This is a genomic window from Chryseomicrobium aureum (assembly GCF_016909155.1).
GTDB lineage: Bacteria > Bacillota > Bacilli > Bacillales_A > Planococcaceae > Chryseomicrobium > Chryseomicrobium aureum.
This window is the reverse complement of the sequence record NZ_JAFBFG010000010.1, coordinates 1-82,655: the sequence shown is the minus strand read 5'-3', so window position 1 is coordinate 82,655 and position 82,655 is coordinate 1. Positions and strand designations below refer to the sequence as shown.

Annotated in this window: 88 protein-coding genes, 6 tRNA genes, 2 rRNA genes, 2 pseudogenes and 1 riboswitch; of the genes and pseudogenes, 27 read left to right on the top strand and 71 right to left on the bottom strand. The window is 40.6% G+C overall.

What is annotated here, in order from left to right; translation table 11 throughout:
• Together JOD03_RS13915 and JOD03_RS08700 are read right to left on the bottom strand one after the other, a co-directional pair.
• Positions 1-130, bottom strand: a pseudogene (locus JOD03_RS13915) (IS91 family transposase); the annotation flags it as partial.
• Positions 131-252: 122 nt separating this feature from the next.
• Positions 253-1,998 carry a mechanosensitive ion channel gene (locus JOD03_RS08700; RefSeq protein WP_239584912.1) on the bottom strand — a complete coding sequence of 582 codons (1,746 nt, stop codon included), beginning with the start codon at positions 1,996-1,998 and terminating at the stop codon, positions 253-255.
• A gap of 561 nt (positions 1,999-2,559) precedes the next feature.
• On the opposite strand from JOD03_RS08700, the gene JOD03_RS08695 reads away from it, so the two are divergent.
• Positions 2,560-3,405: a DUF2382 domain-containing protein gene (locus JOD03_RS08695; RefSeq protein ID WP_204590457.1), complete on the top strand. Its 846-nt coding sequence runs from the start codon at positions 2,560-2,562 to the stop codon at positions 3,403-3,405.
• Between the two features lie 553 nt (positions 3,406-3,958).
• On the opposite strand, the gene JOD03_RS08690 is transcribed toward JOD03_RS08695, so the two are convergent.
• The 9 genes from JOD03_RS08690 to JOD03_RS08650 form a co-directional block, all read right to left on the bottom strand.
• A complete protein-coding gene (locus JOD03_RS08690; protein ID WP_204590456.1) occupies positions 3,959-4,831 on the bottom strand; it encodes a hypothetical protein in 873 nt (290 codons plus the stop codon).
• 154 nt (positions 4,832-4,985) lie between these two features.
• Positions 4,986-5,627: a hypothetical protein gene (locus JOD03_RS08685; RefSeq protein ID WP_204590455.1), complete on the bottom strand. Its 642-nt coding sequence runs from the start codon at positions 5,625-5,627 to the stop codon at positions 4,986-4,988.
• Between the two features lie 41 nt (positions 5,628-5,668).
• Positions 5,669-6,553: a DnaJ domain-containing protein gene (locus JOD03_RS08680; protein ID WP_204590454.1), complete on the bottom strand. Its 885-nt coding sequence runs from the start codon at positions 6,551-6,553 to the stop codon at positions 5,669-5,671.
• Positions 6,553-7,245, bottom strand: a complete 693-nt coding sequence (locus JOD03_RS08675; RefSeq protein ID WP_204590453.1) for a DarT1-associated NADAR antitoxin family protein — start codon at positions 7,243-7,245, stop codon at positions 6,553-6,555. The genes JOD03_RS08680 and JOD03_RS08675 overlap by 1 nt, the downstream gene beginning before the upstream one ends.
• Before the next feature lie 10 nt (positions 7,246-7,255).
• Positions 7,256-8,638 carry a DarT ssDNA thymidine ADP-ribosyltransferase family protein gene (locus JOD03_RS08670; RefSeq protein WP_204590452.1) on the bottom strand — a complete coding sequence of 461 codons (1,383 nt, stop codon included), beginning with the start codon at positions 8,636-8,638 and terminating at the stop codon, positions 7,256-7,258.
• A 180-nt stretch (positions 8,639-8,818) separates the two neighbouring features.
• Positions 8,819-11,995 carry a type I restriction endonuclease subunit R gene (locus JOD03_RS08665; RefSeq protein ID WP_204590451.1) on the bottom strand — a complete coding sequence of 1,059 codons (3,177 nt, stop codon included), beginning with the start codon at positions 11,993-11,995 and terminating at the stop codon, positions 8,819-8,821.
• Between the two features lie 23 nt (positions 11,996-12,018).
• Complete coding sequence (locus tag JOD03_RS08660; RefSeq protein WP_204590450.1) at positions 12,019-13,230, bottom strand: restriction endonuclease subunit S; 1,212 nt, start codon at positions 13,228-13,230, stop codon at positions 12,019-12,021.
• Entirely contained in the window at positions 13,220-14,812 is a 1,593-nt protein-coding gene (locus JOD03_RS08655; protein ID WP_204590449.1) for a type I restriction-modification system subunit M, read from the bottom strand. Before JOD03_RS08655 ends, JOD03_RS08660 begins: the two co-directional genes overlap by 11 nt.
• 271 nt (positions 14,813-15,083) lie before the next feature.
• The gene (locus tag JOD03_RS08650) at positions 15,084-16,661 is read right to left on the bottom strand and encodes a DUF6119 family protein (protein ID WP_204590448.1); all 1,578 of its coding nucleotides are present in this window, start codon (positions 16,659-16,661) and stop codon (positions 15,084-15,086) included.
• A gap of 213 nt (positions 16,662-16,874) precedes the next feature.
• On the opposite strand from JOD03_RS08650, the gene JOD03_RS08645 reads away from it, so the two are divergent.
• The 4 genes from JOD03_RS08645 (at position 16,875) to JOD03_RS08630 (ending at position 19,626) form a co-directional block, all read left to right on the top strand.
• On the top strand, positions 16,875-17,771 hold the full coding sequence (locus JOD03_RS08645) for a GIY-YIG nuclease family protein (protein ID WP_204590447.1): 897 nt from the start codon (positions 16,875-16,877) through the stop codon (positions 17,769-17,771).
• A gap of 99 nt (positions 17,772-17,870) precedes the next feature.
• Positions 17,871-18,059 carry a hypothetical protein gene (locus tag JOD03_RS08640; protein WP_204590446.1) on the top strand — a complete coding sequence of 63 codons (189 nt, stop codon included), beginning with the start codon at positions 17,871-17,873 and terminating at the stop codon, positions 18,057-18,059.
• A 113-nt stretch (positions 18,060-18,172) separates the two neighbouring features.
• On the top strand, positions 18,173-18,724 hold the full coding sequence (locus tag JOD03_RS08635; RefSeq protein WP_204590445.1) for a sigma-70 family RNA polymerase sigma factor: 552 nt from the start codon (positions 18,173-18,175) through the stop codon (positions 18,722-18,724).
• The gene (locus tag JOD03_RS08630; protein WP_204590444.1) at positions 18,709-19,626 is read left to right on the top strand and encodes a helix-turn-helix domain-containing protein; all 918 of its coding nucleotides are present in this window, start codon (positions 18,709-18,711) and stop codon (positions 19,624-19,626) included. The genes JOD03_RS08635 and JOD03_RS08630 overlap by 16 nt, the downstream gene beginning before the upstream one ends.
• A gap of 70 nt (positions 19,627-19,696) precedes the next feature.
• On the opposite strand, the gene JOD03_RS08625 is transcribed toward JOD03_RS08630, so the two are convergent.
• Together JOD03_RS08625 and JOD03_RS08620 are read right to left on the bottom strand one after the other, a co-directional pair.
• Complete coding sequence (locus JOD03_RS08625; RefSeq protein ID WP_204590443.1) at positions 19,697-20,074, bottom strand: hypothetical protein; 378 nt, start codon at positions 20,072-20,074, stop codon at positions 19,697-19,699.
• Positions 20,075-20,094: 20 nt separating this feature from the next.
• Complete coding sequence (locus JOD03_RS08620) at positions 20,095-20,556, bottom strand: hypothetical protein (protein ID WP_204590442.1); 462 nt, start codon at positions 20,554-20,556, stop codon at positions 20,095-20,097.
• A 172-nt stretch (positions 20,557-20,728) separates the two neighbouring features.
• Here JOD03_RS08620 and JOD03_RS08615 point away from each other — a divergent pair, with 172 nt between their 5' ends.
• Positions 20,729-22,402 (top strand): DUF2207 domain-containing protein, encoded by a 1,674-nt coding sequence (locus JOD03_RS08615; RefSeq protein ID WP_204590441.1) that lies wholly within the window; start codon positions 20,729-20,731, stop codon positions 22,400-22,402.
• Positions 22,403-22,817: 415 nt separating this feature from the next.
• Here JOD03_RS08615 and JOD03_RS08610 read toward each other — a convergent pair whose 3' ends face one another.
• The gene (locus tag JOD03_RS08610) at positions 22,818-23,810 is read right to left on the bottom strand and encodes a YcjF family protein (protein WP_204590440.1); all 993 of its coding nucleotides are present in this window, start codon (positions 23,808-23,810) and stop codon (positions 22,818-22,820) included.
• Between the two features lie 161 nt (positions 23,811-23,971).
• Here JOD03_RS08610 and JOD03_RS08605 point away from each other — a divergent pair, with 161 nt between their 5' ends.
• From JOD03_RS08605 to JOD03_RS08595, 3 genes are all read left to right on the top strand, one after another.
• Positions 23,972-24,409 (top strand): MarR family winged helix-turn-helix transcriptional regulator, encoded by a 438-nt coding sequence (locus JOD03_RS08605; protein WP_204590439.1) that lies wholly within the window; start codon positions 23,972-23,974, stop codon positions 24,407-24,409.
• Positions 24,410-24,413: 4 nt separating this feature from the next.
• Positions 24,414-25,628, top strand: coding sequence for an MFS transporter (locus JOD03_RS08600; RefSeq protein WP_239584911.1), 1,215 nt, complete (start codon positions 24,414-24,416; stop codon positions 25,626-25,628).
• Between the two features lie 176 nt (positions 25,629-25,804).
• The gene (locus JOD03_RS08595) at positions 25,805-26,392 is read left to right on the top strand and encodes a peroxiredoxin family protein (protein WP_204590437.1); all 588 of its coding nucleotides are present in this window, start codon (positions 25,805-25,807) and stop codon (positions 26,390-26,392) included.
• A gap of 41 nt (positions 26,393-26,433) precedes the next feature.
• Here the strand turns inward: JOD03_RS08595 and JOD03_RS08590 are convergent, their stop codons facing one another.
• The 13 genes from JOD03_RS08590 to JOD03_RS08530 form a co-directional block, all read right to left on the bottom strand.
• Positions 26,434-26,592, bottom strand: coding sequence for a hypothetical protein (locus JOD03_RS08590; RefSeq protein ID WP_204590436.1), 159 nt, complete (start codon positions 26,590-26,592; stop codon positions 26,434-26,436).
• A gap of 181 nt (positions 26,593-26,773) precedes the next feature.
• The gene (locus JOD03_RS08585; protein ID WP_204590435.1) at positions 26,774-27,532 is read right to left on the bottom strand and encodes a DUF7683 domain-containing protein; all 759 of its coding nucleotides are present in this window, start codon (positions 27,530-27,532) and stop codon (positions 26,774-26,776) included.
• Complete coding sequence (locus JOD03_RS08580) at positions 27,529-27,939, bottom strand: hypothetical protein (RefSeq protein WP_204590434.1); 411 nt, start codon at positions 27,937-27,939, stop codon at positions 27,529-27,531. Before JOD03_RS08580 ends, JOD03_RS08585 begins: the two co-directional genes overlap by 4 nt.
• A gap of 177 nt (positions 27,940-28,116) precedes the next feature.
• Positions 28,117-29,145, bottom strand: coding sequence for a hypothetical protein (locus tag JOD03_RS08575; RefSeq protein WP_204590433.1), 1,029 nt, complete (start codon positions 29,143-29,145; stop codon positions 28,117-28,119).
• Between the two features lie 191 nt (positions 29,146-29,336).
• Entirely contained in the window at positions 29,337-29,531 is a 195-nt protein-coding gene (locus JOD03_RS08570; protein WP_204590432.1) for a hypothetical protein, read from the bottom strand.
• The gene (locus JOD03_RS08565; protein ID WP_204590431.1) at positions 29,528-30,025 is read right to left on the bottom strand and encodes a DinB family protein; all 498 of its coding nucleotides are present in this window, start codon (positions 30,023-30,025) and stop codon (positions 29,528-29,530) included. The genes JOD03_RS08570 and JOD03_RS08565 overlap by 4 nt, the downstream gene beginning before the upstream one ends.
• A 72-nt stretch (positions 30,026-30,097) precedes the next feature.
• Positions 30,098-30,553, bottom strand: coding sequence for a hypothetical protein (locus JOD03_RS08560; RefSeq protein ID WP_204590430.1), 456 nt, complete (start codon positions 30,551-30,553; stop codon positions 30,098-30,100).
• Between the two features lie 24 nt (positions 30,554-30,577).
• Entirely contained in the window at positions 30,578-31,030 is a 453-nt protein-coding gene (locus JOD03_RS08555) for an NUDIX domain-containing protein (RefSeq protein ID WP_204590429.1), read from the bottom strand.
• 50 nt (positions 31,031-31,080) lie between these two features.
• Positions 31,081-31,545: a hypothetical protein gene (locus JOD03_RS08550; protein WP_204590428.1), complete on the bottom strand. Its 465-nt coding sequence runs from the start codon at positions 31,543-31,545 to the stop codon at positions 31,081-31,083.
• Positions 31,546-31,564: 19 nt separating this feature from the next.
• Positions 31,565-31,879, bottom strand: coding sequence for an alpha/beta fold hydrolase (locus JOD03_RS08545; RefSeq protein WP_204590427.1), 315 nt, complete (start codon positions 31,877-31,879; stop codon positions 31,565-31,567).
• A gap of 36 nt (positions 31,880-31,915) precedes the next feature.
• On the bottom strand, positions 31,916-32,272 hold the full coding sequence (locus JOD03_RS08540) for an alpha/beta fold hydrolase (protein ID WP_204590426.1): 357 nt from the start codon (positions 32,270-32,272) through the stop codon (positions 31,916-31,918).
• Positions 32,273-33,547: a S41 family peptidase gene (locus tag JOD03_RS08535; RefSeq protein WP_204590425.1), complete on the bottom strand. Its 1,275-nt coding sequence runs from the start codon at positions 33,545-33,547 to the stop codon at positions 32,273-32,275. It lies immediately after the preceding gene.
• Positions 33,548-33,560: 13 nt separating this feature from the next.
• Positions 33,561-34,304 (bottom strand): alpha/beta hydrolase, encoded by a 744-nt coding sequence (locus tag JOD03_RS08530; protein WP_338032456.1) that lies wholly within the window; start codon positions 34,302-34,304, stop codon positions 33,561-33,563.
• A 183-nt stretch (positions 34,305-34,487) separates the two neighbouring features.
• Here JOD03_RS08530 and JOD03_RS08525 point away from each other — a divergent pair, with 183 nt between their 5' ends.
• The 3 genes from JOD03_RS08525 to JOD03_RS08515 all read left to right on the top strand — a co-directional run bounded on the left by JOD03_RS08525 (position 34,488) and on the right by JOD03_RS08515 (position 36,346).
• Complete coding sequence (locus JOD03_RS08525) at positions 34,488-35,204, top strand: alpha/beta fold hydrolase (protein ID WP_204590423.1); 717 nt, start codon at positions 34,488-34,490, stop codon at positions 35,202-35,204.
• A 69-nt stretch (positions 35,205-35,273) separates the two neighbouring features.
• The gene (locus JOD03_RS08520; protein ID WP_204590422.1) at positions 35,274-35,783 is read left to right on the top strand and encodes an RNA polymerase sigma factor; all 510 of its coding nucleotides are present in this window, start codon (positions 35,274-35,276) and stop codon (positions 35,781-35,783) included.
• Entirely contained in the window at positions 35,780-36,346 is a 567-nt protein-coding gene (locus JOD03_RS08515; RefSeq protein ID WP_204590421.1) for a hypothetical protein, read from the top strand. Before JOD03_RS08520 ends, JOD03_RS08515 begins: the two co-directional genes overlap by 4 nt.
• Before the next feature lie 165 nt (positions 36,347-36,511).
• Here the strand turns inward: JOD03_RS08515 and JOD03_RS08510 are convergent, their stop codons facing one another.
• Together JOD03_RS08510 and JOD03_RS08505 are read right to left on the bottom strand one after the other, a co-directional pair.
• Positions 36,512-36,724, bottom strand: a complete 213-nt coding sequence (locus tag JOD03_RS08510) for a hypothetical protein (protein ID WP_204590420.1) — start codon at positions 36,722-36,724, stop codon at positions 36,512-36,514.
• A 65-nt stretch (positions 36,725-36,789) separates the two neighbouring features.
• Positions 36,790-37,263: a DMP19 family protein gene (locus JOD03_RS08505; protein ID WP_204590419.1), complete on the bottom strand. Its 474-nt coding sequence runs from the start codon at positions 37,261-37,263 to the stop codon at positions 36,790-36,792.
• Positions 37,264-37,466: 203 nt separating this feature from the next.
• On the opposite strand from JOD03_RS08505, the gene JOD03_RS08500 reads away from it, so the two are divergent.
• Positions 37,467-37,640, top strand: coding sequence for a hypothetical protein (locus JOD03_RS08500; RefSeq protein ID WP_204590418.1), 174 nt, complete (start codon positions 37,467-37,469; stop codon positions 37,638-37,640).
• A 118-nt stretch (positions 37,641-37,758) separates the two neighbouring features.
• Here JOD03_RS08500 and JOD03_RS08495 read toward each other — a convergent pair whose 3' ends face one another.
• The 6 genes from JOD03_RS08495 to ribE form a co-directional block, all read right to left on the bottom strand.
• On the bottom strand, positions 37,759-38,466 hold the full coding sequence (locus JOD03_RS08495; protein WP_204590417.1) for an ABC transporter permease: 708 nt from the start codon (positions 38,464-38,466) through the stop codon (positions 37,759-37,761).
• A complete protein-coding gene (locus JOD03_RS08490; protein ID WP_204590416.1) occupies positions 38,463-39,314 on the bottom strand; it encodes an ABC transporter ATP-binding protein in 852 nt (283 codons plus the stop codon). The genes JOD03_RS08495 and JOD03_RS08490 overlap by 4 nt, the downstream gene beginning before the upstream one ends.
• 145 nt (positions 39,315-39,459) lie before the next feature.
• Positions 39,460-40,380, bottom strand: a complete 921-nt coding sequence (locus JOD03_RS08485; protein WP_204590415.1) for a LytTR family transcriptional regulator DNA-binding domain-containing protein — start codon at positions 40,378-40,380, stop codon at positions 39,460-39,462.
• A gap of 103 nt (positions 40,381-40,483) precedes the next feature.
• Positions 40,484-40,951 (bottom strand): 6,7-dimethyl-8-ribityllumazine synthase, encoded by a 468-nt coding sequence (ribH, locus tag JOD03_RS08480; protein ID WP_204590414.1) that lies wholly within the window; start codon positions 40,949-40,951, stop codon positions 40,484-40,486.
• A complete protein-coding gene (gene ribB, locus JOD03_RS08475; protein ID WP_275580378.1) occupies positions 40,948-41,592 on the bottom strand; it encodes a 3,4-dihydroxy-2-butanone-4-phosphate synthase in 645 nt (214 codons plus the stop codon). The genes ribH and ribB overlap by 4 nt, the downstream gene beginning before the upstream one ends.
• A gap of 12 nt (positions 41,593-41,604) precedes the next feature.
• A complete protein-coding gene (ribE, locus tag JOD03_RS08470) occupies positions 41,605-42,249 on the bottom strand; it encodes a riboflavin synthase (RefSeq protein ID WP_204590412.1) in 645 nt (214 codons plus the stop codon).
• Between the two features lie 354 nt (positions 42,250-42,603).
• Positions 42,604-42,750: riboswitch (FMN riboswitch) on the bottom strand.
• A 306-nt stretch (positions 42,751-43,056) separates the two neighbouring features.
• Here ribE and JOD03_RS08465 point away from each other — a divergent pair.
• Complete coding sequence (locus tag JOD03_RS08465) at positions 43,057-43,260, top strand: hypothetical protein (RefSeq protein ID WP_204590411.1); 204 nt, start codon at positions 43,057-43,059, stop codon at positions 43,258-43,260.
• A gap of 216 nt (positions 43,261-43,476) precedes the next feature.
• Here JOD03_RS08465 and JOD03_RS08460 read toward each other — a convergent pair whose 3' ends face one another.
• Both JOD03_RS08460 and JOD03_RS08455 read right to left on the bottom strand, forming a co-directional pair.
• The gene (locus JOD03_RS08460) at positions 43,477-43,749 is read right to left on the bottom strand and encodes a hypothetical protein (protein ID WP_204590410.1); all 273 of its coding nucleotides are present in this window, start codon (positions 43,747-43,749) and stop codon (positions 43,477-43,479) included.
• 10 nt (positions 43,750-43,759) lie between these two features.
• Positions 43,760-44,188, bottom strand: coding sequence for a YhfM domain-containing protein (locus JOD03_RS08455; RefSeq protein WP_204590409.1), 429 nt, complete (start codon positions 44,186-44,188; stop codon positions 43,760-43,762).
• 151 nt (positions 44,189-44,339) lie between these two features.
• On the opposite strand from JOD03_RS08455, the gene JOD03_RS08450 reads away from it, so the two are divergent.
• Together JOD03_RS08450 and JOD03_RS08445 are read left to right on the top strand one after the other, a co-directional pair.
• Complete coding sequence (locus tag JOD03_RS08450) at positions 44,340-45,203, top strand: GNAT family N-acetyltransferase (protein ID WP_204590408.1); 864 nt, start codon at positions 44,340-44,342, stop codon at positions 45,201-45,203.
• Between the two features lie 67 nt (positions 45,204-45,270).
• Positions 45,271-45,588, top strand: a complete 318-nt coding sequence (locus JOD03_RS08445) for a hypothetical protein (protein WP_204590407.1) — start codon at positions 45,271-45,273, stop codon at positions 45,586-45,588.
• Positions 45,589-45,612: 24 nt separating this feature from the next.
• Here JOD03_RS08445 and JOD03_RS08440 read toward each other — a convergent pair whose 3' ends face one another.
• Positions 45,613-46,056: a hypothetical protein gene (locus JOD03_RS08440; protein ID WP_204590406.1), complete on the bottom strand. Its 444-nt coding sequence runs from the start codon at positions 46,054-46,056 to the stop codon at positions 45,613-45,615.
• A 322-nt stretch (positions 46,057-46,378) separates the two neighbouring features.
• On the opposite strand from JOD03_RS08440, the gene JOD03_RS08435 reads away from it, so the two are divergent.
• Positions 46,379-46,735 (top strand): hypothetical protein, encoded by a 357-nt coding sequence (locus JOD03_RS08435; RefSeq protein ID WP_204590405.1) that lies wholly within the window; start codon positions 46,379-46,381, stop codon positions 46,733-46,735.
• Positions 46,736-47,433: 698 nt separating this feature from the next.
• Here the strand turns inward: JOD03_RS08435 and JOD03_RS08430 are convergent.
• Positions 47,434-47,835 carry a hypothetical protein gene (locus JOD03_RS08430; protein WP_204590404.1) on the bottom strand — a complete coding sequence of 134 codons (402 nt, stop codon included), beginning with the start codon at positions 47,833-47,835 and terminating at the stop codon, positions 47,434-47,436.
• A 141-nt stretch (positions 47,836-47,976) separates the two neighbouring features.
• Here JOD03_RS08430 and JOD03_RS08425 point away from each other — a divergent pair, with 141 nt between their 5' ends.
• Together JOD03_RS08425 and JOD03_RS08420 are read left to right on the top strand one after the other, a co-directional pair.
• Positions 47,977-49,257: an RNA-binding domain-containing protein gene (locus JOD03_RS08425; protein WP_239584909.1), complete on the top strand. Its 1,281-nt coding sequence runs from the start codon at positions 47,977-47,979 to the stop codon at positions 49,255-49,257.
• Positions 49,258-49,325: 68 nt separating this feature from the next.
• Entirely contained in the window at positions 49,326-49,625 is a 300-nt protein-coding gene (locus JOD03_RS08420; protein WP_204590403.1) for a TIGR04104 family putative zinc finger protein, read from the top strand.
• Positions 49,626-49,637: 12 nt separating this feature from the next.
• On the opposite strand, the gene JOD03_RS08415 is transcribed toward JOD03_RS08420, so the two are convergent.
• The gene (locus JOD03_RS08415; protein WP_204590402.1) at positions 49,638-50,165 is read right to left on the bottom strand and encodes a DNA topology modulation protein; all 528 of its coding nucleotides are present in this window, start codon (positions 50,163-50,165) and stop codon (positions 49,638-49,640) included.
• Between the two features lie 287 nt (positions 50,166-50,452).
• On the opposite strand from JOD03_RS08415, the gene abc-f reads away from it, so the two are divergent.
• Both abc-f and JOD03_RS08405 read left to right on the top strand, forming a co-directional pair.
• Entirely contained in the window at positions 50,453-51,901 is a 1,449-nt protein-coding gene (gene abc-f / locus JOD03_RS08410; RefSeq protein ID WP_204590401.1) for a ribosomal protection-like ABC-F family protein, read from the top strand.
• 48 nt (positions 51,902-51,949) lie between these two features.
• Positions 51,950-52,234: a hypothetical protein gene (locus tag JOD03_RS08405; RefSeq protein ID WP_204590400.1), complete on the top strand. Its 285-nt coding sequence runs from the start codon at positions 51,950-51,952 to the stop codon at positions 52,232-52,234.
• A 15-nt stretch (positions 52,235-52,249) separates the two neighbouring features.
• On the opposite strand, the gene JOD03_RS08400 is transcribed toward JOD03_RS08405, so the two are convergent.
• The 4 genes from JOD03_RS08400 to JOD03_RS08385 form a co-directional block, all read right to left on the bottom strand.
• Positions 52,250-52,759, bottom strand: coding sequence for a hypothetical protein (locus tag JOD03_RS08400; protein WP_204590399.1), 510 nt, complete (start codon positions 52,757-52,759; stop codon positions 52,250-52,252).
• Positions 52,760-52,827: 68 nt separating this feature from the next.
• Complete coding sequence (locus tag JOD03_RS08395) at positions 52,828-52,974, bottom strand: GNAT family N-acetyltransferase (protein ID WP_204590398.1); 147 nt, start codon at positions 52,972-52,974, stop codon at positions 52,828-52,830.
• Between the two features lie 12 nt (positions 52,975-52,986).
• Entirely contained in the window at positions 52,987-53,154 is a 168-nt protein-coding gene (locus JOD03_RS08390; protein ID WP_204590397.1) for a hypothetical protein, read from the bottom strand.
• A complete protein-coding gene (locus JOD03_RS08385; RefSeq protein WP_204590396.1) occupies positions 53,151-53,810 on the bottom strand; it encodes a hypothetical protein in 660 nt (219 codons plus the stop codon). The genes JOD03_RS08390 and JOD03_RS08385 overlap by 4 nt, the downstream gene beginning before the upstream one ends.
• 178 nt (positions 53,811-53,988) lie before the next feature.
• On the opposite strand from JOD03_RS08385, the gene JOD03_RS08380 reads away from it, so the two are divergent.
• The gene (locus tag JOD03_RS08380) at positions 53,989-54,639 is read left to right on the top strand and encodes a phospholipid phosphatase (protein WP_204590395.1); all 651 of its coding nucleotides are present in this window, start codon (positions 53,989-53,991) and stop codon (positions 54,637-54,639) included.
• A 213-nt stretch (positions 54,640-54,852) separates the two neighbouring features.
• Positions 54,853-55,020, top strand: coding sequence for a hypothetical protein (locus JOD03_RS08375; RefSeq protein WP_204590394.1), 168 nt, complete (start codon positions 54,853-54,855; stop codon positions 55,018-55,020).
• A 206-nt stretch (positions 55,021-55,226) separates the two neighbouring features.
• Here the strand turns inward: JOD03_RS08375 and JOD03_RS08370 are convergent, their stop codons facing one another.
• Positions 55,227-55,613: a winged helix-turn-helix transcriptional regulator gene (locus JOD03_RS08370; RefSeq protein ID WP_204590393.1), complete on the bottom strand. Its 387-nt coding sequence runs from the start codon at positions 55,611-55,613 to the stop codon at positions 55,227-55,229.
• Between the two features lie 393 nt (positions 55,614-56,006).
• Between JOD03_RS08370 and JOD03_RS08365 the strand changes: the two genes are divergently transcribed.
• Positions 56,007-56,870, top strand: a complete 864-nt coding sequence (locus JOD03_RS08365; protein ID WP_204590392.1) for an SDR family oxidoreductase — start codon at positions 56,007-56,009, stop codon at positions 56,868-56,870.
• A 104-nt stretch (positions 56,871-56,974) separates the two neighbouring features.
• Here JOD03_RS08365 and JOD03_RS08360 read toward each other — a convergent pair whose 3' ends face one another.
• From JOD03_RS08360 to JOD03_RS08330, 7 genes are all read right to left on the bottom strand, one after another.
• Positions 56,975-59,437 (bottom strand): S8 family serine peptidase, encoded by a 2,463-nt coding sequence (locus JOD03_RS08360; RefSeq protein ID WP_204590391.1) that lies wholly within the window; start codon positions 59,435-59,437, stop codon positions 56,975-56,977.
• An 18-nt stretch (positions 59,438-59,455) separates the two neighbouring features.
• Positions 59,456-60,883 carry a S8 family serine peptidase gene (locus JOD03_RS08355; RefSeq protein ID WP_204590390.1) on the bottom strand — a complete coding sequence of 476 codons (1,428 nt, stop codon included), beginning with the start codon at positions 60,881-60,883 and terminating at the stop codon, positions 59,456-59,458.
• Positions 60,884-61,043: 160 nt separating this feature from the next.
• A complete protein-coding gene (locus JOD03_RS08350; protein WP_204590389.1) occupies positions 61,044-61,694 on the bottom strand; it encodes a response regulator in 651 nt (216 codons plus the stop codon).
• Positions 61,691-63,517, bottom strand: coding sequence for a GAF domain-containing sensor histidine kinase (locus JOD03_RS08345; protein ID WP_204590388.1), 1,827 nt, complete (start codon positions 63,515-63,517; stop codon positions 61,691-61,693). The genes JOD03_RS08350 and JOD03_RS08345 overlap by 4 nt, the downstream gene beginning before the upstream one ends.
• A gap of 97 nt (positions 63,518-63,614) precedes the next feature.
• Complete coding sequence (locus tag JOD03_RS08340) at positions 63,615-64,376, bottom strand: hypothetical protein (RefSeq protein ID WP_204590387.1); 762 nt, start codon at positions 64,374-64,376, stop codon at positions 63,615-63,617.
• Positions 64,377-64,962: 586 nt separating this feature from the next.
• On the bottom strand, positions 64,963-65,373 hold the full coding sequence (locus JOD03_RS08335) for a DUF5412 family protein (protein WP_204590386.1): 411 nt from the start codon (positions 65,371-65,373) through the stop codon (positions 64,963-64,965).
• Between the two features lie 92 nt (positions 65,374-65,465).
• Positions 65,466-66,056, bottom strand: coding sequence for a hypothetical protein (locus tag JOD03_RS08330; RefSeq protein WP_204590385.1), 591 nt, complete (start codon positions 66,054-66,056; stop codon positions 65,466-65,468).
• 218 nt (positions 66,057-66,274) lie between these two features.
• Here JOD03_RS08330 and JOD03_RS08325 point away from each other — a divergent pair, with 218 nt between their 5' ends.
• Together JOD03_RS08325 and JOD03_RS08320 are read left to right on the top strand one after the other, a co-directional pair.
• Positions 66,275-67,327, top strand: coding sequence for an LLM class flavin-dependent oxidoreductase (locus JOD03_RS08325; protein ID WP_204590384.1), 1,053 nt, complete (start codon positions 66,275-66,277; stop codon positions 67,325-67,327).
• Positions 67,328-67,343: 16 nt separating this feature from the next.
• On the top strand, positions 67,344-68,294 hold the full coding sequence (locus JOD03_RS08320; RefSeq protein WP_204590383.1) for an ATP-grasp domain-containing protein: 951 nt from the start codon (positions 67,344-67,346) through the stop codon (positions 68,292-68,294).
• Between the two features lie 137 nt (positions 68,295-68,431).
• On the opposite strand, the gene JOD03_RS08315 is transcribed toward JOD03_RS08320, so the two are convergent.
• From JOD03_RS08315 to JOD03_RS08245, 15 genes and pseudogenes are all read right to left on the bottom strand, one after another.
• Positions 68,432-69,340 carry an aminoglycoside phosphotransferase family protein gene (locus tag JOD03_RS08315; protein WP_239584907.1) on the bottom strand — a complete coding sequence of 303 codons (909 nt, stop codon included), beginning with the start codon at positions 69,338-69,340 and terminating at the stop codon, positions 68,432-68,434.
• Positions 69,341-69,507: 167 nt separating this feature from the next.
• Positions 69,508-69,645 (bottom strand): annotated as a pseudogene (locus JOD03_RS08310) (Type 1 glutamine amidotransferase-like domain-containing protein); the annotation flags it as partial.
• Positions 69,646-70,103: 458 nt separating this feature from the next.
• Positions 70,104-71,906 (bottom strand): glutamine--fructose-6-phosphate transaminase (isomerizing), encoded by a 1,803-nt coding sequence (gene glmS / locus JOD03_RS08305; protein ID WP_204590381.1) that lies wholly within the window; start codon positions 71,904-71,906, stop codon positions 70,104-70,106.
• 403 nt (positions 71,907-72,309) lie between these two features.
• On the bottom strand, positions 72,310-72,825 hold the full coding sequence (locus JOD03_RS08300) for a type 1 glutamine amidotransferase domain-containing protein (RefSeq protein WP_204590380.1): 516 nt from the start codon (positions 72,823-72,825) through the stop codon (positions 72,310-72,312).
• Between the two features lie 385 nt (positions 72,826-73,210).
• Positions 73,211-74,563, bottom strand: coding sequence for a phosphoglucosamine mutase (gene glmM, locus JOD03_RS08295; RefSeq protein ID WP_204590379.1), 1,353 nt, complete (start codon positions 74,561-74,563; stop codon positions 73,211-73,213).
• Between the two features lie 29 nt (positions 74,564-74,592).
• Positions 74,593-75,894 (bottom strand): CdaR family protein, encoded by a 1,302-nt coding sequence (locus JOD03_RS08290; RefSeq protein ID WP_204590378.1) that lies wholly within the window; start codon positions 75,892-75,894, stop codon positions 74,593-74,595.
• Positions 75,887-76,723 carry a diadenylate cyclase CdaA gene (cdaA, locus tag JOD03_RS08285; RefSeq protein WP_204590377.1) on the bottom strand — a complete coding sequence of 279 codons (837 nt, stop codon included), beginning with the start codon at positions 76,721-76,723 and terminating at the stop codon, positions 75,887-75,889. Before cdaA ends, JOD03_RS08290 begins: the two co-directional genes overlap by 8 nt.
• Positions 76,724-76,823: 100 nt before the next feature.
• Positions 76,824-77,489: a zf-HC2 domain-containing protein gene (locus JOD03_RS08280; RefSeq protein WP_204590458.1), complete on the bottom strand. Its 666-nt coding sequence runs from the start codon at positions 77,487-77,489 to the stop codon at positions 76,824-76,826.
• Positions 77,489-78,079, bottom strand: coding sequence for an RNA polymerase sigma factor SigW (sigW, locus tag JOD03_RS08275; protein ID WP_204590376.1), 591 nt, complete (start codon positions 78,077-78,079; stop codon positions 77,489-77,491). Before sigW ends, JOD03_RS08280 begins: the two co-directional genes overlap by 1 nt.
• Positions 78,080-78,257: 178 nt before the next feature.
• A complete protein-coding gene (gene rocF, locus JOD03_RS08270) occupies positions 78,258-79,163 on the bottom strand; it encodes an arginase (RefSeq protein ID WP_204590375.1) in 906 nt (301 codons plus the stop codon).
• 70 nt (positions 79,164-79,233) lie between these two features.
• Positions 79,234-79,809 carry a GNAT family N-acetyltransferase gene (locus JOD03_RS08265; protein ID WP_204590374.1) on the bottom strand — a complete coding sequence of 192 codons (576 nt, stop codon included), beginning with the start codon at positions 79,807-79,809 and terminating at the stop codon, positions 79,234-79,236.
• 68 nt (positions 79,810-79,877) lie between these two features.
• Positions 79,878-79,950: transfer RNA gene (locus tag JOD03_RS08260), tRNA-Ala, on the bottom strand.
• A 4-nt stretch (positions 79,951-79,954) separates the two neighbouring features.
• A tRNA-Gln gene (locus JOD03_RS08255) sits at positions 79,955-80,029 on the bottom strand.
• 18 nt (positions 80,030-80,047) lie between these two features.
• A tRNA-Tyr gene (locus JOD03_RS08250) sits at positions 80,048-80,131 on the bottom strand.
• Positions 80,132-80,142: 11 nt separating this feature from the next.
• Positions 80,143-80,218 (bottom strand) — tRNA-Val (locus tag JOD03_RS08245).
• Between the two features lie 190 nt (positions 80,219-80,408).
• Here JOD03_RS08245 and JOD03_RS08240 point away from each other — a divergent pair.
• Complete coding sequence (locus tag JOD03_RS08240) at positions 80,409-81,482, top strand: type I restriction endonuclease (RefSeq protein ID WP_204590373.1); 1,074 nt, start codon at positions 80,409-80,411, stop codon at positions 81,480-81,482.
• Positions 81,483-81,525: 43 nt separating this feature from the next.
• Here JOD03_RS08240 and JOD03_RS08235 read toward each other — a convergent pair.
• From JOD03_RS08235 to JOD03_RS08220, 4 genes are all read right to left on the bottom strand, one after another.
• Positions 81,526-81,598 (bottom strand) — tRNA-Thr (locus JOD03_RS08235).
• Positions 81,599-81,603: 5 nt separating this feature from the next.
• Positions 81,604-81,679, bottom strand: a tRNA-Asn gene (locus JOD03_RS08230).
• Positions 81,680-82,347: 668 nt separating this feature from the next.
• Positions 82,348-82,463, bottom strand: a 5S ribosomal RNA gene (rrf, locus tag JOD03_RS08225).
• A 47-nt stretch (positions 82,464-82,510) separates the two neighbouring features.
• Positions 82,511-82,655, bottom strand: a 23S ribosomal RNA gene (locus JOD03_RS08220); the annotation flags it as partial.

The window sequence follows — 82,655 nt, the reverse complement described above, 5'->3', positions numbered from 1 at the left end:
TTCCGCACCCTTGAAATTTTTTGATCTCTTTCAAGACCACCGGTCTTATAAGTCTGCGATGCTTTTGAACAAACTTCTCCCAATGACGATTCTGACCAAAGAAAATCTGCTTAAGAATATTTGTCTCCATAAAATCAAAATACCATGAACACTGGGCTCATGGCATCAAAAATTATATACTTTCTTATCTTTTAAAAAATCAACCTGGCCAGTAGAAGCCAGGTTGATAAAGTGTGCGTCATATGATTTCAATCAGAAGTTCTTTTTATCATCCTCTGTACGGTAATCGTAAGTGGATCCATTATCTGTATTAAAATCATTGGATTGAAGATGATTAAAGCCAGTGTCTTGAGGAACGTCTTGTGCAAGCGTATCATCTGCATGTGCAGAAGTTCCATGCATATAGCGTTCTTCCTCTTGAGTAGATTTCATATCATCCTTCGCATCTTGTTTCATTTGTTCCTTTTGCTGTTCGTAGTTTTCTTTGTCTACTTCAGCCTCATCAATTGATTTTTCCATACGATCTAGATAGCGAGAAGCGTGTTCACGTCCACCTAAACCAAATGCTAAACCAAATGCAAGGGCAACTCCACCAAGGATTAAGATAAACGCCGACTGGATGATTCCAGGTGCAATTCCTAATTGGCTAAGTGCCATAAAGAAAGCAAATCCGAGGATTGCATATTTAGCTACTAAGCGTAAGAAGTGTGGAGAACCTGATGCATCTTTCATCAAGCTACCTACGAGTTTCTCAGCTAAGTTAGCTAGCCAGAAACCTACCGCCAGAATAACTAATGCAGCGACTACCATAGGAAGGTAAGCAAATACTGCACTACCTAGTGATACCATGAAGTCTAGGTTGACAAGTTGTAGTGCTTCCATTACAAACAGAAGAACAATTAATACTTGAACAACTGTTCCGATGATTGAAGCTAAATCAAAGTTAGAAGAATTCGTTTTGTTTAGACCAATTTTTGAAGCTAAATTGTTGATACCAAATCCATTTAATAAGTTGACCACAAAATCTTTCACAAATTTCGCTACGTAGATACCTACAAGTACCAATACAATAGCAACGATGATTTGTGGAATCATGGCCATGATGTCATTTAACATTGCAACGGCTGGTTGTGAAATACCATCAAGGTCAAGAATTTCTAAAGCTGTGATCGTAATTGGGATTAAAATCAAGATAAACGCAATCAATCCAGCAATTTTAGAAAGGCTTGTATTTGAAGTCGTATTTGTTGGTGTAGTTGTTGAATTATTTTTCAAATTCATTTTGTCCGTAAATTTGTCAATTCCAACAGCATGTAAGAATTTCTCTACTAGATTGCGAACTAATTTCGCGATGAAATACCCTATAGCAAATACGATAGCTGCAGAGACCAGTTTAGGAATGAAATTAATGAAGCTAGATAACATGTCTTCAAATGGACCGCTTAAGCCATCAATTCCTAATGCATTTAATACAGCGGGTAAGAAAAGAAGGAAAATTAAGTAGTAAGAAACGTTGGCAACCGTGTCTGTCCACTTCGTTTTCTGTTCACCAGTAGCTGACATGCCAGTCTTTTGACCAAGTTTGTTGAAATCGACTTTGTTGCCCAGCATTTGGATGCCTTTTTTAACTAAGGTAGCCAGTCCCCAAGCAACTAGTAATATCAAACCAGCTTTTAAAATGTTTAAGAAAGCGCCTGTCAATGTGTCATACATGTTCGCAAACGGAGCTGCGAATGTGTCGAGGTTAAGTATGTTAAAGAATAGAACGAATGCAAGGATGAGCAAGATGAAAAATACTACCTTACTAATAATCTTTTCGACTGACCATTTAGAGCGTGTGTTACCTAGACGTTCATTGAGGTTTAGTTTACGAAGACCTTTGAAGACTACTTTCTCAACAACTTTCGCGATAATAAATCCGATTAATAATACAAGCAATGCGAGAAGTAGGTCAGGTAGAGATGATAACATGTCTCTTACATAATATTCATTGAACAATAGAGTTCCCTCCTCTGTTTTGTTATAGGAAAAACTGTTTGATTTTCCTATATAGGTTATACCCACTGAACTGTGTAATAAAACTAAATTGAAGCTAACCGAAGAAGAAGTAATTATCTATAATGAAGATTCCTATACCACAGATAAACACGATGTAAAGTCTCACAATCGGAGTTAGGGGAATTAGGAAATTTACTGTCTCTGATCTTTCTTCTAATTATAAGTGGGATTATCGTGAATAACATAAATTGATTAAAAATTATGAGGTCGCAAAAATAGATTACTTATCAAGAGAGAAATAGAGAATTCATAGCAAATCCTCTCTATTATTAGCGTTTGTGATGAGACCTTTAAAATAAGAAGCTACGCTATACATTGAATATAGATAGATATTTTTTCAACTCATTTCTAACTAATACCTACATATAAAATTATGATTGACTATTCAATCATTACAAATATTACAAATTTTATAAATCAATTTAAGTTTATTCTTGTTTTAAATAAGGTATTTCCTAAATAGAATCAACTTAATTACGAAAAGAACGAGGAGGATGTAAAATGGAAAATCGAGACAACAAGCTATATGGAATCTATGATACGGAAACTGAAATCCAAGCGGAAATGGATCGCTTACGAGCAGAAGGGTATACGGAGGAAGATATGTATATCGTTTCAAACAGAGACAATCAATATTCTATGTACCGTGGCTCTTCTGATTACAACACAAACGAAGAGAGCTCTTGGTGGGATCGTTTCAAAGCCTCTCTAACAGGTGAAGATCTTATTCGAGATCAACATTTTACGAACATGGGATTGTCAGATGAAGAACGCACACGCTATTCGAGCGAACTTGAAGCCGGAAAATATCTATTATATGTAGATAAAGATTACGGAAATCACTTCACTGGAAGTGTGGGTTCATATGATACAGGTAATACATTCGAATCTACTCATGAAGGTACGGAAGAAGAACGCTTAGAACTTCATGAAGAACAACTTCATGTCGATAAACAACGCGTTCAAACTGGTGAAATCGATGTAGAGAAGCATGTCGTAGAAGACACTCAGACTGTAGAAGTCCCTGTCGAGCGCGAAGAAGTCTATATCGAAAGACGTCCAGTCAACCAGGAGTCTTCTGTCCATTCAGAAGGTAACTTCGGTAAAGGGTCGACTCATGCTTACGAAGAAGAAGGACGCATTCACATTCCAGTGACGGAAGAACACGTCGAAGTGACAAAGAAAGATGTTGTCGCTGAAGAGATCGTCATCGGTAAAAAGAAAGTGATGGATACGGAAACCGTTTCTGAAACGGTTCGCCGTGAAGAAGTAGATATTCACGATTCTACAAACCAATTACGTGATACGGATCTAACAGACCGTGACCGTACAGATCGCGATCTATAATAAAGTTATCAAAAGAAGCCAGTTTCCCTGCTGGCTTCTTTTTTGATTTGATAATTAGTTGTTCTCTTCTTTTTGTGACTTTTAAAAAAATCGTAGTTTAATCATAGTATATAAATATTTCAATTGAAGAGTCTATTACGAAAGCTCATGAATTCTTAAAAAGTTATCCAGATACTAAACACCATTTAAATCAAGTGAGCTCATTGATACGTGGGTTTGAAACACCTTATGGTATGGAAATGTTATCTACTGTCCACTGGATTATGAAAGAGAACCCTGAGCAGGCAGAAAATTTCAGTTCGGTTTATCAAGAAGTTTTAGCTTGGAATGATAGAAAAAAGAAATTGTTCTCTGAGGAACATGTTTTCAAAACTTGGCAGTATTTAGTGAATTATAGACAAAGTAATGCGAGCTAAACAAAAAAGCTAAATTTGTGTATACTAGTTAGTAACAGAACCCACCACGCCTCTTTACAATGCGGACCAAGGTGGGTCATTTTTTGCATTCAAAAAGGAGCCTGAATTTGGCTCCTAAACTGAATGTTATTTTAAATTCACTTCATAGAAGGCCAGTTAAACTCCCCTTTATAATATGTTCGTTTTAATCGTCCTAAGTCATGATTCCACTCGGCAATAGCATACGAATATTTACTTCTCCCATTAGTTTGTCGAACCCTTAAGGCAATATTGCCATCTATGATTCGAACAACCTTCTTTAAACCATGCTTAGCAACAGCTCTTTGTAACACTCTCCACCTTTGTTCTCTACTAGTACCTGTAATCTGATAACCCATATCCCTTAGAAAACTACTGTCATTTAATTTCGCATCTTCAAGCTCTCTTTCGTTATCTAATTTCCATTGTTCTACTCTCTGATCATGACGTTCTATAATACCATTTTGTAAATCCTCAAACCTTTTTACTAACTCATTATGCTTAAGTAGCAGCTTTCTATATTCATCCTCTTGTTTATGGGGATGTTGTGAAGTGGTCTCTTTAGAATTTAATTGTTTCTGAAGGTATAAATTCTGATCTTGTAAATTAAAGTTTTTCCTCTCAAGCTCTTTGATTTTTTCATGAATAATAAACAATGGTTTATTTGGACGAATATTTTCGACCAACTCTTTTGGCTTTATTTCTTTAGGTACATCAATAATAACTACTAGTATTTGAACAATAGAATAAATATAGACACCAATCATTGCAATCATCCATAAAACTAGCATGAATTCAGAAGAAATTAAAAAAGTAAGTATAAGACCCAAGAATAAAGATGAATAAATGTTCCCAAATCGAACAGCCAATTTTTGAAGTTTGGGTGAATAATATTTATCCATCAAATAGACGTATGCCAAAATGCTCCCTAAACCTAATGTAAGAATAACTAAAATCACACAACTAATGTCATAAAATCTTGTATTCTTCATCGAATCCCCACCATGTTTTTAATCTTAGTTTATCAGAGTTTCATCACTATAAATATCTCTCTTGTTTCCAAAAGGCTCTTTTTGAAATTAAAAAACTGTATCAATTAGAAGAGAATTGACTCCTCTAAATCAACACAGTTTTTGCTACCACTACTTATTCTTCTCCCATATCCTCTAAAGCTTCCGGATACACAACAGAGCTGATAACCTCGTCAGTATCCACATCCTTCACTTCAATAAGCACTTCTAAATCATCTGACTGAACGCCACTGAAAAGTTGGTATAGTGTACCGACCATTCCAACACTCATGGTCGCAAACCCATCAAAGCTGTTCTCGAAAGCTTCACGGTCTACACTCAGTGTGAAGTGACTATAATCTTTATTCGTTTCTACTCCCTTAATTGATGGGAAGTCACCCGATTCAACTAAGTCTGTTTTAGTCTCTTCCACACTTGCTGCCATTTCTTCCATCATTTCTTTATGTTTGCTCTTAGACATTTTGTACGTAACAGAACCATCGTCATTGGCAGTTGCTTCACCGATTCCATCTGCTTCTGCATTGGCAACTACTTCTGCGAGATCTTCACCTTCAAAGAAGCTCGCTGGCAAGGTTACTTCTACATTAAATAGTCCTTTATCGACGTTGACGCCACCTTCTTCAGACTCAGTCTCTTCTGTATCTACTGTTTCGGTAGAGGCTTGATTCTCTATTTCCTCGGCTGGTGCTGTTTCTTCATTCCCACATGCACCTAAAACTAAAAGGCTCGCTGCGAGTAATGCTACTAGTTTTTTCATTGTATTCTCCTCTATTCAAAATAAATTCCACATAATCAGTTTTACTCAACTTTTAACTCTCCATTATTTTGCCAGCCATCTACGAGTCCTGTATGATAATCAAATGTAATATAAGAAATTCCATAGTTCCACCAATTCCCACCGATAGTTATACCATCTGGCGTCCCCATAATAGCTTTCACTTCATCTTTAGTAGATCCAAGTCCAAAAGTCGTGCTACTGCTTGATACTGTAGGGTTGTCATTAGCAATTAAAGAAGTTGAATCATTCTCTAATCTATTAATTAATTCTTGATTGAAACTCGCCAACTCTTCATTCTCATCTTCAAGTGCAGCGACATTTTCTAATAAAGTATCGTATTCTATTTGTAATGATAAGTATTCAGATGAATTAGTAGTTCCCTTTTCGCTTTCTAACACCTCAATTTTTGCTTTTAAATCATTGTTTTGAGTGAGTAGCTCTTCTAAGTTTTCTCGTTGCTGAGTAATCTGCTCTTGCAGGACATCACTATTTTCATAAGTATCAACCAAACTATTATAATCATTCACTATTGTATTATTTTCATTTAGCAACATGACTATCGCAATGACAAACAAGATTACTATGCTTAATAAAGGAAAAAATAGTTTATGCCTCCAGGTAGTTTTTCTGATGCCACTATCAAAAGGTGCAGACGAAGTTGTAGTTTTTCTTACAACTACATTTTTGTTCTCATTTAATTGTTGTTGTGTTTCTGATTGGAATAATTGATCATACTCTTCTTTTCTCTTCGAGTTTGAAAGTACCTCATAAGCCTTTTCAATCAACTTTTTTTCTAAAGGTGAATGTGTTGTACTCATTCTATCTTGATATGCTTTGTATATTTCGTCCTTTGTTGATGAGGGCGATATATTTAGAAGATGATAATAGTTGATTTGGCCAGCCATTAAGATTCCTCCTCAAAAAGATTCTGTTGTTGAGTTTCAATCATCTCGTTTTTTCCATATATGCCATCTAGCCTTATTTTTAAATAATTTGAATCTTCAAGAACTTTGTGAAGCAGATTATGGTTATGTAAATACACAAATAAAGCTGCTGATCTTGCCTGACAATTGAAAGATTTAGATGGGTTATATTCGATGTCAGTAAAAGCGTCATATTTGATGAGTTCCATAGATAAGTGATGATTCTCTGAAAGAGCTTTTAAATATATCCAATCATAAAATAAAGTTTTAGGTTTTAATGGCCACTCTTCTAGAAAATCAAATTTTATTAACTCTCCAGATCCTTTTAAGCGAGCATCTGTTTTAGCTTCTCGTGGAGGTGCTAATAGCAAATCCATATAAGGCCCACCTTTTTCGAACACCTTAGAGCTTTGAAATATATTTTCTACAGGTATTTTTTGTTGATTATGTTGGATTTTAAGATTAAATGCACTCAATTGCATACCAAGTGGGTCAATACTTTTTGAAGATATCTCTAAAATCTTCGAGTCGGGATTTTCAACTAAGTAATTTTGATGTAATGACTCTATCGATTTTTGTTTCTGACTTATAGAAAATCCAGGAAACCAGTTGAATTCGACGCCTTCCTCTCTAACTCCATCTGTATAGACTACAAAGATTGGTCTACTCGCCATCAAATTCCTCCTAAATTCTATGTTGAAAAAGCTTTTTGGTTATTTGAACACTTACATTCTCAGTAACGATTTCATTGCAAACTAATTTTACATCTTCAAAATCATACACATGTATTTTCTTTATCATCTCTGGCTCAACTTTATCTCTAATAATCACTTCAGCTTGAATATCGGTTGGATTACATCTTAATTCATTATCTTTTCTAATACGGATTGCATTATCTTTACCTAATATAGTGGAATTAAATAAACTTTCGAATGCTTCAGCTGTAGCTCTTTCTGAAATCGTTTTTGATGATTGATTTTTATTAGCCGCGTTTGTTTGATTAAATATACAGTTTTTAGACCAAAGTATTTCTGCTGGCACTTCAAGTAAGCACCACTTTTCGTCGGGAAATTTCTCTTGTACCCTTTTAAAGTAATAGCTGTTCGGATGACTAATAGACCAACATGTCCCATCTAAAATACCATCATTACGATTAACATCTGTGACAAGATGATAAATACCACTTTGCTTTATTTCTAAGTTAGATAGAACTCCTTTTTTCATAATACCTTTTAGATTGCGTATAGCTGTAAAATGATAAACAGAAATAATACCACGACGATGACAAACGTCTCTTATACTTTGATGAAGGCTAGTAGTAGGAACTACTTTCATAACATTCATGGTGTTAGAAGAATCTATACTCACTACGGTTTTCGGAGAAGATTCTGTAACTGCTCTAGAGTTTAGATCGGGTCTGGGTTTTGCCCCTAGTGAATCTTCTTGCTTTTGATTATTTTTTGTTTCAGTATTTCTTAGTTGTGTTTTATTCGGCCATAATATATTTCTTAAAACAACTATCTCAGATTGGATATTTTTTTCAGGCACCCATTTAAATGCTTCATATAGTTCTTGAAACTCCTCAAATGTATTTGCTGAGCTAGAAAAGATTTCAAAAGCTTTCATACGATTCTTCTCATTAAGTGTTACTAAAGATTTTCGATTTAGAATCCTTCTAGACCAATTTGTTCTATCAAGCTTATCTTCTTTTATATCCTCTAATATTCTGTCGACAACTTTATTAACTATGTTTGGGTCTGTATTATAAAACTCTTGTAAAAGCTGGTCATCTACATTTGTTTTTTTAATAGTGTTTGTTTCTGTAAATTTACCAGCTGATTCTAAACTCTTAAAATCTATTGATTGAATGTCTTTTGTATCTCTTAACTTCCAATAGATATAGCGAATTAAAAACCATATTGGAAAACCTGTTGCTATATAATAAAACTTATTTTGATCGACAAAAGCATCTCCAGCTTTAGCTGCATAAATAAATATTCCTATAAATCCACTTAAGAAAAGAGTTATATAGTAATTGGGCGTAAAGAAACTATCTAAATACTTCATAACTGACCTCCGGAATTCCCTATTACTCTTATATTATATTAATGGCATATTTTAGTATATAAAATTTCTATTTAGGAGCTAAAAAAAAGCCATTCCGGCTCAAGCTTCTTCTATATATTATTTTTTTCAAATAAAAAAAGGAGCCGGTTCATTGGCTCCTCAAGTTAATATATTCTCAACCTATCTCAATTCTGCATCCAACGAAACAAGAACCTCATCTAAGGTAGTGCGCCACTCGCGCTTTAATTGTGGTCCATATTTAAATGGGATAGCCCCAGGATGCACTTCTTTATACTTGCCGAAGTCTTTACTATCGATGATTCCACCGATATTTGGAATTGGGTCGGCTCCGATTTGATACTGTACTGCAGATGCATGAAGTTCGCTTTCACTTACAAACCAAGTGTTCCGGAACTCTCGGATGGCTTGGTCATAAGCTTGCGTGAAGAACCGGCGTTTCAGACTAAAGATGTCTTCTGAAGGATCTACTTCTTTCGCATCAATTGCATTCAATATCTCATTGTATACTGCTTTAACGACATCTGATTTCTTCAATTTCTGAAGTGCTTTCTCAATCTCTAAACGGACGTCCTGATTATTCGCCGAGTAGTCACCCAATAGTTTATCGATATAAGTAGAATCGATATCGTAGAGTTTGATAGCGTTTCCGGAAAAGAACTCGATTTCTGAGAAATCCGGTACAATGCCTTCGCCTGGATCCCCGTCAATCGGTGGTTTCTCCTCCACTAAAGATCCCTTAGCTGTGTTATAGACGCCAGCTGTCTCTGCAATAACCTGCACTTGCTCTTGCAAAGTTTTTGAGGTGGCGATGGCATCATTGTAATCATCATACGTGACGAGCGCTTCAAATGAATTGTTGAGTTCTTGAAACGCAACCACATAATCGATTCGATCTTCAATCGGCGAATGTTCATTGATAGCCGGTGTCTTCTCAAGAATAGCCTTGAACGCTTTGTGTGCTTTCTTGAAGCGCTTCAACGACTCATCATATGTTGGATATACGAGTCCGGTTTCGGTGTTTTCGTTTGAGTAGAGTCTCGTTGCATCCTCTACATTCTTCTCCATTGTCGCCGGTTTACGGAAGGTAACAATGAGTCCTTTCGTTTTTCCAGGAAACGTGCGATTCGTTCGCGAGAAAGCCTGAATCAAGTTCGCGTAACTTAAGTTCCGGTCTACAAACAACGTCTGTACAGTTGGTGCATCGAAACCAGTCAGCAAACGATCTACAACAATGACAAGGTCGACTTGCTTACCGAACTGCTTGAACTCTGCACGCTTTCGAGCCAATCGATTGTTGATATCCCCGTTATACCGTTCGATGTCTTCCAGTGACCACGCCGTCCCGTAATAGCTGTTATAGTCTTTGATGATTTGACGCATTTCATCTTGATTCTCTTTTGCATGTTCTTCATTTTCTTGAAGCGAATACGTGATAGCAACTCGTGGAAAATCTGGATCGTCGATTGTGCGACCTTTCCGAATCGGTTGACCTGCAAATTCTTTTTCCATCCACTCCGGATCTGAAGTCATTTCTTTGATAGCATGGTAATAGCGTTTTGCCATATCAATAGAACTCGTAGTCAAAATAGCTGACTTTTGAGGTCGACCATTTAAGAAATCAAACTTTGTATAGGCGTTGTCTGGACGTAATATCTTATGAATCACTTTTTGGATATGGTCATCACTTTCATAGACACTAGTTGCTATGTAAGATTCTTTCTCCACGTCATCCATTTCATCAATCTTTGTGTTCAACTGTTCATCTGTCAGGTCTGCAGACGATTCAGTTGAACGGAGTTGCGTAAAGATATGATTATAAAGAGATGTGGATTCGATTGTGCTCTCATGTTCCACTTGGAAGCCGAGTACCGAACCATCTTCTAAAGCATTCTTGATCGTATAGCTGTGAAGAAGATCTCCGTACTGATCACGTGTCGTCCGGGCAAGCTGCCCTTTTGCTTGTTTCTTGTTCTCATTGAAAATAGGTGTTCCCGTAAAACCGAACCACGTCGATTTTGGGAAGAACCCTTTGATGACTTCCATTCCTTCAGAACTCAAAGCTCGGTGGCATTCATCCACGATGAACACAATATGTTGGCCCATTAATTTTTTGAACCGGTTTGTACCATTCTTTTCTTCTTGTTGTTGCGCATAACGAAGAGCAGCTTCAAGCTTCTGGCGCGTTGTGATGATCACCGTATTGGAGTTGGCATCCGAGAGTAGAGTTTCACTCAATTTTCGTGAGCTTTCTGTACCAACAATAAGGCTATTGGATTTGGCTGTTCCTGACGAGATTCCTGTATTGAACTCAGACGCAAACTTTGTAAACTCACTCGTCGTCTGGCTATCCAAATCTTTGCGGTCAATCAACATAATTGTCCGGTCGATGCCACTCTTTCTTGCAAGGAGCTTGGTCGACACAAAACTCGTCAGTGTCTTTCCGGAACCTGTCGCGTGCCAGACAAAACCAGACTCATGTTTATTGGCCGCTGTGAAAAGCGCTTCAATCGCATGAATCTGATACGGATGTAATACCATGAGTACCTTATTGTCTTGGTCTTCACTGACAATCGTATAGTTCGCAATGAGACGGTGGGCATCCGGAATGTTCAACACTTGTTTTACAAACTCATACAAATTCTCCACACGTCGATTGTCTGTCGTACGCCAGCTGAAGATGAACTTCTTATGCATATCTTTCGGCATAGCATTGGCAAAATAACGTGTCGTCTGTTCATTCGAGATGACAAAAAGTTGGAGTGTCGAGAAGATGTTGTTACGGAACACTCCTTCTTCTGCGTACTTTTTAATCTGGTTGAATGCTTGGAACACACCATCTTTGGCATAGACCTGTTTCAACTCAATTTGAACGATTGGTAAACCGTTGATTAAAAGCGTCACATCAAAACGACGGTCTCGTCCATCCTCATCTACTTTACTTTTCGCAATCTGATGAACGACTTCATAGCTAGAAATCCCTCCACCTATATGTTGGTTTGAATACAAAATAAGAGACATCGAGCCGAGTGAAACTTCCTCACGCTCGATAGTAATGCGCGCAATTCCGTTTTCACCCTTCAACCACTTCGCTGCATCGAAAGGTGTTTTCGTCTTGGACAATAGTTCTGTCTTAATTGTCTCAAACTCTTTATCTGTAATGGGATGCTCCCCAATCTCAGACAGATTGTTGCGCGTAACCTTATGGCGCAAGTTATTCCAGAGGTCTTGTTCCGTCTTCAGATCTGGCCGGTAGTTCCACTGGTTATGTCCTTCACCTAAGACTTCAATCAATCGTCTTTCAACTTCCAGCTCGTCATTGTGAGCCAACTTCGTCATGGGATGTCCTCCTCCCTAACTATCTACACAAACATCTTTTGTAGGAATGCTTTTTTCGTTTCTTTTAAGGCTTCGAGTTCTTTTTCGTGGAGTTCGATGGTTTGATCTAGCTGTTTGAAGAATTCACCGATTTTTAACTGTTCTTCTGCACAGGGCAAAAGAATTGATAGTTTTTTTATTATTGATCCAGAAAGATTTCCTTGCCCACCTTGTAAAAAGGACTTAATAATATTTTCTTTATTTTTCTTTAGCCACTGATAAATAAAATTCACATTATCTCCTTTTATAGGTTTGATCGCTAATATAGCCTGATTGATAGCACCTTCAATCCTTGATATTCCAACCTCGCCACTTGTTGCCCCATACATTGCATATAAAATCGTTCCTTGAGACACTATTTTTGCTGAAGAATTCTTAAGTCCTTCTTCTGTAATAAATAGCTCGGTACTTTCAGAATTTATTTCAGCCGATCTTATAAAAGGAATTTTGCCACCATAATATAATTTATTATTTGAGCTAGGTGTACCTCCAGAAAATGACTCAGTTATATCTCCAATCTTTTCTTCTCTCCACTGGTCATTAAATCCTTGAACCCTAACTTCCGGCACAGTCTCCCCTTCTTTAGGAAACATCTTTTGCAAGAAGCCTTGCTTCGTTTGTTTAAGGGTTTTGAGTTCTTGCTGATGAAGAGATATAGTAGCATCTAGATTTTTAAAGAACACACCAATCTCATTTTGCTCCTCCATTTTTATAGGAACATAAATTGTTTTATCTAATAACTCACTTTTAGTAATTCCTTTTATAGAAGTTCCCTGCACACTTAATAATTCCTTTTGCAATTTCTGATATAAGCTATATCCGGCGAACCATTTATCGACTTTCAATTGAGTAAGAGATACAAAATCTTGACTGGTTGCATATTCACGGTCCATAACTGCAACTTTCCCTACCCCTACTCTTGTCACAACTGCAATAGAATTTTTAGGTATCAATTTAGCTGCAGATTCTTTTAAAGCTAATTTAGTTATTTTCTTTTTCGGAATGACTCCAGAAATTTTATGTTCTTTTAAATCAGAACTTTGTATCCACGCTATTTCCCCATCCCAAAATTCTTTCACAGATGTTTTAGGAGTTCCACCACCAAGAGTTTCTTCAGAAAAATCTCCAATTTTTCTTTGCATCCAAGAATCAATATATCTGTTGAACCGAATTTTTGGCTGTAACTTATTCTCCACGCTTAAACACCTCTAATGCTCCTTGAATCCACTCCGCATTCTTTTCATCATATTGAAGTGAGGAAATCATTTCATAGAGACTCGATTCAAGTTCAGCTTTTTCTTTACGGATGTCTTTAATAGTCGCACCGATTGTCGCCATATCAACTTCTTCTTCCTCTTCAAACGTGTCGACATATCTTGGGATGTTCAAGTTGAAATCATTTTCTTTGATCTCGTCAAAGCTGGCAACATACGAATATTTTTCGATATTTTCACGATTGCGATAGGCCTCCACAATCTTATCGATGTTTGCTTTTGAGAGTTTGTTCTGGTTCTTGCCTTTGATAAAGTCATTGCTTGCATCGATGAAGAGCACGTCACGTGTCTCGCGATCCTTCTTCAAAATGATGACTGTCGTTGGAATCGACGTACCGAAGAACAAGTTACTTGGTAGACCAATTACTGCGTCAATGCTTCCGTCTTCCAAGAGCTTCTTCCGAATGACACCTTCTGCTGCACCACGGAACAGCACTCCATGTGGTAAGACGATTGCCATCGTTCCAGAATCTTTCAAGTGGTAGTAGCCATGTAGTAAGAAGGCAAAGTCAGCCTTGGATTTTGGCGCAAGCTTTCCGTAACGGTTAAAACGAGAATCATCTAAGAATGTATCATCTGCCGACCATTTTGCTGAGTACGGAGGATTCATTAGGACAGAGTCGAACGTATAAGGCTCATCCGTCGGCCAGTCCTTGTTCAACGTATCCCCATTACGCAAGCGCATGTCTTCTTTGTCGACACCATGAAGGATCAAATTCATTTTCGCTAAGTTAAATGTCGTCGTATTCAGCTCTTGCCCGTGATATTTCACACTGTCCGGATAGTTGATATAGTTACGAACGTTCAGCATCAAAGAACCTGAACCCATTGTCGGATCAAAGACACTAAACAGTTTTTTGTCTTCTTGCCCCATTGCGGCAATACGTGCCATCATGTCCGATACTTCGTGAGGTGTATAGAACTCTCCGGCTTTCTTTCCCGCTTCAGATGCAAACTGACTGATTAAGAATTCGTATGCGTCTCCGATAACATCTCCACCATGCCCCATCAAATCCACATGGTTCAATTTCTTCAAGACTTCTGTAATCGTGATATTGCGTTGTTGGTCATCTGAACCTAATTTTTTCGATTTCAAATCCACATCATCAAACAGACCATTGAATTGGTCAAACTCCGACGCTAATTGCACGAATGCTTTGTTTAGGTCGTTCAATTGGAAAATGTTTTGTTGAGCTTGTGCAGCCAAGACATTGAATAGATATTCTGGTGCGATGACATAACCTAATGTATCGACCAATGTTTCTACTAAATCATCTCTGATTTCTGCATCTGCCATCAGTCCAGCAAATAACTCTGTCTGTTTCTGTTGTATGTTGTATTCTTCTAGTGATTCATCCGCGATTAACACAACTTTTTCTAGTTGTTTATCAGATAAGTATTTATAGAAGATCAATCCTAGTAAGTAGTTCTTGTATTCAGATGCGTCCATTTTGCTGCGCAGGTTGTCTGCCGCACTGAACAATTTTTGATTTAAAGTAGACATTCTATTTCCTCATTTCTTTTCTTGGTAATGATTTATGTAAGCTTATTGAATTGTTAATGGCTAGCCAAAACTCGAAAAACCATTGCTCATATCTATTAAATTTTATAAAAGGCAATCTATATATAGTATAAATCAAGTGAGGGGTAATAACATGGGTGATTTGTTAGGGAAATCCAAATGATTATCTTAACGAAATAGAAAAAGCTCCCAGGTGATATTTCAAATAAGAAGAGTACTTCTTTAATGAGATATTTCGCAGGAGCTATAGTCTTTATTTTTCTTTTTTCACCTTTAACAAAGTAACTTTATACCCAATAGTTTTAATATGTTTTACCGCCTGCATCATATTAAGCTTAGAAAAGAATGGCAATCGTTCAGTTAAAACTTTATCGCTTGAATCAATTATTGCATATACGATTTCAATATCATTTGGATTGTAGCCTTCCTCCAAGATATGATCCATGAATCTTTCATCTATTTCCGCTATTTTATCCCTAGCAAGCTTTCTGAATTCTATATCCTCCAACAAGCTCTCACTTGAAACCCTACCTTGAGAAAATAGATGGCTTAAGGTTGATGAACTTGTCCAAGGTTTAACATGTATAAGATGACCTTGATTAGTTAGCAAATCACACACTTCTATATTGCTCCCTTGGTATCTAACTAATTTTGCATCCAAGCTTACAATGTCTTCACTTCCATCAGCAACTCGTAAATTATATTCTCCTTCTTTTTCTTTTTTCTTACATATTGGAAGATCTAAGTCACAGTAATCAATTTTTGATAAATACTCTTCTACATTGCTAACGAAATCTTGATCTAATTTGAACCAACTGCCCATTGTAAGGACATAATCACTTGACCCAATCGTAGTTTCAAACAGCATACAGTCATAAACTTTCCATTTGTGAACTCTGGCATTCTCATCGTCACTGCTCCAAACATGAATATAATGACGATTTAATTGTTCAAATGTTAAATCTTCATATTTCTCTATATATTTTAAATATCCACCTATCTCAAGTTCTGAACTACGCTCCCCTCCTTCAGTATAAGAAAACTTACCAATATCATTCCATTCAATAATCTCTGGCGGAGCTAAACTAATTCTTTCCACTTCCTCTGATTTAAGAGTTTGCATTAGTAGTGAATTTAGATCTTCTTTAGTTTTACTATCATTTACTTGTTGTAAGTTATCCACCCAGCTAAAATCTTCCTTATATTCATCGCTCTTGTATTTCTCGATTAAAATATTACATACCTCTTGAAATTTATTAAAATCATTTTCAAAATCATATTCAAACTGAGCTGACTCTCTCCCTGTAATAACTTTACCAAGCTTTTCATTTACAGGCTCCCCAGTCACAGCTTTAAGAAAGTCTTTGGCAATATCTATGCCAAATACATTCACTGATGAGCTACTACTTGTTTGAGTTCTAGATTGTATAGTCATCTCTCCAACATTAGCTTTATCAATACTCTTTAACTTTTGAGAGTCTACGCTATTTAACACTACTTTTATTCCAAAATCTTTTACTATATATTCATCTTTTAATAAGTGTCTACCAAACCCAAAGACGAATGCCAAAGTATTATCTTCGCAATTTAAAAGTAATAGTGCTCTTGTAGAGCTATTTAAAATCTCTTCCATAGATTCTTGAATTCCTAACTTCACTAAATTAATCCAAGTGGGAGAATTCATTTTATTTAATCCAACAATTAATTTCCCTTCTAAGTTTGGATAATCCTTTAACTCATATTCTTTAACAACAGCATCCTCCTTAATTACGTCATTTAAGTTCTCATAATCTTGTTTTATAAGATAAGCTGTCACCTTATATTTCGTCATTGTATTCCCTCCTTCAAATTAATCTCCAATATTTCTCATTTAACTTTCTTTACGTAAGTCAAAAGGTTTAGTTTCAAAGTAATCCATATATTTTCATATTTAATCCCCACTGGAAAAAGTGTAAAGTTGTAAAAGAAAGTAAAACCCTTCCGTTTCCTTGGTCGTTGTAGGAAGGATTAAAAAATTTGTAGTAGAAATCACGGAGGTTAGGGAATGCAAAGTCGCGGGAAGAGTATCAATTTATATTTAATGGATGGCAATCCTACAGGACGAATCATCTGTACATTGGCCAACTGGACAGGGATTGCGTTTAAGATTCCACGAACAGAGCTGGAGAATTCGAAAGATCGTGCAGAACTTGCGCAGACAGGCGTGTACTTTTTATTTGGAACAAGTGAAGAGACCAATGAAGATGTGGTGTATGTTGGACAAGCTGGCGTGCGCAGAAATGGCGATGGTTTGCTGAGTCGTTTGATTGAACATAAGCGAAATGCAGATAAAGATTATTGGACAGAGGCTGTGATTTTCACGACTTCGAATAATTCGTTTGGTCCCACAGAAATCAGTTACTTGGAGAATCGCTTCTATCTTCTGGCCAAAGATGCCGGTCGTTACGTCGTGAAAAACGGCAACAATCCGACTCCTGGAAATATCACGGAGCAAAAAGAAAGTGAGCTGGAGGAATTCATTGATAATGCAAAACTGATGATGGGGACACTTGGTCATAAATTGTTTGAGCCGTTGACAGAGAGACCTGTCGTGACGACGAAAACGGTCCTTTCTCATTCCGAAGAAGATTTGACGCTTTATTTATCGCGCACCATCCGAAAAAGTGGTGTGACGGTTCATGCGACGTGCAAGCAGACCAATGAAGGATTCGTCGTATTAAAAGGCAGCTTGATTGAAAAAGAAGACACGGAGAGTTTGCAGCCGAATGTCATTGAGCGACGTATGAAAGCGAAGATCGATGAATCGGGAATTTTGCTTGAAGACGTCTTGTTCCCAAGCCCTTCCTTCGCGGCAGCATTTGTCATTGGCGGAAAAGCGAATGGTCTGACGGAATGGAAGACAAAAGATGGCGTTTCGTTGAAGCAAATGGAGATGGATTAAAGTAATTATTTACAGAATTACCCTCTATGTATAAGATGGAAATAGTAGGAATATTGGTTAAAAAAGGTTTTTATCTTATTCACTAAAGGGGACTGGCAAATGAACACGCACATTATCAACTGGGGACTCGCAACAATTTTTCTTCTATCTTGCATCAGTTTACTCATTATCTATTTTTCCGATTACACAACGGAGACTTTATCTGCACGCGCTTTACCAGTAGCCATCTTTGCTGGACTATTGGCGATAGCGACAGCAATTGCTTTCCGTAAACCACGAACAGCGTAGATTCACACGAGCGGCCTCCTTCATTTGCGAGGCCGTTTTTTTTTTATAAAACTTTGGCGAAGTTGAAAGTATTTCTGCTTCTCAATCGTTATATATGTAAAGAGGTGGAATTCATGGAAGAACTGAGGCAAACGAAAGAAGCGACCCATCAGCAACATCTATGGCATGATGACCTGATGGATACATATGGCTTAGAGATGACAAAGCTAGCTTACACCTATGTGAAGAACTGGTCGACCGCGCAAGACGTGGTGCAGGATGTGTTCGTCAAAGCGTATCATTACTATTCAAAGCGCGAAAAATTGCATTCCGTGCGAGGCTGGTTGATTCGCCTGACGATCAATCAATCGAAAGATTATTTAAAGTCATCGTGGTTTCGCCGTGTGACTGGACTCGATTCCAAACACTCGACCGAGACAACTCAATCGGCGGAAGATATGCTCACGACGAGTTCTTCCAACGCGCAGCTCAGCCAAGCTGTTTTGGCGCTAAAGCAAGGTTATCGTGAAGTAATTTTCCTCTATTATTATGAGGAATTAACAGTCCGAGAAATGAGCGAAGTGCTGAAAGTAAAAGAAGCCACCCTCCATACACGATTGCGCCGAGCAAAAATGGAACTACACCACCAGTTGAAAGGAGAGGATTTTGTATGGGGAACGAATTAAACAACCTTAAAGAAGCTATGGATGAAACAGTTTTCGAACAGGCTAAATTTGATTCCACTTCCAAGCAAGCCGTTCGGGAAGCTCTTTATACGCGTAAGGAAAAGCCCTTCTCCGCTTTCGCTGTTGTGGCTGCCGCTACACTTGTACTGGCGATTCTATTAGGCACAACTACTTGGTTGCAGGCAACTCTCACATCGGAACAAGCGACAGTTCCGACAAAGCAATCTACCGCTTCTGTCATAGAAGACGCTCATATCTTTGAAGGTATGATTTTTCGTGGACATACGAATTCAGGCGACTCGTTCCACTTCATCGATGGAAATCTGGTCATTGTGACTGATCCTACAATGAGCGCTGTTCGTCCGTGGATCAATCCAGCCGACATGCCGGCTGAAGGCACATTTGAAATGACGTATACAGATATTGATGTAGAACGAGATAAGTCCTTATTTGTGATTTACAGTGCAGGAGAATTAATTTTTGAGCTCATTCAAACGGGACCACGACTGTATGAGGATAGCGAGGGCAATGTGTTTAGTACGGATCAGTATATCGAGGAAGCAGAGTTTTTAGTAGCCCGTGTAGAGGATTTTGATTACGGATTCCAAATCGATGGCGGACAAATTTTTGGGAATAATGCAAAAGGGATTGTTATTTATATGAGGTCCCTCGGAATGAGAGATGGTACTCTTTCAGTGCTGGATGACTATCTATTTGAACAAGGGTTCAACAGTACCGACGAGATTTACTTAGAGTTTCCAAAAGCTCAAATCACTGTAGAAGACACTAAATACTTTATTCAACTAGATGACGAAGACTCATTAGAATTTGAAAAGGTCGGAAAGCGCATCATCAAAGATGCGAATGGCCGAGAGTATTATTTAAATCAAATGCCGGAGTGAAAAAAGCTCCCAGCGAAGATTTCATAAGTGAAGTTAGCTACTTCATTGAAATCTTCCTTGGGAGTTTCTATTATTCTAGAGAGCTTTCTAAAAACGCCTCTACTTCCTCATTCAATTCAATCACACGAATGACCTTGAACTTCTCATATCCTGGAGAAGTCTCAATTAGTAAAGATCGTGCTCCACCACTCATATTTATAAATGTAAACTGGTTCACTTGATGCGGGTTATTGGAACTATAAATATTTCGAATTTCCTCAGCCGTTTTGCCGGTGCTAGTTAGGAAAATTTCGTCATCCAGTGATGCTAGATTTTCTTCATTCAGTAACCAACTATGTAACTCTAAAGAATTGCTAGGGTATGTAAATACCTGCATGGATACTACTACAATCAGTGCAATTGCTAAAATAATGCTTAAAATTTTGTATTGAGCTTCTTTACTTTTCATCGTTTTACTTATGCCCCCTTCTATTCACCCAGAGTAATTTTTAGTTCTTGTTCTCCCTGTCCTTCCTCTTTCCAAAGGATAGTTGTAGTCAGCTTTGATAAAATTTGGCGCATTTCTTCTTCATCCACTCTACTTGTATTCGACAACCCTACATATTCTGAGCTACTCGCAAGTTGATTTGTAAACGTTATATGGTCCACACTTTTCATTTCTGTACGACCTATTTCGTCGGAACCAAGGTTTGATGACTCTGTATACATAATGAGTTCTCGAACTTTAACCTCGCCTCTACTAAACAGGAATTGATCAAGCTGCCAATTCTCTTTCCCCTTTTTAGTGACTTCATACTTCAGCACCCAAGGCCCACTCGTAACTGAATTTGTGAGTTTAAAAGACTGAGAGGAAGCAATAGAGTTAGTGGTGACTATAAGCACAATTAAAAGAACTGGTAGCAACACAAAAATATATTTTACTTTCTTCAAGTGGTTTTCCCCCCTTCACTAATTCTTATCGAATAAATCCCATCTCTACTCTTATTCTAGAAAAAGTCTCAAAATCCTTTTATCTCCAAAAATATCCTAAGGAACTTACACACTTCTTTACCCGAAACTTTTTTTCAGCTTATTCGTAAATAAAGGGAAGAGGTGATAACAAATGACAAAAAAGCTACTCCTTCCAATCCTATTCGCGCTACTCATGACGGGGCTATTCCCGCTCCAAGCCTTTGCGATTGATTTTGAAATTGACACGGTATTGATCGATGTTCAGTTAGAAGAAAATGGAACTGCCCAAGTCACGGAAACGTTCACCTATACATTTGAAGACGACTTTAATGGAATTACGCGCTCCTTGATTGCCAAAGAAGGAACAGCGATTGAGAATTTTACAGCTTCCGAAAATGGAACACAATTGCGCACGGAGTTCGAAGACGGAGAATTCCGGATCTACCGAGCAGGTGATGATGGCGAGACCATTAGAATTGATTTGTCGTACACAGTAGAAAATGCTGTAGAAAAGTTTGAAGACGGCGCACAATTCTATTATGCGTTCTTTGATGACAGCAACGAGTCCGCTTATGAAGACATGACGATTATCGTGACGCCACCACAAACGTCGACTGACACGGAAGCACTCGGGTATGACGAAGCCTATGGGTCTGAGCGAATTGTGAGTGATGGTAGTGTGCGGTTCGAGATGGGCACTGTGCGTGACGGCCGAAACGGAGACGTCCGCGCAATTTTCGATGCGGAACTATTCCCGGGGGTTGCAGCTCAAAATGGGACTATTCGAGACGAATTGGCAGCGGACCGGACAAAACTTGAGGAAGAAGCAGCAGCCTTTGCAGCGAATCAGCAGACAGCGATTTCAGTGGGTGTACCAATTATTGCTGGTGCCGGTACGATTTTATTGATTGGCTTGTTCTTTGCCTGGTTCTCAGCATTTAATCGAAAGCGAGCGGCTACGAGCAATGTGAATGGCTTCTTCGTTCCAAAAGAAACATTGAGCATTCCAGGAACGTTGTATTTCACGAACTCCCCTTTCCTCTCTCCGCATGTCACGGCAGCGGCAATACTTGATTTGGTACGGAAAGGGAACTTAACGCAAGTTTCTGAAGACGAGTTTGTGCTCGTGAATCGAACGACAGAACATGACCATGAAGCAACATTACTAACTCTTCTCGTCGACCGCATTGGGGATGGCGAACGGTTCACCTTATCACAAGTAAAAGAGTTTACGAGTAAAACAATCAATCATTCGGCCTATAACGAAGCCATTGCGAAATGGACAAAAGGCGTTCGTGCAGAAGTGCTCTTGCATGATTTTTATGAAAAACGCCCAATGGTTCGTTGGATCGCTGGGGCTCTTTCTGCTTTATTTGTTGGACTGGCAGTATACACAGGCATCTATGAAGTCTATCCATGGATGGCCGCTTCTATCTTCTTGGCATCCGCGGCTTTCATTTTTGAGCTTCTCTATTCGCCGATCTCAGTGGACGGTCACTTGATCCGTGGAGAATGGCGCGCGTTGAAGAAATCTCTTCCGGAAGTAACAGAAGATGAGTGGAAAGCATTGACGGAAGATGAGCGAAAACGTGCCTATGCGTATTTGCTAGGAAGTGATTCGAAGACAGCGGAAAAGAAAGCAGAAGCATTTACGATGGCAAGTGCAGTCAGTCAAGATAACAACTTTGTGATGAACCCAATGTTCTTGATGACCATCTTTGTCGCAGCGAACACATCGACTAGCGCAAGTGCGAGCGGCGGTTCCGTTAGCTCTGGCGGGGGCGGTGGAGTCGGTGGTGGCGGAGGTGGGTCGGGGGCCTTCTAGATGTGGAGAACGCCACTCTAGAAATTCCGAGGAAATCAGACGTGCCCATGAAGGCGTACTTTAGCCTTTGTGGGTGCGGCTGATTCCGCAGCGTATTTCTGGCGTTTGGAACTCGATTACTCTAGATGTGGAGAACGCCACTCTAGAATCTGAGCGACCGTTTTTTAGCCATGATTCGGGTTTTATTGGCCATGATTAGCAATTCATTAGCCATAATTGGGATTTTATTAGCCAAAATTAACTATTCATTAGCCAGAAGTCGTATTATGGAAACTAATTCAAACACCCAACCCTGATTTCTCAAGATCTTCCTAGCAAGGTCTTGGGCATCCTAAAAATCACAAAAGCCCTCTGGACGCATGTTCCGGAGGGCTTTCTTCATGGACACCATCACTCTTCGCAAGATGGTTTTGTCTTATGTGTTTGGATTCTTGTCTTTGAAGTTGCTGGCGAAGTTCTTTAAGAACTCGACATTCAACTCAATATCGTTTTCGTACGCGTACTTGATTCCGTATCCAAGCGCGAGTGTCAGAGAAGCTGCGACGCCTCCACCGATTGCAGAGCCGGCGCCTGGTACGACTTTGACTGCTTGGCGGAAGATGCTCTTTCCAATGTTTCCGGTCAAAGTAGCAATCGCCAGTTCTCTTGCGCGTTCTTTCGAAATCGGCTTGTCATAAAGTGTTGCCAGTCGCACCATCAAGCCAACCTGTACGCCTGTCAGTGGCACGATGTCTGCCCCAGGGAGTGGAACAGCGCCAATGACTCCTGCTGACGTCGATGCTGCGATGATCCATCTATTTGCGACTGCGGATTTTGCTTTTAATTCTTTCGCGAAGAGAAGGTCCTTTTTTTTCGTCTGCAAAATATCCAAGATCGCATCACGCAATTGCTGCATGTTCTCCCCCGTGCGCGACGAGATAGGCACGACTTTAAATTCGTTGTTAGTATTCGTTCGAATGTACTGGACGAGACCCGGAATATCATCGGCTGCGTCAATCTTGTTCAGCACAAGAATGATTTCCTTGTTGGTCTTCTTCACGTCTTGAAGTGCCTTCTTTTCCCCATCTGACAGAACAGTTCCTGCTGCGTTCAAGAAGAACAACACAACGTCTGCTTCTTTGTAGTATTTCAGCGTCTCCTCGGAATTGCTCTTATTGATATCATCAAGCCCTGGTGTATCTGCAAACACGATCTTGTCTTTGTATACATATTTCTTGATAGCCGTCGTCTCTCCAGGTTGCGCGCCAACTGACGCCACGTCTTCCCCCATAATTTGATTTACAGTGGACGATTTCCCCGCGTTCACGTCCCCAATAAGAACAAAAAGAATTTCGTTATCGAGTTGTGCATTGACTTCGCGTATCTCTTTATCATAAATGTCATTGAATTCTTGTTCGTTAAATTGCATGTTTCCTCGCCCTTTCTTCGATTGGTCTTAGTAGTTTTACGTATGAACTTCAAAAAAGTTTCCGAGAGCAGCTGCTTGACCTTTTTGAGAGACCTCTATAGAATAGGTCCATAGAGTTTAGTTAAGTCAACTAAACTATTAATTCGAAAGCTGGTGATAGTTTGATTGATGTATATAAGCTGGTTGCAGACCTGCATAAATCTATAGATGAAATGAACCGACTGTTAGTGCGTGATGTGGCAAATCTTGTGCCATTTGATCTTACACCTGTGCAGGAAGCGTATGTGATTTTTTGCAATTCGCACGCTCCAACTACCGTCACTTCCCTCGTCGAAGAGTTTGGTGTCTCCAAAAGCGCCGTGAGTCAAATGATTACGAAGCTTGAAAACGATGGGTTTGTAAAGCGTGAGATCAATCCAGAAAATAAGCGGGAACGCCTCATCTTTCCTGCTGCCAAAGCAAAGAAATACCAACAAGGTCTTGATCAACTCGATAAACAGATGACGGAAAAATATTACGTCCATCTCGAGACGCAAGACATTCAACAAATGTATAATGCCATATCAAAGTTGAATGGAGTTATACGAGAAAACAGGTGAAACAATGAAACAATTACTAGGAAATCGTCCTTTTACACTCCTTTGGGGCTCGGTCATCACCGTATCCCTTGGATTTTCCATATTCTTTTTATCCGTCTCGTGGTTTACAGTGCAAGAATTGAAACTACCTGGCGCGCTCGGTCTCGTGTTGACCGCCGTCTCTGTGCCTCGTGTCATTATGATGGTCCTTGGCGGCGTGCTCGCTGACCGGATGCAAAAATCAAAATTGATGTTCGTGACTAACCTCGGGCAAGCCGTGTTGATGGGCATCATGGTCACGATGTACGTCACAGGAACTCTGACGCTTGTGCCGTTACTTGTGCTTTCTTTCGTGTTTGGATTTTTAGATGCCTTCTTCTATCCAGCGATGAGTTCACTCGTGCCACACTTGGTGAAAGGTCCTCAGTTACAACGCGCCAACTCTCTTGTTCAGGGTTCGAGTGAACTAGCTTTTGTGTTCGGCCCGTTCATTGCAGGAATTTTGCTGACAATCGGGGACTTCACGTTGGCTTTTAGTGTCGCTGCTATACTTATTGTGATTGCGGCGATCCTTGTTTTCCCGCCATGGATCAAAGACTTTATCCCGGAAAAACAGGCCAGCCTAAATTTACGAAGTGTGCACGAAGATTTACTTGGAGGACTCCGTTACATCCGCAAATCTCCTATTCACCGTTCTGGAACATTATCGATTTCAATCGTGAATTTGTTGATCATCGGGCCCATTATCCTGAGCATTCCAATCATCGTCAGCAGTTTGAACGGTACAGCTTTCCATCTTAGCATTGTCGAAGGTGGGTTAGCGGTTGGTACTTTCGTGGCTAGTGTAGCTTTCGTGTTATGGAACTTTAAAAGAAATCGCGGAAAAATCGTCTTTGGCGCAATGTTCTCAGCTTTCTTGTTCCTTCTCGTTTTCAGTCAACTGCAATCCATATGGCTATTATCCGCATTCTCGGCTCTCAGCGGTCTGATGATGATGATGGTGCATCTACCGACTGTCACGATGATTCAAGAAGTAACGGAAAAAGACAAACTTGGACGAGTGATGAGCTTGATTTCTATTGCCGCTTCTGGTCTCGAACCAATTGCCTTTGCAGCCCTCTCCATCTTAGTGGCGTTCTCGGTATCGATCCATTCCCTTTTAGCTGGAGTTGCCGTAATCGGGCTCTTCGCTACAGTCCTCTTATTCTGGAAAAGTAAAGAATTTCGGGCTCTTCAATGAGCTCGATTTTTTTGTGTTTTTTTGAGGTGACAGGCACCAAATGGGAACAGATGGCATTTGGTGCCTGTCACCATTTAGGAGTTCCCTGGAAATTAGTGACTCTTTCATTGATATGATATACACTTGAATTACAGGTATTTACAGTATAAACATTCTAAGAAAGTAGTCGATTGAGTATGAAGATTTTTCGAAAAGTAGCGGCAACGCTCAGTATCGTTCTGCTCGCATATTTAGTGGTAGTCATGATTCAAACGAATTTCGGTGAAGAGGAATATCCAAGTGGGATGGTTGCAGATCAAAGTGGGATTCTACCAATGGAGTCATTTAATGATGGCATACAGACCGGCAACCAAGCGCCTGATTTTGTGCTAGAGACACTCGACGGGGATGTTATCCGTTTGTCTGATTTTAAGGGGAAAAAAGTATTCTTAAATTTTTGGGCTTCTTGGTGTGGACCTTGCGAAGACGAAATGCCGCATATGCAACTGTATTACGATGACTATGCAGAACAGTCGAATTATGAAGTTGTCGCTGTCAATATGACGCAACGAGAGCGCTCTAACCAAGATGTCGTAGATTTTGTAGACGAGTATCAGCTCACTTTCCCAATTGTTCTGGATCCAAACGGGGAGGTAGAAAAACTCTATGAAGTTCTTGCCTTCCCGACTTCGTATATTTTGGACGAGGAAGGCATTGTTTTGCATTCATTCAAAGGACCAATCGCAAATCCGGAAGAATTGGATGAACTTTTGAATGCGTATTAAAATAAAGGCTCGGCTCTCGAATGTGAGAACCAAGCCTTTTGTTATCGTTTTATAATCATTTCTTGTCCTTCAAAATCATAGATTGCTTTTTCTTCACCTTCTAAAAACCCTGAGATCACTTGAAAATGATTAGCTCGCTCGACTAGATTATATTTGAAACTTGCAGTCCATGTAGTTCCGCTTGGTGTAGTAAAGCGCACTGTTGCCCCTTCAAACACTCCATTTTCATAGCGAAGAACTTGCAGTCCATTGTCATCATTTACTTACGAAAGGTGACAGGCACCATTTGGGAACGGTTGGAAAAAACAGCTTTTTCAATCCTTAGTTTGTTTTTCAGTGCCAGGCACCTTACATCAGCACCTCCCATCCGCAACATCAAACTTAATCCCCACAAAACAGCCAATAATCAAATTGATCAAAATCGAAGTTTATAAAATCTGTGAAAATCTTGTTATTTGAAGGGGTGATTTTGAAAGCACCTAAAACTGGATGTTCACTAGACAATCCGAAGGTTTTTTGCAAATCCTCACGCGAGAGTTTAGGAAGTACCAGTTCCTCCTCTACTATAGAGTGGCCTTTTTTAGACCAGCTTATGGTCCGAGTCGTATTTTCCTCAGAAATAAAATAGGGTGACTCTATTTCTTCGACAAAAAGGCCTTGCTGCATCGCAAACTCGATTGCTTCCGGATACTTTTGATTCACACCTATAAACATGTAATAGTCGTACCCAAAATGAACAAAAAAGTTGTCACCGGAAATGAGCTCGCAATAGGCCAAATCGCGTAAATTTAGTTTGCATATAAGAGGAACATCTTCATTGTTTACTAATGCATCGTCTTCTAAAACGAAACCTTTGAAGTCGTCTTCAAACAATTCCGTTGTGTCAGTTTCAATCACAATACGTTTCTCGTTATCCGGCAAAATCGTACGCACCTTATCAATTTTTGCCTCTTTTAAAAATTTCATGACAGTCTCACTGTAAGCTGATTCAACTTTTAAATAGTCTTTTCTCGTCAGTACTTGGCCATCACATGTTTTTCCGATGTCGTGTATACCTGTCCATTCGGGCTTCGTGTAAGCACCAAATTCATCGCGAAAGATCGGATTGTATTTGGTGATACGGTAGTGATTAATCTTCATTTAGCCCCCTCCATCTCCCGCACAATATACTCAATACCATGCTCTCCCGTTATGCGGTAAAGTTTGCGACGTTTGTCCTCTGTCACTAGCGGCGAATCCTCCAAAATCAACTGATCTCCTTCTTTAGGAATAAATATGTACTGTCCATTCTCTTCGATTCCATACTCGTAAATGATTGTCTCCATATCTTTCATGTAAAGCGTAGTTTCTTCTCTCAGCTCCGTCACATGGACGAACTCTTCATGGATTTGAATGTAGCTGAGACCTGATGCATACGTCAGAAAACCTGCAGCAATCACCATTCCGCTTACTGCAAAATAGATGGGTTTTGTTCGCTTATATGCTAACAGTGCTAGACAACCAATGAATAAAATTGCAGCTGCTGATAAAAGATAGTAATTAAGCATTGGAAACGTCATTAAAATATTCTGCGCGTCATGGCGAAATGTTGCTACTTGAATCATAGGTAAGAATAAGATAATTAAAGGGGAAGTAATGGTAATCGGTGCCTGTTGGTAATCGGTGCCTGTCACCTTTTAGTGGTAATCGGTGCCTGTCACCTTTTAGGAGGTTGATGGAAATTTTTATTCTTGTACAGGCTCTTCCTTTGCCTTTTCCTCTTCTGCCTTTGCTAGATAGTACGCTTCTTTCTCTAGATTACCTGCTTTTTTTGCAAAATCCGCTGCCCACTGGTAACTATAGAAGTCGCGTTGTACGTAGTTCATCCGATATTCGGTCAACTCTGCCATCTCTAGCCATTTTTCGTCTGTTTGATACATTTGAAAAAGTATATTCGTCACCAATTGCGCATTGTAGTAATAAGGTTTCTTTCTTTCATGGAAAGCAAGAACTTCCGCTTGAAACTGCTCGTTGCCTAATTCTGCTTCCGTTCTATACATCAAGTCTTCTACCGCCTCATCTTCTGCTGCTAAATAAGCTTTCAAATCTGTATATGTATAGTTCAATTGCTCTTCCAAGACGGTTTCAAAATCAGAGGATTTTGTCAGGTTACTCAAAACTGTATGCACAGCTTCTTCACCTTTCGCGTATAGAAGATATTCTATAAGATATTGGCTCATGATGTATTCGTCACTTATCAAGCGATCCGTCGCTTCTTTTTCAAAAAACGCATCGACTTCCCATTCATTCATTACCTCCGCAAAAGGCAACGGGGCAAAACGATGACTGAATGCTTCTGCCACCCCTTCATGGAACCACATCGGAACTTTTTTATAACTGACATCTAACTCTTCCAAATAGTTGAACATACGGTAATGCGCATATTCGTGCGCATACCCGTGCAAAATTCTATCGTCATCCAGGTTCATGTTCAAAAGCATGATTTCACTTGAGGGAATATATATCCCATTAGCACCCTTTAGCATAATATTCATCACTAGATTTGGTTCAATTGCATACATAGTTACCTCAGGATAGTCTTTCGAAGCTGGTTCAAACCAAGCACTTGAGAGTTGGTCGATTTCATCTAAGTTTGGTTCAAATAGTTCCATAATGCGTTCTGGTTGATCTGTATATATGGTTACATGGTCGTATTGGAAAGTCTCCAGTTGTTCTTTTTCGTCACCTAACGAAAGCTCAAATATAGTTTTCATCCACCAGGATTGTACGGGTTGGGTATTCATTATTGTCCATGTGATAAAAAATGTGGCAAACACCACGACTAGCTTAAGAATAATCTTCTTCATAATAGCCTCGATTTCAATTATGTATTTGGGTGTAAATGGCAAATGGTGACAGGCACCTTTTGGAAACATATGGTAAATGGTGACAGGCACCATATAGACTATCCAAACATGAGCAGCGCAGAAAGCATCAATGAAAATACCCAAGCGACTGCAAGAATCGTTCCAATGGTAGAAGAAAGCTTGTCAGCGTTTCCTGACTGAATATCTCTAGCAATCCATAGAATCGTTCGGAAAAATAACAAGGTTAGGATAAGTGGTAATCCGTAGTAAAAGATGATAAGTTCTTCGATCAAGTATGGCTCCTCCAATGTGTTTCTAATGTATCAAGTTGTCGCAAGTGGTGAGTAAAATGCATATCCACTAGTGCGAGCCATTCCGCTGCCGTTAACCACCCAAATCCCCCATGCCGCACAGCAAGAGTGGGTTGAGCAAGCTCAATTTGACCCTTTAACGCCTCAATTCGTTGAGTCAAGGTCTCTAATTGAATCACCAACTCTTCTCGAGTGTAGCTATTATCTGGTGCTTGATTCATCTCGTCTGGAAGTGTAATTTTGATAGGCGGAAAACCACCACGTTCAAAGAGTTCTTCTCCAAATTTTGTTTTACCAGTCTGGAGTTCCCCTTTACCTGCTAGACAATTTTCTGCAGCTTCACAATATTCATGCGCCACAACAATACAGTGATCATAGACTTGGACAATTGACCATTCAGTAGAACTCGGCTTGAAGACTAATTGCTCGCGATTATAATTTTGAAGTTTGATTATAAAGATTTTGATACTAGTCACATCACAGCCCTACTTTCTGTTTACTCTTCAAAGATAGCTACAATTAAGTTTCAGTACTAACAAATAGTAGAGTTACTTATCAATAGCAATTTCACCAGTATAGGGGTCTACTATGTAACTCGTTTCACTACTTACACTTGAAAAATAATAGTTCACTCTTCCTGAAGTAGAATCCTCAATCAAAAAAAGACCACTAGCAGCCACCTCAACATTGTAAGTTCTTTCTACCAGGGCAAGAGAGTCGGAATGTTTATAAATCGGTCGATCAGAAATATAAAAACTTATTCCAAGTAGGTAAAGCAAACTAAAAGCGGTTCCCCACAATGTAAGTGATTTAACGGTGAGTCTATTTTTCACTTGAAGTACTATGAACAAAAACCCTGTGGTTATGAAGATGATTCCCGTCACCTGCAGTAAAGAAAAGTACTCATTTGCACCTGTTCGAGCTTCTGCATCTGTAAATATGTAAGAAATGCTAGAGATTCCAATTACTAAATATCCGCTGAGCAAGATTCCGATTTTTCTCATGACAATTCATCTCCCATGTCTACTCTAGTTCACATCCCCTAAATAAACCTCAGTCTTCTCTGCTCGTTGTAACACCTCTACTATCGCTTTTGGATATACACGAGATTTATGTAAATCAGTTAGTGGAATCCACTCAACACCAATTTGATCCGTATCAGGTTGTACAGGGGCGCCATTCACATTTTCACGAACTATACTGCATAGAAAATAAAACTCAATTTGATGAACGCCCTTATCAAAGTGAGCAAATTCATGGTTTTCCCCGATGTATTCTCGAATATGAATCAGTTCTTGTACTTGAACAGCCGCATCTAACTCTTCTAAACACTCTCGAATCACTGCACTTTTAAGGGTTTCTCCTTTCTCTTGCCCTCCACCTGGAAAGATATAAAAGAAACCCTCTTCATCGTGTTTTTTTATGAGTGCTATCTTGTCATCTTTTACTATGACAGCTTTTGCAGAATTTCTAATCCCCATCGTGTTCTCCTCTTACATTTGTTTGAATTTTTTCATTGTTCTTTCGTCCTTTAAAATGTAGTGGATTCAACCGAGTTACAAGATGTTACCTCTACTAAGTCGTCTGTTTTGAGAGCTTTGATTTCGCCTGTTTTTGGATCAATCATAAACTCTTGTATTTGTCCTTCTTCACCAGCAGCCACTCGGTAATGTTCATAATTTGTATCTAGGATTTGAATCGTCTTAAAATGACTGTCACGAATGGCTAGCGAATACTCCGCTCCCACACGCTGTTGGGCTTCTTCGTAAGTGTATGCTGGCTTATAGAGTTCATAACTGACTAGAAATACTAAAATAGTTAGAAATGAGATGATTGCAACTCCAATGGCAATGAGTCCATTGAGAAAAACCAGTGCGGAAATCAGTAGCGTCAGTCCGTTGCCAGATTTATAAGATACAAAGGTCATAATGGTTAGTAAAACACTTGCCCCGCATACCAAAAAACCCGTGGCTGCTAGTAGTCCTGATAATTTCATCCTTAACTCCCCTCATTGGTTAAACACTGTCATTTAAAAATCGAGTAACACTCTTCGTATAAAATTCGGGTTGCTGCTGGTGCACTAGATGACCCGCGTTAGGCAAGATTTCTACCTGTATGTGTTCTTCACCTTTGTATATTGCGTGACTCGCAGTTTCAGAAGGAAGTTGATTTCCTGAAATAATTAATACCGGACATTTATTATCTTTTAGCTTGCTCGTTTCCTCAAAGGGATACCAGTCTTCATCTTTAGCTAAAGTTAGAAATTCACGCCAATCAGATTTATGAAGAGTGTTAAAATAGTTTACGGTTTCTTGATTTTCTAACAACATCCTTTGATTTTCCTTCTGTCTTAAATGAAGGTCATTCTAGTTCTCCGGTTTCGTTGGTGTAACTCCCGAAATGATTAAACTCTTCGTAACCCTAGCGGGCCGGTTCGAAAAGTAAATAGCTACAAGAGCTCCGAGAGACGCACCGACTAAATGAATCTGCGTTACCCCTATTTCCGAAAGTGTTTCAAAAAGATCTTGTACACTGTCTTCAAAGAAATTTGAGAAGTTCGTTGACTGTGAATCTCCGTGGCCTCGTAAATCAAAAGCTAGTACTTTATAGAATTGACGGAAGTATTTTTGTTGGTAAATAAAATCTGTTGAGGAAGTTTCTAAACCACTGTGTAAAAATACAAGCGGTTCTCCACTACCTGATTCTCTATAAGCTAATTTCATTTACTTTCCACTCACATTTCCAATGAGTTCAAGTGCTTTTTTCATGTCAACATCAGCTTTTAGATGTAGTGGTGTCCATGGAATAGAGATATCTGGTAATACGCCAATTCCAGTCATTCCATTATTCTTGTCAATTCGGGAAAGTCGGGAAGTAGGGTACATAAATTCAAAACCCTCTTCCCACATTACGCTTGATAGGTTGGCATAATCATTTAATCCCAATGTTGCCCGTCCAATGACAGTGACCTTAGAGGACATTTTACAAAGTTCCACAAACGATTCTCCAGAGCTACCACACATATAATCTGAAAGTACAATGACATGCTTCGGATTATCCGTTCCTTTTATAAAGAGGTCTGGTAAAATATCGCTGAAATCAAATTCAACAAAGCCTTTCCCTCTATTTGTTGTCCATTCGCGTTTAAATACCTCAAGAAAATGTCGAGCCTGCTCATCCTCTGTTTCAGCGAGTTGTTGCTCGAGCAAACGTAATTCTCTTTTTGCACTTGCTTCTGTACAATTGAACAGCATTTTTTCATCTGTATTTGTAAGGTCTACACCTTCAGGGGGCATTATGTAGGGAAGCAGAGGAAAAAAGCTGCTATCACTTCCGCCATAGTTTACACGCACATCAACTATCCAAGCATCTACTGTTTCTAGTAACATGCGATTGTCCTCAACTAATTTAACAACCGCATCAGGATTTAAGAAATCTGTAAATGTAATGAAGGCTATTCCGCTTTCTACTTTTATTTCATAAATTGATTTTCGAGTTTGTTTCTCAAATTTAGTAAGTTGAAATTCCTTAGTTTCATGCTCAAGCGTGATTACGTTAACTTTAGTTGCACTTAAAAGAACTTTATTCCAGTCCTGTCTCTCATGCAGATTTTCTTTAAACGTTTTCTTAAATTTCTCTGCCAAAGTAGGTATTGTCAGCCCATCAATCGACTCAATCTTCATACCAACTGTAAGCTTTTGTTCTTGTGTAACCGAAGTTATATATAAGTGGTCTTCATAGCGACGAACTTGAAAGCCTACTTCTTTTTGGCTTTGTTCAACTTTGTCAGTCTTACTAAAGAACATGTGCTTGTCTTCAAAATCACTTAAATATTCTTTAATTAGTTCTTCAAAATCTGCATCGGACATTGATTCATTTGCTTTCAGCTCAGCTAATTTCTTTCGGTAGATATCTGGTCGGTCCCACCCTTTTTTGTCCTGAAAACCGGCATAATCATTATGCATAATTTCAATAATTTCTTCTAAAATGTACTGCATCTAATTCTCCTTTTTAAACCTGCTCCTCAAAAAACGCCAATGTCTTTTGAATAATAGTTTCTTGATCGTTATCTAACGTTGCCACATGATAACTTTCCGGCAACTCGACTAACACTTTGTCACGTGAAGCGATAGTATCAAAGATTATCTGGCTATTTGTAGGCGGGACAACATGATCTTCTGGTGCCACGAAAATAATCGTTGGGCACTGCACGCTTGAAAGTCCAGATTTCACTTCTTCCATAAAAGTGAGTAATTGTTTCACTGCAGCAACCGGCGTCTTCCCATACGCAAGTTCCACCACACCTGGCTTTTTGATATCGGAACCGATTGCATCCAAAAAGCGCACTTCTGCAGGAAGCTGTTTAACCCCTTCCATCGCTGGCACTTCAATCGCTGCATTGATCAACGAAATCGCCTTTAAGTCCGGATGATGTTGCGCCATATAGAGCGTCAAAGTCCCTCCCATGGAAAGTCCCGTCATATAGATAGTGTCGCAGCGTTCCGCTAGCCAAGCGTAAGCTTCTTCGATCGAATCAATCCACTCTTGATAAGTCGAAGTTTCCATTTCTTCATGGTGCGTCCCGTGTCCCTTCAGTCTCGGCATCGAAACTGTATAACCCGCTTTAACGAAAGCATCTGCAAGTGGCTTCATGCTTTGCGTTGTCCCTGTGAACCCGTGGGAAACTAAAACACCTTTGTTTCCACCTTCGTATGTAAATGCTTCTGCGCCTTTAAGCACTTCAAATAGTGTCACGTTCAATTCCTCCCCTAAAAATTGCGTGAATTTTCGTTCAATGACCTTAAATCCATCATACCTTTTCATCGTTATCGTTACAATATATTTCCAAAGATACTAGTGATGCGCTAATTGGTTTGGTAGGATAGGAAAAGTTACTAATAGAATTGAGTTGTGCAAAAAAGTTAAGGAGTGTACGCAATGATTTTACACACAACTGAAGAAGGACAAGGCACTGCTATCGTACTTATTCATTCTGGTGGGATGACTGGGGATTCGGAGTATGAAGAACAAAGTAGCTATTTAGCAGAAAGAGGGTACCGCGTGATTCGGCCTGACTTGAGAGGTCACGGAAAATCTGTTGGACCGTTTGATCAGTTTTTTAATCGTACTGTAGAAGATCTGAAAGAAACTGTACTACATCTAGGAATCGAAAAATGCCATGTTGCTGGGGTTTCAATTGGTGGCGTTGCAGCAGTTTTGTTTGCTAAAAGATATCCTGAACTAGTAGTATCCGCTACATTTTCAGGAATTTCACCGACTATGGGAGAAGATTATTCGGAGCGATTACAAGAAGAGCAAGCACATTATGAAACACTTTTTAAAGACGAGGAAATCTCTCGTATCTTGACTGAACTGCATACCGACAATGATTGGAAGGCTTTGCTGACTTCATTTAATACAGCAGATTTTTATCCTTACGAGCAACTAAAGTCAGTTGCCTCTATGGAAACGCCTCTTTTTTGCATAATGGGAGATGAATTACTACATGAAGTGGAGGCCGCTGCGGAATTCAAGCGTCTTCAGCCCGCAATGCAACTTGCAATCCTCCCATCCGCTGGCCACCTTGTTCATCGCGATCAGCCAGAAAATTATTCAAGGCACCTTTTAGAATTCATAAGTAGTATCGAAATTTAAATTAAATTTTGTCATCCATACCGACTCTTTTCATTTTTTCGTTCGTCTAGTCTTCTAAAGGAGGCTTTCATGAGAAACTCAATAGATTTACTTGACCTATATGAGTCTTATTCAGACGATGTCTATCGCTATTTGTTATTTTTACTGCGTAATAAAGAGGTTGCAGAAGATTTGACGCATGATACTTTCCTAAAAGTACATAGTTCACTTCATCAGTTTAACCAACAATCCTCTCTACGCACTTGGTTATTAAAAATCGCAGGAAATACGGCCATTGACTACATAAGAAGAACCAAACGCGTACACTTTCTAGCGTTCGGCAAAAGGTCTGAGCCCATTACTATTAAGACACCTGAATTAAATGCTATTCAAAAAGCAGATGTTCGTCTCCTCTATAAAGCACTTGGCGAATTAAAAAAAGACTATCAAGAAGTCCTGATTCTCAGGAAAATCCAAGAGTTGTCGATACGTGAAACCTCTGAAATTCTTGGATGGTCTGAAGACAAAGTAAAAGCAAAATCTGCTCGTGCTTTGTCCAAGCTAAGGGAAACTTTCTTAAAAGAGGAGGGGACGAAATGAAAGAATCATTCGACGCTTTATTTAAAGAATTAGCCGCTGAAGAATTGGATCAGTCTGTGAGGCATCGCCATATAAATTCTCTGAGGATGTCGAAAACAAGTTTACCAAAACGTCGTAAACTCACACCTTATTTCGTTGGAATGGCATTAATTAGCGTCCTAACAATACTAGTGTTTCAATCATTCCTACCACTGTCCGATAGGAATTCCGCCTATTCCACTCTTGAACCGTATCGAACAGTCATTGCACAGACAAATCAAGAAACACTTTTCCGGGCTACGCTTCCGACTCGACCAGAAGCAAAAGAGATTCTTCTAGAAGATCGAAAATGGAAATCGACACTTCATTCCTTACTACTACAGTTAGAAGAAGTGCAGGAAGTACCTGGCACTCTACTATTCGACTTCGCCATTTATACGGAAGACTCATCCATCACGCGATTCAAAGTCTATGAAACACTTGATGGATATCAGCTAAAAGATGTAGACACTTCCCTCTACTATTCAACAACCAATGACAGCCTATTCGATCTCGTGACTATGATGAGAAATACGTATAAATAAAAAAACCAAGTACGCTTCCTATTCTCAGGACGTACTTGGATTTTAATTTGACTTGCATCGCTTCCAAATGATTCTTCCAACAAAATAAATTCCAGCTAGAACAATCAATAAATATAAAAATGTAACTACTACATCTCCTACGTTTATAACAGTTGCTCCCACAATTTAATCTCCTTGCTTCACATTTTCTTTCATATCCATTAACAACACACCTAAAAATACTAAAACACTAAGTGAAAATATACCTGCTAGCAATTTAAAATCACCAAATGTCGCCTGCAAAAAATCGGCGTACCGTGGAATTCCAAGTGATGTGATGAACGGCATTACAATCAGTGCAGTGGCAAACCCCATCAGAAAATACCATTTCTTCTTCATCTCATTTCCCCCTCATTTGGTCCAATTCTACCCCTATACCCGAATTACTCAACTCCTTATCCTACTTACTCACGAATCTCTATCAACTGATGATAATTCTTCTCGAAAAAGTTTTCTAAATGATCATGTAGCGGTGGGTCAAACGAATGATACGCTTCATCGGCCGCTGCAATTCGCTCATAAAAAACCTCTTCAAACTGCATGTCTTGCTCAAGTTGTGTATAAACTGTCCATAACTCCAACCCATGCTGCTTCAAATTAGCCGCATGCTCCATAGCTCCGATTTTTCCTAAAGCTTCAACGGTATTTTTCAGAAAGGTATTCGCACCAAACTCTTTAAAGCGATAGTCAAAATGATAGAGGAATGCCTCATGGCCCCCAGATTCCATCTCTGAATAATAAGCATATGCATGCCAAGCGGTACTTGTAATCTCTGTATCACCAGGCGTTTCATTCTCTACAATCGCTTCAATCGATGCATTCCATTGATCCTCTGGTGTTTCAAGTTGATCTTTTCGAAAAACTAATTTTGTCCACATGTGCATAACTCCCTTCATTTTCTTCTTTGGAAGATGTCAGTGAAAACAGCAATGATTATAAAAGCGATTATCGCAATTGCTAAAAAGACCATCTGATCATACCTCTTTTCTTGTTGTACGGATTATTTCCATTTAAGTTCCCAAAATCCTTTTTATTTCTCAAAAAATGGTATACTAAAGGAAAGTAGGAAGGAGTGCATTTCATGTATATTTTAGGATTTCTACTCGCTGTATTGACTTTTGGCGTTTTGGCTGACCTACGCCGCGGAAGCTTCAGGTCGCGAAAAGCACATGACACCAACCCGAACAGTGTACACTCACCAAATGCTGCAAACTCTGCACACAATACTTCTCACAACGAGATGTATATTCCGTAACTACTACCTATCACTAACACTTCTAACCCTTTTCTTTATAATGACGATTTGGAGTACATTTGGCAATGCTAGTTTGCACTAAAAAACACGAACCCTACACAAGGATTCGTGTTTTTTTCTATTCGTCACTCATACGTTTTTTAAATAATATAGCGGATACACTTACAGCGACTACTGCCCAAACGGCTAGTACCACAAGAGACACAATGATATCAGAAGTTGCTCCCGTTACACTATACTGCTCAAGTAGAATCAACTGTGCACTTGGCAACCATTGAAATACTTCTAGAACCGGATAACGATCCGCAAATAACAAGACAAGAGGTCCAAACGAGAATACAATCATGACAGGAAGAATTCCAACTGAGGCTTCCATCACTGTCTTCGTATATAAACCTACAATCAATCCCATGGCCAAATAGAATAGTGTAGATAAGACAAGGGCAACCCCCATCGCAGCTAAATTAGCAGGTGAGAACTCTAAAATCCACATGCACATACCCAATACGATCACCGTGATGACAAATACTAAAGCACTCTTTCCAATCAGCACATCTGCTATAGATGCCGGGGACAACAGCAAGCTACGTAGGGTATTATGTTCTTTCTCCTCAGCAATCAAACAACTCTGGATAAACGCAGTTATCATCGCAAATGTTAAATTGATGGGCATGAACAAACTCTGAAGATCCATGTTCCCTGTCATACTATAGATAAATGCTAGTGCTAGTGGCATAAGCACCATCGTCGAGATTGCATAATTTCGGTAGAATTCTTTATAGTCTTTTACAAAGATTGCTTGGATTCGTTTAACAGATACATTCATGATAATTCTCCCCCCGTTACACGCATAAATAAATCACCTAATGTTGGTTCATTAGAATGGATACGACGAATTCGTTGTGCCGCCGCCCACTCTCTCATTTTGTCCATTGTCGCTACTTGATTTACTGGTAACTCATGTGATTCGCCACACGTCAATTCCACTTCAATCACATCATTGCGATACGCATCTTTTAATTCTTTTGGAGAACCACTCTCTCGAATTTCTCCTTCGTGTAAAAAAGCAACGCGGTGGCACAGCGCTTCTGCTTCATACATATCATGTGTCGTCAGTAAAATCGTTGTGCCTTTTGCATTCAACTTTCGTAATCCCTCATGAATATGATGCGTGTTCACTGGGTCAAGCGCTGATGTTGGCTCATCTAAAAACAAAAGCTCTGGCTTATGAAGGATAGCACGCGCCAATGTGACACGCTGCATCATTCCGCGAGACAACTCTGATACTTTTTTCTTCTTACTAGAAACCAAATTCACAAACTCAAGTGCCTCATCCATTGCTGACACCGGAAGATCATAGAGGTCACAGTACATTTTTAGGTTTTCTTCTATAGTAAGTCGTTTATATAAGCCGCTGTTATCCGTTAAGACACCAAAGCGTTTACGGGTCTTGCTTTGCTTCACTTGTTCACTGGATTCACCGAAAATCATCACAGTCCCTGATGATGGATCCAGTTGACCCGTCAAGATTTTAATAATAGTGGATTTCCCAGCACCACTTGGCCCAAGCAAACCTAAAATCTCACCTGACTGAATTTCTAAGTCTACATTTCGTAGTGCTTCAAACCGACTAAAACTTTTCTTCACATTTTCCATTTTAATGGTAACCGACATATAAATGGCCTCCTTTGTTGTTTTCCTACACTGAGTGTATGAAAAGATAGGGAGGCCCGCAGTAGATTAGCGGTGAATCGTTTCCGAAATTTGCTGAATGGTGGAAATTTCGACATGAATGGTGCCGATTATTTCCCAGGAAATATTATGATATGCCAAGAAGTTCTTTTAACGGACTTAATTTGGCACGAGATAAGGGAACCAATGTCGTTTTTTCGACATCCAACTTGATACTGTAGCTATTTTTTGTCCAACTGACTAGCTCTCGTACTTTTTGCAAGTTTACAATGTATGACCGGTGACATCTATAAAATCCATACGGCTGTAACCGGACTTCCAGTTCCGTTAATGTCAAAGGACTCGTATAAGCAACACCTGCAACATTGATATAAACCGTACCATCTATACTTTCTATATAGTCGACTTCTGGTGGATTGAACAACAATGTTTTGTCTTGGTGTTTCACTTGAATTTTATTGACCTTGAACTGTGCTGGCTCTTCATTTTGAGTAGCTGTCTCATCTTTAAATTCCAATTTATGGATTCCTCGTTCGTCCATTCGATAAATCTTGTCCGTCACCGGCAAAAGGTCTTCTAAATTGCTGCTAAGCAAAACTAGAGATTTTCCTTGTCTCTCAATACCTTTTAAAATTTGGTCTACTACATGACGCCCTTCTAGTTCGATTCGGTGGAACGGTTCTTCGATAACTACCCAGTCATGACGTGAACAGTACGGTTTGATTAGCGTCAATATGTTGCGTTTTGTTTCGGATAATTTCTTTACTTTAGTACGTGCTTCTGTAATAAGATCAAATGTCTTCAATAATTCTGGTACGGACCATTCAACCTCTGCTAATTTGGTATAGTATGCAATGGTTTCTTGTACGGTCAGATGGGGATAATGCCCATCCTGCACTTGATGGACATAGGCAGACTTTTCAAATTGGCGCATGACAGATGCTGCTCGTTTCATATCCACTAACAACCCTGTCACACCTTCTGTGAATGTATACTCTGGAATCCACACACGATTTTGCTCTGTCACTGCGGTAAGCGTTAAAGTCATATCCTGTCCTCACTTGTCGGTCTGTCTGATAATGCAAGCATACCATGAGAAAACATGCAAAAAAACACGAATATCCGAAGATGCTCGTGTTTGTTCAAATCATTTAGTTCAAGCTTTTGTAGACGTTGGCCATTTCAATCGCCGTGATAGCCGCTTCTGCTCCTTTGTTCCCTGCTTTCGTGCCCGCACGTTCAATTGCTTGCTCGATGGATTCTGTTGTCAACACACCAAAGACCGTTGGAATACCGGACTGCAAACTGACAGCCGATACGCCTTTTGCCACTTCTGCACAGACATAATCAAAGTGTGGTGTAGCGCCGCGAATGACTGTCCCAAGCGTGATGACTGCGTCGTAATTCCCGCTATCCGCCAACTTTTTCGCTGCAAGCGGAATCTCAAATGCTCCGGGTACCCACAGAATCGTGATGTCTTCTTCTTTTACTCCGTGACGACGTAATACATCTTCTGCCCCGCCTAATAGTTTGCTCGTAATGAACTCATTAAATCGTGCCACAACGATTGCTACTTTTAAATCCGTTCCAACTAAATGTCCTTCGATAATCTGTTTCATGAAAATTCCTCCTGTAGGTGTAAGATAGTGTCCAGCTTTTGTTGGTTCGTTTTCAGATAAGCTTGCAGATGTTCAATTGAAATTAGCACCAGTCCATGTTTGTCAGCTAATCCTTCAAGCTCCGGACGTCGTGCCATCGTGCCATCCGGATTCATAATTTCACAAATAATGCCGACTGGCGCTGCCCCACATAGTGTTGCGAGCTCTACAGCTGCTTCTGTGTGACCAGGTCGCTCTAACACGCCACCCGGTTTTGCAATCAGCGGAAAGATATGGCCTGGACGCACAAAGTCACTAGCTTTCGTTGCAGGATCTGCAAGCAGTTTGAGTGTCTCTGCGCGCTCGTGTGCACTGATTCCAGTCGTGGATTTCACAGAATCGATGCTGACAGTGAATGCCGTGCCATACGGATCTTTATTAGTAGCAATCATCGGTGGAAGCTCAAGACGCTCTGCCAACTCCTTTGATACAGGTGCACAGACCAGGCCTCTTCCTTCTGTCACCATAAAGTTGATGAGTTCCGGTGTCGCATAGTCTGCTAATGCTAAAAAGTCGCCTTCGTTTTCACGGTCCTCGTCATCGACCACGATGATCGGACGCCCTTTTTTCAGTTCTTCTAACGCCACTTCGATTACTTGCATGTCCATTCCTCCTCACGCATAGCCGTTCTCTTGCAGAAAACTATGCGTCATCGTTGATTTTTTTGGACGTTCTTGTTGCGCTGCGCCAAGGATATATTTTCCGAGGACATCAAACTCCAGGTTGACGAGATCGCCTGGTTGTTTTGTGTGTAAAATGGTTTGTTCGGCCGTATGTGGAATCAACGAGATCATGAGAGTATCCGCTGTGAGACCGAAAATGGTCAAGGATACCCCGTCCACGCTAATGGACCCTTTCATAATGACGTAGTTCCGGAAAGACTCCGGGAACTGAACCGTGATCTGCAATGCATTTTGGTTCATCTGCAGGTTTATAATTTCTCCAACAGTGTCGCAGTGACCGGTCACAAAATGTCCGCCGAACCGACCATTCGCTGCCATGGCCCGTTCTAGATTTACATTTTGGCCTCGATTCAATCGACCGATTGTTGTGGCTGCATACGTTTCTGGCATGACGTCGACTGTAAACTGATGGTTTGTGAATCGCGTAACTGTCAGACAGACTCCATTGATGGCAATGCTGTCACCTAACTGGACGTCAGTCAGGATTTTTTCAGCAGAAATCGTCAGTTCCATGGCCTCGCCTGTCTTTTTGATGGAAAGGACTGCGCCAAGTTCTTCGATGATGCCTGTGAACATTCGTGTGCCTCCTTTACATATTTGGTTGTGTCCACCTAAGAAGGTGCTTGTCCATCTTGAAAAAATTTAAAAGTGTGTGAAAGTGTGCTCTGAATTGAGCACAATGTGAATGGAGTTGTGTCCACCTCGGGGTCGTCGGGTGGTGAGAGAAGGATTGTTGTGAAGAATGGTTTGTCTGCATAGTTCTTCTGGTAAAGAGAATTCAAGTTTCATGTCATCATAATCGTTCATCATAACCTCCTTGTTGTTTGACTTGTTTTTGTCATGCACAAAAATACCCCCACCTTTTGAAAGGTGAGGGAGAAAAAAGCAGCACAAAAAAGCGTTTAAAATCGGTTGATTTTGAAACGTTGTGTTTTCCTTCTCCCATCCAGACTTTTACTGTCGGCTTTGGAGTTTCACCAAATCCACCGCTTTCTTTTCACAGAAACCGGGTCACGGACTAAGAGGCCATGCCTCATCACCGCCGGTTGGGAATTGCACCCGACCCCGAAGGAAATCCTATTCACGCCCTTACTATACCAAAATCACATTTGCCTGTATACAGAGAGGCTAGTTGACACTATCTCTTTTTTTCAAAGTAGTCTTTGATTGAATAATTTTCAAAACGATTAAAATCACTACGAAAAACAGGAAGGAAAACCCTGCGTACATTAGCGCTGATCCTAAAGGATAGTTTACTGCATAGTCTAACTGCGCCTCTTTCATTTGTTGTTCTGTTAGTAAATGAAAGTCCTGAATTGGAATGAGTAATGCACGCAGAAAGAATCCAATGATCAGTAGCATCAAAGCGATAGTTGCTGTAGTTTGACTAAAGCGACGCAAATTTGCAATCTAGCGTCGATTCGGGCAATTCTAGCGTCGAAAACGCCAGTTTCAGCGACGAAAGCGAGCATTCGCTTATCTACAGCGACGAATATCTCCAATCTAGCGTCGATTCCGACAATTCTAGCGTCGAAAACGCCAGATTCAGCGACGAAAGCGAGCATTCGCTTATCTACAGCGACGTAAATCTCCAATCTAGCGACGAATCACGGTCTTTGAGCGACGAAAACGCCAGTTTCAGCGACGAAAGCGAGCATTCGCTTATCTACAGCGACGAATATCTCCAATCTAGCGTCGATTCCGACAATTCTAGCGTCGAAAACGCCAGATTCAGCGACGAAAGAATTATTTCACTGGCGGAGAATAGCAAATACGCATAGTAATTCGTTCATCCATGGCAACTTACTTTAGACGCTCCTCATTGGCCTCCCAATACCGTTCCAACTCACGGGCCACCTGTTCCGTCTGAAACCCTTCCACCCGTCGCTTCCCAGTATTCTCAAACGCGACTTCATCTTCGATTTGAATATATGTATGATCAATCTTTCGGAAGACATACATATTGCCTTCATACTCACCACTTCGAAAATTATCTAAAGTAATGAAATCATGAAGAGTTTTGTATGTTTCCGCATCCATTAGTTCATCTTCAAATACTTGCTCCAAGTAGTTCATCGGCTTCCTCCTATCGAATCACCTTTCGAATCTCATCTGCATCTTTTGCAGAAATCTTATATACTTCCTCGTAATTCACTGTATAAGTCACTAATGCTTCTTCCCCTTCTTCCCCTAACCACAGATGCAGTGGATGACTTGGAAGCCCATTTTGATACTCGACCATCAAATCATAATCTGGTGTAGCTTCTGGAAGTACGCCACTCTGCAACCTGGCATTTCGCAGAGCTGCTTCTAGAACGGCAACCTGCTCTTCCTTTTCGATAGCTACTACACTTTCTTCATTGTTCAGGCCAAGCCCCGTAGATTTCGAAACTCTTATTGTCTCAATTTTCTCGTCGAGGAGTGCAAGACGTTCTCCTCCTGCTTGATACATTGCATACGTCGCAACAGCTACAACTCCCGCGGCCACTAATGCCCCTAGCAATTTCTTGTTCATAGTTTTCACCTTTTCTCTATATTTTTAGACGCTTTCAACGAAGTGGATGTTACTTGGAAGCCCTTCTTTTTATTTACAGGAACTCTCACTTTCTTCATACTACTAGATAGCAGGAAGAGAAGAAATACTTTTCACAGAACGGAGCGGTAACATGACAACTTATGTACGACTAGCAGCATCTCAATTAGAGATAGCAGCCGAGTGGCTGGCAAACATCAATAGCCAAACGACTTCTCATTCCGGTTATTGCGGGACTTCAAAAGAAGAAATTTTAAAGAGTTTACATGAAGATTTTGTTGAGGGCGAGTTGACTTCACTAGTTGCGGGGCTTGAAGGCGAGGCAATCGTCGGCTTGATTGGATTTGATTCTGAGGACGGGTTTGCAGAAGTGTGGGGACCCTTTAGCCTATCTTCTAATCCAAAAGAAACTCTAGCCTTATGGAATTTCGCTACGAATGAATTTCCGCAGCTTCAAACATTTTCGTTTTTCATCCATAAGGACAACAGAACGCAACAGGAATTCATGGACACACTTCAAGCAACGTTTCGCGGAAAGCATTTGTATTACAGACTTCATCAACCGACCAAAACCGCATCACACAAATTAACTTTCAAGACATATTCCAATCAGGACGTTCAGGAATTTGTGGAACTCCATGACACTGAGTTTCCTGATACGTATTATGATGCCAAAACGATTCTGGAGCGTTCCCTTCAACAAGGCCATACACTTTACTTCGCTTATTTCGAGGAGAGCTTTGTCGGGTATACCTATTTTGAGGAAGGAACAGACTCTATTCATTTGGAATATTTCGCTCTCAATTCAGGTTATCGCGGGCAAGGTCTTGGAGAAGAATTACTGCGCGTGACTCTTGATCAAGTGACCTCTGCGGGGAAATTTGCTTCGGTAACATTGACTGTAGATTTATTAAATAATGCAGCCAATCCTTTGTACGAAAAAGTTGGATATCAAGTTGAGAACGAGCTTTGGCATTACAGGTTAGAAATTAAATAATCCTTCTATAATTCCCAGTATATTCATGATACAGTTGTTAGAGAGTGAAAGACAAAGGGGAGTATGTATGAAAAATATGATACGCGGAATTGTGCTATTTGGTGTAGGAACTATTTTGATGAGCGCGACTTTGCTCGCTGCTACAATTTACGCAACGAGTACTGAATCTTGGTCTGGAAATTCTAAAGTGGGCTCTGTCTTATTCGGTGGTAATTATGTAGATTCAGAGCCACTTTTATTAGGATTTCCGTTTGTCGTAGGTGTCTTATTATTTGTTTTCGGAGCTACGATAATTGGTGCCGAGTGGTACAAAGAATGGGCGAAAGAAGCCGATGCAAAGCTTGAGCTTGAGAAATTGAAAACTGCAGCGCCTCATAAAAGTTAGGATTCACTGACTTTTATGAGGTTTTTAACTCACCGTCCGCCGATCAAACTGAAACAGTGCCAATAAACTCATACTTCCCACGTAAGTTGGAACCGCAACAATCATCGACACATCGAGCCACTCACCAACCGGTTTAGAGAAATCACCTAGCACAGCAAAATAGATAATCGTGACAAGGACAGCTCCAAATCCTAACGTCGTAGCTGACAATTGCCATTTCTCTCTTGCGAGGAACGTAAAACTGATTACAGAGAAGAGTAACGCTGCTGCTACACATATATACCAAATCATCATCTGTGTGCCATTCGTGGAATCCATATTTCCAAGCATCGCATTACTAAATAGAGCACCAACGCTACCTAGTATCACGAAATTTATAATAGCCCAGGCTTTTCTCTTCAAATACAAAAAAATAATGGGACTTGCCACAGCAAGTAGCAATGAAAAAACTATAAGTGTATCCGTCACGCTTCTCCCTCCCTCCTGGTCAATCCGGCTTCAAAAATTTATACGACAGCCATATACCTACAGCTGTCAGTACTACTCCAAGCACTACTAATCCTATCAGTAAATTTCCTACTACCATTTTTCCCCACTCCTTTCTACTACATACGAAATAAATTGGTAAATAGTTTCATATAAATCAAATTTTACATACGCGCAATCATTAATGATATGTGAAAGATGAAATTCACTGGCGGATTGTACATTATAAATGTACATTTATTGAATATAATATGTACACATGATAAAATGGAGGTGAAAGTAACTGAGACGGGAGGAGAAAAAGATGGCAGCTACAACTGGTTCTATTGATGTGAAGCAAATAGAAAAAGAATTACCAAATCGAAATCGTCTAATCGCTTCAGAACTCCGCTACAGTAAAAAATGGCAGGCACTTTTGGACCAATATGCCACTGTTGAAATTATGTTAAACGGAGAAACTGTTGCACAATTGAGTAATCCTACTGTCATTCCCGCTCTACTTAATCGAATTTACGAATTAGAAAATGAATTAGAGCAATTACTGGTTGAACAACTATATGCAGAGCGCTTAAATGAAACAGATCGCAAATCTGGTGATGAGTTAAAGCAAGGGGCTGAAGACATACTGCTCCACTACATTGACCCTGGAAAAACTGAATGAATATAAATACAACTCTAGTCAAAGATGCTATCGCTCAAATTTCAGCGATTCCTAAACTCTATATGGATCCACAACATTTAGTCCTTGATTTGTTAGCACTTACTAGTGTAGAAAGTTTTGATACAGATGAAAAATTCTCCTCTGTTATTCGAACATTAATTCACTCTTTAGAAATAATTTCAAAATTCCCAACTCTAGATTATCGGTTTCGGTCACAGGTACTTACCATCTGACATTTACGAGAAAATTAGAAGCACTAAAAGACACGCACCTTACTAGTTGCTCTTCAAAGAGAAACTTATACACTTTATAAAAGAGGCCCGGTGAAATTTTTTCACTGGGCCTCCTTCCATCATTTATTGATTCTAACTCGCATAGATTCAACCTTTTTTAAGAAATATATAAGACAACAAGAGTCCTCCGACAATTGTTACTACACAAAGGACTAATAACCACATCAACATACTTCCCATAGTCTTGCCGCCTCTCATTTTAAATTTCTTCGTGAGAAATTAATTACGAGTTATTTATCAAAGGCACTTACCTTTTGAGTGTTATTTTTACTCCCATCACTATCATAACAACACCTGTCACTATACCGATTCCGATTAGACCAAAGATTAGAATATCTGCCATACATTAATGCCTCCTTCTTACTACATAGATAGCTCTTCAAACTTTAATTAAGTATCTTGGCTTTACGTCAAATCTTTAAACTTCTTATCATACGAAACACGCGTGTGAAAATCTGCTCGCCATTCTTCAACTAAATCTTCACGTCCAGCATATCGAAACACATTTAAGATGTTTTGAAGTTCTTTATGATACTCGAACTCCTTCTGTTTGACCAACTGCAACGCCATATCATAGCCAGTAGCAGCATTTGGCGCATCCCCTTTTTCCTTGAAGCGACTTGCCATATAAATCAATAAATCCGCTTTGGCAGGATTGGAAAGCCAACTTGCATCCAGCTCAGCAGTCAGATATGGGAATAGTTCATCTAAACGGTCCTGCTTCACCAGTCGATCCGTCTGCTTTCGGACCTTTTTTAACATTTTCTCTTGGTACCGGGAATACTTGATTTTTTCAATCCATTTCATTGTGAATACCCTCGCTTCTTACTTCCTACATTGTACTACGAGTATAAATTAAAATCGTTTCATTTGTATGTATTGATTAATCGATTATAATCGATTACTATTGATTATAATATAAATAATCAATTAATGAGGTGATTGGCTTTGAAATTCGAAGAATCATTAACATTAGAATTTAAAAGAGAATTAACAGAAGGAATAAAAAAAGAAATTATTGCCTTTGCAAATACCTCTGGCGGAGATTTATATATAGGAGTAGACGATGATGGATCAGTAGTTGGATTAGATAACCCCAAAAGAATTTTAGAAGATGTTTCAAACATTGTACATGATAGTATACAACCAGACATACTGATGCATACAACATTATCAATAGAAACAATTGATGACAAAGATGTAGTCAAAATTTCAGTTAGTGTAGGTAGTAGACGACCTTATCATTTAAAAGGTAAGGGTCTCCGCCCTTCAGGAGTTTTTATTCGCTATGGGACATCAGTAACAAATGCATCTGAAGAAAACATTCGTCAAATGATTATTGAAACTGACGGCACAAACTTTGAAACCATGAGGAGCATGGAGCAAGATTTGACATTTACGGATGCAGAAGCAATATTCAAAAAAAATGGACTAAGCTTACTAGAATCCAACATGCGCACATTGGGAATCATAAATGCTGAAGGTTATTATACCAACGTTGGTTTGTTACTCTCGGACCAATGTGAACACACAATTAAATGTGCTCGTTATGTAGGGGTGGACAAATTAGAGTTTCAAGATAGAAAGGAATTTACTGGATCGCTATTGAAACAGATTGAATCTGCTTTTGAGTACCTCTCTCTACACAATGAAAAAAACTCTGCATTCAAGGGACTTCAAAGAGTTGAACAGGAGAGCTACCCTTCATATGCATTACGTGAAGCATTGATTAATGCAGCCACACACAGAGATTATAGTTTTTCTAGCAGCACACTAATCCATATATTCACAAATCGAATCGAACTAGTTTCAGTTGGTGGTTTAGTAAAAGGTTTGACTCAAGAAGATATTGAACTTGGGATTTCTCAAAGTAGAAACACAAAACTAGCGAACATTCTTTATCGCTTAAAATGGATTGAAAGTTATGGAACTGGTCTACAAAGGATTCTGGAAAGTTATAGTAAAAATAGCGTTCAACCATTTTGGTCAATTGGCCCAAACTCGTTTGTTGTTACACTCCCTAAAAAGGATCAGACTACAAGAGATGAAATTGATGAAAGCTTAAATAACTTTTTAGAAAGCAAGTCCTCATTCACTGCTAAAGATTTAGAAATAGCCCTTAACAAAAGTAAATCTTCTGTTAGAAAGTTATTAGCGGAATTAGTTAACCAAAATATTATTAATCGGATTGGCAATGGTCCAGCAACTCGTTACAAAAAAAGCCATTGATTGAACCTACTCCTCCATCATGTTAGGGTAAAGATATGCAACCTTCCAAAAATAAGGAGGTGGATTTTATGCCTGTCTGCCAAACATGCGGCCACACCTGGAGTCTTGGCGAAACACTAAAGCGCTCGTTTTCGATTTGGCCCGGTATGAAATGCCCGAATTGCGAAAGGGATCAATTCATCACAGCAAAGTCTCGGAAACGTTCAGCTATAGTTTCCGGTCTAAGTATCGCACTTGTCATGCTGTTTAATATTTTCTTTGGTCCTACAGCGTACACATTCGTACTGTTCGGTTTAGTTCTACTAGTGGTTATGATCACATATCTGCGGATGATTAAGCTTTCGAATACCGAAGAGCATATGTTTTAACAGGCACAGACATCATTTCTTCTGCGCTTGTTTTTTTATTAAATTCTCTAAAAACCGTTCCACATCACTCGGTTTTCTGAAATGCACGACGCGCTTATCCGATGGAAGTTCGCGCAACCGATTGATAATATGCGGCGTTTTTTGCTCAGGAAATTTCCAAATGTATTTGAAGAACTCAAGATCAAAATGTTCAGGGCACCCTTCCGCCATATCCGGTCGCACGGTGTTGCGGTACTTCATCACTCGTTTAGCTGCTCGTGTGATGCAAAGTAGCCGTGGGAAATCAAAAAAGAGGATAGTATCTGCTTCTTCCATTCGCTTAGAAAGCGTTCCTCCATAATTCCCATCGATAATCCACTGGTCCTTTTCAAAAATCTCATCTTGAAGTCGTATCTGCTCGTCCCTTGATACTTCTTCCCACCCTGCTCGCCAATTCAATTGGTCGAGATGATAAACCGGAATGGAGAGTATTTCCGTAAGCTCTCGGGATAGGGTAGACTTCCCTGCTCCACTCGAACCGATCAATGCTATCTTTTTCATACTGCCACCTCCACTTAGTAAATAACTTGAAAAAAGCGTTATCCTGCTCTATACTCGAACTAACTTACTAGAAGGGATGATGAATGGTCAATGATTTCTTAATTCTATTTTTCACGTTAAAATGTATACGCATTTTTACGAAAAGATAGGATGAGTCTGACCATTTATAACCCTTTACGGCTTCGTAAAGTTTATTTATGTTCGTATACTTTTCCTTCCACGACTTCGTGGGAGGTTTTTTTGTAGAATGCGTGTGCATGCAACTCGATTAGTAGGAGGTTTTTTGCATGCCGATAGAACTTAGACACGTAACGTTTGCCTATGATTTACTAGATGCACCATTATTTAAAGATGTTTCATTGACTCTGGACACATCTTGGAAGCTTGGCTTTGTTGGACGAAACGGACGAGGAAAGACGACTTTGCTCAAGCTTCTTATGAACAAACTTGACTATCAAGGAGAGGTACTCACGGATCACGAATTCGTCTACTTCCCGTTGACGATTTTACAACCCGACCTTCCCGTTTACTTTGCAATTGATGAGGTCTTTCCTACTGAACAATGGAAGCTTGAGCGGGAATGTCATTTACTTGGAATGGACAAAGATATTCTGTGGCAGCCTTTTTCTCAACTCTCCGGCGGCGAACAAACACGTGTGATGCTTGCTGCGTTGTTTTGTGAAGATAATCGATTCGCTCTGCTAGATGAACCGACAAATCACTTGGACATTCGAGGAAGACACCATCTTGCTTCGTACCTGAATAAAAAAAGTGGCTATATTGTCATCAGTCATGACCGGAAATTTTTAAATGCTGTGATTGATCATGTGCTCGCAATTGAGCGTAGCCAAGTCATCCTCTACAAAGGTGACTTTTCAACGTACGAGGCACAGAAAACACAACAAGATCAATTCGAACTTGAGAAAAACAACTCGTTGAAGTCTGAGATTGCGCGAATTGAAAAATCAGCGCGTGAGAAAATAGACTGGGGGCTGGAACGAGAGAAACCTTCAGGCAATGACCCGTTCGGCAATGCGATTGCAAAACGTATGATGAAACGTGGAAAAGCGATTCAGCAACGGACGAATGAAAAAATCGAAGAGAAAAAAACTTTACTGAAGAATATCGAAAAAGTCGATGATTTGACCATTCAAGTCATGAAATCTCATCGAAATCCAGTGGTGCGTGTGAAGGAATTGACTTTGTCCTATGATGGAACCCCCTTGTTCGAGCCAATTTCGTTTGAACTCTATCAAGGTGAACAAATCGCAGTGGTCGGAGCAAATGGTTCAGGAAAAACTACGCTCATGAATTTTCTTCAAGGTTCGCCTGGTGAAGTGAAAGCAGAAGGAGAAATTCGTTTATCCGAGCACTTAGTGAAGAGTCATGTTTCTCAAACCACTTCCCACAAAGGTACGCTAAAAGAGTTCGCAGATTCGCACAAACTAGATTACACATTGTTCCTAAACAATTTACGTATTCTAGGCTTCACTCGCGATATTTTTTCAGTGCCCATCGAAGAAATGAGTGAAGGCCAAAAGAAAAAAGTTGAGTTTGCGAAGTCTCTCTGTACGCCTGCAGAACTCTACTTATGGGATGAGCCACTCAATTATTTGGACGTCTACAATCAGAACCAAATCGAGAAAATGATAGCTACTTATAAGCCTACCTTACTGTTTATTGAACATGACCAGGCCTTTGTCGAGCGAGTAGCTACTCGTATTATCGAACTTTAATATGTTTTTGATGTAACCCCTGGGGTTGTTTCATTAAGGAGGGTGTTTATGAAGAAAGTATTCCCTATCATTTCCTTTATTTTTTTACTTCTTGGATACAGTATCCTTTTTTCTATGTCGCAAGAAAGCGTATGGGCAAGCATACTTACATTCCACACAGCCGGTCAGCCATTTATAATCATTTTTATGATGTACAGTGTTATCGCGTTTGTCTTTGCATTGCTAAGTACTAAAAACACTTATAAATTCGTACTTGTTTCCGCAAATGCGCTACTTCTCATCGCTACTGGTTTACTAAGTTTTATTGCTATTTTCGGTTTTCAGTCGGCTTGAAATTTATTTTCGATTTCAAGGCTCTGCAATAACCTCTACAGCAAACGCATAACTAGCTGTTCCTTGTTCCCAATAGGCTATAACTTCGTAGATGACGATACCCATCTCAGATAGATCTACATCTTTTGTTTGTCTAACAACCGTGTAGTTTTCATCCCATATATTCAAAATATAATGAGTGGGCGGCTCCTCAAAGTTGAATTTTACAGAGCTTGTAGCTGTTAGCTGTAAGGGGTTCGTCCCTCTTACTAAATCCGGCGGAGCTTCTGAGTCTGCCTCGATTCCTTCTCCTGTTCCATCTCCATTGTCAACTGTCCAACTGTATGTGCCAAGGATTGGATGAATCGTTTTCTCTCCCACCGTAATAGTGAAATCTGGGGGTTCTAGAACTGTAGCCTCTGATGATTGGGTAGTCTGAACAGTGCCGTTTTCTACTTTCACTTCACTAGTTGCTTCATTTTCATCTGAACAGCCCACTACTACTAAAAAGATGACCAAAGTTAAAATACTGCCTAATCGCTTCAACTGCATCACTCCTCTTTATCTAGTAGACGTTACTTTAGAGAAAGTGTCTCACATTTTTAAGCCTGTCCCTAAGCTAGTTGCCCACCATGAAACGAGAATAAATAAAAGTCGTCTTGGTCCGTCATTGTCCATCCATCGAAATAAGCACTCGCATGAAGAATTAGCTGCTTCCCTAAACCTTTCCCCTGCCAGCTCTCAGCGACTGCAACATTCATCAGCTCGATTGTCTAAGGTGTTTTTTCTTGGAGTACATAAACACCTCTACATGCACCTTCATATTCAGCAAGATAACAGTGACCTGAGGAAACGTAGGAATGAATCTGCTTTTCAGACGGGTCAGCCAGTAACAGCAGCTCAATCGGAAGTGATTCGTCTTGATATGCTTTACGTATCATTTCGTCTCCACTAGTTTCGCAGTAAGGGATTGATGTCGATCCACAAAATCCGTCACCCAAGCGATATCCACCGGACCATTTAAAACTTGATAGTAATCCATATCTCCATAGTTAATTAAACGATTTTCATAAACCGACCCGCCTGTCCAGTTATCTTCGAAAATTAGACTTACCATAAAGCCTTGCTCGTTCGATACATCTGCGTTCCATTTTCGATCATTCATTTTCTTTACTTCATATTGATTCAAAAATGTTTTCCATTCTGCAATGGCTTGTTTGTCTTCAATTATGTACATCTCACCAGATAAATCGACTTGCAAATGTAACGCTTTTTCTGGTTGAAAATCAAAAGCGTGATCCAAGCTTTTCACACGGTACTCATCATAAAGACTAAAAACGAGTGAAGCACTTGTGATTACAGCTAGACCCACAGCCATGACTGTATACCACTTCTTAGTTTTTTCTGATGTTACTTTTTCAAACTTTCGGGCTAAGGTGCGAGCTACTGGAATCACTAAAACAAATAGTACGACAATGCTCAAAAACAACGCTAGAAACGGTGCTCCATTTAAGTAGTTGTAAGCTCCAAAATAAAATAGAATAGACAATGCAATTCCTACGCTTGCGAAAACCAACCAATATCTTCTTTCTCTCATCCCATAACCCCCCAATTAATAATTGCACTATTCTTTTAATTCTTTTTATACGTTTTAATTATACCATTTAGTTCCATCTTTCCTAGATGTTTGGTACATTTTTTTTGATAGTTCGAATTAAGTTATCATCATTTTTTTCAGGGTAAAGAATACATATAAAAAAGGAAAGGATGATTCTGTGGATCCACTAATTTTTGGTTTGTTTGCAGTAGCCTACATAGCTAGTTTAATCTGGGGATTCAAGAAACATTCAAAGACCGCCTCTGTTATTCTCTTCCTCACTATCATCGGACTCATTTACGACAATGGAGTTTTGGCAATCGGTCATTTGATTAGTGAGGGCACACTTCTTGAGAACTTAAATCTGGGTCGCTTCTGGATTCATGCGTTGTTCACACCGCCACTACTTCTTTTTTCTTTATTCATCCTACGTGAAGCGGGTATTCATATAGCGTTTAAAACATGGTTTGTTGTGAGTTTTGTGGTTCTTTGGATTGTGGCTACGATTGTAGAAATTATTGTGGAAATCCGAGGACTCGAATTAACTGTACAGGAATCATACGGCGTCTTGAGCTACGCAGCAGTAGAAACTGCGTCAGGACCACCTCCAATGATTCTCATTGTGTTGATCGGCTTATTGATTGCTGGAATTTTACTTGCGTGGAAGAAGAAGTGGTGGTGGATGCTTGTCGGAACTATTGCCATGGCTATCGGCAGTGCTGTTCTCTTCGATATCGGAAGCGACGCTGCAACCAATGCATTTGAATTGTTCTTGATTATCACTTTACTATGGACGGCGATTCGGTTTTCAAATCAAAAGTCTACTTAGTATTCATAATAAAGCCAGGAGACTTTGTCATCTTCTGGCTTTTTATTTTTTGAAGTACCTTCCAACAAAGCACTCCATATGGTAGACTTCTCCTAACTTAACAGTTCTATTCCTTATACTTGTAACACCAATGCTATTTTGCAAAGGAGCGTTAACTTGAGGATTATCAGAATATCTATTTTGCTATATTTCCTTCTGCTCTTAGTCGGATGCATGGATGAAGAGCAAACAAACATGTCTCAAACAATAAATGAAGATTTTAGAGGTGAAGTGATAGAGCTAAATGAAGATTCATTTTTAATGGAATATGGGGAAAATGACTTTGTGTTATTAAAAGCAGATGCAACCATCCCTCTTCGTACCGGGACTCATACTTTATGATTTTCATGAGTTGTCCCCTTTAACCTTGGTGAGGTAATAAACTTTATAAGTAGTCGCTTCAATATTTCCCTCTTGCTAAGCCAAAGATAATGCCCTGCACCTTCGACTTCTATATTTTATTATATCGTGAACTAAAAATAGATGGAAAGAATTGTTACATTCTTTCCACCTCAAGATTCAGTTCGCTATTTTATTTTCAGCTCGTTCTACTTGCTTATTGTTTCTTCACTTTTTCCGTAAAGTTCATCTAAGTGTTCTAAATGAGTTACTCCCCATTCATGCATAGACAACAAAAGTGGCATTAATCCTTTTCCATATTCGGTTATTGAATATTCAACTTTTGGAGGGATTTGTGCATATATTTTGCGATTGATTATATCATGATATTCCAATTCTCTTAATTGAGTTGTTAGCATCTTTTTCGTCACATCAGGTACTAATCTATTCAGTTCACTAAAACGCAAAGTTCCTTTATCTAAAAGATGAAAAAGAATAACAGGCTTCCACTTTCCAACAAGAATATCAAGAGCTGTTTCAATAGTTCCAGTTCCATTTCGTTTACATTCCTCAGCCAATTTCCTTCCGCCTTCCATGGTATCTTTTTGTATACTATGTCACATTAAAGTGCCTACTTCCGATTATTCTCCTTAGGGCTTATTATAACCCTAGGAGTAAAATTAATACAAAATGAACCGTATCATGTATACCCTCAATTCAAACGCCTACCTATCTTTCGGATTAGCCGTTGTTTTGTTTTTAGTTAAGGAACTAACAAGCTAAAAAGAGAGGTTGAAAAATGAATATCGCTGTATGAATTGTACAAGTTAGTTTAGCATGGATGTTTGAAATGAATGATCTCATAAAGGCATTCGCATTCATTGTGGCAATCTGAAATTTGTAGGACGTAACTAACCATGATACCATCATTATTTATAAAGCACGAGTCCCTCACTTTTGGGGATACCAATCAACTGGAGGTAATACCAATGAAAATTTTAGTTACTGGAGCAACAGGGAAATTAGGGTCAAAGGTTGTTGAATCATTATTGAAGACAGTACCTGCAAGTGATTTGGTCGTGAGTGTCCGAAATCCAGAGAAAGCAGAAGAACTTCGTAGTCGTGGAGTAGAGGTGCGACAAGGAGATTTTGATCATCCTGAAACATTGGATACTGCTTTTAAAGGCATTGACCGCGTATTAATTATTTCTGCAGATGGTGACAATGAAACAAGAATTCGACAACACGTGAATGCTGTTCACGCAGCTGAGCGCGCAGGGGTAAAATTTATTGCTTATACAAGTTTAGCCAATGCAACAGACAGCAAAATTCTCTTAGCTCCACCTCATGTTGCAACAGAAGCAGCTATTAGTAAGACAGGTATTCCATATTCGTTCTTGCGTAATAACTGGTATTTGGAAAACGAAATTGGCAGTATTCAAGGTGCTATCGCCGGAGCTCCATGGGTCACTTCTGCTGGAGAAGGTAAAGTAGGCTGGGCACTACAACAAGACTATGCAGAGGCAGCTGCAGCCGTACTTGTTGGACAAGGTCACGAAAATACGACTTATGAACTCTCTGGTCCTCTTTTGACTCAACAAGAATTGGTATCTGCGCTTGAAAATGTAGTAGGGAAAGACATCCCTGTCCAACAAGTTAGTGATGAAGAATATGCTGAGATCATGAAAGGCGTAGGTTTACCTGATTTTGTGATTCCATTGGTAGTAGGGATTCAAGAAGGCATCCGTAACGGTTCCCTTGAAGTGACTAGCAGTGATTTTGAGAAAGTGCTTGGTCGTCCTGTTACTCCGATTAACGAAGCACTCAACCGACTTGTTAATGAAATTTCATAAACAAAATAAATTGAACAGATTTTTCTTATATAGCTTCCACTTTTAATCTTGAGTTCACTATAAAGCTACCCGCCAATTGACGGGTAGCTTTTCGTGTTCTCTACTTATTTTAAAAATGCGTTGTAATAACGAACTTTTGCGACAGCATATTCCCCACGTGAAACCGTAGCTGTTGGTGAAAATGACGCTTTCACAGTAGGTTGAAGTGCAAAAGGATTTTGGGTACTTGAAAAATGAGCATGTACAATATTCAGATCTAGCGCGATTTGCACATACCCTTTTAGATTTTCAGGAATTTGTGCTGCATCGTCAATTGGAAGTCGTTCATCTTTGTACTGCACTGTAACAGTTCCAGTAAATTCTTCTGCTTGTTGTTGTAGACCTAATGCCTGGACTAACGAGTAGGCAAGCTCTGCTCTTGTAACGGCAGAATTAGGTGAGAACTTCCCGCTAGGGGCCGCAACCATAACACCTTTTTGATAATGCGATGGGTCACGTAGTGCGGCTCCTTTTGCTATAACTGCCTCAATGAATCTTCCATCCTTTACTTTAACATCTGAAAAACTGCTCGTTCCGGATAGAGGAAGCGTTTGTTTGATACCCGCTCCCATGACCAAATAACGTGCTAAATCTTTTCGAAGTAATGGACTGTCAGGTTTAAATTTGCCCGATGACAAACCATCAAACAATCGTTCCTGTACGCCTAATTGAATAGCTCCAGCGGCTGGATGTTTAGCAATATCTGATAATCCTGTATAGCTGCCCACTTTTAAAAACGACAACTTTCCTTGAACGGTTTCAGGCAAAGCAACTCCAACAGGATTTACTTCCGATCCTCTTAATCCTCGGATTTCTGCTTTCCATGTTCCTGGCTTTGGTGAAGAAACAGTAACAGTCCGGTCATAAGTAGTAGGAAAAAGCAGGCTGATTCCTGAACTGTATTCCGTCCCATCTGGAGCGATCAAGACTAAATTAATCGGGTTCCCTGTTTCTTTTAAAATCCCTTGTGCGTTCACTTTTGCAGATAACGTGCTGATATCTTCCTCTACTGTAAACGTTGTCGTGTTGTCAGATGTTGCTTTTGCCGGGTCGTAGACAATAGAGAAATCATCGTATCCTGTGTTCGCTTCTACATGGCTTGCAAATGTCTGGTTGCTGTTCAATGTTGAACCAAACTCTTTTCCGTTAAAGACGGTATCCAGAGCAGCGTAGGCATTGACGTACCCTGCCCCCACTTCCCATGTTTCATAACCTGGCATATTAGTCGAAGTCGACACGAGAATATCTTTTATTTCCTGCGGTGACAATGTTGGGTCTGCCTCTAGTAGCAACGCCACTATCCCAGCTACATGTGGTGTTGCCATCGATGTACCGCTCATCGTTGTGTAGTAAGGTAGATGAGCCGGGTCGAGCGAGCTAACATCTTGATCAATACCAAGTACACCCACAGGTGAAATGACACGAGTAGACACAATATCTACACCTGGCGCTGTAACTGTTGGCTCATCTTTCCATGACCATTCCTTACCGTCCATCGTGAACGTTCCTCCGACACCATTTGTGCCGCGAGAAGAAAAGTCAGCAAGCGTTCCATCTTTCACACCAGCCGCTACAGAGATGACCCATGGTGCTTTGGCATAAGGATTATGTGTATTTTCTCCCGGCCCTTCATTACCTGCCGCAAATAACACGGTGATTCCACGGTCATATGCCGCTTTACTTGCCAAGTTGATTGGATGCTCAGGTTCAAAATCTCCACTTGAACCCCAAGAGTTGGTGATGACACGTATGCCATAACGTGTTTGATTTGTAATGGCGTAGTCAAAGCCTCCAATTCCATCTAAAACAAATAGTACTGCTCCAGAACCATACCCGATAAGATCGGCTCCTGGTGCTGCTCCTTCATATTTGCCTGATGACATAGCTCCTGTTCCACCGACAGTTCCTGCTACGTGCGTACCGTGTCCAGAATTTGTATCTGTATTCACTACATTCTCCACGTAAGAGACGGGAAGTAGTCTAGGTGCTAGGGCATTTAAGTTCAATGAACCCATGACATTTTGCACAAGATTTCGGCCGAACTCATGATCTTTATGAGTGCCATCTACGCCGCTGTCATTCACTACGACACCAACGCCTGCGCCTGATACAGGGAATCCGCCGTTCAATTCTTTAAACTTCGCATCTGTTCTCGCTTTATCTACGCCTGTGATAGCTGTAGCATCTGCATTAAAATACGTAAGTTCTTCGTTTAAGAAAATGGATCGTACTTCCGGCATTTGAGCTAGACGTTCAACAGCTTGTTGAGAAGCAAGCACACCGACCATCGGTAAACTTTTCAGACTCATACCTGTCGACACACCTGCTTCTTCCAATAGGTCAAGTTGAGATGGCTGTACTGGACCTTCTCCATGGAATGTGACAATCACTTCAGCCACATCGGCAGTTACCAATGCTTCAAAAACTTCTTCATCGACAACGGGAAGTGTCTCCGCAGACACCTGTCCTCCCGTACCTAGAGGAAAAGCAAGGACAAGTGCAAGTAAAATTATCCATAAACGTTTCATTGTATTCTCCCCTCAAATTTAATTTGATTTTGAATTCATTACGTGTTTCACTGCGCGATATGCATCTACGTAGCCTGCTCCCGCCTCCCACTTTTCATAACCTTCCATTGGCTTGGCTGTAGTCTCAAGAATTTCTTTAATTTCAAGCCCTGTCAATGTGGGATCTGCTTCTAACATCAAAGCCACGATTCCAGCTACATGAGGAGCCGCCATAGACGTACCACTCATCGTCGTGTAAAAGGGGATATGCGCAGGGTCAATGTCGGTTGCATCCGAATTCACACCAAGTAAAGGAAGGGGTGAGATGACTCGAGTAGACACAATTTTGGATCCTGGTGCTGTTACGGTCGGACGGTCTTCCCACTTCCATGTCTCTCCGTCGACAGTTACTGTATCACCAACACCTGCTTGACCTCTAGAAGAAAAATCAGTCAGTTGATAAGACTTGTCCCCTGCTGCTACAGTAATAACCCAAGGTGCTTTTTTGTAGTTCCCTGAAATCGTGCCTGCAGTAGGACCTGAGTTTCCAGCTGAAAAAACGGTAATAATGCCACGGTCATATAGTTTTTTGGTTGCCACATTAATCGGATCTGCCGGATCAAACGCTCTACCCGCTTGGCTCGTATCTCCCCATGAATTAGTAATGACACGAATGTTGTATTCGCGTTGATGGGTAAGTGCATAGTCAAAGCCACCAAGAGTATCCAGCATAGCAACCCCTGCACCTGATCCATAGCCGATCAATTTAGCGCCAGGTGCTGCTCCTTCATACTTCCCAGATGACATGGCTCCTGTACCCCCAACAATTCCTGCTACATGCGTGCCATGTCCTGAATTGGAATCTGTATTTGGAACGTTTTCCACGTATGAAATCGGTAGCAATTGTGAAACAGCATGTAAGTTCGTTGAACCTAGAACGTTTTGTACGAGATGATCGCCAAAAGCATGATCTTTATGAGTTCCATCTACACCACTGTCATTGATGACCACACCAATTCCCTTCCCGGTAATGGGAAAACCTCCATTTGCTTTTGTGAGTGCAGCATCCGTTCGAAGAGCATCCACACCTGTCATTTGTGTGGCATCCGCCGTTTCGTAGGCTAGTGCTCGATTTTCATAAATGGATTCAACATCGGGATGTTTCGCCAATTGGTTCACCAGTTCTGCAGTGGCAACAAGGCCAGTCATAGGCAAACTTTTCAAGTGAATTCCCGCATCAACACCCAGTTCTTGTAAAATCTCTGAGCGGTCGTGTAGTACTTCATCTTCAAACGTGACGATAACCTCTGCAAAGGAAGCTCCTTTTGCAAATGTTTCCTGCAGTTCGGGATCTATAACAGCTCCATGAGGGATGCCGGATTCTACATTCACTTCTGCTGACACTGTTGCAGCTAGAAGCATAGATGTAGCGAGTAAAGCAGAAATGATTCCATTACGTCGTTTCATACACTATCTCCTCTCCGTTTTAGTAATCATCACATATACGTATAATTCTGACTATTCTGCATTCGTTGTAAATTTTTGTTCTGTAGGTCCTAATTCACCTACTACTTTCGTAGTAAATAAAAAAAATCTGCTATACGTTTACGTATAGCAGACAGGTGTGTCAACGTTGCTCTGGAAATGGAACGAGGCCATTTTGCATCGCGTAAATCACTACTTGGGAGCGACTTTTGACATTCAATTTTTTGAAAATATTGCTGACATGGATTTTTACTGTCTTTTCACTGACAAACAATCGTTCTCCAATTTCTTTGTTTGTCAATCCTTCAACCAAACAGATCAAAACGTCACGCTCACGCTCGGTCAACATGTTCTCTGTTTTTTCCTCTCTCAACTGTTGCTGATGATAGTTCATCAACTTTTTAGTTAGGGAAGGATGAATCACCGATTCACCCGCATGTACAGTTCGGATTGCCTCAATCACATGATCAGACGGGGCATCTTTCAATAAATAACCATCGGCCCCTTCTTTGATGGCAGCCATCAAATACTCTTGATGGCTGTGCATAGTAAGAATCAATACTTTGACATTAGAATCTATCTGCTTGATTGCTTTCGTCACTTCGATGCCGGTCATCCCGGGCATATTGATATCGGTGAGCACCACATCCGGTTTTAATGTGGCCACCAAATTCAGTGCCAGATTTCCTGACTCCGCCTCTCCTATCACTTGAATGTCTTGTTCAGATTCAAGTATGGTTTTTAATCCGTCGCGTAACACCGCATGGTCATCTACTATAATCAAACGTATCATCGATTATGGCCTCCCTCTGGAACATCTGAAACGGTAAGTGTTATATCTGTGCCTACTCCCGGTTCACTGTTGACATGAAGCGTGGCACCTATTTTTTCTGCAGACTGGTGTAATTGAAGTATCCCGAAATGGGACAGCTTTCGCTTCTCGACCAAAGCTTCATATAAAGAGAACCCTTTTCCGTCGTCTGTAATCCGCATGATGACTTGTTGATCTTGATAATCAAGGGATACATTAAGTGTTTTGGCTTGGGCATGCTTTTTCACATTTTGCAGACTTTCATGAAAAATGGCGTACATCTCTTTTTCCAATTCTGCCGGTAACTCTCTTTCATGACCTTTAACTTCAAATGTCAGATTAAACGGCTCTTCTGAACGAATGGCCTCCAGTTTGGCAGCGATAGCACCCGTGAGTCCCACTCGCTCCGTAGGATCAGGGCGGAGGGCATAGATGGATTCACGGACGTTTTTTAGCCCTTGCCGTAGCTGGATGATACTCGTATCAATCAAGGACAATGCAATTTCAGGCTGTGTGTGCATTCGGCGCTCTGCCGTCTCCAGCTTCATCACGACACCAGCCAGCGTTTGAGCAATCCCGTCATGAATATCACGTGCAATCCTATTACGCTCTTCCAGTAATACTCGTTTTTCTTTTTCTTTGACGAGCTGACTTGATTTTAACGCAATAGCCAATTGATTAGTCAACGTGGCAATGGATTGAACATCTTCATCTGTAAAGCTGTTGGACCGATTACGCCCGGCCATCAGTAGACCCAATAACTCACCTTCTACACATAGTGGAAAATAGGCATGGTTCCGCAAGTCTGAGGGAAGCAAGTTTGTTTTGGCATCATTTGCCGTTCTCGTATTTCGAATGATGAGATGTTCTTTTTTAGATACCATGGCGTTTACAGCCGGGTCCCTGTCGATTGTGTCTGGCTCATCAACAGCATGAGAAAGCTGGACTTTCCAGTGGTTGCCTGCTTTGATCAGTAATATAAAACTATCTGCATGAATAAAATCTTGAAATGATTTTTTCAATTCCGTTAATTGAAATTTGCCCGGAACCAGTTGATTCAGTTGAGAAGTGATATGAAACAACGCCTTCATTCTTCTTTTTTCGGCACCGAGACGTACGATGACCGAGCTTAGCAGCGAGAATCCAACCAAAGGCGAGAAGAAGAAAAAGTATGTAATAACATCCACGTTACCTCTGTTCTGGCTCCCTAAAACATATAACATTCCTCCATAGATGAGGGAGATGGAGACGGCACTCAACTCCGTTAATGTTTTGGTCATCCAGGCCTTTACTGTGTAGCGTTGTGGGCGAAGTATTAAGACAATATCGACGATTAGGTTATTGATTACAAAAAAGACTAGTTGCATTAAGGTGAATTGTACAATGCCCAACCATGCATCCGACAGGGAAAGCGATTGGACCCAGCCATCTAGCCATATGATACATTGCATCGACACAAACAAACAGATGGTCAATTGAGCCGGGTTGAACAATATAATTCGTAGAGGCCTGTGTTTCACTACATTCACGAAAAACACGGCAATTGCATAAATGACGGCCGTAACTGTAAAATCGAATATCAAAAAACTGACATATAGGATTGGGAAGGAAATGGCAGTAAATCCTCTCCAAACCGGCATTGGATAGTACTCGCTCACAACGAGCAGTGCAAATAGAAGTAGGAGAATCCACAGATTAGTAATGGGTTCTAACTGCAAGATAGACCAAATAAGAATAGACCCACCTAACAATGTGATGCTCGACATATAATAAGTTGCCCATTTCTCACGTTGCTCTGTGGCCATTTCAACCTCCACTCCTCGCCCCTCGTTGGTATGGGTCCTATTGTAACGCAATTTATCATTTGGCGAACATTATACTATTTCACTATTTTAACAATTTTCAGATAGTATTGTGTAAATTTATTCGCGGATTAAGCAATAAATACATCGTAAAGGAGAGTGCTTTTCCTGTTTGATGCCACTCGTTATACCACTTAAAAACTGTGTGAACATCTCCCTTAGCAGGCCCCTCGACGAGTTGTTTGACGCGCAAATAGCTTCTCCAGTAGTCATACATAATGCTCGTCAAGCTGCCCTCGTAAGCGCTACTACCGAACTCCTCAAGATCATGTTGACCATGCTTGCTTTCAAATTCTTGGACAAGTCGTTCTTCGACTTCTGTAATAGTAGTAAATTCTGTCTCTGTCAGAAGTAGTTTGCGTGGCAGGTAAAAACACATTCCTTCTTCAAACCAGATGCTGTCTCCGTATTCTTCAAACTCGTCTGGGAACAAGTCGATGTGGTGTGTCAATTCATGAGCTAAAATCACTAAAATGTGGTTTTCTGAAAGATTTTCGTAAAAGAACTGAACCTCAGGTAAGTTTTTTTCTTCAAGTTGCATTTTAAATAACCGTTTCCACTCTTCCATGTCTGGAGACATAATTATCATGTTCCGCGAAGTAAAGGCGGGAATTGGAATTTCAGAAAATGTGCTAGTTGCAAGGTCGGCAGTTGTCCAAATTACCGCTGAAGGAACTTCAATCAATTCAAATTCTTTATGTAGTTTATCTTTATACGTGATTAACTGTTGAAACAAGCGATTGCCTGTACTTTGTAAACTGGGAAGTCGTTCGTTTGTTTCGATTGCAAAAAGTTGTTTCACTGAATAAACCTCTTTTCTTCTATAGTACTTTCTTTAAACTTCTGGAATTCGCTTCTAAATACTTCCGACTCCTCTAAGAACGGATAGTGGTTACTATTTTTCATTCGGACGAACTTCGAATATGGGATGTTTTTATGCATTTCAAGTGAATATGCAATCGGGCACTGCAATCGTGCTCTCCACAGATGATAAGTGTCGGACATGTAATTAACTTTAATTTTTTTGTAACATCAAATACTTGAACTTCCCGATTGAAAAATTCGAGTCTCTTTGCTGACAGTTGCTTAGTGATATCTCTCGAAAAATAGTTGTCATGATTTGTTGGTTTATGTAAAGATAATTTTGTTCTCTCAACCTTCAATAATTCTTTATCTTTCTTAGAGATTTCTGGAGACATTAAGTGCTCCAACAGAAACTGCATCTTGTCATAATGTGGGTGTTCAGAATGGTAGATGCACTCTTTAGAGAAAGTAAAATAATCACGAGCTGCCGCCCCTACAATCACATCGACTAAAAGTGAATCAGAATACTATATACCGTATATGGAACAGTGCCACCTCGCTATACATTATTACTAATGAATTTCCTACTCATCATTTCGAAAATCATATGTTTCACTTGTCACATCGAGGGTTCGGGAATCTAAAAGAACCAGCTCACCCAACTCGTCTTGCTGCAAATCGATTTGAATAGTATCTTCATCTATCCAGTGAACAACTGCGTCACTGCCTTCTGCCCAGTAAATCGTCTTAAGTTCATCTTCATGTAGCACTGTACCAGCTAACTTACCATTAGTCGTTGCAGATCCAGCATTTCTGAAAAATTGAACCGTGTATTCTTCAGTTGGCGAAACACTCTCTAATACAAGCTCGCCTTTTGGAACACGATCCAAATCAAAAAATAAATAATATACCAGATAACTTACGATTCCTGTGACTAGTAAAATCACACTCACCATACTTGCTATGACTATTCTTCTTTTGAAAGCTCCAAGCATCCCTGCACCCCTCAACATTTCCAGTTATTCATTCCTAGCTTTGACGAGAATCTACAGTTAAAGTTTCCCATTAAAATTAGAGATTGAAGAAATTAATCCTCCCAATAAAAAATAGCATCTGCCACAGTATAATCCCGTGATTCGCGATAGAGCGTTGGGATCTTTGTTTTAAAAGGTAAAAGCTGATTCATCTCTTCAGGTTCTAACACTTCATAATCAAATTCCTCTAAAGCTCGTTTCAACTGCTCGCCAAGTGATTGGAGTCTCTCACTCACGCCGATTAGCTTTGGGCCTCCGAGTAAAGAGCCATAGCCTCCACCGATGTCTTCATTTGTTTCGATACGAATGGTTTTATACCGCTCATCATCTCCCATGATGGCCACAGGTGCTAAACGACTAATGTCTACTATGAGGCCATTCATTTTGATTTCTCGATGACCATTTTTCTCCTCAAGCACTACCAAATCTTCTTTTTGATAACAAAAGAATTCCACAAACGAGGCATATCCACTACCAAAGTGATCCCATTCAGCCTCACACACTATATTCGGAATACGGTTCATCCGATGAAACAAACGCCGAAGATGCGCTTCAATCTCTCGCTCATCGTTTGTATCATAAGGAAACTTCTCCCCCATAATCTTCCCATCAATCATTGCTTGTAACTGTTTATTGGAAAACATGGCATCATCACCTCTTTTTTTATATTGTTTCTGTAAATACCTAACATCTCCTAGTCTACTTTTCGAGTTGTCTTGTTGGCTCACCTAAGCTTACTATACAGATTATTGAATGAATATTAAAATATTGACTTATAACCTAGTTAACCAATATGATTAATAATATTCTAGGGATAGAATTTTCATTAAATTACAATAATTTTTAAAGGGGTTGAATAACGATGCGGTATGGGTTTTGGCTTCCTATATTTGGAGGATGGCTTCGCAATGTCGAAGATGAGAATATGCCTCCCACTTTTGACTATGCAAAACAAGTAATTCAAGCAGGAGAAAGACTTGGCTTTGACACCACACTCATCGCCGAACTTTACCTGAATGACATTAAAGGGCCCGAATCCGACTCCTTGGAAGCATGGTCCACAGCAGCTGCGCTTGCTGCCGTTACAGATAAAATTGAAATTATGGCGGCTGTCCGGCCTGGCTTCCACAACCCGGCAGTAACAGCAAAAATGGCTGCAAACATTGATCAAATCAGCAACGGACGTTTCACTCTGAATGTCGTTTCAGCGTGGTGGCAAGAAGAAGCCAATCAGTACGGAGGAATCTTCACGGAACACGACGAGCGATACGACCGTACAGAAGAATTCCTGGAAGTCATAAAAGGACTTTGGACGAAAGAAGTCTTCTCTTTTAAGGGTAAATTCTACACTATTGAAAATGCACACTTGCATCCAAAACCGGTCCAAAGACCGAACCCCATTCTGTATGCAGGTGGTGAAAGTCCTCGAGGAAAAGAGACCATCGTTGCAGGATGCGATGCTTACGTCATGCATGGTGGAACGGTCGAGGAAATCAAAACCAAAGTTGACGGCATGAAATCTCTTCGCCACCTGGCTGGGAAAGAACCATTCAAATCTTTCGGTATGGCAGCCTATGTCATCTGCCGCGATACGGAAGAAGAGGCTCTAGCCGAGCTTGAACGCATCACAGATGTGAAGGAAAACAGTGGATATGCCGGTTATAATGACTTTACGAGTAAATCACAACTTGAACAGCAAGTGAAACTCTACGACTACTCGGTTTCCAACCGTGGGCTGAGACCGAACTTAATTGGCACTCCTGAACAAATTGCCAATCAAATAATTGCATATGAAGAATCCGGGCTTGATCTATTACTACTTCAATTCTCTCCGCAACTCGAGGAGATGGAACGCTTTGCAGAAAAAGTCATGCCGCTCGTTGAAAGCAAAAGAGCCCAACGTATAACTAGTTAAAAGGAGGACCTTAAACATGAGCAAAGTATACATTATCCATGAAAATAGCGAATGGACTACCCATTTAACCAGTAGACTTGAAGAGCTTCAGGTACCCTATGAAGAATGGCATCTTGACCAAGGTTTGGTCGACCTCACGGAAGCACCGCCTGAAGGTATTTTTTACAACCGTATGAGTGCTTCTTCGCATACACGCGGCCATCGTTACGCACCGGAACTTACTTCCTCGGTACTTGCATGGCTTGAGCACCATGGTCGTACCATCTTCAATGGTAGCAATGCCCTTAGACTTGAACTCAGCAAAGTGCTTCAATATACGGCATTGAACGCTGCGGGCATTCAAACACCGGATACTATCGCAGCGGTAGGTAAGGAACAGATTATCAAAGCAGCTGAAAAACTTGGTGAAAGCTCTTTTATCACCAAGCATAATCGTGCAGGGAAAGGCCTTGGGGTCCAGCTATTCAATTCTATCGATGGACTACGAAGTTACGTCGATGGACCAACATTTGACGAACCGGTAGATGGCGTCACGCTGATTCAGAAATATATCAAAGCACCTGAACCTTTCATCACTCGGTGCGAATTCATCAACGGTGATTTTCAGTATGCAGTGAAGGTCGACACTACCGAAGGCTTCGAACTATGCCCAGCAGACGCTTGTCAAATTGACGACTTGTTCTGCCCTGTCGGCGAACAACCGACATCTTCACCAAAGTTCCAGATTATCCAAGGCTTCAAAGAGCCCATTATTGAAAAATACGAAGCCTTCCTAAAACAAAACCAAATCAAAGTAGCAGGAATCGAATTCATCTACAGCGAAGAAGGTGAAATCTATACGTACGACGTCAACACGAACACCAACTACAATGCAGACGCCGAGAAAGCTGCAGGCCACTACAACATGTTAACTCTTGCAAAAGTTCTTAAAGAAGAACTCAATAAACAATATGCTGGAATAAGATAGAGTTTTTACTCCGACATCCCCAACGGATCCAAAATAGTGAAAATCCTGTTCGCTGCTCAGTTCACCACTGTTCTATAAGAAAAAGGCTAAGAGAAATGTGCCTCTAAGCCTTTTTTTGCATCCTTTTCAATTGATTACTAGTAGTCATACCACTTCGGTTTTATCCGAGTAAAATAATCATGATCTTCAATTACTCTGTCAATTTTAGCTAACATTTCATCCATGCTGTCTGGAATAGTCTTTAAAGTCCAAACTACACTAGAGAAAACGCTCATTGCTAAGTAAAGAGAATACAACCTCCAAAACTCGTCATCTGGTTCTTCGTTAGAAAAATAGCCTTTAATTTGTCCTACTGAAAAAGGAATACTCACTTCACTACTAAAGATTCCAACTTTAAGGAATTCATGAATAGGGTCTCCCCAATCATGTCGGTTGAAGTCTATGACTCCTGCAAACTTTGAATCCTTTATAATGATGTTGCCAAGATGAAAATCATCATGTTGGAATACATTTGGCCTTGAATCCATAAGATGACTATTTTCATCAATAAAATTCATTAGTTGATGGTCATTTTTTATCTTTGTTCCACACGATAAGTAAGTATTGATATATTTAGTGTGTTTTTCAAGTTTTCTCGATTTCCAAGAAAGCATATGAACGGGAGCAGATAATTGATGCATTTTCTTCAATTCCTGTCCTGCCTCGTATCCAATCGTGTATTGTACTTGGTTGGAGTATTTCGAAATTTCATCCTCTGCATCCGCACCTTCAAGATAGGAAGTAATCATGTATCCTCGATTCTCCACCTTTCCAATTTCAATTGGGCGCGAGCACGTTACATGGAATTTTTGCATCTTTCCTAGAAGAGAAAATTCTTCTTCCTTGGACTCCCACTCTTCTAAATTAAAAACTTTGAGTAAAAACTTTCTGTTATCGCCTGGCATATGTATTAGGTACTTTTCATCTGTTGAAAACCCTTTTTGAATTTCAACTACTTCTCTACAAGCACTTACCAGAGGAATCTGTCGAATAAATGCTTCAATCAACTCGTCACTCCCTATCGAGTATTCTTTAATGGAATGAGCCCTTAATTTTCTCACCCAAGAAATCTGGTTGTATTTCTTCTTCACTAACAGAATTTCCTTTAAATACTTTGTATGCTTTTGCATTTTTTCTTGAACTTACTACACGAAAGATTCTTTGATTTTTGTAGTGAATCGTCACTCGCCGTCGGAATGAAGCAAATTTTAGGGTTCGGCTTTCCTGCTTGCTTTACTAGGTATGTATCTAGCAGAGGGTTCTCAGGTTCCATCGAGAAACCGCCTCCTCCAAGTGCAATGATTTGTTTCACTGTGTCACCCCCTTATAAAAACCTTACTTTTTATACTTCTACGATTCCAAAACTTCGTATGATTATTTCATAACTTCATCTAGTACTTTTTAGTAGCCGGATTAGGAGCTTTGTAGCGAAATAACACAGCGGAATTCCTAAAAGCAACACAAGCAAACTCATAGAATAACTATTGAAAAAGAACTTATCCGATACATAGGCTGCAAACTTAAAATATTGAGTATATAAAAGAAAAACAATCAGCCCAAATCCAGCTTGTCGCAGCATTAATTTGTTTTCATTGAATGGTTTCTCTCTTCTCCAATTTTCCTCCATCACTCAAACCCCTCTCCTATTCTCTTAACATAAATTGTAAACTATTAGGAAGAATAGTAAAGAAATCTCGAAAATAATTAAATTGCACATAGTTGTTACCACAAAAAAACCCCTCTTGGACGAATCCAAAAGGGGGATAGTTTCTATTCTACTGTTACAGATTTCGCCAAGTTTCGCGGCTTATCCACATCACAGTCGCGGTGAAGCGCTGCGTAGTAGCTGATCAATTGAAGTGGAATAACAGATACTAAAGGTGTTAGTAAGCTGTGAACGTTTGGAATAACAAGTGTATCCCCGTCTTCTTCCATACCTTCCATTGAAATGATACATGGTTTCGCACCACGTGCTACAACCTCTTTCACGTTTCCGCGAATGTTTAGTGCCACTGGTTTTTGTGTGACTAGAGCGAACACTGGTGTACCGTCTTCGATAAGAGCGATAGTTCCGTGTTTCAACTCACCACCCGCAAAACCTTCTGCTTGGATATACGAAATCTCTTTTAGTTTCAATGCGCCTTCAAGACTTACGAAGAAGTCGACGTTACGTCCGATGAAGAATGCATTGCGCGTTGTTGCTAAGAAATCTTTTGCAATTGCTTCGATTGCTTCTTTCGAGTCAACCATTGCTTGTACTGCGTTCGCTACGATCCCAAGCTCTTTGATCAAGTCAAATTCAACATCATGACCTGCGTGCTTAGCAGCCACAGTTGCAGCCACAGCTAGAACAGCGATTTGTGCAACGTATGCTTTTGTTGAAGCTACTGCGATTTCTGGACCTGCATGTAAAAGCAATGTGAAGTCTGCTTCACGAGAAAGTGTTGATCCTTGAACGTTTGTTACGGTAAGTGCTTTGTGGCCCATTTCCTTGATTTTCACAAGAACTTGGCGCGAGTCAGCTGTTTCACCTGATTGAGAGATGAAGACGAATAGTGGCTTCTCAGAAAGGATTGGCATGTTGTAGCCAAACTCACTTGAGATATGCACTTCTACTGGCTTCTTCGTAATTTTCTCGAAGTACTCTTTACCAACAAGACCTGCGTGGTAGCTTGTACCTGCAGCAATGATGTAAAGACGGTCTGAAGCATTGATAGCTTCTAAAATATCTGCATCGATTGAAAGCTCGCCTGCTTCGTTTTGGTACGCTTGGATGATTTTACGCATTACAGCTGGCTGCTCGTCAATTTCTTTTAACATGTAGTGTGGATATGTTCCCTTTTCGATGTCACTCATATCAAGCTCTGCTTTATACGAATCACGCGCAACAACAGTACCGTCTAACTTTTGGATTTCAACTGAATCCTTTTTCACAATCACCATTTCTTGGTCGTGAAGCTCTACGTACGTGTCTGTTACTTGAAGCATCGCCATTGCGTCAGAAGCGACTACATTGAATTCGTCTCCAAGACCAACTAGAAGTGGGCTCTTGTTTTTTGCAACGTAGATTGTTTGTGCTTCTTCCGCATCTAAAAGTGCGATTGCATATGAACCGTGAAGAAGTTCAAGCGTTTTGCTGAATGCTTCTGCAGTCGTCATGCCATCGTTTACAAATTTCTCGATCAATTGAACGATAACTTCTGTATCTGTATCAGACTTCATTTCAACGCCTGGAAGATATTCTTTTTGTAGTAAGTGATAGTTCTCGATAACCCCATTGTGTACTAGCGTATAACGCTCTGTTGTACTTTGGTGAGGGTGAGCATTTACTTGGTTTGGAACACCGTGAGTTGCCCAACGTGTGTGTCCGATACCTGTTTTGCCCATTACGTCTTCAATAACTGCTCCGCGAAGATCTGCGATGCGGCCTTTTTCTTTGAATACTGTGATGCCTTCTTCGTTACGAACTGCAATACCCGCTGAGTCATAGCCGCGGTATTCTAATTTTTCTAAGCCTTTTAACAAAATTTCTTTGGCGTCACGTTCGCCGATATATCCAACAATTCCACACATAATAAAAATCCTCCGATTGATTGAAGCATGCAAAAAGAAGCGTCGCTTTGGGCGCTTTTTTTCATACTTATTTAGTATCGCCTTCTATCCGGTCTGTCTACCAATCGCTTGGCAGGTTTACAGATAGAGTAACAACCGGGCGTAGTGCGGTCGGGAGGCATCCGCCGAATCCTCGATAAACCTCCACCTCGTCTGCTAAGGACTGTTTCCGTCCGAGTTCCTTAGCTCTGGCGCTTCAACTTGTTTCCGATTTCTTTGCGCGCACAGCTTTCCTCCTTTAGCGCGTGTTCCTATGCTTCTCAGCATAACCTCCATATCATACAAAATTTAGTGGGTCTCGTCAATTGTAATCTATGTAAGAAAAGACCCTTTGGTGCTTAGGCACCAAAAGGTCTTGGGGGTCCTAGTTCTCTAAAAGCTTGAGCATTTCGCGATTGAATGCCGGAATGTCGTCTGGTTGACGGCTAGTCACCAGTTGATTCTGACAAACGACTACTTCCGTATCTTGCACTCTCGCTCCTGCATATTCCATATCAACTTGAATGGATTTAAAGCCTGTTGCATCGCGACCCTCTAGAGTCTTTGCTGTAATTAGCAGCTGCGGCCCGTGGCAAATCGCGAATACAGGTTTTTTCGCATCCATGAATTCTTTTGTAAAGTGGACGAAACGATCGTCGGCACGTAGTTGGTCAGGTGAGAATCCGCCTGGCAGTAAAAGTGCGTCAAAATCACTTGCGTTCACATCATCAATTGATTTATCAATTGTGACTTCTGTATTGTCTTTTTTCCCAGTAACCGTCTTGCCTGCTTCTTTTTCAATTGTGACCACTTCATGGCCCGCATCTTTCAAAGCTTTTGCTGGTTCTGTCCATTCGACGTCTTCAAACATGTTGGTGATTAACGTTGCTACTTTTGCCATTGTATCTCCTCCTAAATGTTTGTACGTACTATGTATTCCACTCTGAGAAAGAATTAAACATTCGGATTGCGAAGGTTTTTCTAGAAAGGGGTTTGGGATAATAGGGGTTTGTGCCCTAGGTGACTGGTTTTGTGACCTGGTAGACATGTTTTGTGACTTGAGCGAGCGTTATTGTGCCCTCAAAACTACCGTTTGTGCCCTGAGTCGTATTATGGAAACTAATTACTCAAAACCTTTTCTAGAAAACCTTGAATTACTTAAAACCTTTCTAGAAAACCTTGAATTACTTAAAACCTTTCTAGAAAACCTTGAATTACTTAAAACCTTACTAATTAGACCTTTCTGAACAAAAAAACGCCCCCTGGAAGGGAGGCGTTTGACTGGATTATTGATCTAAGCCCATTTCAGCACGCACGACGTCGGCAATACGGTTGACGTAGCTTTCGCACTTTTCTTGTGACTCCGCTTCAACCATGACACGAACAAGTGGCTCTGTTCCAGAAGGACGCACGAGGACGCGGCCATTGCCGTTCATTTCGCTTTCGACCTCTGAAATGATAGCTGCCACTTTTTCATTGTCTGTCACAGCATGCTTATCCGTTACACGGATGTTGACAAGCTTTTGTGGGAAGATTTTCATCTCACCCGCTAGATCTGATAACTTCTTACCTGTTGCTTTCATAATGTTCACGAGTTGTAGACCTGTTAGGAGGCCATCACCCGTAGTATTGTAATCTAAGAAAATGATGTGGCCCGATTGCTCGCCACCCAAATTGTATCCACCATTACGCATCTCTTCGACCACGTAGCGGTCTCCTACAGCCGTTTGGACAGATTGTAGGCCGTGATGCTCAAGTGCCTTGTAGAAGCCCATGTTGCTCATTACAGTAGAAACAACAGTCTCTTTGTGCAAACGGCCTTCTTTGACAAGATAACGCGCTAAAATATACATGATTTGGTCGCCATCGACGACATTTCCTTTTTCATCAATTGCAATGACGCGGTCGCCATCACCATCAAATGCAAGACCGATGTCTGCGCCTTTTTCTTTCACAAAAGCTGAAAGAGCTTCTGGGTGTGTCGATCCAACCCCATCATTGATGTTAAGACCGTTTGGCGATGAACCCATTGTTGAAATGTCTGCATCTAGGTCAGCAAAAATATGTGTGGCGTGAGAAGACGTAGCACCGTGTGCACAGTCTAGTGCAACATGGATGCCTACAAAGTTCTCAGTCACCGACTGCTTCAAGAATTGAAGGTACTTTTGACCACCTTCGAAATAATCCGATACAGCTCCAACATTTCCGCCTGTTGGACGTGGAAGTGTATCTTCCTCTTGATCAAGAATCGCCTCGATTTCATTTTCTTGCTCATCTGTTAGCTTGAAACCATCTGAACCGAAGAACTTGATTCCATTGTCTTCAACTGGATTGTGCGATGCCGAGATCATGACTCCCGCATCCGCGCTCATAACACGCGTCAAATAAGCCACACCAGGTGTGCTCAATACGCCGAGCGTCATGACTTCAACACCAACTGATAATAGACCTGCTACTAGTGCAGACTCTAGCATGTGACCTGAGATACGTGTATCACGGCCCACTAATACTTTTGCTCTGCCCTCAGCATTCTGAGTTAATACATAGCCGCCCACGCGACCTAAACGAAATGCGAATTCTGGTGTTAAGCCCTCATTTGCGACTCCACGAACACCATCTGTACCAAAATATTTTCCCATTAGAAATTCTCTCCTTAATTCATGGCAACTCAAGTTCTTGCAACAGTAATCGTTGCTTGAGATAACTCAGCCACCCATGTTGCCACATCAGATCCTTCGACTTCGATCGGCAAAGTAAATTCGCCTTCTTCATCGACTGTGCTTGCATCAATACGCACTTGCACATCTTCTGCGGTTAATTCATTGATCTGTGATTCCGAGCCGGTCGCTGTTACATTCACGACCCCATCACTGGGGATGGCAAAAGTGGAACTCCATTCTTCTGCCAATCCCGCAATCACAATCGGTACATTTTGAAATGTACGGGATGTGACCCCATCTTCCGTGTCTTCAGGTGGTGTATTTACAGAGGTATCATCCTCTGGAACTTGTTCTGCTTCATTTTCCGGTGTTGCTACTGTGGCATTGATTATGACTGGGACTGTATCTCTTCCCACTCGATCGATTCCTTCAGGTGCTTCTACTTCTACGTCTACAGTGCCCGATTCCTCGATTTGTGAAACATTCACACGCACTGGAATTTCTTCAAGTGCATCAACCACGGAACGAGGCCCAAAGACTCGCATTGTAGAAACCGTAGAGGTAATCGAATTAATCGTAACTCCGTCTTGAGGAGAACCTGTTTGCTCCAGTACGATTGGCACCTCTTTGCTGTATTGCTCAATCTCAACCGAAACATTCACTACTTCCGGCTTAATCACGACATCTAGCTTGTTCAAGTCCCTGTCTAAAACGCGAACACGGGCTTCCTGTGTAAAGGATTCATTGAGCCCTTGTTCCCCACTAACAGTCGCTTTCACGAAACTGATCGCTTCAACAATACTGCGTGCTCCTGTTACCGTTACACGGTTCGGCTCAACATTAGTTGATTTTACCACATAATTGTCAGCAAGCAATCGCTCATTCATATCTGGTTCGACTGCAAACTCTTCCGTGATGAGTTCTTCAATCGTAACTGTCACAGTCCGTGGATCCGTTCGCACTTTTAAACGTTCCGGAAGATTTTCATATTGGACTTCAACTTCATGCTGGCCAAGTGGCAATTCCCGCAAATCGAGAAACACAGTGTAATCCTGCATAGTCTGAGCCGAAAGCACAAGATTGCTTGGCCCTTCGATATTCAATGTGACAGTATCAGGCGCACCCGTCACCACAAGATTGTCATCATCGTAATAGACCTGAACGGGTACATCTTGAATACTTTCTACGCTAGTGCCTACTGTATTCATTTGATTGCCCTCTAACTCATTTTGAACTGTAATAAATAGAAGGACGGCAAATAAAAGGGAGACAATACGTAAAAACCACGGATTATCCATCATTTTATCCATTTTTCGGCCCCTTCCATAACCATTTTGACGTGGTCACTTGCTGCTCCGTTTCACCAAACCACAAACGTTTTAAATGTTGTTCAAATTCGTCCATCGTCAAGTTCCGGTGTAGGTCGCCATTGGCTGTAATGCTGACCGCTCCCGTCTCTTCTGAAACTACAATCGTCACAGCATCCGTCACTTCACTCAGTCCGATTGCTGCGCGGTGGCGCGTCCCTAAATCTTTTGAGATGAACGGACTTTCAGACAGTGGTAAATAGCAAGCAGCAGAAGCTATTTTATTGCGCTGAACAATCACTGCTCCATCATGTAGAGGCGTGTTTGGAATGAAGAGATTGATTAAGAGTTCCGAAGAAATCGTAGCATTCATCGGAATACCTGTTTCTATATACTCCGATAACCCAGTCTCTCGTTCAATCGAAATCAAAGCACCGATACGGCGTTTGGCCATATAACTGACCGACTTCGACATCGCACCAAGGAGTCGATTTTGTTCCTCTTGCTCTTGCAACGAACTGCGGGCAAAAATCTTCCCGCGTCCCAGTTGTTCCAAAGCACGGCGGATCTCAGGCTGAAAAATAATAATGATGGCAAGAAAACCAAATCGAATGACTTGATCGAGCATCCAACCGAGCGTTTCCATTCCGAGGGCATCGGTAATAACACGCGCCACGATAATAACAAAAATACCTTTTAACAATTGAACCGCTTTTGTGCCGCGGATCAACGTGATGAGTTTATAAATGACAAACCACACGAACAGGACGTCTAGAATCGTAATAAGCAATTCAATGGGTTCACTGTTTTGTAGTTGCATCAAAAAGTCCATGTGGCCACCCCACTTTCACTGTATGCATATGGCACTAGTATACCATAGATGCGTATAGAAAAAACTCCCGTACCTCATAGGAGATGCGGGAGTTCTTCATTTAATTACTAGAATCGTCACTACCTGTGATCCAGTTTTCGACACCTTGATAGCCAGACTTCATTTTGAACCACAACCATTCAAAGACACGGTCGATTTCTTCAATTTCTCCTGTGACCACCGCTGTGGATGCCATTAAGGAAGATGTCTCAATCTCATCTTCATTGATGATGCGACCGTTGATGACCGTCAAATTCCCTTCAATGGTTCCTTCCACACGAATATCACCATTTCGGACGACAAAATCGCCTTCTACAACTTCTCCCTCTGGAATGATCACAGTGTCGCCTTCTACTAGAATATTATCGGCTTTCGTAAATGCGAACTGTTGGTCATTCGAGAAGTTGCCAAAGAACATGGCACTCATAAAGACTAAAAATACTGCGGCTGCTGATACTATTGGATAACGTCTAAACCAGTTTTGTGTACCGGCTGAAACGTTGCGTTTTGGTAGTGTGGCCATGATGTTTGACGTCAAATCTGGTGGTGGTGTGACCGGCTGAGCACTCTTCATAAACGCAACAACGTCACTAAGTTCGTGCATATGCGCTTGACATGCCTCACAGCTCTTCAAGTGGGCTTTCAGCTCTTTTTCTTCATCAGGCTGAATATCCCCATCTAGATAGGCATGCATTAGTTCAATGTATTTCTCGTGGCATGCACCCATCATCGTTTCCCTCCTACCTCCGTCATCGGGAGCTGACTCATTTGTTTGCGGAGTGCTTCCCGCCCTCGGTGAATTCGTGTTTTCACTGTACCGAGAGGGAGATCTAAAATTTCACTGATTTCTTGTAGCGGTAATTCTTCCATGTACTTCAAAACGATCACCGAACGATACTTATCTGGTAAGCGGCTGATTTCATACTGGACACGCTCTTGCATCTCCATTTTCTCCAACTGCTCTACAGGAAGTGCTCCGCTCGCTGCGACTTGTGAGTACATGTCGAGACCATCTGTTCCCGGAACTTGGGCATCTAAATGATAGTCTGGTTTCTTTTTACGGATTCGGTCGATACAAAGATTCGTTGCGATGCGAAAAATCCATGTAGAAAATTTTCGCTTCTGATCGAATGAATGTAAATTAATGAAAGCCCGTAAAAAAGCTTCTTGGGTAATATCTTCGGCTTCGTGTTTGTTGCCAAGCATACGATAGCACACTTGATAAAGGCGTGCTTGGTACAAATCCACGATTTCTGTATAGGCATCTTGATTCCCGTTTAACACTTGTTTGATTCTCTTGTTGACGATAGCATCCATGCTCTACTTTCCCCTCCGCCTCTGCGGTTCTATAATCTATACGGTCCATGGTATCAATAGGTTTCACTTTTTCTTTATTATTTTATTGTAACAAATTTTGACAGACCTTAGGGGACGAATTATTCATATAGTGCATGAAAAAAGTCCCCTTCTTTTAAGAAGAGGACGAATGACTTTTTTATACAAGGCTTTCTCCGAAAAGTGAGCCCATTAATGCAACCGCAACATCCGCAGTCTTGTTTTTCTCATCAAGAATCGGGTTCACTTCCACAAACTCCGCTGATGTAATCAAGTTTGAAGATGCTAACATTTCCATCGCTAGGTGACTTTCACGATAGCTGATTCCACCTGGTACAGGCGTCCCAACTCCCGGGGTATAGAGTGGGTCAAGTCCGTCTAAATCTAGAGACAAGTGGACGCCATCCACTTCACGGTCACGTAGGTACCACATCGCTTGGTTCATCACTTCTGTCATCCCTAATTTATCGATTTCGTGCATCGTAAATACTTTCATACCTTTTTCTTTGATCAAATCACGCTCACCTGGGTCAACTGAACGTGCACCGATGATGACGATGTTTTCTGGTTTCACTTTTGGCACGTATCCATGAATGTTGACAAGTTTGTCATGACCAAGGCCCATACTTACAGCAAGTGGCATCCCGTGAATGTTCCCTGACGGCGAAGTCTCTTCTGTATTCATGTCGGCGTGCGCATCGTACCAGATCACACCTAGGTTCTCGTAGTTCTTTGCAAGACCTGCAAGCGTCCCAATGGCAATACTGTGGTCGCCACCAAGAACTAATGGGAATCGGTTGTTGCTTAGAACTTCACTCACTTTGTCAGCAAGCTTTGTGCTTGTTTCAATGACTTCTGGTAAGTTGCGAAGCTTTGTATTTGTATCATGGCCAGCGTTTGTCTGATCAATCGAAATATCGCCTTCATCTCGTACGTCATGCCCAAGAGCTTCTAGACGTTGAATCGCTCCAGCATATCGCATTGCGCTTGGTCCCATGTCGACACCGCGACGATTTTGACCAAAATCCATAGGTACTCCAATTACGGACATCTCTAATTTATTCATGATTTTATGCCTCCTCAATTCGTTATGTCTATTGTAACTGCTTACATAACGATGGCTCAACCGCGCAAAATCACGTATATTTATTCATCTTCTCAAGTAATCTCTTCTTTGCTTCCGGCCACTCAGAATCAATCATGGAATACAAATAAGTGTCCCGAGGTTTTCCGGTACTCCGTATCTTTTCATTGCGAAGAAAACCCTCTTTTACGAATCCAATTCGTTCAATTGCTCTTTGGGACGCTTCGTTTTCAGCATCCGTTCGAATTTGTACGCGAATGAGTCCGAGCTCCTCGAATGCGTGCTGCAGGAGCAGGAACTTGCATGTCGTATTGACGTGCGTGCGTTGATAAGGCTTTGCGTAAATCGTCGCCCCTATCTCTGCTGCTTTATGTTTGAGGTCTATATCATACAGACGTGTAGTACCAATCACCTTTTTTGCCCTTTCATCTATCACTGCAAACACCAAGACATCCTTCTCAGTTTCCATACGATCAATCGCATAGTTAAGCCAACCCTGTAATTGCTCTTTACGCTCCACTTTGGTGAGCATGTGTGCATACACTTCCGGCTCGAATGTCTCCCATAAGGCGTCGCCATCTGTTGGAGTTAAAGGACGAAGAGTTACCTCATTTACTGTTTGTCGCATTTCGAATCCCCCTTTGTATATATAGAAAAAAACACCCACTTCTTTAAAAAAGAAATGAGTGCTTGTTATGGAGCCTAGCGGGATCGAACCGCTGACCTCCTGCGTGCAAGGCAGGCGCTCTCCCAGCTGAGCTAAGGCCCCAAAATGGCTGGGGTACTAGGATTCGAACCTAGGCATGACGGAATCAAAATCCGTTGCCTTACCGCTTGGCTATACCCCAATACGTTGTATAAATAAATGGTGGAGGGGGACGGATTCGAACCGCCGAACCCGAAGGAGCGGATTTACAGTCCGCCGCGTTTAGCCACTTCGCTACCCCTCCAGAGGTCTATATGGTGGAGGATGACGGGATCGAACCGCCGACCCCCTGCTTGTAAGGCAGGTGCTCTCCCAGCTGAGCTAATCCTCCAGTATGTCGCTGTTTCACAGGACAAGAGTTATTGTAGCATGTTGAAAAAGGTCGTGCAAGGGTTTTAAGAAATAGTTTTCTACATTTTAAACTGTTTTATTCATTATTGAATTTCCTAGTACACATTTCCTAATATTTCCGTTAAACTATAATTAACAGAATTTTAAATATATTTTAATAGGAGGAATTTATGGAGAAGTTTCACGAACAACTTCATGGTCTAGGGAAAAGGATTGAACAACTTAAAGATTCTATTTCTACTGAGGAAGCGACTAAGACTGCAATAATAATGCCTTTTTTTCAAATGCTTGGGTATGATGTATTTAATCCTTTAGAGTTTAGCCCCGAATTTATTGCTGATGTAGGAATTAAAAAAGGAGAAAAAGTTGATTACGCGATTCTTAATGAAGGCAAACCAGTAATTTTAATTGAATGCAAAAGTATAAATGCACCCCTTACAAAACACGATTCGCAACTATTCCGTTATTTTGGAACCACTACTGCTAAGTTTTCTATTTTAACTAACGGGATTGAATATAAGTTTTTCACAGACTTAGTTGAACCAAATAAAATGGACACTTCTCCTTTTTTCACCTTTAACATTCTTGATTTGAAAGAACCCCATCTTCAGGAGATTGCAAAATTCCGCAAAGAAGCATTTGATGTAGATAATATCACTAGTACTGCCTCTGAATTGAAATATTTAAATGCATTAAAGGTATATTTAAACGCACAATTTAACTTGCCTTCTGACCCTTTCGTGAAGTTCTTAGTAAATGAAATATATGATGGCGTTAAAACTAAGAGTACTTTAGAAAAATTCACACCTATTATTCAAAAAGGATTAAAACAAATCATTAATGAGATGGTGAATCAAAAGCTTAATGCTGCATTAAAGTCTACTGGAGATAAAATCGAAGAGCAGGTTGTTACAGAAGTTGCTATTACTACTACCGAAGACAAAGAGACAATAGTGACAACTAATGAAGAGCTTGAAGCCTATTCAGTAGTTAGAGTGGCGCTTAAAGAATTTGTTGATCCTGAGAGAGTTTACTATAGGGATAATAAATCATATTTTAATATTTTGTTAGACGATAATATTAGAAAATGGTTAATAAGGATTTATTTCGAGAAAAGTAAAAACTACATTGTATTAAACGATGGTACTAGCGATGCGGCTAAAACTGTTATAGAATTTAATAGACCTATTGATTTATTTGATCACAAAGAAAGCTTTAGAAAAGTTCTTGATACTTTTCTATAAATAAAAACGACTATCCATAATCAAACTGGATAGTCGTTTTTTAAGCTTCCAGCCGGGATCGAACCGACGACCTCATCCTTACCATGGATGCGCTCTACCTACTGAGCTATGGAAGCAAAAATGGCTCCGAAGGCAGGACTCGAACCTGCGACCTGCCGGTTAACAGCCGGATGCTCTACCAACTGAGCTACTTCGGAACAGTACTTTTCTATTATATCAATTAGGTGGGGCAGGTCAACGGAAAGTTCATGAAAAAAGTCAGATCCACCTTACGATGCTTGTTCTAAAGATCAAAGTAAGAACGAAGAGGATAGGTGGAGGTGTTTCTTAGCTGTCAATCCCTCCATCCAGGCCGCCATTTCCTGGGTGAGTTTCCCCGAGCCTCCCCACGTAAGCTGAAAGAAGAGCACTTTCATCTTCGTTGCCGGGTCTCGGGAAAACTCAGATGGCCCGGGAAATGACGACCTGGACTCCGGGATTGATTGCCACTGAGAAGTTATCCCTCTTAATTTCTTATTTAAACTTTGTAGACTGGCGTTCGACCACTGACAGATCACTACTTACTAGAAATACACTTGGAGATCTAACGTCTTCCTAGAAACGCATTCTGTAATCAGGCTCTTACCAGAAAGTGCTCTTTGACATTTCAGGTCTTCCTAGTAAGGGTTTTGTGACTTCAGTTCTTACAAGAAAGTGAAGTTTGATTTCACTTGCTGTCCTCTTCGTTCGTGGACTGGCTCTTCAGACGAACATCGCAAGGAAGATGCAACCATCTGCGAGAAGACAAACAGCTCTGAAAAAGATTATGTCTACTTTTTCGCATACAAAAAAGGCCACCCCTGACGGGATGACCTTCTTCTCTGTTGCCCAGCGACGTCCTACTCTCACAGGGGGAGACCCCCAACTACCATCGGCGCTGAAGAGCTTAACTTCCGTGTTCGGTATGGGAACGGGTGTGACCTCTTCGCCATCATCACTAGACCTTGAGCCTGTTCGCTCAAAACTGGATAGAACTTCATTGATTTTTTTTGGTTAAGTCCTCGATCGATTAGTATTCGTCAGCTCCACACGTCGCCGTGCTTCCACCCCGAACCTATCTACCTCATCGTCTTTGAGGGATCTTACTTACTTGCGTAATGGGAAATCTCATCTTGAGGGGGGCTTCATGCTTAG

Bases quoted from the DNA above. Each gene is read 5' to 3' on its own strand.
- JOD03_RS08695 (WP_204590457.1), top strand. From the start codon at position 2,560: ATGGAAAATCGAGACAACAAGCTATATGGAATCTATGATACGGAAACT.
- JOD03_RS08690 (WP_204590456.1), bottom strand. From the start codon at position 4,831: ATGAAGAATACAAGATTTTATGACATTAGTTGTGTGATTTTAGTTATT.
- JOD03_RS08685 (WP_204590455.1), bottom strand. From the start codon at position 5,627: ATGAAAAAACTAGTAGCATTACTCGCAGCGAGCCTTTTAGTTTTAGGT.
- JOD03_RS08680 (WP_204590454.1), bottom strand. From the start codon at position 6,553: ATGGCTGGCCAAATCAACTATTATCATCTTCTAAATATATCGCCCTCA.
- JOD03_RS08675 (WP_204590453.1), bottom strand. From the start codon at position 7,245: ATGGCGAGTAGACCAATCTTTGTAGTCTATACAGATGGAGTTAGAGAG.
- JOD03_RS08670 (WP_204590452.1), bottom strand. From the start codon at position 8,638: ATGAAGTATTTAGATAGTTTCTTTACGCCCAATTACTATATAACTCTT.
- JOD03_RS08665 (WP_204590451.1), bottom strand. From the start codon at position 11,995: ATGACGAAGTTGGCTCACAATGACGAGCTGGAAGTTGAAAGACGATTG.
- JOD03_RS08655 (WP_204590449.1), bottom strand. From the start codon at position 14,812: ATGTCTACTTTAAATCAAAAATTGTTCAGTGCGGCAGACAACCTGCGC.
- JOD03_RS08650 (WP_204590448.1), bottom strand. From the start codon at position 16,661: ATGACGAAATATAAGGTGACAGCTTATCTTATAAAACAAGATTATGAG.
- JOD03_RS08645 (WP_204590447.1), top strand. From the start codon at position 16,875: ATGCAAAGTCGCGGGAAGAGTATCAATTTATATTTAATGGATGGCAAT.
- JOD03_RS08640 (WP_204590446.1), top strand. From the start codon at position 17,871: ATGAACACGCACATTATCAACTGGGGACTCGCAACAATTTTTCTTCTA.
- JOD03_RS08635 (WP_204590445.1), top strand. From the start codon at position 18,173: ATGGAAGAACTGAGGCAAACGAAAGAAGCGACCCATCAGCAACATCTA.
- JOD03_RS08630 (WP_204590444.1), top strand. From the start codon at position 18,709: ATGGGGAACGAATTAAACAACCTTAAAGAAGCTATGGATGAAACAGTT.
- JOD03_RS08625 (WP_204590443.1), bottom strand. From the start codon at position 20,074: ATGAAAAGTAAAGAAGCTCAATACAAAATTTTAAGCATTATTTTAGCA.
- JOD03_RS08615 (WP_204590441.1), top strand. From the start codon at position 20,729: ATGACAAAAAAGCTACTCCTTCCAATCCTATTCGCGCTACTCATGACG.
- JOD03_RS08610 (WP_204590440.1), bottom strand. From the start codon at position 23,810: ATGCAATTTAACGAACAAGAATTCAATGACATTTATGATAAAGAGATA.
- JOD03_RS08600 (WP_239584911.1), top strand. From the start codon at position 24,414: ATGAAACAATTACTAGGAAATCGTCCTTTTACACTCCTTTGGGGCTCG.
- JOD03_RS08595 (WP_204590437.1), top strand. From the start codon at position 25,805: ATGAAGATTTTTCGAAAAGTAGCGGCAACGCTCAGTATCGTTCTGCTC.
- JOD03_RS08585 (WP_204590435.1), bottom strand. From the start codon at position 27,532: ATGAAGATTAATCACTACCGTATCACCAAATACAATCCGATCTTTCGC.
- JOD03_RS08580 (WP_204590434.1), bottom strand. From the start codon at position 27,939: ATGCTTAATTACTATCTTTTATCAGCAGCTGCAATTTTATTCATTGGT.
- JOD03_RS08575 (WP_204590433.1), bottom strand. From the start codon at position 29,145: ATGAAAACTATATTTGAGCTTTCGTTAGGTGACGAAAAAGAACAACTG.
- JOD03_RS08560 (WP_204590430.1), bottom strand. From the start codon at position 30,553: ATGAGAAAAATCGGAATCTTGCTCAGCGGATATTTAGTAATTGGAATC.
- JOD03_RS08555 (WP_204590429.1), bottom strand. From the start codon at position 31,030: ATGGGGATTAGAAATTCTGCAAAAGCTGTCATAGTAAAAGATGACAAG.
- JOD03_RS08550 (WP_204590428.1), bottom strand. From the start codon at position 31,545: ATGAAATTATCAGGACTACTAGCAGCCACGGGTTTTTTGGTATGCGGG.
- JOD03_RS08545 (WP_204590427.1), bottom strand. From the start codon at position 31,879: ATGTTGTTAGAAAATCAAGAAACCGTAAACTATTTTAACACTCTTCAT.
- JOD03_RS08540 (WP_204590426.1), bottom strand. From the start codon at position 32,272: ATGAAATTAGCTTATAGAGAATCAGGTAGTGGAGAACCGCTTGTATTT.
- JOD03_RS08535 (WP_204590425.1), bottom strand. From the start codon at position 33,547: ATGCAGTACATTTTAGAAGAAATTATTGAAATTATGCATAATGATTAT.
- JOD03_RS08525 (WP_204590423.1), top strand. From the start codon at position 34,488: ATGATTTTACACACAACTGAAGAAGGACAAGGCACTGCTATCGTACTT.
- JOD03_RS08520 (WP_204590422.1), top strand. From the start codon at position 35,274: ATGAGAAACTCAATAGATTTACTTGACCTATATGAGTCTTATTCAGAC.
- JOD03_RS08515 (WP_204590421.1), top strand. From the start codon at position 35,780: ATGAAAGAATCATTCGACGCTTTATTTAAAGAATTAGCCGCTGAAGAA.
- JOD03_RS08510 (WP_204590420.1), bottom strand. From the start codon at position 36,724: ATGAAGAAGAAATGGTATTTTCTGATGGGGTTTGCCACTGCACTGATT.
- JOD03_RS08505 (WP_204590419.1), bottom strand. From the start codon at position 37,263: ATGTGGACAAAATTAGTTTTTCGAAAAGATCAACTTGAAACACCAGAG.
- JOD03_RS08500 (WP_204590418.1), top strand. From the start codon at position 37,467: ATGTATATTTTAGGATTTCTACTCGCTGTATTGACTTTTGGCGTTTTG.
- JOD03_RS08495 (WP_204590417.1), bottom strand. From the start codon at position 38,466: ATGAATGTATCTGTTAAACGAATCCAAGCAATCTTTGTAAAAGACTAT.
- JOD03_RS08490 (WP_204590416.1), bottom strand. From the start codon at position 39,314: ATGTCGGTTACCATTAAAATGGAAAATGTGAAGAAAAGTTTTAGTCGG.
- JOD03_RS08485 (WP_204590415.1), bottom strand. From the start codon at position 40,380: ATGACTTTAACGCTTACCGCAGTGACAGAGCAAAATCGTGTGTGGATT.
- ribH (WP_204590414.1), bottom strand. From the start codon at position 40,951: ATGAAACAGATTATCGAAGGACATTTAGTTGGAACGGATTTAAAAGTA.
- ribB (WP_275580378.1), bottom strand. From the start codon at position 41,592: ATGCAAGTAATCGAAGTGGCGTTAGAAGAACTGAAAAAAGGGCGTCCG.
- ribE (WP_204590412.1), bottom strand. From the start codon at position 42,249: ATGTTCACAGGCATCATCGAAGAACTTGGCGCAGTCCTTTCCATCAAA.
- JOD03_RS08460 (WP_204590410.1), bottom strand. From the start codon at position 43,749: ATGAACTACTTGGAGCAAGTATTTGAAGATGAACTAATGGATGCGGAA.
- JOD03_RS08455 (WP_204590409.1), bottom strand. From the start codon at position 44,188: ATGAACAAGAAATTGCTAGGGGCATTAGTGGCCGCGGGAGTTGTAGCT.
- JOD03_RS08450 (WP_204590408.1), top strand. From the start codon at position 44,340: ATGACAACTTATGTACGACTAGCAGCATCTCAATTAGAGATAGCAGCC.
- JOD03_RS08445 (WP_204590407.1), top strand. From the start codon at position 45,271: ATGAAAAATATGATACGCGGAATTGTGCTATTTGGTGTAGGAACTATT.
- JOD03_RS08435 (WP_204590405.1), top strand. From the start codon at position 46,379: ATGGCAGCTACAACTGGTTCTATTGATGTGAAGCAAATAGAAAAAGAA.
- JOD03_RS08430 (WP_204590404.1), bottom strand. From the start codon at position 47,835: ATGAAATGGATTGAAAAAATCAAGTATTCCCGGTACCAAGAGAAAATG.
- JOD03_RS08420 (WP_204590403.1), top strand. From the start codon at position 49,326: ATGCCTGTCTGCCAAACATGCGGCCACACCTGGAGTCTTGGCGAAACA.
- JOD03_RS08415 (WP_204590402.1), bottom strand. From the start codon at position 50,165: ATGAAAAAGATAGCATTGATCGGTTCGAGTGGAGCAGGGAAGTCTACC.
- abc-f (WP_204590401.1), top strand. From the start codon at position 50,453: ATGCCGATAGAACTTAGACACGTAACGTTTGCCTATGATTTACTAGAT.
- JOD03_RS08405 (WP_204590400.1), top strand. From the start codon at position 51,950: ATGAAGAAAGTATTCCCTATCATTTCCTTTATTTTTTTACTTCTTGGA.
- JOD03_RS08395 (WP_204590398.1), bottom strand. From the start codon at position 52,974: ATGAATGTTGCAGTCGCTGAGAGCTGGCAGGGGAAAGGTTTAGGGAAG.
- JOD03_RS08390 (WP_204590397.1), bottom strand. From the start codon at position 53,154: ATGATACGTAAAGCATATCAAGACGAATCACTTCCGATTGAGCTGCTG.
- JOD03_RS08385 (WP_204590396.1), bottom strand. From the start codon at position 53,810: ATGAGAGAAAGAAGATATTGGTTGGTTTTCGCAAGCGTAGGAATTGCA.
- JOD03_RS08375 (WP_204590394.1), top strand. From the start codon at position 54,853: ATGGATGAAGAGCAAACAAACATGTCTCAAACAATAAATGAAGATTTT.
- JOD03_RS08370 (WP_204590393.1), bottom strand. From the start codon at position 55,613: ATGGAAGGCGGAAGGAAATTGGCTGAGGAATGTAAACGAAATGGAACT.
- JOD03_RS08365 (WP_204590392.1), top strand. From the start codon at position 56,007: ATGAAAATTTTAGTTACTGGAGCAACAGGGAAATTAGGGTCAAAGGTT.
- JOD03_RS08360 (WP_204590391.1), bottom strand. From the start codon at position 59,437: ATGAAACGTTTATGGATAATTTTACTTGCACTTGTCCTTGCTTTTCCT.
- JOD03_RS08355 (WP_204590390.1), bottom strand. From the start codon at position 60,883: ATGAAACGACGTAATGGAATCATTTCTGCTTTACTCGCTACATCTATG.
- JOD03_RS08350 (WP_204590389.1), bottom strand. From the start codon at position 61,694: ATGATACGTTTGATTATAGTAGATGACCATGCGGTGTTACGCGACGGA.
- JOD03_RS08345 (WP_204590388.1), bottom strand. From the start codon at position 63,517: ATGGCCACAGAGCAACGTGAGAAATGGGCAACTTATTATATGTCGAGC.
- JOD03_RS08335 (WP_204590386.1), bottom strand. From the start codon at position 65,373: ATGCTTGGAGCTTTCAAAAGAAGAATAGTCATAGCAAGTATGGTGAGT.
- JOD03_RS08330 (WP_204590385.1), bottom strand. From the start codon at position 66,056: ATGTTTTCCAATAAACAGTTACAAGCAATGATTGATGGGAAGATTATG.
- JOD03_RS08325 (WP_204590384.1), top strand. From the start codon at position 66,275: ATGCGGTATGGGTTTTGGCTTCCTATATTTGGAGGATGGCTTCGCAAT.
- JOD03_RS08320 (WP_204590383.1), top strand. From the start codon at position 67,344: ATGAGCAAAGTATACATTATCCATGAAAATAGCGAATGGACTACCCAT.
- glmS (WP_204590381.1), bottom strand. From the start codon at position 71,906: ATGTGTGGAATTGTTGGATATATCGGCGAACGTGACGCCAAAGAAATT.
- JOD03_RS08300 (WP_204590380.1), bottom strand. From the start codon at position 72,825: ATGGCAAAAGTAGCAACGTTAATCACCAACATGTTTGAAGACGTCGAA.
- glmM (WP_204590379.1), bottom strand. From the start codon at position 74,563: ATGGGAAAATATTTTGGTACAGATGGTGTTCGTGGAGTCGCAAATGAG.
- JOD03_RS08290 (WP_204590378.1), bottom strand. From the start codon at position 75,894: ATGGATAAAATGATGGATAATCCGTGGTTTTTACGTATTGTCTCCCTT.
- cdaA (WP_204590377.1), bottom strand. From the start codon at position 76,723: ATGGACTTTTTGATGCAACTACAAAACAGTGAACCCATTGAATTGCTT.
- JOD03_RS08280 (WP_204590458.1), bottom strand. From the start codon at position 77,489: ATGGGTGCATGCCACGAGAAATACATTGAACTAATGCATGCCTATCTA.
- sigW (WP_204590376.1), bottom strand. From the start codon at position 78,079: ATGGATGCTATCGTCAACAAGAGAATCAAACAAGTGTTAAACGGGAAT.
- rocF (WP_204590375.1), bottom strand. From the start codon at position 79,163: ATGAATAAATTAGAGATGTCCGTAATTGGAGTACCTATGGATTTTGGT.
- JOD03_RS08265 (WP_204590374.1), bottom strand. From the start codon at position 79,809: ATGCGACAAACAGTAAATGAGGTAACTCTTCGTCCTTTAACTCCAACA.
- JOD03_RS08240 (WP_204590373.1), top strand. From the start codon at position 80,409: ATGGAGAAGTTTCACGAACAACTTCATGGTCTAGGGAAAAGGATTGAA.